At 45.2% G+C, this 81,021-nt stretch carries 76 protein-coding genes (1 of these 76 cut by a window edge); 46 read left to right on the plus strand and 30 right to left on the minus strand.

The window, feature by feature from the left end; genetic code table 11:
* Positions 1-376: the 3' portion of a precorrin-2 dehydrogenase/sirohydrochlorin ferrochelatase family protein gene (locus E4665_RS03005; protein WP_135347327.1), read on the plus strand. It extends 257 nt beyond the left edge of the window; 376 of the gene's 633 nt are visible here — the last part of the coding sequence; its start codon lies beyond the left edge, outside the window; it ends in the stop codon at positions 374-376.
* A gap of 163 nt (positions 377-539) precedes the next feature.
* Here the strand turns inward: E4665_RS03005 and E4665_RS03010 are convergent, their stop codons facing one another.
* The gene (locus E4665_RS03010) at positions 540-743 is read right to left on the minus strand and encodes a hypothetical protein (protein WP_135347328.1); all 204 of its coding nucleotides are present in this window, start codon (positions 741-743) and stop codon (positions 540-542) included.
* A gap of 103 nt (positions 744-846) precedes the next feature.
* Here E4665_RS03010 and E4665_RS03015 point away from each other — a divergent pair, with 103 nt between their 5' ends.
* Positions 847-1,212, plus strand: coding sequence for a hypothetical protein (locus E4665_RS03015; RefSeq protein ID WP_135347329.1), 366 nt, complete (start codon positions 847-849; stop codon positions 1,210-1,212).
* An 88-nt stretch (positions 1,213-1,300) separates the two neighbouring features.
* Here the strand turns inward: E4665_RS03015 and E4665_RS03020 are convergent, their stop codons facing one another.
* The 7 genes from E4665_RS03020 to E4665_RS03050 form a co-directional block, all read right to left on the minus strand.
* On the minus strand, positions 1,301-3,394 hold the full coding sequence (locus tag E4665_RS03020) for an SA1320 family protein (RefSeq protein WP_135347330.1): 2,094 nt from the start codon (positions 3,392-3,394) through the stop codon (positions 1,301-1,303).
* 17 nt (positions 3,395-3,411) lie between these two features.
* Positions 3,412-4,341: a DUF1672 family protein gene (locus tag E4665_RS03025; protein WP_135347331.1), complete on the minus strand. Its 930-nt coding sequence runs from the start codon at positions 4,339-4,341 to the stop codon at positions 3,412-3,414.
* 581 nt (positions 4,342-4,922) lie between these two features.
* Positions 4,923-5,666, minus strand: a complete 744-nt coding sequence (locus tag E4665_RS03030; protein ID WP_135347332.1) for a sugar isomerase domain-containing protein — start codon at positions 5,664-5,666, stop codon at positions 4,923-4,925.
* Positions 5,667-5,694: 28 nt separating this feature from the next.
* Positions 5,695-6,969 (minus strand): PTS ascorbate transporter subunit IIC, encoded by a 1,275-nt coding sequence (locus E4665_RS03035; RefSeq protein WP_174845438.1) that lies wholly within the window; start codon positions 6,967-6,969, stop codon positions 5,695-5,697.
* A 7-nt stretch (positions 6,970-6,976) separates the two neighbouring features.
* Positions 6,977-7,270 carry a PTS sugar transporter subunit IIB gene (locus E4665_RS03040; protein ID WP_135347334.1) on the minus strand — a complete coding sequence of 98 codons (294 nt, stop codon included), beginning with the start codon at positions 7,268-7,270 and terminating at the stop codon, positions 6,977-6,979.
* A gap of 12 nt (positions 7,271-7,282) precedes the next feature.
* Complete coding sequence (locus tag E4665_RS03045; protein WP_135347335.1) at positions 7,283-7,720, minus strand: PTS sugar transporter subunit IIA; 438 nt, start codon at positions 7,718-7,720, stop codon at positions 7,283-7,285.
* Between the two features lie 11 nt (positions 7,721-7,731).
* Positions 7,732-9,681: a BglG family transcription antiterminator gene (locus tag E4665_RS03050; RefSeq protein WP_167815090.1), complete on the minus strand. Its 1,950-nt coding sequence runs from the start codon at positions 9,679-9,681 to the stop codon at positions 7,732-7,734.
* A 446-nt stretch (positions 9,682-10,127) separates the two neighbouring features.
* Between E4665_RS03050 and E4665_RS03055 the strand changes: the two genes are divergently transcribed.
* From E4665_RS03055 to E4665_RS03075, 5 genes are all read left to right on the plus strand, one after another.
* The gene (locus tag E4665_RS03055) at positions 10,128-10,772 is read left to right on the plus strand and encodes an ABC transporter permease (protein ID WP_135347337.1); all 645 of its coding nucleotides are present in this window, start codon (positions 10,128-10,130) and stop codon (positions 10,770-10,772) included.
* 18 nt (positions 10,773-10,790) lie between these two features.
* Positions 10,791-11,720, plus strand: a complete 930-nt coding sequence (locus tag E4665_RS03060; protein ID WP_135347338.1) for an ABC transporter substrate-binding protein — start codon at positions 10,791-10,793, stop codon at positions 11,718-11,720.
* A gap of 13 nt (positions 11,721-11,733) precedes the next feature.
* Positions 11,734-12,714 carry an ABC transporter ATP-binding protein gene (locus tag E4665_RS03065; RefSeq protein ID WP_135347339.1) on the plus strand — a complete coding sequence of 327 codons (981 nt, stop codon included), beginning with the start codon at positions 11,734-11,736 and terminating at the stop codon, positions 12,712-12,714.
* Positions 12,698-13,321, plus strand: coding sequence for an ABC transporter permease (locus E4665_RS03070; protein WP_135347340.1), 624 nt, complete (start codon positions 12,698-12,700; stop codon positions 13,319-13,321). Before E4665_RS03065 ends, E4665_RS03070 begins: the two co-directional genes overlap by 17 nt.
* Before the next feature lie 706 nt (positions 13,322-14,027).
* Positions 14,028-15,245, plus strand: coding sequence for an RNA-guided endonuclease InsQ/TnpB family protein (locus E4665_RS03075; RefSeq protein ID WP_135347341.1), 1,218 nt, complete (start codon positions 14,028-14,030; stop codon positions 15,243-15,245).
* Positions 15,246-15,409: 164 nt separating this feature from the next.
* Here E4665_RS03075 and E4665_RS03080 read toward each other — a convergent pair whose 3' ends face one another.
* Together E4665_RS03080 and E4665_RS03085 are read right to left on the minus strand one after the other, a co-directional pair.
* Positions 15,410-16,951, minus strand: a complete 1,542-nt coding sequence (locus E4665_RS03080; RefSeq protein WP_135347342.1) for an alpha/beta fold hydrolase — start codon at positions 16,949-16,951, stop codon at positions 15,410-15,412.
* A 68-nt stretch (positions 16,952-17,019) separates the two neighbouring features.
* Entirely contained in the window at positions 17,020-18,546 is a 1,527-nt protein-coding gene (locus E4665_RS03085; protein ID WP_135347343.1) for an alpha/beta hydrolase, read from the minus strand.
* Between the two features lie 172 nt (positions 18,547-18,718).
* Between E4665_RS03085 and E4665_RS03090 the strand changes: the two genes are divergently transcribed.
* Positions 18,719-18,973, plus strand: coding sequence for a hypothetical protein (locus E4665_RS03090; RefSeq protein ID WP_135347344.1), 255 nt, complete (start codon positions 18,719-18,721; stop codon positions 18,971-18,973).
* 98 nt (positions 18,974-19,071) lie between these two features.
* Here E4665_RS03090 and E4665_RS03095 read toward each other — a convergent pair whose 3' ends face one another.
* Positions 19,072-19,830: a hypothetical protein gene (locus tag E4665_RS03095; protein ID WP_135347345.1), complete on the minus strand. Its 759-nt coding sequence runs from the start codon at positions 19,828-19,830 to the stop codon at positions 19,072-19,074.
* Between the two features lie 914 nt (positions 19,831-20,744).
* Here E4665_RS03095 and E4665_RS03100 point away from each other — a divergent pair.
* From E4665_RS03100 to E4665_RS03155, 12 genes are all read left to right on the plus strand, one after another.
* Positions 20,745-21,515, plus strand: coding sequence for a YveK family protein (locus E4665_RS03100; RefSeq protein ID WP_167815091.1), 771 nt, complete (start codon positions 20,745-20,747; stop codon positions 21,513-21,515).
* Positions 21,499-22,191, plus strand: a complete 693-nt coding sequence (locus E4665_RS03105; protein ID WP_135347347.1) for a CpsD/CapB family tyrosine-protein kinase — start codon at positions 21,499-21,501, stop codon at positions 22,189-22,191. Before E4665_RS03100 ends, E4665_RS03105 begins: the two co-directional genes overlap by 17 nt.
* A 59-nt stretch (positions 22,192-22,250) precedes the next feature.
* A complete protein-coding gene (locus E4665_RS03110; RefSeq protein WP_135347348.1) occupies positions 22,251-22,952 on the plus strand; it encodes a sugar transferase in 702 nt (233 codons plus the stop codon).
* Positions 22,953-22,968: 16 nt separating this feature from the next.
* On the plus strand, positions 22,969-23,910 hold the full coding sequence (locus E4665_RS03115) for a GDP-L-fucose synthase family protein (protein ID WP_135347349.1): 942 nt from the start codon (positions 22,969-22,971) through the stop codon (positions 23,908-23,910).
* A gap of 28 nt (positions 23,911-23,938) precedes the next feature.
* Positions 23,939-24,925 carry a GDP-mannose 4,6-dehydratase gene (gene gmd / locus E4665_RS03120; protein ID WP_135347350.1) on the plus strand — a complete coding sequence of 329 codons (987 nt, stop codon included), beginning with the start codon at positions 23,939-23,941 and terminating at the stop codon, positions 24,923-24,925.
* A gap of 2 nt (positions 24,926-24,927) precedes the next feature.
* Positions 24,928-26,088 (plus strand): glycosyltransferase family 4 protein, encoded by a 1,161-nt coding sequence (locus E4665_RS03125; protein WP_135347351.1) that lies wholly within the window; start codon positions 24,928-24,930, stop codon positions 26,086-26,088.
* Positions 26,045-27,295 carry a glycosyltransferase family 4 protein gene (locus E4665_RS03130; protein ID WP_135347352.1) on the plus strand — a complete coding sequence of 417 codons (1,251 nt, stop codon included), beginning with the start codon at positions 26,045-26,047 and terminating at the stop codon, positions 27,293-27,295. Before E4665_RS03125 ends, E4665_RS03130 begins: the two co-directional genes overlap by 44 nt.
* Positions 27,296-27,319: 24 nt before the next feature.
* Entirely contained in the window at positions 27,320-28,387 is a 1,068-nt protein-coding gene (locus E4665_RS03135; RefSeq protein ID WP_135347353.1) for a glycosyltransferase, read from the plus strand.
* A gap of 18 nt (positions 28,388-28,405) precedes the next feature.
* Positions 28,406-29,755, plus strand: a complete 1,350-nt coding sequence (locus E4665_RS03140; protein WP_135347354.1) for an O-antigen ligase family protein — start codon at positions 28,406-28,408, stop codon at positions 29,753-29,755.
* Between the two features lie 5 nt (positions 29,756-29,760).
* Positions 29,761-31,221 carry a flippase gene (locus E4665_RS03145; protein ID WP_135347355.1) on the plus strand — a complete coding sequence of 487 codons (1,461 nt, stop codon included), beginning with the start codon at positions 29,761-29,763 and terminating at the stop codon, positions 31,219-31,221.
* A gap of 52 nt (positions 31,222-31,273) precedes the next feature.
* A complete protein-coding gene (locus tag E4665_RS03150; RefSeq protein WP_135347356.1) occupies positions 31,274-32,365 on the plus strand; it encodes a glycosyl hydrolase family 28-related protein in 1,092 nt (363 codons plus the stop codon).
* A gap of 417 nt (positions 32,366-32,782) precedes the next feature.
* Positions 32,783-33,865, plus strand: coding sequence for a glycosyl hydrolase family 28-related protein (locus E4665_RS03155; protein WP_135347357.1), 1,083 nt, complete (start codon positions 32,783-32,785; stop codon positions 33,863-33,865).
* A gap of 57 nt (positions 33,866-33,922) precedes the next feature.
* Here E4665_RS03155 and E4665_RS03160 read toward each other — a convergent pair whose 3' ends face one another.
* The 6 genes from E4665_RS03160 to E4665_RS03180 form a co-directional block, all read right to left on the minus strand.
* On the minus strand, positions 33,923-35,068 hold the full coding sequence (locus E4665_RS03160) for a nucleotidyltransferase family protein (RefSeq protein ID WP_135347358.1): 1,146 nt from the start codon (positions 35,066-35,068) through the stop codon (positions 33,923-33,925).
* 346 nt (positions 35,069-35,414) lie between these two features.
* Positions 35,415-35,537, minus strand: a complete 123-nt coding sequence (locus tag E4665_RS18650) for a hypothetical protein (protein ID WP_277752202.1) — start codon at positions 35,535-35,537, stop codon at positions 35,415-35,417.
* Positions 35,538-35,941: 404 nt separating this feature from the next.
* A complete protein-coding gene (locus E4665_RS03165) occupies positions 35,942-36,766 on the minus strand; it encodes a hypothetical protein (protein ID WP_135347359.1) in 825 nt (274 codons plus the stop codon).
* A gap of 37 nt (positions 36,767-36,803) precedes the next feature.
* A complete protein-coding gene (locus E4665_RS03170) occupies positions 36,804-38,591 on the minus strand; it encodes an ABC transporter ATP-binding protein (RefSeq protein WP_135347360.1) in 1,788 nt (595 codons plus the stop codon).
* 33 nt (positions 38,592-38,624) lie between these two features.
* Positions 38,625-39,131 (minus strand): S24/S26 family peptidase, encoded by a 507-nt coding sequence (locus tag E4665_RS03175; RefSeq protein ID WP_135347361.1) that lies wholly within the window; start codon positions 39,129-39,131, stop codon positions 38,625-38,627.
* Positions 39,121-39,411 carry a PqqD family protein gene (locus tag E4665_RS03180; protein ID WP_135347362.1) on the minus strand — a complete coding sequence of 97 codons (291 nt, stop codon included), beginning with the start codon at positions 39,409-39,411 and terminating at the stop codon, positions 39,121-39,123. Before E4665_RS03180 ends, E4665_RS03175 begins: the two co-directional genes overlap by 11 nt.
* A 166-nt stretch (positions 39,412-39,577) precedes the next feature.
* Between E4665_RS03180 and E4665_RS03185 the strand changes: the two genes are divergently transcribed.
* A complete protein-coding gene (locus E4665_RS03185; RefSeq protein ID WP_167815092.1) occupies positions 39,578-40,696 on the plus strand; it encodes a glycosyltransferase in 1,119 nt (372 codons plus the stop codon).
* A gap of 272 nt (positions 40,697-40,968) precedes the next feature.
* Here the strand turns inward: E4665_RS03185 and E4665_RS03190 are convergent, their stop codons facing one another.
* On the minus strand, positions 40,969-41,616 hold the full coding sequence (locus E4665_RS03190; RefSeq protein WP_135347364.1) for a hypothetical protein: 648 nt from the start codon (positions 41,614-41,616) through the stop codon (positions 40,969-40,971).
* Between the two features lie 801 nt (positions 41,617-42,417).
* On the opposite strand from E4665_RS03190, the gene E4665_RS03195 reads away from it, so the two are divergent.
* From E4665_RS03195 to E4665_RS03240, 10 genes are all read left to right on the plus strand, one after another.
* Positions 42,418-43,179, plus strand: a complete 762-nt coding sequence (locus E4665_RS03195) for a YveK family protein (protein ID WP_135347365.1) — start codon at positions 42,418-42,420, stop codon at positions 43,177-43,179.
* Positions 43,176-43,874, plus strand: a complete 699-nt coding sequence (locus E4665_RS03200) for a CpsD/CapB family tyrosine-protein kinase (RefSeq protein ID WP_135347366.1) — start codon at positions 43,176-43,178, stop codon at positions 43,872-43,874. Before E4665_RS03195 ends, E4665_RS03200 begins: the two co-directional genes overlap by 4 nt.
* A gap of 70 nt (positions 43,875-43,944) precedes the next feature.
* Positions 43,945-44,649, plus strand: a complete 705-nt coding sequence (locus E4665_RS03205; protein ID WP_135347367.1) for a sugar transferase — start codon at positions 43,945-43,947, stop codon at positions 44,647-44,649.
* A 73-nt stretch (positions 44,650-44,722) separates the two neighbouring features.
* Positions 44,723-45,847 (plus strand): glycosyltransferase, encoded by a 1,125-nt coding sequence (locus E4665_RS03210; protein WP_241654635.1) that lies wholly within the window; start codon positions 44,723-44,725, stop codon positions 45,845-45,847.
* A 54-nt stretch (positions 45,848-45,901) separates the two neighbouring features.
* Complete coding sequence (locus tag E4665_RS03215; RefSeq protein ID WP_135347369.1) at positions 45,902-47,158, plus strand: hypothetical protein; 1,257 nt, start codon at positions 45,902-45,904, stop codon at positions 47,156-47,158.
* Positions 47,155-48,375 carry a glycosyltransferase family 4 protein gene (locus E4665_RS03220; protein ID WP_135347370.1) on the plus strand — a complete coding sequence of 407 codons (1,221 nt, stop codon included), beginning with the start codon at positions 47,155-47,157 and terminating at the stop codon, positions 48,373-48,375. The genes E4665_RS03215 and E4665_RS03220 overlap by 4 nt, the downstream gene beginning before the upstream one ends.
* Before the next feature lie 15 nt (positions 48,376-48,390).
* Positions 48,391-49,623 (plus strand): glycosyltransferase family 4 protein, encoded by a 1,233-nt coding sequence (locus E4665_RS03225; protein ID WP_135347371.1) that lies wholly within the window; start codon positions 48,391-48,393, stop codon positions 49,621-49,623.
* Positions 49,624-49,659: 36 nt separating this feature from the next.
* Entirely contained in the window at positions 49,660-50,781 is a 1,122-nt protein-coding gene (locus E4665_RS03230; RefSeq protein ID WP_135347372.1) for a glycosyltransferase family 1 protein, read from the plus strand.
* Positions 50,782-50,826: 45 nt separating this feature from the next.
* On the plus strand, positions 50,827-51,798 hold the full coding sequence (locus E4665_RS03235; RefSeq protein ID WP_135347373.1) for a DUF6625 family protein: 972 nt from the start codon (positions 50,827-50,829) through the stop codon (positions 51,796-51,798).
* Between the two features lie 71 nt (positions 51,799-51,869).
* The gene (locus tag E4665_RS03240; protein ID WP_135347374.1) at positions 51,870-53,315 is read left to right on the plus strand and encodes an oligosaccharide flippase family protein; all 1,446 of its coding nucleotides are present in this window, start codon (positions 51,870-51,872) and stop codon (positions 53,313-53,315) included.
* 114 nt (positions 53,316-53,429) lie between these two features.
* On the opposite strand, the gene E4665_RS03245 is transcribed toward E4665_RS03240, so the two are convergent.
* The 12 genes from E4665_RS03245 to E4665_RS03295 all read right to left on the minus strand — a co-directional run bounded on the left by E4665_RS03245 (position 53,430) and on the right by E4665_RS03295 (position 64,108).
* Positions 53,430-54,329: a beta-1,6-N-acetylglucosaminyltransferase gene (locus E4665_RS03245; protein WP_135347375.1), complete on the minus strand. Its 900-nt coding sequence runs from the start codon at positions 54,327-54,329 to the stop codon at positions 53,430-53,432.
* A gap of 35 nt (positions 54,330-54,364) precedes the next feature.
* Positions 54,365-55,462 (minus strand): DegT/DnrJ/EryC1/StrS family aminotransferase, encoded by a 1,098-nt coding sequence (locus tag E4665_RS03250; RefSeq protein ID WP_135347376.1) that lies wholly within the window; start codon positions 55,460-55,462, stop codon positions 54,365-54,367.
* Between the two features lie 14 nt (positions 55,463-55,476).
* Positions 55,477-56,403 (minus strand): glycosyltransferase family 2 protein, encoded by a 927-nt coding sequence (locus E4665_RS03255; RefSeq protein ID WP_135347377.1) that lies wholly within the window; start codon positions 56,401-56,403, stop codon positions 55,477-55,479.
* A gap of 16 nt (positions 56,404-56,419) precedes the next feature.
* A complete protein-coding gene (rfbB, locus tag E4665_RS03260; protein WP_135347408.1) occupies positions 56,420-57,403 on the minus strand; it encodes a dTDP-glucose 4,6-dehydratase in 984 nt (327 codons plus the stop codon).
* A gap of 18 nt (positions 57,404-57,421) precedes the next feature.
* Complete coding sequence (gene rfbA / locus E4665_RS03265; RefSeq protein WP_135347378.1) at positions 57,422-58,303, minus strand: glucose-1-phosphate thymidylyltransferase RfbA; 882 nt, start codon at positions 58,301-58,303, stop codon at positions 57,422-57,424.
* A gap of 178 nt (positions 58,304-58,481) precedes the next feature.
* Positions 58,482-58,841 (minus strand): sugar 3,4-ketoisomerase, encoded by a 360-nt coding sequence (locus tag E4665_RS03270; RefSeq protein WP_241654636.1) that lies wholly within the window; start codon positions 58,839-58,841, stop codon positions 58,482-58,484.
* A 199-nt stretch (positions 58,842-59,040) separates the two neighbouring features.
* Positions 59,041-60,177, minus strand: coding sequence for a nucleotidyltransferase family protein (locus tag E4665_RS03275; protein WP_167815093.1), 1,137 nt, complete (start codon positions 60,175-60,177; stop codon positions 59,041-59,043).
* 116 nt (positions 60,178-60,293) lie between these two features.
* Positions 60,294-60,437 (minus strand): hypothetical protein, encoded by a 144-nt coding sequence (locus tag E4665_RS18050; protein ID WP_167815094.1) that lies wholly within the window; start codon positions 60,435-60,437, stop codon positions 60,294-60,296.
* 165 nt (positions 60,438-60,602) lie between these two features.
* Positions 60,603-61,388 (minus strand): hypothetical protein, encoded by a 786-nt coding sequence (locus tag E4665_RS03280; protein ID WP_135347380.1) that lies wholly within the window; start codon positions 61,386-61,388, stop codon positions 60,603-60,605.
* Between the two features lie 67 nt (positions 61,389-61,455).
* Positions 61,456-63,264 carry an ABC transporter ATP-binding protein gene (locus E4665_RS03285; RefSeq protein WP_135347381.1) on the minus strand — a complete coding sequence of 603 codons (1,809 nt, stop codon included), beginning with the start codon at positions 63,262-63,264 and terminating at the stop codon, positions 61,456-61,458.
* Between the two features lie 66 nt (positions 63,265-63,330).
* The gene (locus tag E4665_RS03290) at positions 63,331-63,825 is read right to left on the minus strand and encodes a signal peptidase I (RefSeq protein ID WP_135347382.1); all 495 of its coding nucleotides are present in this window, start codon (positions 63,823-63,825) and stop codon (positions 63,331-63,333) included.
* On the minus strand, positions 63,818-64,108 hold the full coding sequence (locus E4665_RS03295; protein ID WP_167815095.1) for a PqqD family protein: 291 nt from the start codon (positions 64,106-64,108) through the stop codon (positions 63,818-63,820). Before E4665_RS03295 ends, E4665_RS03290 begins: the two co-directional genes overlap by 8 nt.
* Positions 64,109-64,619: 511 nt before the next feature.
* Between E4665_RS03295 and E4665_RS18655 the strand changes: the two genes are divergently transcribed.
* The 15 genes from E4665_RS18655 (at position 64,620) to E4665_RS18440 (ending at position 80,818) form a co-directional block, all read left to right on the plus strand.
* Complete coding sequence (locus tag E4665_RS18655) at positions 64,620-64,754, plus strand: hypothetical protein (RefSeq protein ID WP_277752203.1); 135 nt, start codon at positions 64,620-64,622, stop codon at positions 64,752-64,754.
* Between the two features lie 652 nt (positions 64,755-65,406).
* The gene (locus E4665_RS03300) at positions 65,407-65,700 is read left to right on the plus strand and encodes a WXG100 family type VII secretion target (protein WP_135347384.1); all 294 of its coding nucleotides are present in this window, start codon (positions 65,407-65,409) and stop codon (positions 65,698-65,700) included.
* Positions 65,701-65,864: 164 nt separating this feature from the next.
* Positions 65,865-66,104 carry an ESX secretion system protein YukD gene (gene yukD, locus E4665_RS03305; RefSeq protein ID WP_135347385.1) on the plus strand — a complete coding sequence of 80 codons (240 nt, stop codon included), beginning with the start codon at positions 65,865-65,867 and terminating at the stop codon, positions 66,102-66,104.
* A gap of 12 nt (positions 66,105-66,116) precedes the next feature.
* The gene (gene essB, locus E4665_RS03310) at positions 66,117-67,475 is read left to right on the plus strand and encodes a type VII secretion protein EssB (RefSeq protein WP_135347386.1); all 1,359 of its coding nucleotides are present in this window, start codon (positions 66,117-66,119) and stop codon (positions 67,473-67,475) included.
* A gap of 34 nt (positions 67,476-67,509) precedes the next feature.
* The gene (gene essC, locus E4665_RS03315; protein WP_135347387.1) at positions 67,510-72,006 is read left to right on the plus strand and encodes a type VII secretion protein EssC; all 4,497 of its coding nucleotides are present in this window, start codon (positions 67,510-67,512) and stop codon (positions 72,004-72,006) included.
* 61 nt (positions 72,007-72,067) lie between these two features.
* The gene (gene esaA, locus E4665_RS03320) at positions 72,068-74,929 is read left to right on the plus strand and encodes a type VII secretion protein EsaA (protein ID WP_135347388.1); all 2,862 of its coding nucleotides are present in this window, start codon (positions 72,068-72,070) and stop codon (positions 74,927-74,929) included.
* On the plus strand, positions 74,910-75,230 hold the full coding sequence (locus E4665_RS03325; RefSeq protein WP_135347389.1) for a type VII secretion EssA family protein: 321 nt from the start codon (positions 74,910-74,912) through the stop codon (positions 75,228-75,230). Before esaA ends, E4665_RS03325 begins: the two co-directional genes overlap by 20 nt.
* Before the next feature lie 38 nt (positions 75,231-75,268).
* Positions 75,269-75,646: a hypothetical protein gene (locus E4665_RS03330; protein WP_135347390.1), complete on the plus strand. Its 378-nt coding sequence runs from the start codon at positions 75,269-75,271 to the stop codon at positions 75,644-75,646.
* Between the two features lie 6 nt (positions 75,647-75,652).
* Entirely contained in the window at positions 75,653-75,970 is a 318-nt protein-coding gene (locus E4665_RS03335) for a hypothetical protein (protein ID WP_135347391.1), read from the plus strand.
* A 2-nt stretch (positions 75,971-75,972) separates the two neighbouring features.
* The gene (locus tag E4665_RS03340; RefSeq protein WP_135347392.1) at positions 75,973-76,680 is read left to right on the plus strand and encodes a DUF5081 family protein; all 708 of its coding nucleotides are present in this window, start codon (positions 75,973-75,975) and stop codon (positions 76,678-76,680) included.
* Positions 76,677-77,000, plus strand: a complete 324-nt coding sequence (locus E4665_RS03345) for a hypothetical protein (RefSeq protein ID WP_135347393.1) — start codon at positions 76,677-76,679, stop codon at positions 76,998-77,000. The genes E4665_RS03340 and E4665_RS03345 overlap by 4 nt, the downstream gene beginning before the upstream one ends.
* Complete coding sequence (locus tag E4665_RS03350) at positions 77,000-78,676, plus strand: HNH endonuclease (protein ID WP_135347394.1); 1,677 nt, start codon at positions 77,000-77,002, stop codon at positions 78,674-78,676. Before E4665_RS03345 ends, E4665_RS03350 begins: the two co-directional genes overlap by 1 nt.
* Positions 78,677-78,678: 2 nt before the next feature.
* Complete coding sequence (locus tag E4665_RS03355; RefSeq protein WP_135347395.1) at positions 78,679-79,134, plus strand: DUF6985 domain-containing protein; 456 nt, start codon at positions 78,679-78,681, stop codon at positions 79,132-79,134.
* A 293-nt stretch (positions 79,135-79,427) separates the two neighbouring features.
* The gene (locus E4665_RS03360) at positions 79,428-79,751 is read left to right on the plus strand and encodes a hypothetical protein (protein ID WP_135347396.1); all 324 of its coding nucleotides are present in this window, start codon (positions 79,428-79,430) and stop codon (positions 79,749-79,751) included.
* Positions 79,752-79,840: 89 nt separating this feature from the next.
* Positions 79,841-80,818, plus strand: coding sequence for a polymorphic toxin type 15 domain-containing protein (locus E4665_RS18440; protein WP_241654637.1), 978 nt, complete (start codon positions 79,841-79,843; stop codon positions 80,816-80,818).
* The last annotated feature ends 203 nt before the right edge of the window (positions 80,819-81,021 follow it).

Consider the following 81,021-nt stretch of genomic DNA (forward strand, 5'->3'; position numbering starts at 1 on the left):
TGCCGCAATCGCTGAGTCCGCACGGCCAAATCAATTGGTTTGCGTGGCCGGTAATGCCTCACTTGGAAATTTTTCAGTACCCGCGGTGGCACGGCGTGGCCGCCTGACCCTCACAGTTTCAACAGGTGGTGCAAGCCCTTTTTACGCGAAAAAGTTGCGCGATGATCTGTCAAACGGGCTTAAAGATGATCTTGAAGAATATCTGGATTTTTTATCTCTTTTCAGGCAGCAGATTCTGGAGAAGCATCTGGATCGTGGGCTCAGAAAGAAGTGCCTGAAAAATGTGCTGCAGCCTGAATTCCATAATAAAATGGAACAATTGAAGTTATTGGAAGGATTGGATCAGTGGATTCAAAATCAACGAGATCTGGACTGATAAGTGACGAACGTAGTCGAAAGCTAATGGGACCAGGCATCAATCAATTTCATAAGTGCAATTATTTAAATTGAAACTGTTCTATCATAGCATTGAACTTGTCTGCACGATCTATCTTTTTTTAGTCCCTCTTTGGCTTTATCAATGTTCATTTATTATTACCTCACTTTAATTTGAACCTTGATAAGATCTTTGCTTCGACTGGATCTCTTGGCCTAACGCGACCCCTTTTCAAATCCTTACGTTCTGATAATTGCTTATCGAATTGTTCAATAGCATTTTTATTATTAGAATAGTTTCTTTCAATTCTCGTATCAATTTCTTGAAGGGTAATGGTTTTCAATTCCTTATCCTCCTTGTCCTTCATAAAACTGCTACCTCCAGACTACTTTTGGTAACAGATTATGCGTATTTCAATTAAAGTATACATTATCCACAAATTTAGAGCAATTTAAGCTAGTGAAGGATATGTGTCACGGTTTTCTAGAAATCCTCCAATTAAAAAATTGGACCAATGTCAGAGTTCGACAAACTGCGTTGTTGTCCGGCGTGGCCGCCTGACCCTCACAGTTTCAACAGGTGGTGCAAGCCCTTTTTACGCGAAAAAGCTGCGCGATGATCTGTCAAACGGGCTTAATGATGATCTTGAGGGCTATCTGGATTTTTTATCTCTTCTCAGGCAGCAGATTCTGGAGAAGCATCTGGATCGGGGGCTCAGAGAGAAGTGCCTGAAAAGTGTGCTGCAGCCTGAATTCCATAATAAAACGGAACAATTGAAGTTATTGGAAGGATTGGATCAGTGGATTCAAGGTCAAGCAGATAAGTACGGATTCTGACGCGCAACTATAAATTCAGCCGGTAAGAAGAAGTAGCGGATGAATGAGAAGTGATTTCTTGTTGTTCCGGGCAGATGCTGCCGAGCGATTACAACGTTCCACGCGCCACGTCACTGTGGAGCAACTTGACATTTTTTAGGATAGATTTTGAGTGTTCGTACAGGGCGGTAATGGACTGGCCCTTCTGAGCGGATAATTGGCGGACAATATCCTGAAAGAGCAATTCCATCTCTTCCAGGATGCCAACGGCCGCGCTGTTGTAAGCAATCACGTTGGCGTACCCCTGATTGTTAAAAACAGCGCTCACAATATAGGGCCTGTAGTGCATCACCAGGCCGGGCAGGTTTGCGTTGAGGTGGTTGATGCCTGTTCGGACACTATGAATACTTTCCGCTAAATCGTCCACAGGTTTAAGTGCCCTATTGATTTTGCTGTTCAGTTGATCATCCCAGTTTGTAAACAGACTGATCAGCGTGGTGGGGATACCGACATACCAGACAGACCGGCCCACGATTTTAATGGCAGAAGAAAGGCCTTCTATAAGCTGTTCCATAGCAAACAGACTCAAATAAAGTTCATTTACGATCGGAGTCAACAGCGTTCGAATGGTATCGGATAATTCTGTCAGGGCGTGCTCCACTTGAATGGATTTGACGCTCATCTTATGAACCAGATACGTTGAAGTTGCGAGCTGACCGTTCTTTGATCCAGTGACAGAAGTATGTCCGGCCCGGGGTGATCCACCATTCTGAATACCCTTGGCGAGGGATTCATCTGTGGACTGAAAATGACTTCCGACAGCGCGAACCTGTTTCCGGTACTTGTCGATCTGGTTGTACAAGCGCTGATTATTCTTGCCGACCACAACCTCATGATTAAAAATTTCGTCAACTACAGCATCCGCATATCCTTTGGCCTGGCTCGCAAGAAGCTGCGGCACCACCTGCTTTAAAATTTTCGCTGAGCAGCGACTCAGATTTTCAAAATGCATCTTGATATCGTTCAAAAACTGGCGGGACTGGCTTAGCATTCCTTCCAGCCCGAGATCCTTAACAACAAAATACTCGGCATAATCCTGCGGAGGCGAAAAAATGGACAGCTGGAGGGAGTGGCATTGCATCTCGGCTTCATATAGCTTCTGGGCCATTTGACCGAGGACTCCGCTGATCACATAACCGCCTGAAGTGATGCCCTTGTACAACGGGCTATTGCCGGCCGCATTTTCAAGAATATCCTCAAATTGTTTCTGAAGTTTGGCCAACCTGTTTGCACGCTGCTTCTTCTCCGATTCGACGATTATATTGGCGTTCCGTGTGTAATCCATCTCGCGTTTTAAATGATCCAGCACTTGGCTTTGCAACGCGTCGGCAAGCGTTTCGAGGGCGTCCTTATTAATTTCGATCCGACCAGAACCGCCTCCTCCATACAGTGGCTGCCCTGTCCAGATGCTGGTGACAATATGGTCATCGGCCGCAATGTAAATCCGGCCGTAGCCCGGTTCGCCTTTGTTCCCGATCTCAACAGATTCTGGTGTTTGATCTTCTCCATAACCTAAATGATTGTATAAAAAATCTTTGAGATAAGGGGCGCCGGAATTTATTCGATAAATATTCCCCGGAAATCGATCGGATAATTGAAGGCTTTCTTCACCGAGCGTCAATGGATCATATTTACTGAAATAATTGTTAATATTAGAATACTCTTGATTCGGGTCAACCATCCCGCCTGGCAAAATCGCCGGATTCAGAGTCACAGTCTTCACTTTGGGGTGGCTGATTCCGACCACATTAGCAAGCGCCCCGCCGAGTGAATTACCGCAAACTGAACTCACGCCGTATTTCCGGTTCATTTGATCAAAATAATGGCTGGCGGCCTTGAGCTGATCCGGCTCTACGTCACCGAGCAGATTGACATCGGTCAGGAGATCCGATAACTGCTTTGGGTTTGTACCCTGGAAGATGACAGTATACTCCCCCGTTGCAACATTTTTTACTGTCATAGCATTAAGACCGGTTTGATTTTGGTTCGGGTTAGTTAAGTCAACAATTTTGTATCGCCCATTATCTATATATGATTCTTTTTTGTTTTGTTTGTAGGCATAATAGCCTGCTAGTTTAGCTAAATCTTTATCATTTGTGTTTAAAAGTAAATGATTTACCTTATGCTCCTCGATAATTGGCATAGAGTACACCTTCCCAATTAGTACTTAATAATTTCATATGGATCTGCTCTTTCCAACACATGATCAGTTGCACCTCTCGCCGTTTGCTCATCAATACGATTATCGTTAAGAAAAATGCTGTAGGATCCAGGTGGAAGGCCCTTCATTTGCTCTATATCTGCAATAATTGAATTAAATATTGCTTTGCTTGGTTTTTGATTAGGGGACTCCATGAACAGCTGTAAGGTTATAAGTATAAATTTAGGATCAACTGTTGCATCTTTCAAAGCTTTTTTCCATTCATCTTTGTTCCAATCAGGGTGTTTTAAATATAAATCGATGACATTAACAGAAATTGCTTTATTTGCGATAGAGGTATAATAATATGGCGTACTATAGCCATCTCCGCCAACATTTTCAACGGCCTCTTGTCTGATACCTGTGATAGGATATTTTGACACAACCTTGCTTAAATAGTTATCCAGATTTCGAAATTCTTTATCATAGATCATTGCGTAAATTCCAGTACTGATCGCATCTTCAACTCTGCCATTTTCGGAAAATACTCCATCTGTCAGTACCTTTTTACTGGCCTGATCAATTGGTATTACCGCGTAAGTGTAAAAATGCGGCTCACCGATAGACTCCACAAAAACAGTGACTCCATCACGATTCCCGACTAGATTATGCACCTTCACCTGAGTCTTATATTTTTTCAGAAAAAAATTCTGAACAGCTTGGATGACCTCGCTTCGATGAGCTTCGGCAATTTTATCGTTTTCTGCGCCGCCATCAAGTGAATAGCCTTGGCCGGTGTATTTTTGGACGCTCATAAAAGCATTGTTGTTCTGTTTGCTGTTTCCAGCTTTAGTGCTCGAATTTGATTGATGTACATTGTCCAAAAGGGAACATCCTCCCAAGAATAATGAAATACTTAAAATGGGGATTAAGAGTTTTTTTACTTTCAAGGTGGTGACCTCCCAGAGTGGAGTTCTACTTGTATGTAAACGATTTCGAATTAGATTTATTTTAAACCCTTAGGATAAAGATGGAAATATTAAGATAACTAATTGGAACAAAATAGAGCATAAGACCCAAGTTGATGGTGAGTCATAGTTACTAAATTAGTTTATATGTATCCATCGAGTGAATTGCCGCAAACTGAGCTCACGCCGTATTTCTGGCTCATTTGATCAAAATGATGGCTGGTGACCTTGAGCTTATCAGGCTCTACGTTACCGAGCAGATTGACATCGGTCAGGAGATCCGACAGCTGCTTCGGGTCTGTTTTCTGGGAGATGAAAGTATACTCTTTTGAGAATGAGATAATCGTGTGTACTTTATCGCTTAAGAAGCGATCATACTAAGTGAGCGGGTTACTCTCTAAAAATTGAAACTCAAACTGAATTTGATCAGTACAGACTCGCTTTCAGCATTCAAATGAATTAACCTGCCACAAAGACCTTGAACATTAAAAGTCATCAAAGAAGCCCGGAAAGGGAGCAGCGTCCTTTCCAGGCTAAAGTTATGATTAATCTAATCTTACAAATTACATATAATGGATTCTTTCTTTATATTCCTGAAAAATTTTAGCATTAAATTCATCCCCGCCATCGACATTTGAACTGTGAAAGACAGGCGGAGTGATGCCTTCTGCAAGAAGATTAGCCACAGTTTTGATGACGATGGAATTTGCGATTAATGAACCAATTGCTGTGGATGTTGGTGCGACCTTTTGTTCCAAGCCTTCCAATTGAATGGATGAGTCCTCAAAATCACCACAGTTATCAATCAGAATATCGCAGACTTCAAAAAGCCTTTTCCCGCTTTCATGCCTTGACGTCACTTGTTTTGAATAAGTGAGATTTGTCAGTGCAACCGTCTGAAGGCCCTTCGATCGAGCCGCAAGTGCCATCTCAATCGCGACTGGATTTCTGCCGGAAACCGAATGAATCAGCAGAGCATCCCCCTTAGCTGCGGGAGTCGATGAAAAAACTGTCTCGCCGAAACCAGCCAACCGCTCCATTTTTGAAGTCATCGTCACTGGCTTTGTATTGAGCATAAGTGATGGGGTCAGTACAGGATTTATTAAAGCAAGACCACCTGTACGGTAGAAGAGTTCTTCCGTGATGATGCCTGCGTGTGAGGCGCCGAATGCATAGATTGTGTTTCCGCGTTTGATTGTCTCAGAAAAGATATGGGCGGCTGCATTAATATTCTTTTGCTGAGTACGAAGAACAGTGTCGGCTATATTTTTAACATGTTCAAAATATAAGGTAATGACATCGCTCATGATTGCATTCTCCTCAATCTAAATCACTTTAAAATAACTTGCCAATTGAACCTGAAATAATCGACCATAGTGAGAAATCATTACCGCCAAACACAATAATCCAGTCAGATACGGTATGCTGTAAAAAGGGAATGGAAAAACCGACAAGTAAAATCATTAACACACCAGCGACACCTGACCCAATAATGGCACCTCTCAGTCCACCAGTACCGTTGCCAATGACGGCGGCAGTCCCGATTTCGAAGAAGCAGGTAATGGTCAGTGGGACAACCGCATAGGGAAATAATCCGATTGCTCCGACAATGAACAGGGTAATCGACGAGGTCACCATTGAAGTGATAAATCCAATCAAAACTGCGTTTGGTGCAAACGGAAAGATGATCGGACAGTCAAGGGCAGGAACCGCGTTGGGAATAACTTTATCGGAGATACCTTTGAAGGCGGGGATGATTTCCGCAAGCATCATTCGAACACCAAGGAGCAAAATGGTTAGCCCTGCTCCAAAGGTAATGCCTTGAAGGAGTGAGAAAGTAACAAGACTCTGTGTTTTATCAAAAACCTCTTTAGATCGATCGACACCAAGAATCAGGCCAATAACGATATAGACAATAAACATGACAATTGATGACGTGATCGTGATTTCTCGCAGAAATTCCAGTTGTTTTGGAAACTTGATATCCTCGGTTGATTTGCTTTTGTCACCCAGCCATTTTCCCAGCAATCCGGATAAGAGCGATAAGCCAATGGTTGGGTGGCCAAGCGTAAAGGATGTCCCGCCCGTCACTTGTTTCACAAATGGTTTGATTAGAGCAGGGGCGAAAATCATATAGGTTGCTGTAAAGATAGTTGCAAAGATAACAACGGATGCGCCTTTCAGTCCGCTTTCGATCGCTACAGAAATGAAGATGAAGGGGAACCAGAACAACATGTGCCCGGTCAAAAAGATGTTTTTAAGCGGTGTCAGGCGGGCGACGATCAAATTAATGGCGAAAGCAAAGAGCATGGTTAATCCAATTTGAGAACCGTACTGTTTAATCATATTATCGGCTCCAATTGGGTGAAGTACTTGTGCGCTTGGAATTTTATAAAGCAAGTTAAAAGCTCCAGAAAGTGGGGTAATAGAATTAACGAGTATAGCGGTTCCTTGGGTTAATATCACAACACCAATAATTGTTTTTGCGGTTCCGCTTATGGTGTCAGACAAACTTTTTCTTTGAATGATCAGTCCGGCGGCAGCTATAATTCCCAGAAACAAAGCTGGTTGTCTGAGAATCTGATTGACTATAAAATCGATCACAATCATTATTCATTCACTCCCCAATGAGCTCTTTTATTTTTGCTAAGCCTGCTTGCTTAATTTCATTCTTATCAATAAAGTTGGAGATGCTGACTACTGGTATTGAGACTGAATCAGTTAGCTTTTCGCTGAGTTCTTTCGATGTGAAAATAATATCGCAAGGCGTTGATGAAGCGGAACCAACATCTGCGGTTTCGACATGTGCATCAATCTTTTCCTCTTTTAACAATTCATCAAGCTTCATCTTTAACACCAGAGAAGATCCGACTCCGAAACCACAAACAGTCAATATTTTCAATCTTTTCATTGTCTTTAGCCCCTAACAATTAATGGTTTTATCTACTTCATCCAAATTGCTGCTCTCCTGGATGACTTTCATGGCGTGTGCATCGTCAAGCAAATTACCCATTTTTTGCAGAAAGAGCAGGTGCCCTTCATTTTCCGTCGCACAAAATGAGAAAATAATACTGACCGGATCATTGTCTTTGTTTCCAAATGTTACAGGAGTTTTCAAGGTCAGCAGGCTAATGTCATTTTTTTTCACATGTTTGCCGGGCCGGGCATGGCTGAGCGCGACATGCGGCACGATCACCATATAAGGACCCAGAGTTTTGACAGCTTGTATCATTTCATTGATATAGACGAAATCAATGCTGTGATTTTGAAGAAGCAATTGCCCAGACTGCCTGACCGCGTCTTCCCAGTCGCTCGCTTCTTGCTGTAATTTGATATTTTTTTTGTTAATCAATATAGCCATATAATCAACACCTAACTGTTCCTGTTGTTGAGATATAAAATGTCCTCTAATTTAGTCGCGTTCTTCAGAGTCCTCATATTCTCCTTATTGTCGAGAATTTTAACTAATTTAATGAAGTGATCTGAGTCCGCTTTTGTAGAACACATGACAATGATGATGCTGACTTTTACATCGGTCCGATCACCAAAAATAATTGGATTGCTTAATGTCAGAAGGCTCATGCCGTTTTTGTTCACACCATCTTTATAAGAAGCATGGACCATTGCGACAGATGGAATAAAAACCATGTAGGGCCCGAGTTCCTCAACCGCTTTGATCATTGCGTCTATATATCGGTGAGAAATGAATTGATGATCCAGTAACGGATGGCTAGCCTCGGCAATCGCAGACCTCCAGTCTGTAATTTTCTGGTTCAACTGTATATGATCTGCTGGAATCAATGCGCCGAGTGTCGAAGCGGGTTGGTTGATCTTCAGAAGATCATTCATTTGCTTCTGATAAGCTCTTTTAAACAACATTTTTCTTAACCGGACCAGATCACTGGTTTCAAGCAGTGGATTGACAACAGTGACGTTCTTCTTAGAAAAATCAATCGGTACCGTTGAAATAATAAAGTCGATTCCAGAGATATCAAACGATTGAAGCCGTGATAAGTTGATCGGGCCAACTATTTTCATTTCAGGCATCATGACTTTCAAACGACTGGCGAGTAAGGACGATGTAGCAAGGCCTGATCCGCAGACAATTAGTGCGGAAGGCATAAATCCTGAAATGGAATGCCGTTCGTAACTGGCACCAAGATGCATCGCTATGAAAGCAATCTCTTCTTCCGGAAATGAAATGTCCAGTTTTTGCTCCATTTTGATGACAATTTTTCGTGAAATTTCATAAATGAAGCGGAACTTGTACTTAATCTGTTCGGTCAGCGAATTTTTGATTGGCAATTGATGCTTGATTCTATTAAGAGAAACCTGCAAATGATAAGTCAGTCCGTGTATAAATTCATCATCCTTCGTGAAGTCAATGCCAATCGCTTTACTCGCTTCTTCAGCAAAGAAAAGGCTGATACGATATGTTTCATTATCTTGGACAAAGTTTGTTCTTCCGGCTGGAGCTGAAGAAATTTTGGACAGCTTAAACTGTCGTAACGTAAAAACAATCTCATCCTGAGGAATTTGTAATGGAACACATGTAATCATCGCATCTTTGATTAACCGAAATTCGGGCGCGGCCAATGATTTCTTAACTTCAATGAAGGGATATGTAACACATTGCTGCTTTGATACCCGATAGAGCTGGAAGCACAGGGTTAACAGTAAATCATGAAGTGCGCCATCGCTAAATTGAATTTGCATTTTTTCTTCAAATGCCTTAATCAGAGCGTTGGATTGGTTGATACGTTCTTTCGGAAAAAGGTTGATAAAATTCTGCTTATCGACGTGACTGTTTTCAGTGATGTCGTTAATTACTGACATGAAAGCGTAACGAATATCTATTTCGTTACCGGTAATATAAATGCCTTTTGAACGCTTTCTTTCAAGGGTTATTCCGTGCTTTTTAAAGATTTCATCAATAGCAGGAATATAGTGAAAAATTCTGGACTTACTAGTGCCATAGATCTCCCCCAATCGATCAAGTGTCGTTTCCTGATCCATAATAATTCTGATAGCGAGGGCATAAGTGAGATGATCACTGGAGAGTACCAGATGATTCAATTGCTGCAGCGCCTGATCAATTGCGGCTTTATGTTTGGAACGCATCTGGAGCATGATCCCTTGACTTTGCTTTCGTTCGAGAGGTACTCCGAGTTCCTTGAGGAAACTTTTGATAATGTCCAGGTCGTAGCGTACCATCCGCTCACTGACATGGGATATTTCCGAAAGATGCTTTACAGTAATAAAACCATCCGCTCCTCGTAGAACTTCAAGGATGTTCACTTGCCGCTCAGTTAATGAAATCATCACATCACTTCCCCGTAGAAACATTATAATTTAATTTGTCAGAAAACTTAATGAGTAATTATTTCCCTAATAACGGCAATATTTAGAACAATGAATTTATAACTGCATAAGAATTATTCACTCCTACTTGCTCGTCATTGGTGTGGGCGAAAAGGAGCATAGTGCATTACGAAGGTATTTTTCTCTGGGCCTTCCATCATCTCAGGCGGGGAGAATGCCTCCCTTTATAGGGGTGAGAGCAAACGTCATTTCTTAGGTAGTCAAAAGCGAACATATGATCTATAATGAATATAAGACAATGAGACACGGAGTTTTCATGCCGCGGTATCCTGACGATAACGGCATCGGAGTGAGCAATTCACTTTCTTGGACAGAAAAATTTGTGTCATGTACACTTTTACATATAACACGTTGAAGCAGACTCGAGGAAGAAGGAAGCCAGTCTATTGAATTTATTATTTGGCGCGATCAGCTACATCCAGAATAATCGTCAGGTATTTGAACAGGCGCTGATTACTCATCTTGAACTGAGCGGGCTGGCGCTTCTCATCGGTTTTTGTGTCAGTGCGCCGTTAGGTGTCATCGCCGCAAAACATGCCCGGATTTCAACAATGATTATGAGCGCGGTGAACGGGTTCCGGGTGATTCCAAGCCTGGCGATTCTGGTGTTAGTCATGCCGGTACTTGGAACCGGGTTTATGCCTTCGCTTGTGGCTTTGACGATTCTAGCCTGTCCGCCGGTTCTCATTAATACGTTTCTTGGCATTAAGCGTGTGGATGGCGAAGTGATCGAATCGGCGGAGGGGATGGGCATGGATCGCCGCTGGATTTTATGGAAAATCGAACTGCCTCTGGCGTCTCCGCTGATGATTTCAGGCGTGCGAACTGCAGCCGTCGAAGTTATTTCCAGCGCGACACTGGCTGCTTTTATAGGCGGGGGCGGACTAGGGACATTTATTATTAACGGACTCGGATTGTATAACTTTGCGCTGCTGCTCGTAGGGGCGCTGCCAGTCGCCATATTGGCAATCTGTTCCGAACTGTTATTCAGTCTCGTCGAACGATGGGTGAAACGATATCGCAAGACTTAAAATGATGGAGGTAGCTGTATGAGGCATAGAAGAAATGGATTGATTTTCGGAATAGGCGCCATTGTGGTGATTGCTGTAATCGTAGTGCTCAGCATTTCTCTTTTTTCAAAAGGGAACGGATCTTCAGGGGCGAAAGAGACACTGACGATCGGCTCAAAGAATTTTACAGAAAGCTTGATACTTGGTGAAATGTATTCTGACGCATTGGAGAATTCAGGTTATAAAGTAAACAGAAAGTTGAACCTCGGCGGGACACTTGTCGCCCATGAAGCGCTGGTCAAAGGGCAAATTGATATGTATCCGGAATATACGGGCACGGGTTTGCTGGATATCCTGAAACATAAGGAAGTCACCGATGCCAGCGCTGTCTATAATGATGTTGCGGCGGCTTATAAGAAGAAGTGGAATTTAGTCTGGCTGAAGCCGACTCAGGCGAACGATTCGCAAGGACTGGCTGTCACCAAACAAATTTCTGACAAATACAACATCCACACCTTTTCCGATCTGGCTAAAGAAGCGCCGAACATCCGGTTCGCTGCAACTCCGGAATTCAACGACCGCGCGGATGGCCTGAAGGGTCTGAAGAAAGCGTACGGCGGATTTAATTTTAAAAGCAATCAGCTCTTTGATTATGGGATCAAATATAATGTTCTGCTTCAGGGAAAAGAAGACGCGACTGTTGCTTTTACAACGGATGGGCAGTTAACTGATAAGAACCTTGTTTTGCTGAAGGACGACAAACATTTTTACCCGCCTTATTATGTCTGCCCGGTCATCAGGGAGAGTGTGATCAAGAAAGATCCGAAGATTGCGCAGGTGCTCAATGAAGTTTCATCGAAGCTGAACAGCAAGGTGATGCAGGAACTCAACGCCAAAGTAGACTTGCAGAAACAGTCCTATCAGAAAGTTGCCAAAGATTTTCTCGTTCAGCAAGGTATCATTAAATAAAGGAAGGTAACTCGTGACTGACTCCTATGCAATTGTTTTTGAAAAGATCAGTAAAACATTTAAACATGCTAAAGAACCCTCCGTTTATGAAACGAACCTGAAGATTGAAAAGGGGAGTTTCGTGACCATTTTAGGCGCATCCGGCTGCGGAAAGACGACACTGCTCAAAATGGTGAACCGGCTCTATGAGCCATCGACCGGAAGAATTCTTGTTAATGGAGAGGACACGGCTAATGCGTCGCCGACTTTGCTGCGGCGGAAAATGGGCTATGTCATCCAGCAGGTCGGCCTTTTTCAACATATGACGGTGGAGCAGAATGTGGCAACCGTTCCGGAAGTGCTTGGATGGGACAGACAAAAGATTGATCAGAGAGTGGATGCACTCTTGCGTCTGGTCAATCTGCCTCCCAAGGAATTCAGAAAAAGATATCCCGGGCAATTATCCGGCGGACAGCAGCAACGGGTCGGCATTGCCCGTGCCATGGCGGCTGATCCGTCCATTTTGCTGATGGACGAACCTTTCGGCGCGATCGACGCGATTAATCGAGCCGCTTTGCAGGATGAGATATTGCGTATTCAGAAGAAGCTTCATAAAACCATTTTATTTGTCACGCACGATATTATGGAAGCTTTGAAACTTGGAGATCAGGTCATCATCATGAATCAGGGGAAAATCCAACAGTTTGATGCGCCGTTAGCCATATTGCAACATCCGGCCAATTCGTTTGTCCGAGATCTTGTTCATCCAGAGGATCTGCTGCAGCAGATGGCGTTTATAAAATCCCGGGACGTGATGAACACGGATGCGGCAGTACTTGGAGCCGACGATCAGACACCGACTGCGGGAGAAGAAGAAAGTCTGAAGGACGTACTGCTTTTACTGCTTAAAACCCAGGCTGAATATGTACTGATAAAAAATACAGAGGGCGCGGTTGTGGGCCGTATCTCTTTTCAGGAACTGAAGAAGGTTGGTCTGAATGCTGAATTACATTGAAAATAACGGGCAGGAAGTCGCCACACTTTTTTTGCAGCATATAGAATTGACCTTCCTGTCTCTGGCGATCGCGGTCGTCATCGCGCTTCCTCTAGGCGCACTGCTGTCCAAAAGCAGGTGGGCTGCAGCATTCGTCCTCCCGGCGCTGAGCGTGATCTATACCATTCCGAGCCTCGCACTATTTGCCTTGCTCATACCGATGGTCGGACTAGGCTTGGTGCCCGCGATTATCGCGCTTGTAGCCTACAGTCTGCTTATTTTAGTCAGAAATGTTGTGGCGGGTTTTCATTCCGTCGATCCCGCGATCATTGAAGCCGGAAAAGGGATGGGACTCGATCGCTGGCAGATGTTTTTCGACATTGAGCTCGTAATCGCTCTGCCGGTGATCATCGGCGGGATCCGAATCGCCGCTGTTTCAGTGATCGGAATTGCCACCATCGCCTCCTGGATCAACGCCGGCGGACTCGGCGTAATGCTCTTCCAGGGATTGAGCCAGAATAACATTCCCGAAATACTCTGGGGAACCATCCTTGTGGCGGGACTTGCGATTGCGGTTAATTATCTACTTGCCTGGCTGGAAGCCATGGCGCTGGTGAAGGCGAGGTAGAATAAGATATACTCCAGTTGAGTTGAGTTGAGTTGAGTTGAGTTGAGTTGAGTTGAGTTGAGTTGAAATGAGAAGATTAACTTATTCACGACCGCCCGTCTATGCATTGAATTTTTCTAGTTGATCTGTAAAAATATATAAATCTTAATGGTGCCGAGAAGTACAAAGGTACTCTCTGCGCCACTTTTATTTTATTGTTGGAGTAAAGCACAAGGCCGTTTGTAGGATCGGTCTTTTTTTTTCGGTGAGGGCCATTGATCATGACCGAATTGAAGGATCTCGATTATCCAAGTGATAGGCTCAAGCCGTTCGAACACAGGTGTGGGAAAGGGATTATGGATGCGTTCTTTATCATTATGACCGAACAGTTATGTCCGTCACACACACATTCGTTACAATAATCGCTCCAGTGCTACACTTCTTTCTGCAATTGTAGGAAGCAAAAAAAATCGGGAGTGATTGACGTGTCACCCCGGATAACTTGACGACGACATGCCGGTGAGGGTTGTGCCCACTGACAATGGATGCCTTCAGAATTAGGATAATAAAATTCATTACACGTCGCCAGCTGAGGATACTTGCTATTTTAATAACAAGAGAAATCAGCGTATTGGCGGCATTTTTTCTGACTAATGGCTATTTAGCCTTAAAATTTCAACAAAAAATGTGTTACGTTTATTGTGTTGAATAAAAGAGGTGAATCCAGATGCAGCAAGGTTTAACGCTAAAGTTGAAAATCAAACCAAATGATACGGAAGCGAATCAACTGCGGGTGATGCAGTTGGCATACACCAAAGCCTGTGACTATGTTTCAAGCTACCACTTTGAGCATCACTTTACGTTATCACGCCGTCAGTTGCACGATGCGCTCTATCGCCGTTTGCGGCGTGATTTTCAGCTGAAGTCGCAACTGGCCGAATCGGTGCTGATTACAGTGCTGGCCCGCTATAAAACGGTGCAGACGCTGATGGCACGGAAACCGTACCGCTATAAAGACTCATACACCGGTAAATGGTATCAGGTGCGCCGGGACTTAGCTTGGCTGCGTCAACCTGTTCGGTTCAAACGGTTGCAGGTGGACCTGGTCTGGAACCGGGACTGGCGGTTTCTGAAAAACGGCCAGATTTCGCTCAATACCTTGGATAAGCCCATTAAAGTTGACGGCGCGCTTCACTATTTTGACCGCTATATGCACCAAGGCTGGAAACTCGGTACCGCCAAGCTCTTGCAAATCGGCCGCAAGTGGTATTTGCATATCGGTGCGACTAAAGAGCTGCCAGACTTTAACCGGAGTCAGATGCGGCACGTTGTCGGACTGGATCGCGGGTTGCGCTTCCTGACTACGGCTTATGATGAGTTAGACCAAACAAGTTTTGCCAACGGTAAAGCCATTTTGCGGAAGCGCCGTAAATTCAAACAGTTGCGTCAAGAGCTGCAGGCCAAAGGTACAAAATCAGCTAAGCGTCGGTTAAAACGAATCGGTCAGCGAGAAAACCGTTGGATGGCTGATGTAAACCATCAGATTACGAAGACACTCGCTGAAACCTATGGCACCGGTGCCGTTTTTGCACTTGAAGACCTGGCCGGTGTGCGCTTTGCTACGGAACGAATGGCTAAGGATCACCGCTATGAAGCGGTCAGTTGGTCTTTCTTCGATTTTGAACAGAAACTCGCTTATAAAACCACTTTGCGCGGTGGAACGGTCGTCAAAGTTTCAGCTGATTATACCAGTCAGCGCTGCCCGAAGTGCGGCTCGATCAATAAAACGAATCGGGACCATGAGCGACATCACTATCGCTGCGCGGTTTGCGGCTACCAGTCAAATGACGACCGCATCGGCGCAATGAATATCCAGCAGCTCGGCACGTTGTGGGCCAGCGGCGAAACCCATCCGAAATTCGAACGATTAACAGCCGTCGAGTAGCACTTGGCGGTTAAACGGGCGCGTGTCAACCGTCCGATTGATGTAGCCATCGCCGCAGGAGAATCGGAAACGATTCGTTTGTACTGCCGGGTCAATGCAACACGTTGACTTTTGAGCTACAAGCTCGCTACTTTAGTGACGAGTAGTTGACTCAATGCGTTCAACTATTTTATGACAGCTTTTTCAGTTTTTCCGTTTAGAACGTCTGTCCAGCTCTTGCAAAAGCCGTCGTATGGCTCAATCACTTTTCCTTTTTTCAGGATTCTGCGGATCATGGCATCATTCTTTCCATCTCTCAAATCAAGCAGAATCTGGGCCATTGTCCGTGAGAGAGTGCTCCGCAAACGTGTTTCCAGCTGACGTGGCCATTCACCGCTGAATGTGCTGAGCGCGTCGGGATGGTAATCTTCTAGATAAGAGAGGAAGATCCGGCCGCGTTCATCCGCCGTTTGCACAGCCCACTGCAAATCTTCGACATTGCGGAAGAATGTGCGAATGTCGCTTTCCCCTTTGGCATTCAACGCGACCGAATCTCGGCTGATGATCAGCAGATCGTGCATTTCAGGATCCGGTTGACTGCGGAACAGGTTATTCAAATAATTAAGCTGTACGCGCAGATTGACCCGGGCCTGGTTGATTGCCAAATTTGGCGTGAATGCGTCAATAATCATGTCGCGCTTCACCGCGCCGTGATTCATAATAAGGAACAGAAGAAGCCCCTGGGCATTCCGTTTCATCCATTTACCCACGATCTTCTGACCGTTAAAGAAAACCTGTGTTGTGCCGTCCATTACCGACATTTGCAGATTGTGGTGCCGTACTGCCTGAGAATTGAGGGCTTTCTCGGTCAGCGCGTTCAATCGGCCGATCAGATTAATTCCCTCCGGTGTCAGCGGGTCTGAATGTTTTTTATCAATCATGAACCGCCTGAACACGTCCAGCATGCGTCTGGGTTGATCGAGCGGAATCAGGGCCGACGCATCGGGAATGAGAGCGAAGCGGCTGTTCGGCGCGTAACCGCTGAAAATTAGGGCCAGCGAGGCGGGATAGACCGGGTCATATTCGCCGTGCAGAAAAAGGGTCGGAACGCGAAGACACTTCAGCTTGCCTGGCAAGTCGAAGCCGGTCGATTGAATCAAATTGTTTAATCCCTGCACCGCCGCAATAAAATGCCTTTTTCCGACAGAACGCAGCGCATGGATCATCGTTCGTGACTTACTAAGAGAGACTGGATGAATACTCTGCAAAATATATCTCTTTTCAAAAAGCTGTTTGTCGAACGTGATTAATTTGCTGTTTGCGGACGCTTCACGGCTGTAGCTGCCTTTCTGAACATAGAGTGGCATGGACAAAAGCGTTAGTGAGTCAACGGTTCCGGGATGACTGAGGGCAAATTCAAAGGCTACAATCGCACCATACCGACAACCGAGCAGGTGAATTTGATCCAGCTGCAGATGCCTGAGCAGTACCGTCAACTCCTGCACCAAAAGGTCAAGGGACAAATCCGCTTTTCCATCCGTACTTTTTCCATGCCCGTAAAAATCGTAGGTCAGAATATTGAAATCCTTCTTGATCAGTGGTGTGAAATGCCGCCACATTCCCTGATCCATACCGAGATCATGAATCAGAACGATTGTCGGTAATTCTGAAATGGTTCTGTCGTAATGGTAGTTAAGCTTGTAATCTTCAAAAGTGAAACTGGCCATTTATTGCACCCCCTTCTTGTATCTGCATATTGATCGAAACAGAATCATTAATCAGCGTTTCCTTTGCTTCAAAACATTCCGGAATAGTGCATTTCAGCGAGCTGTTCGTCGCAGAAACCGTCATACGGTTCAATTGATCTTGCCGACTGAAGCACTTCCCGAGCGAGACCGAAACTTTTTTCTGCCTTCAATTTTGGAATCAGGATCTCCAACACATTGGCCAGATTGGTTTCGATCTCATCGGTAAGAGAAAAGATCCAGTCACTTCTGAAAGTGGAGAAATTTGCCGGATCGTACTCGCGTAACAGGTCTACAAATGAGCTTGCCTGCTTCTTTAAAGGAAGATTCAGCTCAGGAAATGCCTTCAGCCTTGCCAGATAATCACCAATGTCGCTTTCGATTTCGGCGTTCAGCGCGAGCGTACTTTCACCGATAAGAAGAACTTCATGCACATCAGGTTCATGAAAGCTGTGGAAAATCTGATTCAAATGATTGATCCGGACACGAAGGTTGTTTCTTGCACGTTCAGCCGGAAGATCTAAGAGGAAGGTTGAAATCAGCTCTTCCCGGCTGGCCGTTCCCTGATGAAGAATCAGATACAGGAGAAGCTCTTTTGCCCCACGCTGATTCCATTTTCCTTCAATCGGCTCGTGATTCCAAAGGACGACGATGTCTCTGAGCACATTGATTCGGAGCAGATGACCATCAGATTTTGACTGTGCCAGACCCGACTTCAGAATCTGCAAATATTTATCTGTCAGCTCCTGATAGATCGGAAACGAGTGTATTGGCCCTTTTTCGCCTGAAATGAACTTTAAAAGCAACCGGGCGGCAGCCTCAGGCTGATCAAGCGGAATCTGCTGCGCGGCTTCAGGAATAATCTGCCAGAGACTGTTTGGTATACATATAGAGAATATAGCAGCCAGCTGTGCCGGAACAATCGTATCGTCACTGCCGTGAAGAATAAGCGTTGGTATGGTAATGCTGCCTAGTTCGTCGATAAAATGGAAGTCTGCCGGATTATAAATCCTCATAAGTTCAGCAATCTGTTCCTTTACGATGCGGGTTGGAATCGTTTGAAGTCCGTTTCTAAAAAGGGCTACCTTTTTTTCAGTGAGTCGCGAGAAGCTGTCTTCAGCCCACTTGTCAATAATAAGATCGCGATCGACATCAATCAGTTTGGAGAGGAAACCTAGCCTTTCACTCAGAAAACCTTCCTGTATGAAAAACAGGGAAGACATCAAGGTCATTGACGCGACACGATCGGGGTATCTTTTTGCCAGTTCATAACAGAGGTTGCTGCCCATGCCGCATCCGGCGAGATGAATGCGATCCACTCCAAGATAATCGATCAGAGCATGGGCTTCTGAAACCATTTTGCCCATGGTAAGCGGTTCGTCGGTAAGGCCTGTCCGGCCATGCCCGTAGGCGTCATAAACAAGTATATTGGCATGGGCGGAGAGGGAGCCCAACATCAAGGACCACTGGCGGGAGTCCGTCATCATCCCATGGATCAAGAGCACTGTCGGCAGGTGGGGGCCGCTAAAATTAAAGGAATACAAAAGTTGATAATTTTCCATCTGAAGTGTTTTCATACGTTTAACCTCTCTGACGAGCTGGGTTCTTCACAGGGCAGGGACTCAGGAAACATCGACTGGAAAATACTGGACATTGATAATTTGAAACGTTTTCGTAATGGGATCCATGATAGGATCAGTACAAGGGCATTCTCTTCCACTCAATAATCTTTAAGAAGGGGAACTGTTCATGAAAAAGTTCGCTTTTTATCTGCATCCAAAGGGGGATGCAATCAGGGGACATTCGCCGGTATTCTTCAGTGTGATTGTTTCTGACAGTGTTGAACAGGCCGCACAGAAACTTTCTGTTCTGAATCAATCTGTTTATTGCGGTTTACTTAAAGTCACAAGCAATAAGTACCACGTCTATTTTTCTAAAAGCGTCCCGGATGCCAACGAGGAATTCATGTATATCGTGATTGAGGATCCGGAGAGCAAATTTTAAATTTTCCACACCACGTGCGTGATTACCGACCTGAAGGGCATCCTCTGGGTGAGACATGTCCATTAATCTGTCGGATTGCGTTTTCGGATTAAAGCCAGTCAGGAAGTCAGTCTGCTGGCTACCTTGTGGACATTAATAAAATGCTGGTAAGAAGGCGTCATGGCGACGAGTTGTTTCAGCATAGCAATCATTTTTTTCGTCTGTTCCGCGTCGTCAGGCCAGTAAAGGACATAGTCGAGCAGCCGGATCAGGGCTTTTGTTTGGCTCAGCTTAATCTGCCCCTCCTGAAATGAATGATGATAAAGGAAAATGCTGCTAAGAGGGAAGCGGGTCGTCCCGGATTCGCCGAAAAAAGAACTGAATACAGTTGCCCCTGTTTGGGAGATTTTCACCAATGTAGCTGTTTCTGCTGGATTGAGTTCAGAAGTTTCCTGATTCACCTGCTGCCCTAGATTTCCGGATGTGATTCTGATTCCTCCATCTCTGTCTGCATAACTGCTACGGAACATGATCCCCCAACCGTTATGTGTAATAAACAGACAGTAAAGTGCTCCAAATCCCGATTGCAGGGCGCGACTATTATAGACATAAAGATCAGACGATTTGTAACTGCTTTCAATTTTGATTACATAGTTATCTCGTTGAAAAATGAGATTTTTTGAATGGTTGGCTATACCTGATGCAGCCCTGCCGCTGAGGGTGCCGTAGCCGCTATGAATGTGGACAGTCATGTGGACAGGTTTCTGAGTACTTTGTCTTACATTGTGGAAAAAATTCGTGTACATGTTCATCAGCTGAGCGGAATCGGTCTGGACTTCAAAGACATGTTCTCCAACAAAGGCATAGGTTCTGTGCATGACTAATCTCCCCTTTTTGTCTGCTGGCTCGTGACACATTCGAAACATGAGGCCGTCTGTTACCATCCTCTGGCGACTTAAGACGGAAATTTTTAATTTTTCTTTGTCGGCCTATGGTTGTAATGTGCTACGAAAAAATTTTCCAAAAAGAATAAACAATCGATAAATTATACCGATAAAAAAGAAAGAAACACTTTTTTTGCCTGCGGTGTGTTTTCTGCGATAAATTTCAACAGAGTCGCTGTTTTTGTTGAATATTCAGGCATTATCTGTTTTTTCTTTTTTATGTAACTCACATCCTATATTTTACTCCATTACACAACCGTTACAAATTTGTGAACACATTTATTTTTCTTTTTTTTCTGAGTTGTTTCGCAAATTTCTCCTCCTTCTCTTTTTGACTGTAGGAAAAGGCATCGCTCGGTCAGACCTTAAAAATTGAAGTGTTGCAGCGATGACACATGACTAGGTCAATTGACCCATTCTCTAGAAATTAAAAATATGTCGAAATTCTTTTGCAATTTTTTAACTGGTCCATTAAAGCCCGGTTCCAAAGATTTAACGGAATGGAAGTGTACAAGGCTGAGTCGTTTTGACTATCCCCGCTTCTAAAAAAGTGGTTCTTTGTGGCGCAACCTTCAATCTAGAAGATTAATAGCTACCGTTTCATGAGCAAACAAGAAGAATAGTGAACGGATGATTGATTATATTGCAGTTGGTCATTGACCGACTGCTTTTTTTTGTTTCCGGTAACGGAAATGTTACGCCACCTTTTGTATGATGCCGGTAATCAATCAAAGATGCTTTCACTAGAGAAAAACAATGGCCTGACGGTCTCACATGTCGGCCTGAACCAAGCACTGTCTGCAGAGAACGGGGTCCAGAAAATCTGTACGTTTCCGGGAGGTCAGGTTATGGAAGAGGCACTTAATTTGAAGGAACTGTTTTTCGTGATCAGGAAGAATGTGCTGCTTATTATCGGTGTGACAATTCTTGCAGGGGTTGCGGGCGCACTTTACACCCATTATTTTGTGAGTCCGCAATATGAAGCAACAACCCGGATCCTGGTGAATCAGCTTGACAGTGGCAAGTCGACGCTCTATACAACCAATGCGGTCCAGACCAACTTGGAACTTGTGAATACGTACAGCGTGATTATTGATGACCCGTCAGTTCTCAATCAGGTCATTCGGAACCTGAATTTGAATATGACGGCGGACCAGCTTGCTGGAACATTGACCGTGAATACGGTGCAAAACTCGCAGGTCTTCTCACTGACAGCGAAGACAGGGAGCGCGGAGCAATCTGTTCGAATCGTGAACAATGTGGCGCAAGTGTTCCGAATGCAAGTGAAAAATGTGATGAATGTCGATAATGTCAGCATTCTTTCACCAGCGACGCTGGCATCAAATGCGACAAAAGTATCGCCGAGTCTTAAGATGAATACCACTATCGGCTTGGCTCTCGGCTTAATGGTGTCTGTCGGGCTTGCATTTCTTCTGGATTATCTGGATGACTCGATCCGTACGCAGAAAGATGTGCGGCGGAAACTCGGACTGCCTGTCGTTGGAGTTATCTCCCATATGGGTAGGCGGCAAAGGCAGATGCTACGGATAAAGACTTTGTCGGAGGAATCACCGCAGAACGCGGTAAGCGGAGGTGTGAAACATGCTGAAATCAAGTAGATGGAGAAGTCCCGGAAAACCGCTGAATCTGATCATTCGAATGAAGAGACGGTCACTGTTCGCGGAGCAATACCGTTCCATCCGGACAAGCCTAGAGGCGCTGGAAAAAAACGGGCCGCTCAGATCCATTATGGTCACGTCATCTCGATCGGGGGAGGGTAAATCGACAACCGCCGCCAATCTCGCCGTCGTCATGGCGCAAAAAGGGAAAAAGGTGCTGCTGATTGATACGGATCTGAGACGGCCGGTACTGCACATGACTTTTCAGAAGACAAACAAGGCGGGACTGAGCTCAATCCTGAGAAATACAAGAGAACTTTTTAACGTGATTCAGAAGACGGAAATCGTCAATCTGTCCGTCCTGACCAGTGGCCCCGAAGTGGCGAATCCGTCGGACCTGCTTAATGCACCGGACATGAGCGCGATCATTGAGCAGGCGCTCAGTCTGTACGATCTTGTCCTTCTTGACTCACCGCCAGTCCTTGAAGTCACCGACACACGTATGATTGCCGACTGCTGCGATGGTGTGCTGCTTGTCGTCAGAAGCCGAAGCACGGAAAGTGATCTGGCGCTAATGGCCGCGGAGAATCTTTCTGAATCTGGAGCCAGAATCTTGGGCGTTGTACTTAACGACGCACGTGCCAGCAAAAAGGGTTATTACATGGGAAGCTACTGAAGATGTGACACATTGATTGCTCACTGCCCTACTATTTTCTTGTAATGGAGGAAATCGGGATGGCCCTAACCGGATTGAAACTAAATGATCGTGATTACGAAGATGAAGGAATTTTAAAAGAAAGTGAACGTGACATTGAACGTGTAGGTCACCGCAGCGTCTATCTGCTTGTGAAAAGGTTGACGGACATTCTGCTGTCCGTCTTCGGCCTGATAATACTGAGCCCAATGTTTCTGGTTGTTTCTGTTCTGATTAAGCTGGATGATCCAAAGGGAAAGGTCCTGTTCAGGCAAACACGAGTGGGGGAAAATGGCAAAGAATTTGTGATGTATAAATTCCGGTCCATGATCCCTGATGCGGAGCTTTTAATGGATCAGCTTCTTGACCTCAATGACACAAGTGGCCTGATGTTCAAAATTAAGGAGGACCCGAGAATCACAAAGATCGGACGGCTCATACGTAAGACGAGTATTGATGAACTCCCACAGCTCTGCAATGTCCTGAAGGGGGACATGAGTCTTGTCGGACCGCGCCCCCCGCTTCCCAGGGAAGTACGCGCTTATTCTGATTATGACCGGCAAAGGCTGGTCGTCAGGCCGGGCTGCACGGGTCCCTGGCAGGTGAGCGGCCGGAGCAGTATCGGGTTTGATCAGATGGTTGAACTTGATCTTTACTATATTAATCACAGAAGTTTTGCGATGGATATTAAATTGATTCTTAAGACGGTTTTTTTGTTATTTGGATCTAAAAATGCGTTTTGAGAGGGGGTCAGCAGTGATGGAGAGAAACGCTAAGATCTATGTGGCGGGCCACAGGGGACTGGTCGGATCCGCTCTAGTGAGAAATCTTCAGAACAAAGGATTCGCTGGCATAATCTGCCGCACCCATGAAGAGCTGGATCTGAGAGACTATCAGCAGGTTGGGAAATTTTTTAGGAACGAACAGGTAGACTATGTCTTTCTGGCGGCTGCAAAGGTCGGTGGGATTCTCGCAAACAGTCGGTATCCTGCCGACTTTATCAGAGATAATCTGATGATCGAAACCAATGTGATTGATTGGGCTTTTAAAACCGGCGTGAAAAAGCTGCTTTTTCTAGGCAGCACGTGCATTTACCCGAGAATGGCTGAACAGCCCATCAAGGAGTCGGAACTTCTGAATGGAAAGCTGGAACCGACGAATGAGGCTTACGCCATGGCCAAGATCACCGGGATTAAAATGTGCCAGGCGTACAATCAGCAGTTTGGCACCCGTTATCTCTCTGTGATGCCGACCAATCTTTATGGCACTAATGACAATTATGACCTGTCTTCGTCCCATGTCCTGCCGGCGCTGATCAGAAAGTTTCATGAAGCGAAGAGAAACAGCGCCCCCTATGTAACGATCTGGGGAACAGGTCAACCGAAACGTGAATTCCTTCACTCTGACGACCTTGCAGATGCTTGTGTCTACCTGATGAATCACTATGACGGGTCTGATATTGTCAATATTGGCGTCGGTAAGGAGCTGACGATCGGGGAACTTGCGGAGCGGATCAGAAGGTTAGTCGGTTATCAGGGAGAAATCCATTTTGATGAATCGAAACCGGACGGAACGCCAAGGAAAATTGTTGATGTCTCAAAGCTAAATGCTCTTGGCTGGAAAGCAAAAATCTCACTGGATGAAGGATTGGAAAGGACTTATCAAGACTTTTTGCACAGTTTTAGCGGTGTCTTGGACTGAATGAACACATATGAATGGAGGGATGAGCATGAAACGGGCATTAATTACCGGTGTAACCGGACAAGATGGTTCTTACCTGTCAGAATTTTTAATCAAAAAGGGATACAAGGTATTTGCACTGAGAAGGCGGACGAGCACGCCAATCTATGTCAATGTCGAGTCTTTTAAAGATCAACTGAATTGGATTGACGGCGATCTGACCGATTTGTCTTCGCTGATCCGTGCGGTTCAAATTTCTGATCCTGATGAAGTTTATAATCTTGCTGCTCAGTCTTTTGTCGGCACCTCCTGGGGGCAGCCGCTCGCAACCGGAGAAATTACCGGGATCGGGGTTGCCAATATGCTGGAAGCAGTCCGGCTGATGAAACCAGACGCGCGTTTCTATCAGGCATCAACGAGCGAGATGTTCGGCAAGGTAGCTGAGATCCCTCAACGAGAAACCACGCCCTTTTATCCAAGAAGCCCTTACAGCGCGGCAAAATTATATGGGCACTGGATGACGGTCAACTATCGGGAGAGCTTCAGCATGTTTGCCTGCTCAGGTATCCTGTTCAATCATGAATCACCAAGACGTGGCCTTGAATTTGTCACCCGAAAGATTACCAATACGGTGGCCCGTATCAAGCTGGGACTCAGCGATGAACTCCGGCTCGGCAATTTGGACTCAAAGCGCGACTGGGGATTTGCCGGAGATTATGTAAAAGCTATGTGGCTGATGCTGCAGCAGGAGAAACCGGATGATTATGTTATTTCAACAGGAGAGACACATACAGTCAGGGAATTTGTCGAGATTGCCTTTTCCTATGTGGGCCTGAATTGGAAAAAGTATGTCGTTCAGGATGAGCGCTTCATGCGGCCTGCGGAAGTCGATCTCCTTCTCGGCGATTGCTCCAAAGCTGAGAAACAATTGAACTGGAAGAAAAGCGTTAACTTTGCCTCGCTGGTACACATGATGGTTGATTACGATTTGGATCTTTACCAGAGTGTTGTTGAAGAGCGAAGAATGGTGCTGTAAGCATGATGAAACGACATCTGCTGGTCATCGGTCCGATGCCACCGCCCATTCACGGTGAAAGTTTGGCGATCAAACAACTGATCGACTCGAAGGAAGTCCGGAGTGCCTTTCATCTGACCCTGATCAATACGAATAGGAAGAGGACAGATAAAGGCGGGAAGTTTGCGCTGTCTAAAGTCTTTCAGGACATACGTATCCTGGTCCGTGTTCTGAAGACGGTAAGAAGGAACACCGTTGACATTATGTATCTGTCGCTCTCCCAGTCACAGTTCGGATTGATCCGGGACGCCTTGTTAATCCGGATGGCTGGAAAGAAAACAGGCCGGATCATCGCTCATCTGCATGGAAATAATCTGAAAAACGTACTCGATACGATGAATCCTCTGATCAAACGCCTTGTTCTCCCCGCGCTCGAACAAATTGAGTCGGGAATTGCTCTCAGCAGAGGGCTTGCTTTTAATTTTATGAATCTGCCCAATCATGTGACCGTCGTCCCTAATGGGATTGCTTGTGACTATTTTACGGAACAGGAAATAGCTGAAGCACGTGGCGGTCATCCTGACGAACTATTTTTCAGGATTCTTTATCTAAGTAATCTGATGGAAACCAAGGGGTTCGCCTTACTGATCCAGGCCGTGACGGATCTATTGGAGGAAGGGCTTCGCGTGGAACTGAATCTTGCCGGACAGATTTACGACCGACCGTTGTTCGACCGGGTGATGCATGAAGCTGAAACAGCTGGGTTCAAGTCAAACATCACCTATCTCGGAACGGTGACCGGAGAAAGAAAGAAACAGCTGCTGCGTCATGCCGATGTGATGGTACTTCCGACCGCCTATCCAATAGAGGGACAGCCGATTTCGATCATCGAAGGGATGGCCTCCGGTCTGCCGATCATATCCACGGATCAGGGCGCCATTCCGGAACTAATTGGAGAGAGTGGCATCGTTCTGAAAAAGGCCAGCCGAAAAAGTCTGGCTCGGGCCATTAAAGAGATCATGGGTGACAGTGACTTGTATCGGCACCTGTCCGCAAGCAGCCGGAAACGTTTTCTGGAGCACTATACGCTTGAACATTATATCGGCGGGTTAATCGCCGTTTTCAATCGAGGTGGACGAGATGAAGAAAAAGATCGTATTCGTGATCAACTATTTCTATCCTGATCCGGCATCCACAGGTCAACTGCTGACGGAACTGTGTCTGTCGCTCCAACATGACTTTCGAATCACCGTGATTGCGGCGCAGCCGGGAACCGATGTGGGGGGACACTCTGACACCAGCCAGTTGTTTGAAGAGGGGTTCCTTCAGGACATTCGCGTTGTCCGGCTGAGACTGCCTGAAGTAGATAAATCGTCGAAATTCAGCCGAATCCGTTATATTCTGATGTATTTTATTATGGCGAACATTGCGTTGTGGCGGGAAAAATCCGTCAACATTATTTATACGATCTCAACACCTCCGGTATTAGGTGGTGTCATCGGAACGATTGGTAAATTTATAAAGCGTTCGAAACATGTCTATAACATTCAGGACTTCAATCCAGAGCAGGCGGAGGCAGTCAGTTATTCAAAAAATCAGCTGATCTATAAAGCTGCCCGGGCGGTCGACAATTTCAGCTGCCGCTATGCAAACAACGTGATTCTGGTCGGACAGGATATGCTTGAAACACTGAATCAGCGGTTCGAACGACGGAAACTGCCCCATTACCAGATTATCAATAACTGGACCGATGAAACGGACATTCTGCCCATGTCGAAAACAGAACCGCACGTATCCCGGTTCCTTGAAGAAAATGGACTGGCCGACAAGTTTATCGTGATGTATTCGGGAAATCTAGGTCTTTACTATGATCTGGAAAACTTGATCAAAGTGGCAAGCGATTTTTCTGATCTGACCGATCTGACTTTTGTATTTATCGGAGATGGGGCGGTCAAATCAAGGATGGAGCAGTTTGTCCTTAAATCAGGGCTCAACAATGTCACTTTCCTCCCCTTTCAGTCCAAGAGTTTTATCCGATATTCACTTAACGCGGCAGATGTTCACCTGGTTGTGAACCAGCGCGGAATCAAGGGTGTCTCGGTTCCAAGTAAGATTTACGGTGTCATGGCTGCAGGAAAACCCGTTCTCGGCGTTCTTGAACAGGGTAGCGAAGCGGAACGGCTGATTTCCGCCTCCGAGTGTGGCAGAGTTGTTGAGCCGCAGAATTATGAAGGAGTATCCGGGTTGGTCCGGTATTTTTACGCTTTGGATGAAAATGACAGAAGAAAGATGGGCCTCAATGGGCGTCATTATCTGGAACGTCACCTGAAGAAAGAAGATTCAATCGCCAAGTATGGCGAAATGCTGACGAGTCTGCTGGAGGAAGGCTGACTCGTTCACCGGAGGTGCTGAGGCATGCATTCTGAAATAAGTGTGATCGTTCCTGTTTACAATGTGGAACACTATCTGCAGCGCTGCATCAACAGCATTATTCAGCAATCTTATACCCATCTTGAGATCATACTCGTCGATGATGGCTCTACGGACTTTTCAGGAAGGATCTGCGATCTGTACAAGAAACGGGACAAACGGATCAAAGTGATCCATCAGCCCAATTCCGGTCTTTCCGAAGCCAGAAATACCGGAATTCATGCGGCAACGGGAGAATATATCGGATTTGTTGACAGCGATGATTTCATTCATCCGGATATGTATCTCTCTCTCTACCAGATGATGGAGGAGAACAACAGCGATGTGGCTGAAGCCGGATTCGAGAAGGTGTACGGCAACGCACCTGTTCTCCGAGAAGCCGGGGGCGGGAATGTCACGGTTTATTCTGGACATCAGGCAGCGGTGAGCGGGATTGTTAATCTCAGATGTACCACCTATTCCTGGAACAAACTGTATAAAAGGCAACTTTGGGATCAGATTACATTTCCGAAGGGAAAAATATTTGAAGATGAGTTCACGACTTACAAGGTCTTTCATGCTTGTAACCGTGTTGCAGTCACTGACCAGAAACTCTATTACTATGTGCAGCGAAAATCAAGTATCGCTCATTCACAATTCTCTCTTAAGATGCTCGATCATTGTGAGGCGCTTGATGAAATGATCCGGTTCATTGAAAAAAATAATCCTGAAGCATTGCCGATTGTTTCCATTAAATATATGTTCAGTAATATTTGGCATCTTCATAGCCTGATGGTTCACAGGAAAAACATTCCGGATGCGATGATGGTCATTAACAGGAGGGTTCGGGAAATTTTGTCCTGCAGTAAGTATCTTGGCCGGAAAAGGAATTTATCTGAAGCAACCAAGAGGATCCTGGGGGATCACTATTCCAGCCTTTATGATCAAAGAAGGAAAATCATCATTTTACTGTTTCTTCTGAGAAGATCCCTCTATTTTTTCTTTATTACACTGTCCTGTCGCGATTTTGCCAAACGTCACCTTACTTTACAGCGTGGGAAACTGTCAACTTGAAAGGATGTGAAAGTTCGGATGAATCTGTTTATTTATGCTGCGGCTTTCTTGTTCTGTCTGGATGATTCACCATTCATGTTTGGAACCGGGTATCGGCCGCTTTCCATGATTTTCATCCTGCTCTATGTCCTTTCAAATCTTCCCTGCCTGTTCCGTCTGACCTATAAACGGCTTGAATTTTATATTCTTATTTTTATTATGATCTGTTTGGGCATCTCGTTTGCGGTATCGATCATGAATCATTATCGTCTCACCGGATCAATCAGCGCGGCGCAGACCATCTTTGCCGGACTGATCAGTTACCTCGCCTTTAAGATCTTTGCGAGTCATGCGAAGGATCATCCAGAAGAATATACAAAGTTGTTATTATGGATCGTTCGTGGTTACGGAATCGCCGTCTTTGTCGGGTTCCTACAATTTATCTATATCTATGTTTCGGCGAATGGCGCGATTGCTTCATTGATTCATATCTTTGTTGAGCGGACAGATTTTATTACGAACAGCCGGATTCACTTCAGCTTTTCCGAACCTTCATTCATCAGTCTTCATACGAATCTCTTATTGTTGCCTGCCGTCATTATTCTTAAGAAGAAGGGTCTTTTGACACGAACGCACAAGTTGATCATAGGCGCATTCTTCTTTCTCGCATTGTTTGCACTCTCGGTTCGTCTCTATATTGATTTGATCATTTTTATTCTGGCGTATCTGTTTTTCACCACGAATTCAAGGATTTTTCTCAGAAGGGGACTGACCGTACTACTGGCGGCAGGGAGTGCTTTCGCCCTCACGTATTTTATCTTTGTTCAGAATATATTTGGCCTGACCTCCTATCATTTCTACAGAATGGCCGATCTGATTACGAATCCTTCGGCAGCAGGCAGCGATATTTCCACCCAGATCCGCTCGACTTATACATTGATCGGATTTCAGTCTTTTGCCGATCATCCTCTGACCGGTTATGGACTCGGAAACTATCATTACGCTTATGTCGCTCATTTCGGCCAGATTGATCCCGGCCTAGTCGGCCGGGCGCAGGAGCTGACCGATTCGCTGAACGATTATAATCTTCATACTTATGATATGTATGCCAGACTTGCGTCGGAAACCGGTGTTCTGGGTATTATTCTGGTCGCTCTTCTTTTATGGCTGGTTATAAGCGTCCGGAGCGGAAATTTTTCAAAAATGATGATCTTTCTGCTTGCTTATTCCCAGCTGCAGTTTGATTCTTTGTCGCTGATTCCCTTATACTTCTGGCTGGTCATGTTGCAGACGGATTTTATCGCTTCACTTCACATTGCCTCCGAGACGCGCCATGCAGCGAGCGGAATCAATGTCAGTGAATTGAAAAGAGAGATTCTACTGAGGTGAACCGAATGAATGTGAAGAAGAATTATCTGTACACACTGGTTTATCAACTGACTGTGATGCTCGTTCCATTAATTACAGTCCCTTACGTTTCCCGCGTACTGCTGTCGGAAGGGGTCGGCATTTTTGCCTACACGTCATCGGTTGCTCAGTACTTCTCACTGATCGGGATGCTTGGCATCGGAGTTTACGGAAATAAAATGATTGCGATGAGCCGTGACGACAAAAAAACGATGAGCGAGAATTTTATCGGAATATACCTGCTTCAATTTATACTTTCATCAGTATCTGTTTTTGGTTATTTGATTCTTGTCTTCCTGTTTATTCACACAGACCGGCAGATCGCTCTGATCCAGACCGTGGCACTGCTTGGAACGCTGGCCGACTGTTACTGGTTCTTCAGCGGACTGGAGCAGTTCGGAAAAATCGTACTTCGGAATATTCTGATCAAGGTCACTGGACTGATCGCTATCTTTATTTTTGTCCGACATGCGGGAGATCTTGCCCTGTATACCTGGATCATTTGCTTGACCACTTTTCTCGGTCAATCAGTGATGTGGCTTTACATTCGCCGGCTCATTGTTTTTGTCCCGCTATCCTGGAGGATGGTGACCAAACACTTCAGGCCGACGCTGGTCTATTTCCTGCCAGAAGTTGCAATGCAAATCTACTTTGTGTTGGACAAAACGATGATCGGCATTCTGTCCGCGAAAAGCGAAGTTGGTATCTATGATTACGCAGACAAGATCCAAAAGATGGCCCTTTCTATCGTAACTTCGCTGGGGACGGTGATGCTGCCGCGAATGGCCCATACGTTCGCAACCGGACAGTTTGACAGGGCACGGGCTTATCTTGCGAAGTCACTGGACTTCTCCACCCTGCTCGCGATACCGATCATGTTCGGTCTGGCCGGTATCGCTCAGGAATTCGTTCCCTGGTATATGGGGAACAGTTTTATAAAATGCGTCAATGTCCTAGTTCTGATCAGCCCGACGGTTTTCCTGATGGCGTGGAGCGGTGTTTTTGGTACACAATACCTTGTCCCGCTTGGGAAAATGAAGGAGTATACCCTGTCGCTCTATACGGGGGCCATCATTAATTTTACGATTAACTTGCTGCTTATCCGTTCTCTCGGCTCGATAGGCGCATCGATCGGAACGCTTGCCGCTGAACTATCGGTGACACTGGTTCAGCTGTATTTTGTAAGAGCCGCTGTTCCTTTCAGAAAGATCCTGCCCAGGATGGCTCTCTATCTGTGTGCCGGAACAACGATGTACCTGTTGGTCCGAAGTGTGGGGATGCATCTGGGTGTTTCCGTGATGACTTCGTTTATTCAAGCGGGTGCCGGAGCACTTTGCTACTTCGTGATCATCATCATTTTTGAATATTTCATGAAGGGCGGAATCGTGCTTAATGAAATAAAGAGAAAATTTATGAGAATGAATGAGGGATTGAGCGATAGCCGATAAAAAGTTGCGCCAAGAAAAATACCCCGCGGGTATAAAGGAAGAAGGGACCGGGATGTTTCAGCGCCCCCGTATCAAAAGCCTAATTGTTGTGATACTCGTATTCCTTGGTGTTCCAGTGCTACTTTATCTCGCAGTCAATCACGCCAATGCACCGAAGCAAACGCCACACAGGACCACTTTGTCCGCCACGTCAAATTCCGCCTTCTTTCAGGTTAAAGCCTCTCATGTATCTGGAGATGGGACGATCGATGATACCAACAGGATCCGGCGGATTGTTCAGGAAGCTGCTGCGGTTGGCGGCACGGTCTTTTTTGAAAGAGGCACCTACCGGATTTCCGCGCCGGTTAGCATTCCTGCCGGCGTTTCAATCCTTGGATCCGGCTCCGGACAGACTGTTTTTAAAGCAGCGGAACAGAACAGTGATCACCTTTTTACACTCGGCGGGAATCAGACTGTCGAAAATGTCGGTTTTGTTTCCCCGATTGGTGTTCAACCTGCAGGTGACGGGATCATCATAAACAACTGCCGTTTCCAGAACAGTGTCCAAGGAATCCAGAATTCAGTTACCGTCCGTGACCTGACCGTCATTAATTGCCTGTTTGAACAGTCGGGATACGGCATTCTTTCCAACCAGCAGCCCAGTTATACTGTTCGGATTATCAATTGTCGGTTCTTAAATAATTTTGGGGATGCTATAGAGGTTAATGCACCCAGTGAAGACTGGGTCATCGAGAATTGCACCTTCAGAGGCATCACCAGTACAACAAAAAATGCGGGATTCGGTGTTGGTGCAGCCCTGTCGGCTCAAAAAATAGTGATTAAAGGATGTACTTTTGAACGGATCAATGGCCAAGGCGTTCACGTCGAGGATCACGCTCAGGTCGCTGTCATGAACTGCATCTTCAGAAATAATGGTGAAAAAAATTATCCCGGTAGTCCTGAAGCGGATATTGCGGTGCTTTCGCAGGCGACCATCAGCGTCGACCACTCAGTTTTTCTGGCTTCTGATCCGAGTTACAGCCGATTGGCCATTTACAATACTGATTTGCCCGTTGGCGGAACAGTCACCGTCAGATCCTCTAAATTCTACAAGAAAGATATGGGTGCGCCGATCACATCAGAACGCAATAGCTTTTTTAAATAATACAGCCATTGCATTCATCCCCGTTTTCTGGAGTGTTTGTCATTCAGCCTTCTTAAGATTTCTTCCTCCATTTTAAAATTCATTCGAAAGCTCCCCTTTGAATGTTCACTCAATATCACCTCAAACGTTTCATCACCGATAAATTTTTACCATTTTGGCGATGCATCATGAACAAAATAAGTTCATTCTATGGAATTTCTATGAAAAGTGTCGATGAAAGCCCGTACATTTTGTCGAGAGATTGCAAAACGTGTCGTATGGTAATACAATCCATTTATGTTTCAAAATAATAGTTTCATAGAAAAGAAGGGAGAGACTAATCGTAAGACCCATTGGGACAGAATTAAGGCTCTGCAAAAGGGCAGAGCCTTGCATGGTCATTGAATCAAGAACAATCCCAATTGAAAGGTGAGTTAAATGTTTCACACTACATCAATGAGAAAATGGATCCTGCCAGCCGTGACACTCATTCCTCTGATTTTTGCTGCTCTGACCATTTATGTACATAGAGATCAATTGTTTGACGGGACATGGGCTATTGCCAAGTCATCTCCAAAAATAATCAATGTCAAAAGCTTCGGTGCGCGTGGAAATGGAAAAACAGACGATGCGAACGCTGTCTATCGAGCAGTTAATGCTGCTGCTGCGTCCCACGGCACCGTTTATTTCAGCAAGGGAACCTATCTTCTTTCTTTTCCGATCGAGATTCCCCGTTATGTTTCAATCTCTGGAGCCGGCATGACCCAGACCACTTTTAAAACGACCAATCCGAATACAAACGATATTTTTTCACTGAGAGGTAATCAGACGATTAAGCAAGTAGGCTTTGTTGGCAAGATTGGCATCTGGCCGATGGGTGACCATATTACTATCGACAGTGTTAAATTCCAGACTTCGGTCCAAAGTATCCAGATGGCGTCCACAGTCCGCTATTTTACGGTCACTCATTCTTTATTCACTGGTTCGGGATATTCGATTCTCTCCAACCAACATCCGAGTTACAATGTCACAATCAGTCATAGCAAATTCCTGAACAATCACTCAGATGATATCGAAATCAATGCACCAAGCAGATGGTGGACGATAGACAGCAACACGTTTAGCGGGATTACCAGCAATACCCCGAATGCCGGATTTGGTGTCGGCGTTGCCGTCGGGGCAAAAAATATTGTGATTAAGAATTCTTCTTTTAATAATATTGCTGGACAGGCGGTGCACGCTGAAGATGGGTCACAGGTATCCATCGTTAACTGTAAGTTCCAAAATAACGGCTTTATCCATTATCCGGGCAGCCCGGAAGCGGATATTGCGGTTCTGTCCAGAGCCAATGTTTCGGTTAGCAACAGCTCTTTTTATAAATCCAACAAATGGTACAGTAAACTAGCCATATTCAATACGGACTGGCCCGTCGGCGGGAAGCTGTCTGTCAGTTCCTCACGATTTTACTCAAAGTATATCTATCAACCGGCGCTGCTTAAGAAATCCCGGTTTTATAAATAAAGTTTAATTGATTGTTTCAATACTATATGAAATAAGCCGGTGGAACCGTTCCGCCGGCTATTTTTCTCGTTCGGGCGGCCTCTTTTTTAATGTAAACTTTTGCGTATCAAACAAATTGATGAACCGGTGTACGTACAGCCAAAAATATTGGACAAACCGGGACTGTTGCTGGCCAGTTGAATGCATGATTCGCGACATTGTCACCGGATCAGGTAAAATTTCCCGTTTGAAAAAAGTCCATCTTTGCTGCAGTGTGTCATAATCATCCATTTGTCTCATCCGTCTGACGAACATGGGCCAGGTGGGTTCTGACCCCCTGTCTGTGCCGATGATTCTCTCACTCCACCATAGATGTTTGCCAGCACTTTGAGGAAGCGGCAACGGAGCAGTCTCATGAAGATGCGGAAATGCTTTGTACACAAGGGACAGAGAGTGAACGATACGTCGGTAAGTACGCTCCCGCCGTGCGAGATCAAAAAGCTCCGGATAATCCAGCTCTCTTCCTAAGTGATGGATCATCTGAATGATATCGATGAAATATTTCCAGTTGTTGAATTCATGATTCCAGCCATGTAGGCAGATCAGGTAGAACATGCGGAGGTCGGACAATTCCATAACATGTTGATATCCCGCCAATGGAACCGCAGTGGCCCAGACCTGGTCTATATTCAGAGAGGACGTTTCTTTTCTTAGTACATGCCAATGCAACTCAAGACAAAGATCGAAATGGTAAGTTGGAATGAATTTATGGAATACTTGATGAAAGTGTTCCGGTTCGTATTTGACGTCACTGCTAAATCCAAGGCTTTGGATTGCTTCAACTGCGGCATTCATTTGCTGCGGTCTGATCAGGATATCAAGATCGGAGGTGCTTCTTGCACTGAGCGAACCAAAATATTTTTTTGCAAAAAACGGCCCTTTGAACGGGATGACATTGATGTCCAGACGTTCGAAACAAGCAAGCAGCCGCTCCATTTCTTTGGCAATCATGGCACTGATTATCATATGATGCATCGAGCGCACTTTTAACGTCTTCTGAAAGAAAAGCGGTGTCAGGTGAAGACGATGCTCCTTTTTCAGCAAGAAATAGAGCTGCGACGAAATCAGCCACGAAGATGAGTCATCGAGCACTTGTTGATAATAGGCGACTTCTTTTGGAAGAGGTGATTGCGGATTGAATAACGCACGCAGCAACTTCAGCATGTTCTCTGCTCCTATCAGGATGAGTCATCAATCAGGATAAAGATATTCCGGTTTCTACTAATTCAATCATAGGCCTAATGGTGTTACACTAGTGTTACCAAATGAAGAACCTTAAACAAGAGTTTTAGATTTAAAAAGTGGCTATGTTAAGATTCGCTGTTTATTGATTGAAGCGGATTGTGCGTAGAACGTAAGAGCCTGAAGCTAAAAAGTGAAGAGAAGCGAACACATTCAAAAAAAAAGTTAAAAAAAGGAAACGTGGGGGCACGTTTCCCTGTCTGAATACAGAGATAAGTTGATTTGAAAACTTGCTGATTTCACTTGTTTCCGGAGTTACGTTGTCCAATTAATCTTTATGATGATAGCCGCTTGGATTGCTGAAATGATCTGGAGCCAAGACGTCAGTGTGGAACTGAATGCTTTCATGGCTGATGATTTCAGGACGGATTACTTTTGTTTCCTTTTCCATGTTTGTCACCTCTTCTAAATGTGATTTCTGATCGTTCACGATTCAACAGAAGTATCAGCTCAATACGTCATGTATTCGGATAAAGTTTCGAAAGAAAAGGGAAACGTAAGGGCACGTTTCCCTGTCTGAATACAGAGACGAATCGATTTGAAAATCTGCTGATTTACCTTGTTTCCGGGACTAGTCATAAAACATTATGAAGGGGAGCAGTTGCTTGGTTTGCTGAAGCCGTCGGTGTGAAATTCAATGCTTTCATGGCTGATGACTTCGGGACGGATTACTTTTGTTTCCTTTTCCATGTTTGTCACCTCCTCAAAAGTGATTTCTGATCATTCACGATTAACCAGAAGTATTTAGCTTAACACTTCATGTTTTTAGTATAAGCATTCTACGTTACATCAGCGTTACCCGTGGACACTCACTTTTTCCTGAATGTGCTCCTGTTCTGAAATCAGTTGCCAGAACGTATTGTTCTTTTGGAAGTACAGGTCACAGACAGGAACCTGATCGAGCATCACTTGGAAAAGCCTCAATATTTTCGGAAAATCCGATGGTTCATTGGACCAGTAAAACGCCATTTTGTAAAAGCGCAGCAACGCTTCGCCCTTCTTCAGGGTTACGCTTCTGTTCTCCAGACTCTGGTGAAGCAGCTGAATGCTCCTGAGTGGACAAGGCGTTCCTCCACTGGCGGCAAAGATATCGCTACGGAACGGTGAATTAAAAACGGTAACGCCTGTAGGGGTAATCTTAATCAATGTCGCCTCATCTGAGAGCAGTTTGCGCGGGCGGGACAGGCGTGCGGCCGTTGACTTACCACAACCCGAATCGCCGGCAAACAAGTGAGCTTCACCATTTTCGATAACGCAGGAGGAATGAATCAGCACGCCCCAGTTATTATGAAGAAGATAGGTACTGTAAAAGTTCAGCAGCGCGTGTTTCAAAGCTGTACGGTCATAGGCGCGGATAACCGCATGGCGGAAGTCGTTATCCATTTCGAGCAGGTAATCTGTTCGCCGATAAATTTTTTTCCCTTTTTCTGTTGTTATCCCGACATTAAAATCCGTAAATGGTTTTCCATAATCTCCGTAAATAGCAAGCGTGACATCCACGGGTATGGTATCACCCTCATCAACGAACTGAAAATTAGGCTCGATCAGTGTCCAAAGTTCGACTGAATCACAGAATAGATCAATAAGGTGTTCGTCAACAAGCGCAGTTCTTCGGATCATGTTTCTTCATCTCCTTTAAACGTTTTCAAAGATCGGATCAAATCAATGCCTGACTCTTTTTCTCCCTGACAAAGTCCGACTGATAAAGCCGACGGTAGAGACCGGGCTCAGCCATCAGTGTGCTGTGCGTGCCTTCCTGGACGATTTTCCCATTCTCCATGACCACGATTTTGTCAGCATTACGGATGGTTGAAAGACGATGGGCGATCACCAGGGTGGTTCGTCCGACCATCAGCCGGTCGATGGTGGATTTGACTTTGTGTTCCGTCTCTCCGTCCAAAGCTGATGTGGCTTCGTCGAGCAAGAGAATCGGAGCGTCTTTTAGCATCGCCCTGGCGATGGCAAGTCGCTGTTTCTGACCACCGGAAAGGATGATTCCGCGTTCACCGATCGGTGTATCATAACCATCCGGAAGCGAGCAAATAAAATCATGAATCATTGCGGATCGTGTGGCATATTCAATTTCATGCCCATCCCTCTCTCTGCCTAGCAGCAGATTTTCCCGAATCGTTCCATTAAATAAAGTCGGATCCTGAGGAACGTGGGCGATGCGCCCGCGCAATTCAGCTAGCGGAATGTCGTTCAGCGGACGTCCATTGATCCTTATGAACCCGGATTGCGGATGATAGAAGTTCATCAGTAATGAGAACAGCGTCGTCTTTCCTGCCCCGCTGAATCCGACAATGGCCGTTTTCTTTCCTGCTGGAACAGACAGGGTAAAATGACTGAGCACGGGTTTGCCAGGTTTATAATAAAAGCTGACAGCGTCAAACTCAACAGAAAGAGGAACGAACTGCTGCTTGACGACAGGAATGACCGGATCGGGAAGATCACCGGATTCGATCGGTAGATTTAATACATACTGGATTCTTTCGATCGAACCGGAAGCCTTCTGGAATGCAGCCCAGTTACCAGCCGCATTCATAAGAGGAAAGACGAGTTGGTTAACCAGTGTGATGAATGTAACCAGAGCGCCGACAGACATCTGATTGTTTGAAACAAAATAAGCGCCGAGGCAGAGACTGGCAAGAAATGTCGCGCTGACGGCAACTTGTCCCGCGGAATTATAAAGGCCGCGAAGGTTGGCATTCTTCATTTCCAAACGATAAAGCCTGCGATTCTGCTTTGAATAGCTTCTGAAAAAACTTCTTTCAAGAACAAAGGAACGCACCACGGAGAATCCCTGAAGCGTTTCACTCACAATTTGTGTATTCTCTCCGGCCAGATCATTGATTTGACGGCTATTCCGTCGCATCAGGAAGCCGAAAAGGGCGCTTCCTCCTATGGCTGCTGGCGCAATGGCCCAACTGATCAGCGAAAGTACGGGATTGATATGAAACAAAAAAGTGAAAACGCAGAGATAGACAAGCGGAAGACGAATCAGGTCGACCAGTCTGCTGCCCAACATCTGCTCGATCTGATTCATATCATTATCAAATCGGGAAATCAAATCACCGGAACGGATCGCGGCCATTGTATCCGCACGCAGCAGGAGCGTTTGCCGGAAAAGGGCCACTTTTAGGTCGCGCTTTACTCCATAGATTGCGGCACATTCAAAAAACGTGTCGAGATAGTTAATGGTGATCATGACCAAAAGCAGGCCGACCCCCATCACCGTGAGTTGTGTCAGTCCGTTCAGATTGCCATGGGTCGCTGTATCAGTCATCCGGCCGTAAAAAGAGGCAAATGCGATCGTCAGAAGGATGCGGGCAGTCATCGTGAACAACAGCCCGGCATAGGCCGCCCTATGTTTCAGCAGATAGGGCAGAAGCAGCTGGAACGTTTGCTTCAGGTTATTCAGGCCGATTTTATTCAATAAGTTCAAGATACTCACCTCCAGACCGATCCGGTACCGGTCTCAGGACTTTTCCTGAGTGATCTGCAGTAGTCCGGCTGCGCGTCTGCGAAGACCCAGATATTTATGGACAGTCCATGACAGAATGGGAAGGCCCAGAATCAGCCGGCTCCATGTACGGTCAAAAAAATGCGAGAATCGGATGCGATGGCTGATCATTCGGATATCCGTAAGAATGCCAAGAAGCTGATCCGGATAGACAGGTGAATCGGGTAGAATATTTGAATCACCTTTGATGACATAGCAGGCTCTTGCCCGGGCATCCACTGTTTTTGCTAATAATCTATGGGCAATTAGTCTGCCGGATTGATGCTGATAAAGCACAATATTACCTTTTTTCAAGTCGCTGTCGTCTTTCAGACTGGAAAACGTGCAAAGATCATTTTGACGGATATAAGGAAACATGCTCTGCCCGCTTGCTGTCAGGATGATTTGGCCATGGCGTTCCAGCCTGCCTCGGATGGCCGGCCCCATTTTTTTTTCGAGAAAGTCCCTTTTTTCAGCCCTCATTTTCAATCAGCCCGCAATGAACCATTTCATCGAGAAAGATCTGAATGTCGCTGCTCAGCCTCGATAATTCGTTATCACCCGTAACCTGTTTCTGTTCCGTGAGTAGAGAACGCGCGAGTGATTCAGAACTTTGCCGTTCCTTAAGCAGCGCCCAGCACTGACTTCCGGTACCGTTCAGCCGAGTGACGGTCGAAACATCCGTGTCAATGATCATCAGGCTATCCTCATCCTCAACTTCTACTGTGTCACGATCTTTTTTCCGGATATAATAGGTTTCCATCAGGCATACCCCCCCTGTATTGTCAGATTATTCTTATCAACGTTATCGTACATTGTTTTCCGTTACATCGGCGTTACTCGGTGTAAATGGTGAAGGATTCATACAGTTCAGCGGCGAATCATTTACTAATAAAATAGTGACAGCAGGGCGAAGGAGTATGGGTAACATGCGAATAAATGAAAAGATTCGTTTCGTGAGTGTGATTGCTTTTTATATATCCGACTATGGCTATGGTCACGCTGCCCGAAGCGTGGCGATAATCAGAGCTCTTTGCAAGAGAAAAAAATCGGCGATTAAAGTCATCGTCTGCCATTCTTACGCACTGGAATTTGTGGCCCGGTCATTGAATAATCAGATCCATTCAGGTCAGGTTGTCCTAAGGCGGGTGAGAAACGATCCCGGATATATCATGAAACCTTTTTCACTTGAACCGGATAAGGAGCGGCTGAAAAGTACCTATCTCGAGTTTGTCGGGCGTTTCCCACAATCTGTCCGCGAAGAAATCCGGTTTTTGAGAGAGAATCCAATCGATCTGGTGATCGGTGATATTCCACCCGTTCCTTTTATGGCGGCCTCAGAAGCTGGCGTGCTCTCTCTTGGAATTTCTAACTTCACTTGGCATACTGCCTACGAACACATGCTGGAAGAAAGAAGACTTTTAGAGGAAAGCTATCAGAGAATGGACTATTTTTTTGCTCTTGCAGGCAACAATGAACGGCGCTGGGGAAAGAAAGGCAATCTGTCTTTCGGATTCTTTGCACGCGGATCACAGGCGGACGAAGTGAAAAGGATCCGGGCGGCAGTAGGTGCTTCATCAGGTATCAGGATTGTATTCTTTGGATTGGGCATGAACATGGCAACTAAAGATTTGGCTGCACTTAATATCTGGCGGAGCCCCAACTGTGTGTTTCTTGTATCAAGCAATCTTGATATCGAAGGAGAAAATATTTTTCATATACCTGATGACTATACTGAGTCGCAGAATTACATTGCGGCGAGTGATCTTGTGATCACGAAACCTGGATGGGGCATTGTGTCGGAGGCAGTGTCTTTCCGTAAAGCACTGATATTGATCGTTCGTAATGAGATGCAGGAAGACAGGAATACAGTAGCCTTTCTCAGACGGGTGGGACCCGTTCGGGAGGTGAGTTGGGACGAGATCAAGGAGTATCAGCTGACGGAAGATATTCTGCGTTCCATGCAACAAAGCTATAACATCCGGGAGGATTCAGCGACGATACTCGCTCAGATTGTTCGTGCCATTGATTCGCTTCTTCAAGGATAAAAAGGGGATTAATTTTTCTTCACCGAACAAAAGAATTTGCCCTTTCACAGGCAGATCAAAACCACTCTTCAATCTGTTTCTGTCTGTAACCGGGGAAATGGTAATTGACAATAACAGCTTGATTTTCACTGATCAGCCAAACAAGCATTCCGCCAAAATGAATAAGAAAGATTAACTTTTTTTGGATAAGTCCAACGTTTCTGTGTCAAGTATTTTTTTATGTGACTGATCAAGCAAGATCATGAAGAAATCTGAATGACTTTAATTTGGTATTAACCTTCTAAATAAGGTTTATGGTATATATCCTCCGCGATTTTTCGCGCCCTGACAGCATCCTGCAGTTTTGCATATCTTCCAAGGTATATTCTTTTTCGCCTGATGGTAATCGATGCCCGATATTTCCCGCTTGCTCGGTCTATGGTGATACCCTTTACTCCTGTCGGGTTATCAAACCTGACCCGGCTCTTAAGTAGTGGGAAAAACACACCATCTACTAACAGGTGGCTCCGATCATACTGAAAAAGGGCGTAACCGTTGTCTTTTTTCCAGCAGCTACATGATTTTGTTTCTCCCCGGGTTAGATTCGTTGAAAGCACATCGACAACATTTCCACAGTCACACTGGCATGTCCATATCGCTTTTGTCTGGGTTTTATGATGACCACCAGATCGCCTAAGCACAGTCAGCCGGCCGAACCTTTTTCCTGTCAGATCAATTGTGTTTTTTGACGAAGTCATTTCACGGTTTAAGCAACCGCATGATTTTGTTTTTCCGTTTCTTAGATTATCCATCGGGACTATTTTGGTGTTTCCACAGTCACAGGTGCACAAATAGCAGCGATGATGCCCCTTCGAGCTGACTTCCTGTACAGCGATCAGACGGCCAAACCGCTGGCCTGTGATATCTATTTTTTTTCGCACCGTTTTCACCCCGGATTATTCGAGACCAAAATGTTCTGGGGAGCTACTAATGTATATCTCCCGATGATCATTTAATCGAACTATACAGTTCATTCCATTACATGATCATTACAGTTTTTAATACCATAGGAGAATGAAGATCGAATTCTTTGGGAAAGAGTGATGTCAAATAATTGAATATTCTATTCATTGAAGAAAATGAAATAAACGGGCATGTTCATACAGACTGGTTTATCACTGTGAGTGATTCCGAGTTTAAGAATGATTCTGGATCAGCTCATTACCAAATCTATTAAGTATTTTAAGTGCTTTGGAGCTAGTGCCTCGTTATTAAGCTGATTAAGTTATAAAACAAATACTTGGACAAGTCAGTTTTGCAAGTATATGGTTAATCCTCAGCAAATGGCGCCAGGTGAGCTACTGATCCAAACTTTTCCTCGAGCTTTTCTTCGGTAAGTGTATTTGCGACAGTGCCAAATCATTCTCTATTCAAACAGTAAACCCTATGAAAAGAATGAATGCTCTTTCCAGTGAGAGTATTCTTTTTTTTTGCAACATTTTTGAATTCCTTGGGAAAAAGCATGAACCAATAGATTTGTTTTTCTGAATCAAATTTTTTATAAAAAGGTGTTCAAAAAAAGTAATTCACTGAATACAATCCTTCTCTAGCAAGCCCTCCTGTGCCTGACCTGAAACTGTTAAGGCCTGTTCAGTATGCTACGTGTAAGAAAAAATTGGTTCATTCTCTCTCTGCCTGATTTCCGGATTGGGTGACCTTGAAACACATTTGGAGGAACGTCAATGAAGAAGACAGTGGGTTTAAAAGAAATCTATTTTATTTTGCGGAAGCGGTTATGGCTGATTGCTGCGATCACCCTCATCGCTGGAGTCATGGGCGTGGTCATCACACACTACTTCATGACGCCTATGTATGAGGCGACGACACGGATTCTTGTGAATCAGTCCAATGCGCAATCATTGTACGGTTCAAATGCTGTTCAGACGAACGTACAGCTGGTGACGACCTACAGTGAGCTCATTAATGACCCGTCGATCCTGAACAAGGTCATTCAGAAGCTACAGCTGAATTTGACAGCGTCAGATTTGCAGGGGATGCTGACTGTCCAAACGAGCCAGGATTCGCAGATTTTCTCCATTACAACGGAGACGGGGCAGCCGGAATTATCGGTGCGCATTGTGAATGGTATCGCTCAGGTGTTCAAAGCGCAGGTACGAAGCATGATGAAAATCGATAATGTTACCCTGCTTTCACCGGCAACACTTTCCACAAGTAATGAACCGGTTTCACCAAATCTGCATAAAAATGTGACGATCGCAATGATTATTGGCTTGTTGTTTGCAGTCGGTCTTGCTTTCCTGATTGAGTATCTGGATCACACGATTAAGACGGAAGAAGACATTGAACAGAGAATGGGCCTGCCAGTTGTAGGAGTTATTTCACACCTTCCAAGTAACAGCCATGTAGTGAAGCGAAGCATGAATTCAGGCACCAAAATGACGAAGAGGCAGACGGCTTCGGAGAGCGGGGTGAAAGCGCTATGAGAAGACGGATGAATAGGGGAAAGAGAAAGACACACCCATTAATTGCCTATTTCCGGAAGGATTCTTCATTTTCAGAACAATATCGGACACTGCGTACAAACCTTTCCTTTGCAAAGGCAGGCGGAGGGATGAAGACCTATATGGTCACTTCTGCTGAAAAAGGTGACGGTAAATCGACGACTGCTTCGAATCTGGCGATTGTTATGGCACAGCAGGGGAAGGAGGTCCTGCTGATTGATGCGGACATCCGGAAACCGTCACAGCATTACTCGTTCCGGACAGAAAATCAAAAGGGACTGACCAATCTGTTAACTGCTCAGGACCCGTTCGATGAGGTGCTTCAGTCAACCGTTGTCGATCATTTAACGCTTCTTAGCAGCGGTCCGGCTGCGCCTAATCCGGCTGACCTGCTGAGTTCTGAAGACATGGCGGGAATCATCGAGCAGGCAAAGGAACGATTTGATCAGGTGATTATCGATTCACCGCCGGCTCTGGCGGTAGCCGATGCTCGTTTGCTGGCCAATCTTTGCGATGGCATTTTGCTCGTAGTCAGAAGCGGATCGACGGAAATCGATCATGCATCAAGGGCCGCAGAAGTGTTTTCAGAAGTCAGAAGCAAACTCCTCGGTGTTGTTCTGAATGATAAGAAAATAAAAAAAAGAGATCAATACGACTATTATTACGGCGACCGTTAAAAAGAAAACCACCGGCCTGCCTAGAGTATGGTTCGCAGCGAAAAGACCTTCATAGGAGGCAGGTACGATTATGGCCTTATCAAAGCTGGAGGCGGGTAAAAAGCTCTCCTCTGCGGTAAATACAGTGGGGCACGCGAATCAACTGGCTGTCCCTTTCAGACAGGGAAGAAGACGTTATTTAATCATTAAAAGAATCCTCGACATCTGTGGCGCGTTAGCCGGTCTGATCATCTTTTCCCCGCTGTTCGTCTTAATCCCCATTCTGATCAAACTTGATGATCCCGTGGGGCCAGTATTTTTTAAGCAAATCAGAACCGGAATGAACGGAAAAACCTTCACGATCTATAAATTTCGTTCCATGGTGCATCAGGCTGAAGATCTGCTGGGCAATCTGCTCGATAAAAACGAGATGACCGGCGCCATGTTTAAGATGAAAAATGATCCAAGAATCACCCGGATTGGCCGTTTCTTACGAAAATCGAGTCTGGATGAACTTCCCCAGTTCGTGAATGTATTAAAAGGAGATATGAGTCTTGTTGGTCCACGACCGCCGCTCCCCAGTGAAGTGAAGAGGTACTCCGACTACGACAAACAAAGATTAATCGTTCAACCCGGATGTACGGGTCTCTGGCAGGTAGAGGGACGAAGCAGTACGGGGTTTGAGACGATGGTCCGACTAGACATCGAGTATATCAACCGAAGAGGAATCCTTCTCGATCTCAAAATTATTTATAAAACGATTTTTGTTTTCTTCAATTTCAAAAATGCCTTCTGACAGGATGTTGCCCGAGAAAAGCCCTTCCGAATGAGTGAGAATCACAAATAAGGCTCTGTGAGGAGCGATGGTCATGAAAATTTTGCATGTCTGTGAATACGTCAGAGGCGGGATCACAACCTACCTCAACGAGATCCTGAACTACCAGGTATCGGATAATCAGGTAAGTAGTGTACATGTACTAATGAGCGAATACAACTCTGACAGACTACTCATTAACGGTGTTCACGTTCACTATTACAGCTATGAGAGAAAGTTTGGACGCTTTTTTTCCGCCATCCGTCAGATTAACCAGGCGATTCAAAAGATCCGTCCGGACATCATACACATCCATAGCTCCTTTGCCGGTTTATTCGTGCGGCTTTGCTTCCTCTTCAAGAGGAAACGCCCCAAAATCGTGTATTGTGCACATGGCTGGTCTTTTTTGATGGAGATCTCACGCATGAAGAAGAGCATTTACGGGATATTAGAGCGGGTGCTTGCCGTGAAAACAGATCGGATTATCAACATTTCGGATTATGAGTTTATCGGCTCACAGAAATACAAGATTCCTGAAGAGAAGTCACTGGTTATTCCTAATGGGATCGAAGAGCGCCTCTATAAAAAAAATGACATTGTGCTAACCTTGGATCACTCAAAGCTGAATTTGCTTTTCGTCGGGCGGTTTGACAGGCAGAAAGGAATCGATATCCTTCTTGATTTCTTTAAGAATGATCCATTAAAGCATGTCCGGCTGTATCTGATCGGGGAAAATGTTCTGGATCCTGTCCGTATGAAGATTCCGGATCACATCATTTCTCTCGGCTGGATTGATCATGATCGAATCGATAGTTATTATGAAAAATTTGATGCGGTGATCATTCCTTCCAGATGGGAGGGATTCGGACTGGTCGCGATTGAGGCCATGAAAAATAGAAAACCGGTGATTGCCAGTAACAGAGGGGATCTTCCCGATTTGGTGAAAAGTGGAGTCAACGGTTACCTCTTCGATCTGGACCATTTAGAAGAGTTAACCCGAATCCTGACAACAGTGAGCAAACAGGAGCTACAAACAATGGGCGAACAGGGATTTTCGATTTTTCAGGAAAAATATACAGGTGAGACGTTAAACCGGCGGCTGATGGACGTCTACAAACAGTTGATTGATAGGAATGAACCGGTTATTCAACACGCTAGCTCGCAGTATGAAGCTAAGTAATATGAGGAAAAGAGCGAGTGGGCGTATATTTTGTAGAACACGCGGAGGATGGATATGCTGATTGATCTCTTCGAATTTATGACATTTGCCTTTCCAAAAGCAGGTGCCCAGCTTGGCGTTCCGATTACGATAGCCATGTTTTTCTTTTTGTTTGCGCTCTTGAAGTGCCAATATCAGGTGATTCCCGTGTTTTCGAAGATTAAGGGTCTGTCCACTGCCTATATCGTATTTGCCGGGTGTGTGGTAATTTCTTTGATCTTTAACTTGGGAGATCTTTCATCGTTTCAAGTGACCGCTGCTATGGTTGTGCTTGCTTCACCGCTTGCTGTGGGAATCGGTTATTCTGCCGATCTTCAAAGAGCGCTGAAGATCCTTGCGGTTTCCCTGATCATTGCCGGCGGTTATGCCCTGATTCAAAGGGTGGCCGGTATTGTCACGACCGCCATTCCCGGATTGACGTATACGTTCGGGCAGGATCTGGCGGCAAAGCCAATTGGTTATGGCATGGCAGCTGTCGGAGAAGCACAAAAAATGCCTTCGACGTATCAGAATGGTAACGGAGCGGGATTGTTTTATGCCATGGGTATTCCAATCCTTCTATCCTGGGTTCCGTTATCCGTTAACTGGAAACTGGTCAAATACCTGGCTCTGTTTTTCGGATTCTTCGGCTTGTTCCTAAGTGGTTCCAGGTCGATTATGTTTCCGTTTGTCCTTCTCTTCATTTTCCTATTAATTCTTGTGAAAAATAAATTGAGTTATCAGAAACAGATTCTGTTTTTATCGGCTGTCTTCTTCATCGCTGCTCTTGGCACCCTTTATCTCATGTACGCGAATAATCAATTTCTCGAAGGGGCTTACGCGCGCTATATTCAGCAAACCGCTTCGGATCCAACGGGTGCCGGCCGGACTTCTCAATTTGCGCTTGCCTTTGCGCAAGTCAATCAATTAAATGAATTGGGTTTTCTCCGGTTTTTATTGATTGGACTGCCTTGGAATCAGCTGGATACATTGGAAGGTTTATTATCCACATTGTTTTGTTATGGGCTTTTCGGTTTTATTGGGTTTCTTCTGGTATTCATAAGTGCTCTCTATCATAGCTTCAAGATGAATCTATTGGCCTCTCTCGGCCTGGTCTGCATTTTCCTGGCCTTTATGGTTGATGGCTCGTTTAACTTTCCGCCTTCCTTGATGAATTTCTTCTTTTTAACGGGTTTACTGGCTCAGCCGGCATATCAGCAAGCGGTTGGAAAAAGTGAAGCGATATCCTCATCGATCGGCATCCGCCTTAACTTAAGGAGGACGAATGGATGAAAGCAGCAATCGTTACATCCGGATATCAGCCGGTTCCCGCGGCAATGGGGGGCGGGGTAGAAGCATTGATTGATCACCTCATCCGGAAAAATGAAGACTATGGAAAAATCAAGCTGACCGTGTTCAGCACCTATCATGAAAAATCGGTCAGGATGGCAGGCTCTATAAAAAAAACGGATTTTATCTTTATAAAACCTCCGGCAATCGTCAGACTGTGTGATCACGTCCTCTATTTCATTGCCAAAACAATTCTTAAAAAAGAAAAAAGCATGTCTTACCGGTATATCGTCCAGCGGCTTCATTATATCGCAAAGGTCAGCAAATACTTGCAGAAGAACACATACGATAAGCTGATCATTGAAAACCATCCGACGCTGTTTTTGACCTTGAAAAAGCATCAGAATGCCCGGAAATATGCCGGAAACTATTATTACCATCTTCATAATGAAGTTACCAAAGATTATGGATGCAAAGCGGTCATGCTTGGTTGCAGAAAGATTTTGGGTGTCAGTCGGTATATCAATCAGACACTGAACGAATTTTTAGGCGGTTTCCCGGCAGAAAAGTTTGATGTTCTCCGAAACTGTGCGGATACGTTCCACTTTGGCAGCGAAAAAAGCAAAGAGGACGCGGCTGCCTTGCGCAAAAACTATGGAATTGCCGCTGATGAACGCGTCGTTCTTTTTACGGGCCGGTTGAACAAAGAAAAAGGCATTAAAGAACTTTTGCTTGCCTTCAAAAAAGTTCATCTGCAAAAAACAAAGCTGGTCATCGCAGGCGGTTATTTTTACGCTAGCAGCATGATCAGCGACTATGAAAAAGAATTGCAGAAAATCGCTGAACCAATCAAAGGCAGAATCATCTTTACAGGGTTCATCGCTTATCCGGACATGCCGGTTGTATATGGAATGGCAGATGTTGCAGTCATCCCATCCATGTGGGAAGATCCGGCGCCTTTGACGGTCATCGAATCAATGGCCTCCGGGCTGCCGCTGATTACAACCATATCAGGCGGTATTCCGGAATATGCCGGCCATAAAGGCGCGATTCTCTTGCCCCGGGATGATCAGATTGTGGACCGGCTGGCGGATACGTTAAATCGGGTTCTGTCAGATGATGCGCTGCGTCAGAAGATGGCGGCGGCCAGCCGAAAGACGGCTGAACGGCTGAACGCGGATCAGTATTATACAGATTTTGTTGCGAAACTATCGGATTAGCATAGGGGGGGTTAGATGAAAGTGGCCATCGTGACTGCGGGAACTCTGCCTGTCCCCGCTGTTAAGGGAGGGGCAGTCGAAGCGCTGGTCGAGAATCTGGCAAAAGAGAACGAAAAGTATCGCCAGTTTGAGCTGGTGATCATCAGCATTTTTGATCATGAAGCGGAAAAAGTGGCTCGAAAAAAATACCCGCACACGCGGTTTGTCTTTATTCGCCCCGGCGCACTGGTTGAAGCACTTGACAAGGCAACTTATTTCCTAGCAAACAGACTGTTAAAAAAAAGAGGGGCAGCCTCATACCGAAATCTTTTCCGGCGGCTTTACGTGCTGCACCAAACAACCCGTATTCTGGCCAAAGAGACGTTTGACAAAGTGGTCTTGGAAAACAGCGCGACTTTGTTCAGAACATTAAAAGGCAAACATAACTATAAAAAATATGAGGGGAACTATTATTTCCATATTCACAATGCGGTAACGGGAAGCTACGGATGCGCGAACATCATCAAAGGGTGCAAAACTCTGGCAGTCAGTGATTATATCAATCGGACGTTGCCGGATTTCATGCACGCGATACCGGAACAAAATCTACGTGTTGTTCCTAATGCGGTTGATACGGAGCGGTTCTCAAAGAATGAATCCGTCGCTCTTTCCCAAAACAAAGACATGCGCTTGCGTGAAAAATATCATATTCAGCGCGATGAAAAAGTTATTTTGTTTACCGGCAGGCTGACACAGGAGAAGGGAGTCAAGGAACTCTTATTGGCCTTTCGACAGGCGAAGTTGCCAAAAACAAAGCTCGTCATCGCAGGCGCTGTTTTCTTTGGCAGCGGGATCGCGAGCGATTTCGAAAGTGAATTGCGGGAAATTGCCGAGCCCATGAATGAGTCCATCATTTTTACAGGATTTATTTCCTACGATCAAATGCCGGAGATTTACAGAATGGCGGATCTGGCGGTGATTCCTTCGATGTGGAATGATCCTGCCCCCTTGACGGTTATTGAGGCAATGGCTTCGGGGCTTCCTCTGATCACCACACTGTCAGGCGGAATTCCTGAATACGTAAAGGCGGATTGTGCTTTTCTCTTTCCCAGGGATGAGCGGATCATTGTTAACCTCACCTGGGCGATGCGCGAATTAGTGATGAATGATGAGCGGCGTCTCCTGATGTCGAAGGTAAGCCGTGCTCGTTCGAAAAAAATGAATCTGGATCGGTATTATGCGACCTTTATTAAGGAAATTTCGAGCTGAGATCAGCTTGTTGCCGGAAGAACTGGAGGTTTCAGAATGAAACGGATCATCGTCTATGGACTTGGAACCTCAGTAGGAGGCATGGAAGAATACGTGATGAACCTGTTCCGTCATATTGATCGGTCAAAGTATGTGTTTGACATCATTCCTCACGGAGGCAAATTGTTTTATGCGGAAAAAGAGGTCCGTCATCTAGGTGGAAGAGTTTACAAGATTACCGGACAAAAAGAAAATTTGCTGCAATCGATGAAAGAACTCAATCAGTGCTTCAAAGAATGGCGAAACGACCACGACATCATTTATTTTAACTCATGCGGCTTTTATAATATCATTCCGTTTCTATTGGCTAAAAGAAACAAGTACACGATCATCACACACGGCCATAATACGAGAGGCGGCAAGAAGAGCCTCTTAATTGAAGGATTGCACCTTTTCAACCGCATATACGTCCGCTGGGTCTCAAAGCGATGTTTCGCTTGTTCACAGGCAGCCGGTGAATGGATGTTTGGTAAGCATTTTTTTAAAAAAGGACGCGTAAAAATAATCAATAACGCAATTGACTGTGACCTGTTCCGATTTAATCAGGATGTGAGGACTGACATTCGAAAACAATTAAACTTAGACAATCGGTTCGTCATCGGGCATGTGGGCCGATTTGTTCGTCAGAAAAATCATGATTTCATGATTGATGTGTTTCAAGCCATCCGCAGCCAAAATGGCCAGGCTAAATTAATGTTGATCGGGGATGGGGAGCTAAAGCCACTAATTGAAGAAAAAGTAAAACGGCTCGGGTTGGAAGACGATGTGCTTTTCCTCGGGAATCGAAAGGATATTCCGGAATTAATGTGGGCGATGGATGTATTTGTCCTTCCATCACTTTTTGAAGGACTGCCTGTTGTGGCGGTTGAAGCGCAGGCTGCAGGTTTATCGCTGGTATTGTCAGATACGATAAGCCGGGAAGCTAAGATCACACAATCGGTAACCTTTTGTTCTTTAAAGAGACAACTCGCCTATTGGGCTAAAGTCATTCTGACGGAAAATACAAAGCATGCGGACACAACACTTGCGATCAGGAAAAAAGAATTTGATATTAAAACTCAGGCGCATCAATTTGAGCATTTATTAAGCGCCCTGACTCAATCATGCAATCAGGTGTAAAAGGGATCATTCAGCGTAAACTTTTTTCTTTAGGAGACCAATCAAATGAGAGCACTTTTTATCATCGTGTATTTTGGAAAACTGCCTCAGTGGTTCAGCCTCTATTTGCTGTCTTGCAGTTATAATAAGGATTTTGATTGGCTGATCCTGACTGATGATCACACCGCTTATATCACGCCTGAAAATGTGAAAATAGAACGTACAACGCTCAGCCGGATCAAAAAATTCATTACCAACCGGTTGAAAATGAGAATTTCACTGGATTCGCCTTATAAGTTATGTGACTACAGGCCGGCGTATGGCTATATCTTTCAGGAATATCTGAAGGACTATGACTATTGGGGCTATACGGATCTGGACTTGATCTACGGAAATCTGAAAAATTTCATCGACTTGAATCAACTGAACCATTATTCAAAAATACAGTCAAGGGGCCATTTAACACTATTTAAAAATAGTGATGAAGTGAATCGATATTTTATGCTCAGAGCGGCAGAGACTGTGAGCTATAAAGAAGTGTTCTCAACAAATCGCTATTTTGATTTTGATGAAATGGATGGAATAAATGTCATTCTATCTAAATACCATATTCCCTATTATCATGTCGATTCGATTGCCGACATTTCACCGGACCGCACTGCCTTCAATACGATCACCTTGAATGTTAAAATGGACTACTTGAATCAAGTGTTTGTTTGGGACAACGGAAAAATATTCGGGATTTTTTTAAATCAAAACAATCAAATGTGCAAACAAGAATTTGAGTACATTCACTTTCAAAAAAGAAAGTTTACGAGATTTCTCGACCGGAAAGAAGTCGTCGATCATCGATTTTTAATTAATCACCAGGGCTTTATCACCAATATTGATTTGAAAGAAAAAGGCATTTTCAATTACTCCATTCCAACTGTACCTGAACGCGTACTTCATCAACAGAAGCGAATTTTTCAGAGACTCTCCAGAAAATCCAAAGTACTGACCACAAACTTAATATCAAAAATCTCCGGGAATCAGTGATCATTTTAACCATTCATGATGGATCATTCAGGAAAGAAACGTTTGGATGTCACGCACAGGGGATGAATGCGATGAGTATTAAAAAAAATTATTTATATAATCTTCTCCTTCAAATTCTGATGATGATCCTGCCTCTCATAACGGTCCCGTATGTTTCTCATGTTTTGCTTCCTCAGGGAGTCGGAACCTTTGCTTATACGTCTTCCATTATTTCCTACTTTTCTTTACTTGGCATCCTTGGTATTGACACCTATGGGAATAAGATCATCGCCATGACCCGGGATAATAAGAGAAAGATGAGCGAGAACTTCTTCAGCCTGTACTTTCTGCAACTGATGCTGACTCTGAGTTCGGTTGCGGGTTATTTAATCTTGGTTTTCTTTTTCATTCAGCAGGATAAGAATATTGCTCTGATCCAGACGATTAGTTTACTGGGAACGGTCATTGATTGCTCCTGGTTCTTCTTCGGCATTGAGATGTTTAAAAAAATTGTTACCCGGAATATTGTGGTTAAACTCCTTTCTTTAGTCGCTATTTTTACATTTGTGAAACACCAATCGGATTTATCCATCTACACCTATATCATGTGCCTGTCTATCTTCTTAAGTGCCCTCGTCATGTGGTTCTATCTTAAAGGCCAGATTATGATCGTCAGAGTGACATGGAAACAAATTATGAGTCATTTGAAACCGGCCTTTATCTATTTTCTCCCGGGAATTGCTCTCCAGATTTACTTCGTTTTGAATAAGACAATGATCGGAATTGTTGCCAATAATAGTGAAGTCGGTATTTTTGATTATGCGGATAAGATCAGGATGGTGGCGTTATCCGTTGTCACTTCGCTTGGGACGGTGATGCTCCCCAGAATGGCGCATACTTTCGCAATCGGCCAGATTGAAAAAGCCAGGGATTATTTAGTGAAATCACTTGATTTCTCCACTTTTTTGGCCATTCCACTGATGTTCGGGTTGGCCGGAGTTGCTGAAGAGTTCATTCCCTGGTATATGGGCACTAGTTTTTTGAAGTGCATTTTTGTGCTTATGATCCTTTCGCCGACGATTGTGCTGATGGCCTGGAGCGGCGTATTCGGTACCCAGTATCTGGTGCCGCTGGGCAAGATGAGGGAATATACGACCTCATTATACGCAGGAGCGATCATCAATTTTATTGTCAACCTCATTCTGATTAAACCGTTTGGTTCGATTGGTGCCAGCTGGGGGACCTTTGCTGCGGAATTAACGGTCACTCTTGTGCAGCTTTATCTGATCAGAGACATCATTCCGTTCAGAAGTATCGGCCCAAAAACAGTCGATTATTTTATTGCCGGATTTATTATGTTTCTGATCGTCCGGATTGTGGGGAGAAGTATGGGCGTTTCTATATTAACAACGGTAATTCAAATACTGCTGGGGAGCATCGTTTATTTTTCGATCCTATTAGTTGAAGGCTATTTGAAACATGACGGAATCATTTATCATGAAATCGGGAAGACGTTGCAGAAATACAGAAATAGGTAATTTTCAAATGGTGTTTTTTCTTTTAGCGATGAATGAGTAGGTTCACGGATTGGCCGTGGAACGCGAGTGTCGAGAGCGACAAAGAACGGACACTTTTAACAATACCGTTCTTTTTCATTCTAATTGAAACTGTCGACTACTTTCTTTCAGTTTTTCGAGTTCACGTATTACTTCTGCTGAATCATCACTGAATTTCCTTGCAAAGCAGTAAATGGATACCCGATGATTGGAATAGACCCATTCGTTCTTCAACAGAGGCAGTTGAATTTTCCGGATGAGGGAAGGGTAAGGAGGCGCTCCCACCTCCCAATCAGCATAAGTCAGTGTGTTTCTGACCGTACGTACAAATGGGGAGTTCATGATAATCGTTTGAAAGAACATTTCATCCGGAACAAAGGTATGCTCAAAAAATTTCACGAATTCATCATTCGTGGAAAGAAAGTTTAACAAGTAGGTGACGAACGCATCATTAAACGACCACCATTGGCTGCCGGCGAATGGCTGATAGTTCTGATATTTTTGTGGATAGGCTCTCCTGATCCCGGAACGTTTAATGATCTTGTTTATGAGTTTAATGGGAAATGATTTCAGGTTGGTGGCTCGATCACATTCGATATGATAACAAAACAAACGATCAAATGGTTTATCAGCTGATGGCATCGGTTGCGTATCGATAAAATTAATCTTTCTGTTCTTTGTGAAAAAATCTACTATATAGTCATTACTCTTAATCGGAAAATCAGCGCCGCTTAATAGTACATACCGGTCAAAATCATCGAAATGATAGGCGCACTTCAGCAGCTCGATCGTCGCTTTAACCATGCTGAATCCGCCCCATTTAACAGAATAGTGCTTCTGGATAACCTGTACATGGTGAAACTCCTCAAGTGATACAGGAGGAGCCTTCCGATCAACATGTATAAAAATGAATGCTTGTTCCATCTGAATGGAGCGGATTAATCGCTTTAAGTGTTCAAAATTATTGTGAGCCATAATTAGATAGGCAATTTTCATCTCTAAACACACTGCTTTCATTTAGCGATAACACATCATTTCCAGGCATTTACTTTTTCAATGACGTCATTTATTTCCGTATCCCTCATGCCGTACCACATGGGCAGGCTGAGTATCTCATCTGCGATTTGTTCTGCAATGGGCAGCTCGCCTTTTTTTATCTTTAAGTCTTTATAGGCGTCCTGCAAGTGCATTGCGATCGGGTAGTGAATCGTGGTTCCTATTCCATTTTTTCCTAAGTAGTCCTGAAAATCATTTCTTTTTTTAGTTCTGACCGCAAATATATGCCAGACAGGATCTGCAAAATCACTGACAAATGGTTTTATGATCCGATCATTATCAATGTGCCTTAGATAGTGTTCTGCAATCGCTTTTCTTTGATTGTTCCATCGGTTTAAATGCTTGAGCTTTATTCTTAGGAAGGACGCCTGGATTTCATCCAGTCTGGAATTGACTCCTTTATAAATATTGTGGTATTTTCTGTCTGAACCGTAATTAGATAGTGCTTTTATTTTTAAAGCCAATGCCGGATCATTGGTCACCACTGCTCCGGCATCACCAAGAGCACCTAAATTCTTACTGGGATAAAAACTAAAACCCGCTGCATCTCCAAGGTTTCCGGTTCTGATTCCTTTATATTGAGCGCCATGTCCCTGAGCGGCGTCTTCAATAACCTTCAGGCCATACTTTTCAGCCATTTTGTTTATTTTGTCCATCTCAGCGGGCTGCCCATATAAATGTACGGCAATGATGGCTTTGGTTTTATTCGTGATCTTTTCTTCGACGCGATCCGGATTGATATTATAGGTTCTGATGTCAGGTTCAACGAATACGGGGGCTGCTCCGACAGATGAAACGGCAAGGGCTGTGGCAATATAGGTATTGGAAGGAACGATAACCTCATCCCCCTCCTGAATATCATAGCCCCTTAAGATCAGGCATAATGAATCGAGGCCATTCCCGCAGCCAATGCAGTATTTAGAACCACAGTAACTGGCAAATTCTTTCTCGAAATTTTCAACTTCTGTGCCATTGATATACCAGCTTTTATCGTAAATTTCATTAAATTTGGCGAGAACTTCACTTTTAATTTCATGATGCATCGGTTTGAAATTATTGAAAGGTATTTTCATTGGCTCTACATCTCCTAGATTTGGTATTTATTTATTAAATAAGTTTTAATAGAAAATTTCAGCCTTTCCACAATTTTGATTAAGACGACATCAAAATAGTTGATGCTGAGGAGGAATAGATTAACATTCTTCTCCGTCCGCCTGCGGTAGTCATACAGTTTCACCCTATATAAACGCTTGCTTATTTTTTCCGGATAGGGCAGTATTTCTTTCTTTAGAACTAAGTTAATATCTTCTTCAAAAGCGGGATTAATGGCTTTGCCGGTGCTTATTCCTCCCAGCCGGTATTTTATTAGAGTTGTATTGATGAAATGAATCCTTTCACCTAATCGAACTAATTTTAAGTATTCGGGATAATCATCCAGAACTTTATAACTTTCATCTAGATAGCCATATTGCTCAAATAATTTTCTGCTATAAGAGGTGCAAGCGCTGGCAATGATATTTCTTCTGCACAGTTCCTCGAATAGCTGATCCATATGATCAGGAGTGAATAATTTTATTTTTTTCTTTTCAGGAAGGCGGTATAAAAATTTATTCAGGCTTTTGTCATAGACATTCCTGTAACCGGTAATGATATTAGCGCCTGTCTTCAGAAATTTTTGCACTAATAAGCTGATGACATGTTCATCATAAAAACAATCATCACAATCGAGCGGCACGATATAGCTTCCCTTGCTTGTTTTTATCGTATGATTGAGGTTTTTTACGATGCCCAGATTTTTATTGTTTTGCATCACTTTGTAATCGACTATATTTTCGCGCTTGTTATTCCTTAAGTAATTCTCAACGGAGGATTTATTAAAATTTCGAGAACAATCATCACTAATGATGATCTCCAGCTTCGGATAACTCTGACAGAGTACTGAATCGAAGCACTGCTCTAAATAATTAAAATTGTTATAGGTCAGGATAATGACTGATACTAATGGATGATCCATAGAGAACAACCCTCTTTTAATCCACATATTCCCGGGATCTTATTTTTCGCCACCAGTTCTGATGCGTCAGATACCACCGGATGGTTTCGTTGATTCCCGTTTCAAAGCTATATTGCGGCTGCCAGCCCAGTTCGGTTTTTATTTTAGTGGCGTCAATCGCATAGCGCCGGTCATGTCCCAGGCGATCTGGGACTTGTTTGATCAGGCTCTGCGGTTTGTTCAGCTTATCGAGAATCAGTTTGACAAGATCAATATTGCGCATTTCGTGATGCCCGCCAATATTATAGATCTCGCCGGGTTTCCCTTGATGAAGTACGAGATCGATCGCCGCGCAATGATCTTCAACAAAGAGCCAATCACGAATATTGTTCCCATCACCGTAAACGGGCAGTTCTCTGTCTTCAAGTGCCTGTGTCATGATTAACGGAATCAGCTTTTCAGGAAATTGAAAGGGACCGTAGTTATTGGAGCAGCGTGTGATATTAATATTCAGTCCGTAGGTTTCAGAATAAGACCGAACAATCATGTCCGCTGAAGCTTTACTTGCGGAGTAAGGACTGTTTGGAGCGAGCGGCGTCTTCTCTGTAAAATAACCGTCTGACCCTAAAGAGCCGTATACTTCATCCGTTGATATTTGTACGAATTTACTTATATGTTTGTTTTTTGCCGCCTCAAGCAGGGTTTGTGTTCCGAGCACATTTGTTGTAATAAATAAACCGGGTTTGCTGATGCTGCGATCAACGTGTGATTCCGCGGCAAAATTAACCATCGTATCAATATGAAACTGATCGATGACAGCGTCAAGCAGTTCGTAGTTGCAGATATTTCCATGAACGAAATGATAATTTTGATGTGCTGAAATCTCTTCCAGATTTTCTGGATTTCCGGCATAGGTAAGTAAATCGAGATTAATGATTGAATCACCAGGGTGAAACTTGATCATATGACGAATAAAGTTGCTGCCGATAAAGCCGGCGCCTCCAGTTACAAGCAGTTTCAACAATCCTCAGCCTCCGATTCAAAGCTTTAAAGCATGCTCCTTTAATAAGTTCAGCAGATATTGACCGTATCCGTTTTTCTTTAAGGGTTGAGCCAATTGGTATAATTTCTCTTCATTAATATACCCCATGCGGTAAGCAATTTCTTCAAGGCACGCGATTTGCAGGCCTTGTCGGTTCTCCACTGTTTGAATAAAGAGGGAGGCGCTCAACAAAGACTCATGAGTGCCTGTATCCAGCCAAGCAAAACCGCGTCCAAGCAGTTCAACGGTTAGCTGTCCCTGATTTAAGTAGATTTCGTTAACAGCAGTAATTTCCAGCTCCCCACGGGGAGAAGGGGTTATGTCATGGACTATATCTACGACTTGGTTATCATAAAAATAAAGACCGGTTACTGCATAGCTGGATTTAGGGTTCTTGGGTTTTTCTTCTATTGATGTGACATGACCCGTTCGGTCAAACCCTAAAATGCCAAATTGCTCAGGATCCTTGACATTATAGCCAAATACTGTGGCCTCCTTATTTCGGGATGCGGCTCGATGCAGAATACCTTTGAAATCATCCCCATAAAAGATATTGTCACCAAGTATAAGGGCTACGTGCTCGTTGCCGATAAATTCTTTGCCCAATATAAAAGCCTGAGCCAGTCCGTCAGGCTTTGGTTGTATTTTATAGTGCAGTTGTACTCCGATATTCGACCCGTCACCCAGTAATTCCTGAAAACGGGGCAGATCTTCAGGAGTTGAAATAATGAGAATATCCCTGATTCCCGCCATCAATAATACAGACAATGGATAATAAATCATTGGTTTATCATAGACGGGCAACAATTGTTTTGATATTGACCGTGTGATCGGGTATAAACGTGTACCGCTTCCACCTGCCATGACAATACCCTTCAAAAAATTTCACCTCAGCAGCATTTTATTTAAAGGCTTTGTTAAACTGGTCTGTTGCTTTTCGCTCCAGGCGCTCGCTTTCCGCTCCGATCAACGAAGGGCAAAAACAACATTGAATTTAAACATAGCCTATTTAAAATAAGGATCACCCAGAGTATGGACGAGTCTTAAAAAGTGTTTGTCACATTTTTGAGCCGCTCACTCGATTCATCCGAAATGTTTCGCTTGTTTTATTCAAATAGAGATTGTAGTCTCTTATATAATCTTCTTCAGAGTAATGTTCTGAGGCGGCGACTAAAAGGACGCTCCCTTTTGTGAAATCAAACATTTCATGCCATACGAGGGGGCCAAGATACAAGCCTTCCGACGGGTCGTTTAACTCGATTATGTCCTCTTCGATTGGGGTCTTTAGCTTTATTTTTATTGAACCATTTAAGCAAATAAGAACCTGGTGCAGTTTTTTATGAGCATGAAACCCTCTTTCTGCTTCCTGTGACACTCCGGTAATGTAATTAGACCCGTTTAATATTAAAAGGGACATCAACTTTTCCTTCAATGGACGTCAAATGGCCGTCTTGACGTGCAATGTCCTTAAATTTCAATCGTGCACAGTTGTACATTGTTATCCCCTCCTGATTTCAGTTGCCCCATGGGAATCACGTGTATCTATTTTGAAATTCAGAGTATCGTTATACGAGCGTCATTGATTAAGCAGACCCAGATGAGCAGGCTTGATCAGGCTAGGTGTTTCTCTTTCTTAAAGAGCTGAAAAAAGCTGGAATTGACCGCATGATTTCAGTAAAGCATTTGAACAGAAACAGGATATATTGCGCAAGCCGTGGAAGCCTCATTTTATCCGATCCGATAATCCGTGCCATAATCACCGGATCCGGCAGTGCCACCCGTTTTAAGAAGACCCATTTCTGCCGCCAGTTGTCGTAATCACCAATCTGTCTCACGCGTTTGATTAAAACGCGCATCGTTGCTTTTAAACGATGATCCGAGGAGAGGTCTGATGCATTCCACCAGAATGTTGAATCTGCTTTAAGAGTAAGAGGCAGCCTTTCGTTCAGGTGCGGAAATTCATGGTAGACGATGATTAAGGTATGGGCAATCCGCCGATACGTCTTCTGCTCTCGGGCAAATGAGAATAAATCTTTATAGCTCAATTGATCATTGAGTGCATGAATCATTTGAATAATGTCTATAAAGTACTTCCAACTGATGAGTTCATGATTCCAGCCATGCAGGCAGGTCAGATAAAAGGCGTGAAAGTCAGAAGGCTCTCTGACATATCGCCATTGCCTGAGTTGTGTCGAATCTCTCCATATGAGATCCATGTCCAGGGAGGATGTTTTCTCTCTGAGAAATTGCCAATGAATCTCTACATTAAGATGAAAATGAAACTGAGGCATTTTTTTCGCAAAGACTTTGTGGAAATGTTCCGGTTCATATTGGACCACAGAGGTGAATCCCAAACTGTTCACGAGTTGAATCGCCTGATCCAGTTGAACCGGTTTGACGAGGAGATCAATATCCGATGTACCTCTTGCCACGCGTGATCCAAAATATTTTTCAGCAAAGAGCAGGCCTTTTAGCGGCATCACTTCAATGTTCTGCCGCTCGAATTGGTCAAGAATAGGATCCAGTTCTTTCTGGATCAATGTACTGATGAACAGATTCTGCATCGCACGTTCTTTGAGAGCCTGCAGGAAGAATGAGGGGACCTGGCTGGTCAGGTTCTGGATGGTTACTAAATAATAGAGCTGTGAAGATATCAGACCAGATTGAGCGCTTTTCAGAATCTCGTGATAGTACCCTTCATTCTGAGGAAGTGGGCTCTTTCGATCGTATATGGCGTGAAGTAATTTCAGCATTTTTACGCTCCTCAATCTGCCTGTCATAAGTCGTTGTGGAATAAACGCGACCAAGAGGGTTCTTAACTTTTGGGGCCAGCGTACGACCATCGTACGCTGGCCCCTTGTTAAGTAAATCAGCCGTTGCCCCATCCATTATTGCCGTCACTTGGGTTCTCTCCCGGCTTGTGGCGATGATCGTCTGTTTCAAATTGAATCTGCTGGTGATTTAATACCATCGGACGAAGTGAATTCTTTTTGTTTTCTTCAGCCATTTTCAAATTTTTTCACCTCCTTTCAAGGAATCCGAGGGAAGTATTCTTATAGATTCCGAGTGCCCCAGATTCTATATATTCAGCGGTTTACATGATTATCACCTTCTTTCCAAGTGAACTGTCTGCAAAGAGATGATCGATTACTGTTCTTGAGGAAACATCTGGCAGGGATCAAGAAATCAACGTCCAGAAGGTGCTGTTCTTTTGAAAGGACAAATCGTAAACGGGGACCCGCTCAACAACTTTTTTTAACAGTGCTCGGATCGTCAGCACATCCTGCTCTTTGCATGGCCAATAGAATGTTCTTTCAAACAGCTGGTTAAATCCGGTTTCCTGAGCGGCACGGGTCCTTTGATTTTGTGAACTCTGATGCAGAAGCTGAATGCTTTTCAGAGCACAGGAATTTCCTCCATCGGCTGCTGGAATGTCGCTTCGGAATGGAGAATTGTAGACGTCAATTGCTTCCGGCGAGACTTTGATCAGAGTCGCTTCGTCAGAGAGCAGTTTACGTGGATAGGACAATCTGGCGACAGTCGACTTGCCGGCACCAGATATTCCAGCGAACAGGTGCGCTGCCCCGTGATCAACCACACATGATGAGTGGATCAGTAATCCTGACTGATGATGAATCAGATAGGAACTGTAAAAGTTCAGAAGAGCATGTTTTAATGCCATAAAATCATGGGCCTTAATGACCGCCTTACGAAAATCCGGTGTAGCTGCGATCAAGTAGTCATCACGTTTGAAAAGTACGGCACGGTTAAGATCGGCGACATGGACAGTGAATCCGGTAAAAGGGATCCCATAGTCTCCAAGAATATCAATCTCTATGTCGGCCTGATCCGGCACAGTGGAGGGAACGGTGATAAAATTGGGTTCAACGTACTCCCATAGTGAGGATGAATCACACGTGATTTTTACGTATTGTTCATCGATCTGGCAAATTTTCTGGTACATAGATGATTCTCCTGCCCTTCTCTATCATTGATAGGAATCGGATCATGTGATTTTGCTTCACAACGGACTAGCGAGTCTTCCGGACGCTTAATCCCATCACCTTTATAGCATCATAACTGCCGGGATTTTCCCGCTCGTTGTGAAGCCTTCGATAGAGTCCACCCATTGCCATCAGGCTGTTATGTGTCCCCTCCTGAACAATTTGCCCCTTTTCCATGACGACAATGTGATCCGCATTTTGAATGGTTGACAACCGGTGCGCAATAATGAGGGTCGTGCGGCCCGCCATTAAGTGGTCAAGGGCTGTCTTCACTTTCTCTTCGGTTTCACTGTCCAGAGCAGAGGTAGCTTCATCAAGAAGGAGAATCGGCGCATTCTTAAGGAGTGCCCGGGCGATTGCGAGACGTTGCTTTTGCCCTCCTGAGAGAATCAGGCCACGTTCGCCTACCTGTGTTTCGTAACCTTCCGGCAGAGTTTGAATGAAGTCGTCAATCGCTGCCATTCGGGCTGCTTTCACAATTTCGGCCGGTGACTTTTGGCGCCCGAGTAACAGATTCTCCCTAATGGTGCCATTGAAAAGAGTGGCTTCCTGCGGGACATGGGCGATACGCGCTCTCAGATCATACACGGACATGTCCTGAATGGACTGGCCATTGATCCGGATCGTGCCTGCCTGCGGCTGATAAATGCCAAGAATCAAGGAGAACAGCGTTGTTTTTCCTGCTCCGCTGTATCCGACGATGGCCGTTTTCCTGCCGGCAGGAACGGAAAGGCTGAACTGATTCAGCACGTGCAGTTCCGGCTTATAACTAAACGATACACGATCAAAGTCAATGGACTGGGGCGTGGACGGATACGTTTTAGCACTGATCGCGGAAGGGGGAAGGTCTGGTGCCTCAAGCGGAAGATCCAGAATGGCTTGAATCCGCTCTATGGATCCGGAGGCCTTTTGAAAGGCCGCCCAATTTCCGGCCGCACCTGTCAATGGAAACACAAGATAATGAACAAGGGTGATAAAAGTCATCAAAGCCCCGATCGTCATTTCCCCGTAAGAGATCAAATAGGCACCCAGACTCAGACTGGAAAAAAAAGTTAAACTGCTGGCTGTCTCACCCCCGGCGTAATAAAGTCCCCGTAACTTTGCATTCTTCATCTCCAGTCTGAACAGTTCATGGTTCTGTTTCTCATAACGGCTGAAGAAGGAGTGCTGCAAAACAAATGAACGGATCACAAGGAATCCTTGCAGGGCTTCGCTTACGATTTGTGTATTTGCGCCGGTCAGATGATTAATATACCGGCTGTTCCGGCGCATCAGCACACCAAAGATCGCGCTTCCGGCTATCGCGGCCGGAGCAATTCCCCAGCTGATCAATGATAACAGAGCGTTAATATGGAAGAGATAGATAAAAACACTGCAATAAACCAGTGGGTAGCGGAGCAAGTCAATCAACCGGCTGCCCAGCATGTTTTCAATCTGATTCAGATCATTGTCGAAACGGGATATTAAATCACCGGATCGGATGGAGGACATCACATTGGCACGAAGAAGGAGTGTATGATGGAAAAGAGCCATTTTCAAATCGCGTTTTACCCCGTAGATGGCTGAAGACTGAAGATAGGTGTTGAGGTAGCCGATGAACACCATTCCGAACACAATGCCGATTCCGCCAAACGTCAGTCCTGTCAATTTTGCGAAGTTACTGTGAATCGCAGCATCTGTCATTTGTCCTAAAAAAGAGGCAAAGGCAAGCGCACACAAAAGTTGTGCAATCATTACTGCTGTAAGCCCCGCATAAGAAACCCAATGCTTCATGAGATGAGGTCCAAGAAGGGTGAATGTTTTTTTAAAATTGTCATAGCCCAACCATTTTCTCATCTGCTTTGACCCCCAGGCCCGTTGACGATTTACCTATTCGAATGCTTATATCCCTGAAAACGAATATCAAGGCCTTATTCTTTTTGAAATCCGATTGCGGAAAGTAAGATATTTATGCAGCAGCCGTGAGGCGAAAGAAATGTGAAGCACGAATGGACACCAGATCCGACAGAAAAGATGGGAAATCCGAATGACGCGCCGTGAAGGCTTAATATGCGCCAGTACGCCAATGATCTGATCCGGATAGACGGGAGGATCGGATTTCAGATTTGTATCGCCTTTAATGATATAAAAAAGATGACTGAGCTCGTCTCTTTTGTCAGCCAGCAGCCGGTGGGCAACAAGCGTCCCTGTTTGACTCTGATAAAGGACCACATCGCCCTTTTTTAAATCAGCCGTGTTCCAGTCGATGAATGTGCAGCGGTCACCTTGCTGAATATAGGGAAACATGCTTTGCCCGTGGGCGGTAAGAATAACTTGCTGCTTTGCCTGGATCTGCCGGCGGACGGCATCTCCGATTTGTACAATGGATCTCCCTCTGCCCTTGCTGTTTTCAGGCATTCCTGACTAACCCGCAATCAACCATCTGATCCAGAAAGCTTTGAATATAGGCCCTCAGATGATTGATATCTTCCTGCTCTGATGAAGGAGATTCTTCTCCCCGAAGCAGAGAGTGAGCGAGCGTATCCGCACTTTGTTTCTCATTCAATAGTGACCAGCACTTTCCCCCTGCACGGTTCAGGTTGGTCACTGTTGAATCATCTAAATTGATGATCATGATGTTATCTTCATCATCTACCTGGACAGTTTCGCAATTCTTTTTTTTAATGTAATAGGCCTCCATAAATTCATCTCCCTGCCTGCTATTCAGAACGGACCACATCGCTTTCTCAGCGAATCGTTTATACCCAAAAATAGTACACGGCGAGGCATTACCCGCGTGTTCCTCATTCAGCCTCTTTCTATGTCCGTTTTGAGCTCATGTATGGAGAAATATTCAGTTCTGGAGCAAATATTCTTTGAAAGTAGTTTAGGGAGCAAAAGTTTTTATAAACGGTTACGTTACGGCTGAGGATCGGATAAAAACACGGAGTAAAAAATGTGAATGCGATTTAGAATGGAAGCATTATTATGAGTCCATGGTCGAATTGAAGAAAGTCAGCCGCTTGAGATGAGAAATATGGGCTATGGGGCCATTGAGATTATAAACAGGTGAATATAATGTACAAAATAAACATATTGGGGAAATACAATATAATATTGGATATAGGAAATGCTGCCCAAAATATGGCGAAATCGATGAAAAATGCCGGTACGACTATATCAAATAGCACATTTTAAGGAGTGGTGGAGTCATGAACAATGAAAATCGATCTTTAGCCGAATTAGTTCGGGAGGCAAACGAACGTTTGGACGAGCTGGAAGGACACATTGAACGATTGAAAGAGTATTGTGACCGGATTGAAGAACGTCTGTCCATCGAGATGTGATTAGGAAAAAAATAAGACAGAACAAAGAACTGACACATGATCCTGAACCACAACGAGAAGTGTCAGTTTCTGTCTGGTTCACCCAAACGATAATGATCTGGGCTATAAATAAGGATGAGAAGTCCCTTTTCACCATCTGTGAAGAACTGATGCAGTGTGCCGAGAGCATCACCTGTCCGTTAAAGAGCCCATCTATCATGTGATGATACCCGTTTACGGAGATTATATGGTTGAAATTCACATGTCGGTTGCAAAATGTGCTGCGCAGTTTCGGTCTTGAAGCATTTAAAATATATACAAAAATAAGTAAAAGTGAAAAGGACCGAGATTTGTTTATCTCAAAAAAATGTAATCGTTTCCAAATCATCCTGGTTCCAAAGGCCCGCCATATTCTGTCTTATTTTGTCGGATATTATTTTTTTGACCGTATATTATTGAAAAATTTGTGTCTTTTGGCTGTGTCCGTTTTTCACGTATTTTTCTATAATTTAAGAAAATGTAACTGCTTACTTTGGAAAAGTGGTATTTAAGTCTGTTGGTCTTATTTTCATGGCATGGGAAGTTCTATTCAGCGGAAAAGCCGCCATCCGACGGTTCAATCATAAATTTTCCGGCATGCGCGCGCGTGCAACCAAAATGAGGAGGCTTTATCATGGCAGGACAAATCAGGCTGACCCCGGATGAACTGAGGGGCTTTGCGAGAAGGTATGGACAGGAATCACAGAACACGGGTGAACTGATCGGACGTCTGGACGGAATGATCAATCAGCTGGCTCAGGTATGGGAAGGCGCCTCAAGCCGCGCATTTAAAGACCAGTATGAACGGCTGCGCCCATCTTTCCAGAAGATGCAGCAGCTGCTTCAGGATATCGACCAGCAGTTGGGGAAGAGTGCCACTATTCTGGAAGACACCGACCAGCAGATCGCCGGTCAGATCAACGGATAATCGATGCTTTTTATTTGGCCGAGGCCCTCTGTCGGGGTTTCGGTTTTTTGTACCGTTTAAGAATTTATAAAGAATTAATGGAAACGGCATAAGTTGCTGAACAAAACACGAATCAACCTAAGTCTGAGTGCAAAGTGCAATTTATAAAATGTGTGGTGACATCAATGTATATCAATATCACGATCGACTTATCCCACTACAAACATGGATCACTGGATTTGAGAGTTTCGGACAGGCAGCCTGTCAAACAGTTGATCCGGACGGTCTGGACGATTGCGGAAATACAGGAAGCGCCCCGAACCGGCTGCTGGGTCCGGGTTTCGAACAAAGCGCAAATGATCCGTGGATTTAATATCTTGAAAGATAAAAAAATCTCGGACGGCGATAAGCTTACAGTATTGTGAAGGAGAACAATTATGGTACTTTCAAACAGTTTTTTTCAATCCAAATTTGATGCTGGAATCGAAAAAAAAGACGGACAGTACAAACTGACCTTTCAGCGTGTCAAAATTCCGCTCCGAGATGTGGAGGAACTGGGTGCTCTGGAAAGCATTGAGGACGGGATCGGCAGGAAAATAGAAGCTACTGAGGATGAAATTATCGTTGCGGCTACGGAAAATCATGAACTGAAGCCCTTTGAGGATCTCAATAAGGAAACACTGATGGAAAAACTGATTTTCGCCAGCAATCTGATTCACTTTTTTGCCAACCGTCAACCTTCACGTGTTATTCCGTCCTGCTTTCCTGAAAATATTTACTTCACACCAGGATTTCAGCCTGTATTTCTTCATTATGGAATCAAAGACAGCCTGCCTCCGATAGATTACAGTGCTGAAGAAGCGCTGCAGCAGGTTAAGGCGACGATTGCTTTTCTATTTGATCCGTCCAATACGTTTGATACATATCTGAAATTTGACTTTGACGCGAAAGCCGTACGGTTTGTCAAAAATCTATTCCGCTGCGAAGATTTTCGATCGCTCAAGCGCCTTGTAGAGAAGGAGCGGATCAAAGAGATTGCCGCAGAACGATTGAGCGTCAGGCTTCCGAAAAGAAAAAACCTGGCCAAAAACGGCATAATGATTGGCAGCATTGTCCTGCTTATTCCCCTGATCATTCTTACAATCTATGCATTTATTATTCAAATGCCAAGAGAAAATCTTTTCCAGCAAAGTCACGAATTTTTTCTTGAAAGCCAGTACAGCAATGTTGTCACCACGCTGAATTCAGTGTCCTACAACAGTATGCCGAAGGTGGCTCAATACGAACTGGCTGTATCCTACGTCAAGAATGAGGCACTGACCGCCGCGCAGCAAAGCAATATTTTAAATAACGTGACCCTCCAAAGCAACCTGCTTTATTACCAATACTGGATTCAGACAGGCCGCGGTGATACATCCGGCGCGCTGAATACCGCGAGATCGCTGAATGACCGCATGCTGATCGCTTATGCGCTTCTGAAGGAAAAAGCCGCGGTTCAGGCAAATTTGTCCATCAGCGGCCAGACCAAACAGACACGGCTGCAGAGTATTGATTCCGAGCTGAAACAATATAGCGATCTGATGAAGAGCTCAAGCAGCAGTCCGGTAAACAGCACAACCAATACCGGGTCAAATTCCGGCACGAGCGGCAGCAGTGTGACGAATGCCGACGTAACCGGAAATGGGAGCTCGCAGGGTATTTCGACGGGTAGTACAGGCAGTTCATCCGGACCATCCGGTAGTTCTCAAAGTCAGAAAAAGAGCGGCGCGTCTTTGGGATCCTCTGGCGGGAAGTAACCGACGGATGAAAGAGCCTTTAGGGGGAATTTGAATGGAGAATTTATGGCTGTTTACAGATGAACATGTTCAGGTTGTGGATTTGCAGCCTTTTCATAAAAAAGAAATGGTCATCGGCAGTGAACTGGACGACACCATCACCATTCCCGTCAAGTTGGATGAAAAGATTCAGCTCATTTGGGACTCCCGAAAGAAAGAGTGGGGTTATCGGGGACAAGGTACAACGGTTTCTTTAGCGAGCGGTGAGCCACGACTGTTTCGGAGTCAGGCGGATGAAGAAGTGACAATCATTTATCACGAAATACCTGACCCGTCTGGACAAACAAGCTACTACGTCGGTCGGAAAAATCAGATCTCCGTGTCCGTCGACACTGAGGCGGACTTTTCCTTTGAGCAGATTAAGGATGGTACGGGTTTTCTTTTCAGTAAGGAGCTGGGGGGATGGCGGGTATTTCCAGCAAATGAAGAAAGCCGGATTTTCGTCAACGGCGAACGTGTGCGTCGTGGGACGTTGCTTGAAAACGGTGATGTTGTTTCGTGGCACTTGAATGAATGGACCGTGCTGTCGGACGATTTGATGGCGCTTGCTGCAGGGGATCGTTTTGAGACCCGGCTTTTCCCGGCACGCGATCCGGAGACGATGCTTGTCGATAAATATCCGGACTATCAGAGGATGCCGCGCCTGATCTACGAACGGCCGAAGGAAAGAGTGAAATTTTCCTGGCCTTCCGATCCTGAAGGCGATGGCGGGCGCAACCTCTGGATTACGATCCTTCCACCCGCGGTCATGATGCTTGTGATGGTCGCCGTCCTTTTTATTCAACCAAGCGGTATCTATATGCTGATCTCAATAGTAATGTTCCTGTCGACGATTGTCACTTCCGTTTTTTCTTATTTCCGTGAATCAAGGCGTTCAAAAGAACGAGGGCGCGAGCGAAAGGACAACTACACCAAGTACCTTAAAGAAAAACGTGAGGAGTTAAATCAGCTTTATGAGAAACAGCGGTTTGTGCTCCGGTACCAATTTCCAGGCAGCGCGAGACTTAAGGAACTAACCGGACAGCTGAGCCCGCGCATTTGGGAACGAAGCCGGGACGATGATGATTTTCTGGATCTCAGGCTCGGGCTCACCAATCTGCCTCCGGATTATGTGGTTGAAGGCAGCGAACAGGACCTGTCTAACCGTTCATTCGACGCGCTTTACCGTGAGGCAAAAACGATTCTGGATCATTACCGTGAGATTAAGGATGTGCCGCTGACCCTCCGTCTGCTTGACGGGCCGCTTGGTATTGTCGGCAAGCATTCCATTATCCGCAAAGCGGTGCAGCAAATGATTCTCCAGCTCGCTTTTTTTCACAGCTATCACGATCTGCACTTGGTGCTTCTGTTCGATGAAGGAGAATATGCGGAGTGGGCCTGGCTGAAATGGCTGCCGCATCTGAAGAGCATGAGTACTCAGGGGCGAAACCTGATCTACAGCGAACAGACTCGTGATCAGTTGCTTCCCGGGATCTATGAACAGCTGAAAATAAGGGAGCACGCGGACCATAAGGAGAAAAAGGTCTTTCTTCCGCATCTGGTCTTTGTCATTGCCTCGGACAAGCTGATCCATGAACACGAAATCACAGAATTTCTGAACCGAGACTGCACGGATATCGGTGTCAGCTCGATATTCCTTGCCAACACCAAAGACAATCTGAACGAAAATATCAATTCTGTTGTCCGCTATGTTAATGAGACCGAGGGCGATGTACTGATCCTGAACAAGATCGCCAATGGACAGACATTCCGGATTGACCCGTTTTCAAAAGAGGGCAACGAGAATTTTGCCAGGAGGCTGGCTTCGCTCAAACACCGGAGCGGTTTTACCAATTCCATACCTGAGAGCGTGACCTTTCTTGATATGATGCACGCGGAGGATGTGGATGACTTGCAGATCCCGAAACGCTGGGCTGAGCACAATCCGATCCAGTCGCTGGCGGTGCCGATCGGGCTCCGGAGCAAGAACGATGTGCTCGATTTGAACCTTCATGAGAAGGCACATGGACCGCACGGACTTCTGGCAGGTACCACCGGTTCCGGTAAATCTGAACTGCTTCAATCCTACATTCTGTCACTAGCGGTTAATTTCCATCCACATGATGTCGCCTTTTTGCTGATTGACTTTAAAGGCGGCGGCATGGCGCAGCTTTTCGACAAACTGCCTCACTTGCTCGGAACAATGACCAATATTAATGATGAGAATAATTTCAGCGAACGCGCGCTTGCGGCGGTGAAAAGCGAATCCCGCAGGCGTCAGATGCTTTTTTCAAAATACAATATTAATCACATCGATGACTATCAGCTGCTGTTTAAGCAGGGCAAAATCAAGCTGCCGATGCCGCATTTGTTCATTATTTCCGATGAATTCGCGGAACTTAAAAAAGAGGAGCCGGATTTTATCCGCGAACTGGTGACAACGGCCCGTATCGGGCGCAGCCTGGGTATTCATCTGATTCTGGCGACGCAGAAGCCGGCCGGTGTTGTCGATGACCAGATCCGCAGTAATTCGCGGTTTAAAATCGCCCTGCGCGTTCAGGACACATCGGACAGCAACGACATATTGGGCAATAATGACGCGGCCGAACTCAAACAGGTAGGACGCGGCTACCTGCAGGTCGGGAATAATGAAATGTACGAACTTTTTCAGTCCGCTTGGAGCGGGGCGCCCTATGAGAAGAACATCTATACATCGGAAGACGACGTTTATTACGTGAGGGACACTGGACTTTATCCGATTTCTGAAGTTCACGCGAAGTCCAAGGTTGAAGCTAAGAAAGAAACGGAACTGGATGTGATTGTCCAGTCGATTGCCGATCTGTGCGACAAGATGGGCATCGAGCGTCTGGCGAGTCCGTGGCTCGCCCCGCTGCCTGCTCATCTTGTCCGTCCGAAAGCTTCTCAGGAAGACAAAAAAGAAGACCGAATCATGATCGGTCTTGCGGACCATCCGGAGAAACAGCAGCAGACACCGGTTTACCTGAAACTGAAAAAAGAACGGAACATCGCTATCTTTGGGGCGTCAGGTTTTGGAAAAACGACGACGATCAGTTCCTATCTGCTGGAAGCCGCGCGGCGCTATTCGCCGGAAGAGGTACAGCTGTATTTGTTTGACTTCGGCAGCGGCGGACTTCTTCCGTTCAGAAAACTGCATCATACCGGAGATTATTTCCGTCTGGATGAAAAGGAAAAAATCCAGAAGTTCGCCAAATGGCTGAATCAGGAAATTCAGCATCGTAAGGATCTGTTCCGGCGGACCGGTGTCCCGAATGTGGGACTTTTTAACGAACAGGGGAGTGACAAGCTGCCCTACCTCAAAATTATCGTTGACAACTTTGAAGCGATCAGAGAAGAAGCGGCCGATGACCTGGAAGAACTGTTTGTCCGCTGGGCACGGGAGGGCGGAAGTCTCGGAATTCAGTTTATTCTTTCGGTGTCGCGTTCAAACGGCCTCCGTCCGAATCTGTTGGCCAGTCTTCCGGTGCGGCTGTCCCATTATATGGTTGACCAGTCGGACTTCTATTCAGTCTTCAGCGGCTCCGTCAAGAAAACGGTTGACGCGATTCCGGGCCGGGCGCTGATCAAGACGGATGAGCTGGAAAGCGTTCAGATCGGCCTGCCCTTTGAAGCAAAAACCGCCGGGGAACAGCTGGATCAGCTGCGCACCGCAGTGGATGCGTGCAACCGGCAGTATCCGGAGGTTGATACGATCTATCATGTGCCGATGCTGCCGGAGCGGCTGGAGGCTGCGGAATTCCTTCAAAACCAAAAGATGGTTTCGGATACTTTTTATCTCGGTCTTGATGAAGAGTCTGTCGTGCCGCTCGGTGTTAACTGGCAGCAAATGGGTACGTTCATCATCGTTGGTGATTCGAGAAAAGGCAAGACCAATGCGATCCGGCTTTTTATGGAACAGATTGTAGCGAACGATAAGGCTTTTATTGCCGTCAGCGATTCGGAGGAACTGGTCTTTGCCAAAGCGGCGGAGCATCACGGCTGGATGTATCTCGACGATAGCGACACCATCGCGCTGTATCTGGATCAGATGGAAGAGACGTTTACGACCAGAGAGCGGGAAGTGAAGGACAAGATGCTGAATACCGGACTTCAACGCGCTGAAATTGCTTCCGGTTACCCGGCTTACTACCTGCTGATTGACGGTCTGGATACTTTTTGTGGGAAAGCGGACAGTCAGGCGCAGGACCGGCTGATCCATCTGATCAAGCGTTTCGCTCCGATCGGATTCCATGTCATTGCGGCAGGGAACCAGTTGGAATGGAAGGGCTACGACGCCATCGTTTCGGAACTGAAAAATTCAAAAGATGCGCTGCTGCTGATCAGAAAGAGCGATCAGACCGTATTCACACTGCCTTTTGCCAGCAAAGAACCCGTGCTGAATATCGGATTCGGCTATCTGCTGCATCAAGGGCAGGATCGCCGCATCATGATCCCGCTGACCAGTGCTCCTGCCTTTGATGCTGCCCATTTCTAAACTCTGAAACACATGCTTTACGCTCCAATCCCTAAATCGTACAAAAAAGAGGTCTTCAAAGATGAATGGAAAAATAATTGACCGTCTGAAAAAATGGGGCTCATTGGCTGTCATTTTTATCGTCATTGTCTGCATCTCGGGGGCTCTACCTAACTATCTGACACCGCCGAAAGCACAGCCTCAGCAGACTGCGAATAAAAACAGCTCGAAAACGCTGGTCCCTGCAGCGCCGCAAACCGGAGCCCTGGCCATTGTCAATGAAGACCAGGGGGCAGATGTCAACGGACAACGGTTGAATCTGGGAAACCAGATCGTTCCGCTTTTTTCTTCTGGTGACGATTACAATTGGGAGACAGTCAGCCGTAGCGCCGCCGACACTGGCTTGAAGCAGGGCACTTATCAGGCCGCCATTTATATTCCATCGAATTTTACAAGTAATATCTTCACCTATACCAATTCACAACCGAAGGCCGCGGTTATTTCGTATTCCGCCAATCCGAAGCTGACGGCTGAAGATGCGGCCAAAATACAGACCGAAATGCAAAAGGTGAAAGGGACACTGAACCAGCAGTTTTCCAAGATCTACTGGCGGATCATTTCCGACAAACTCAGCTATATCAGGGGCAACTTCACGGATGTAGTGAATAAGGATAAGCAGTACCTCCAGGCCATGTCTGATTTCTACAAGCCATCCTCGCAAAACATGGCGCAGGTTTTTAGTGCGCAGCTGAACCAGATCAATACGCTGCTTGCGGAAACGAAACAGTCATCATCCGACGCGGCCAGCCAGCAGACCACACTGACCGATACGAAAAATCAGGTCAACCAGCAGCTGGATGCACTGAATAAACTGAGCGACCAGCTGAACCAGCAGATCCAGAGCCTGCAAAAAACGAGAGATACAAACAAGCAGCTGGTGGATGATGCCACGACCCAAAGTCAGGACAGTCTGAACAAGCTGCTAAGTGCGTTTAATGACGGAATGGTCAATCCTTTGAATACAGCTGTTACGATTACTGACCCGTTATCAGCAGAAGGGGAGTTTGAAAGTTTAAGATCATATTATAATAGCGATAATAATAAGCAGTACTTAGCTAATAAGTCAAACATTATTGCACTCTCAACTGTTATATCGAATTATTTAGTAGCGGATACCGCAGATCCAAATTATCAAAATTCTCTCGCACAACAAAGTTCTACTGTTAATGGGGATCTGACAGCACAGCAAACTAGTGATGATAATGCATATTTAGCACTATATAAACTCTATTCCTCGTTGCTAAATTATGAAACAGGTCTTGAAAGTTCTGCGACAAACAGTGTCGACACGTCAATCAGCTCACTCAATGATGCATATGATAATTTAAAATTAGATCCTACAAGATCCGATCCAATATATCCGAATCATTCAGAGCAGGATGTTAGTGATCTGCAAGACGATATAAAGAAGTTATCAAGTTATAGTGTTTTTCAAAATGATTTGGGAGATGTTAAAGGACCTCTTCTTAGTACTACGGATCTAAAAAAAACTTACGAACAAGTTTCACTTAATACCTTCTTTGACGCTTTAGGTGAAACTAAAGTTGCCCTGACAAATTATGAAACAATTTTTAGTAATGCCCCTCCAAATCCAGATCCAACAGTTTCGTCGACCCTTGACCATTCAAACTTTAATCAAGCAGATACAGATATCGGTAATATTACCTCTAGTACAACTAAAAACTTAAATACTGTATTAACTGATTTAACTGGCGAAAACGGTATTACCGCATATTTAAGTAGGGTAAATCCTGATGATATTTTGAAAAATATGGATTCAACTTCAACGGCTATCCAAAAAAAATATGATATGGATGAAGCAACATACAGCAACGCATTGAGTGATCAGCATACAGCTCTAGTTGCCCTAGAAAAAAATCTTACAAGTAACATGACTGACACTCAGCAACAGGTTGCCTCGATCGCTAAGCCACTTGTTCTGACAGCACCGGATCCGACTTTTGCAAGTGTGGACAACGGTTTCGCATTGTCATTTAAAAGCAATACCTTTGATCAGCTGAATACAATTGATCAGGGGCTCCAGAACGTCTCTGACAATGAATCGGCCATTTTAAAGGATTCTCAGAACGTTCAGTCTCTGGTGAACGGTGTGCAGAGCGGCGCCAATCAGCTGACCGGTTCCTGGGGACAGAACCTGAACGCGACCGCAGAGCTTGGCAGCACCATTTCCCAGACGCTGGGGAACACGGGCGAACCCGGCAACCGTAATCAGGGAGCTTACCAGCAGCTGGCCAGTCCTGTAAATCTTGCAGGTCTTCAACTCGGCAACCCGAACAATGCGGCGCAGAATCAGGACCAGAATGCCGCATCAACGGATACAACACCTGCTGCCCCTGTGACTCAGCCGTTCCTGACGCTTCTTGCCGTTCTGATCGCCAGCATATTGACCGGGTACTTCAGTTACCACTATCGTAACCTGAGCCGAACAGCGAACGCGCTTATTTCAGCGGCACTCGCGCTGATTACATCCGGCGTGATTATCGCATACGGTGTGGCGCAATATGGTCTTGAAGGCGGTGCAGTCATCATGTGGAGCCTCTTCACCATCGGGCTGATCGCTGTAATATCTGCTTGGGTGCGTGAGGCTTATCAGTTGTCCGAGATTGTCGGTGTGCTGCTCATTGCGACTCTGGTTGTTTACTTCACGCTGCCTTTGCTGAAGAACAGCATGGATCGTTTTGCCTATCAAAATCCGGCATCCGATGTCTATCTAGCCATCGCCTACGGGCCGGATTACGCTCCTTTTCTGAAAGGAATCGTAGCAGTTCTTCTTTTAGTCATTCCGGTACTCGCAGTCATTGGAATCCGTGCGATGATTCGCCACGTAAGAGAGGAGAAAGCCAATGAAACGGAAACATTTTAATAAGCTGCTTCTGTTCGGAGCAGTTGCTTTGTCCCTTGTAGTCGTTTCCGGGTATGGCGGTGATAATACGAACAAGGTAGTGCCCAATCATTTTCAAAAGGAAAACACGACGATCGACACGAGTGAAATCAATACCAACATTGATGCATCATATCATAAGATACCGACACAGGTGAGGGCATTGACATTCAAAGAACCGCGCAATGATGAGACACTGCTGAAGCACTTGTTTTTGCAGTCGGATACCCGGGATAAAGTGAACGTGAAGCAGGAAACGGCGAAGATGGGTTTGTTCAAATGATCGTTGGTGGCAAATACGAATGAAGAGGAGTGCTTTCAATGGGGGACTTCATCATCGAAACGGTCGAGGCAGTAGGAAAATACTTCGGTATCGGCTTGTCGGACGCGGAGCGGAAACGTGGGAAATACGGCCAACTCTATCATCGCCTTAATCTGTTGATCGGTCAGGTGGAGGCTGATGTGGCTGCGATCTCAAGGCAGATCAGGAGCTATGAGGGATCGCACCCTGTACCGAAAACGAAAGTGCCCGGCGTTGAATTCAGTGCATCACGCGGACAGGTGGATGACCAGCTGAAAGCCAAATCGCAGGCCCTTGAGATGAAATTGTCTGAAGCCAAGGAAGCCAGATCGAAAGCGAAACAGGCCTTTAACCATTATCAGTACGTGGCTGCCGAAGAAAATCGTAAAAAGGGGTGATACCGGATGGGGCATTCAAGTAAAAGTCACGTAGAAATCAGGGGAGCCGAGCTGAATCAGGCGATTCAATGTATGCACCAGATTGATGACGCACTGAAAACCGCACTGTCTAAAGGTGGGGCATTGAAATCGGATATTGAGGTTCAGGGCGACTGGTCCGGAAAAAATAAGAAAGCATTGGTCGCTTATATGGATCTTTTACTGCAGTACCAGCGCCGGATCACCCAGACGGTCTCAAAACACGCGGCTTCTCTCTCATCTCTGGAAAAACATATCACCGCTTTTTCCGGAACAGAAGAAGTGGCGAAAATAAAGGGGCTGTAAAAATGAGTGCTGAACCTTTGAAAATCGACGGTTTTTCACCTGCAGAACTTTATGTGCTTGGAACGGCTGTGAACATCATTGATCTGTTTGGTCTTCCAGAATCGCAGCAGCTCGGCATGCTGGATGATGAAATTTTTATCAAAGCCAAGCGTTCTCTGCAGGAAAAAGGGCTGCTGACGGACTCCGGTGCGCTGACAGATGCGGCCGGTCTGCTGATCGAAATGCTTGAAGTCTATGCACAGAGCCCAGCCTATGTCCGCATTAACCAGCAGATGGTGGCCTTCCGAAAGGAGGAAAGCAAAGATCTGATTGTGCTGACTGAGCAGCAGAAGTGGCAGAGCTACCGTCTGGAAGTGCTGCCGAAGAGCCTGTTTATTGTTCAGCTGATTCAGGCGCATCCGCTCCTGAATCGCCAGCCTACGGAAGCTGAACATAAATTTTTGCTTCAGCGGCTCACCGATGAAGAGGAAAAAAAGTGGGAAGCCGTCCGCGTGGATCAGACGGATTTGCTGGCGCTGGAGTGGATGCCGAGAGAGGACGCAGGCTACCTGAGGCCCTACAGCTATTCATTCTACATTCCGATCGAGGATGAGCTGTACCGGACGGACATCCGGAGCCAGCAGACGAGAAAAGCGAGTCTGTATTACCTTTATAAGGAACTGTTCAATGGGCTTCATATTCCTTACGGACAGGAGGCGCATGCCGGATGAGAGCCATGGCGGAAGGCGGGGGCGGCGAAATCTCGCTGAACCCGGGTGATCTGGAACGGTTCGCGGTGCGCGCACAGGCAATTTCAGAGATTTTTCAAAATAAAATCGAACCGGAGATCGGGAAGCTCGCCCGTCTCTGCTATTACGCAGACGGAGAGGCTGCCGACACGTTCACCAAGTATCGGCAGGCGCTTGAAAAAATGCGGGATGTCGGCGATTTTTATGCCCGCGCTGCGCAGCTGCTGATGTTCGTGGCCGAATCCATGGCCAGCCAGGACGAGGCACTGGCCCAGGCCTACGATGAAGGAGCGGTGCAGTGATGGGACGCGATGTGTCTTATAAACAGAGTTCGTGGGAGGATATGGGCGAGGCGATCAGCCATGTATCCACCTGGGGCGGGACGCTGGACCAGATGCGCCGTGCAGATCAGGCGTTCCAGCAGATCCGGGATGCCGTAGAGAGCCTGGATGAGGACCACCGGATCTCTTTTTCCTATAAAAGTCTGTCGGGTGCGCTCGACAAACTGGGGAACGACTATCAGAAGCTCTATACGTTTACTGGAGAAGTAGGGGACGCCGTCAATCGCCACATTGACCACCCCTTCTACACGGAGATCGATGCGTTTGTGTCCGCGATGGCGCAGCTGTCCATCAGCCAGTTTCATACGAAAAACACACTGAATGTCACCGAAATGCAGGCGACCAGTACGATGGCCAACGTGGCCACTTATGAGAAGGTGACCAAAAAGGACATTACGCTGGACGATCTTTTCAACACGAGCAGCCTGATGAAGGCGTCACTTCGGAGTGAATACGAGAACTTCAAGGCGCTGTCCACCTCCGACCAAGCAGAAAAGGTCACCTTTGACCAGTACAAGGAAGCCATCCAGTATAACTACAGCTTTGACTACAAGTCGATCAAGGACAAGCAGATCGACAAGGAGTTCTGGGTGAACCTTGGCATCGGGGCAGCCATTGTCGTCCTGACCATCGCCTGCCCGCCGGCAGGAGCGGTTGCCGGTGTCGCCTATGGCGCGATGCAGATGAGTGACGCCGTCACCGGAAAAAGCTGGATCTCTGGCCGTGAGCTCAGCACCGGTGAGCGCGTTTCCTCGGCGGCGTTTGGCGCGCTGGATGTGATTCCCGGGGCAGAGGCAGCCGGAGCATTCGGGACGATTGGCCGGGCCAGCATGAGAAGTGCGGAGAAAGTCGCCGATCTCACGAAGACGCTGGGTCAGGCATCAAAAGGGCGCCTAATACAGCTGAGGCAGATCAGTCACATGCAGTTCGTGAGAGCGAGATATACCGCGACCAACCTCGGAGAAAAACTTCCAAACCTATCCCTGGGAGGCGGCCCACAACTGGAAGCTGCCGGTGTTTCCCGAGTCGGGGGCGGAGAGGGTTTCATCCAAAATATGAAAAACACATTCCAGCAGATGGCTTCCAAAAATATTGGTAGCGTATCAAAGGAGGGGAGTAATGCTGAAGAGAAAGTTTTAAATTCTAATCTTACAAAAGGATATGATGTTGAACCTAAATACAGTTCAGTAGATGATAGGATTAAAGTTACTCCAAGTCAGGCAAGTAAAAATGGTAAATGGTTAGGAGAGAGGGGTGAATCCACTTTCGTTTCAGATGATACTAGGGTTCAATCAGTTTTAGATGAAAAAGGAGTAAAGGGGATAGAATATAAAAATGGTATGCCAGATTTTTCAGAGTTTGCAGAAGCTGAATTTAAAATTAACGATATGACGAATAGTAGGGCTAGTAATTTTTATCAAGCTGATGAAAAATTAGCTGAACAATGGACTGAAAGTACTGGTAAGGAATATAGTGTAGATGATGTGGCTAATTGGAGAAGAGAAAATGGATATACTTGGCATGAATTAAATGACTTAAAAACTGTACAGTTGGTGCCGTCAATTATAAATGCGCCTATATTTAAACACTTGGGTGGTGTTGGTGAATTTAATATTATGTTGAAGAAAGGGAAATGATGATGAGAGATGTCATATTTGGAGAGTTATATTTTAAATATGGATGGAAGCGTAAAGATACAATAAAAATTTTTGGGGAAGAACGAGAGGTAAATTTAATAGTTTCAGGAAGTGAAGGTAAAGAAATCTTAGATTCTCAAAGGGAAGCATATGTAAACTTTAAAAATAGAGTAAACGTAAAAGAAATTGAAATTGCGATATATAAGTATTATCTTTCAATATGTGAAGAATATAGAGATATGTTAGAAGAAGATGCTGATGAGTTTGCGCCACTAATTGACAGCATTAGTGAAATGGCTAAATTGGTTAATCCTATAGAAATGGTTTTACTTAGGTTGGAAAATATCAGAGAAATTGGTATTTTGTTTGAGTGTTCTTGGGATATAGATGCAGGACTGGCTGTTAGAATAGAAAATGAAAAAATAATTGAAGTAGGCATACAAAATATTGCATTATAATTTAGAATAAAGAAACTAGAAATAAAAGATTAATATAGCTTAATGCATAAAATAATGCTAGTTAAAAATGGTAGTAATAGTTTAAAACTGTTACTACCATTTACTTTTTGTAACGATAAACTTAGGCCTGAGGTGGCAGGGGATGGAAAAACTCAAATTGAGGCAAACCGATCTCCAGTGAACTGGACAGATTAAACAGTGACTACCAGAAACTTTTAACGTTTACCAGAGAGGCGGGGGATGCCGTCAATCGCCACATCGACCACCCCTTCTACACGGAGATCGATGCGTTTGTGTCCGCGATGGCGCAGCTGTCGATCAGTCAGTTTCATACGAAGAACACACTGAATGTTACCGAAATGCAGGCGACCAGTACGATGGCCAATGTGGCCACTTATGAGAAAGTGACGAAAAAGGACCTCACGCTGGATGATCTTTTCAACACCAGCAGTCTGATGAAGGCGTCGCTTCGGAGTGAATACGAGAACTTCAAGGCGTTATCCACCTCCGACCAAGCAGAAAAGGTGACCACCAGTACAAGGAAGCCATCCAGTACAACTATAGCTTTGACTACAAGTCGATCAAGGACAAGCAAATCGACAAGGAGTTCTGGGTAAACCTTGGCATTGGGGCAGCCATTGTCGTCCTGACCATCGCCTGCCCGCCGGCAGGAGCGGTTGCCGGTGTCGCCTATGGCGCGATGCAGATGAGCGACGCCGTCACCGGAAAAAGCTGGATCTCTGGGCGTCAGCTCAGCACCGGTGAGCGCGTCTCCTCGGCGGCGTTTGGCGCACTCGACGCAATTCCCGGGGCAGAGGCGGCCGGGGCGTTCGGGACGATCGGCCGTGCCAGTATGAGAAGCGCGGAGAATGTCGCTGGTCTCACGAAGACGCTGGGCCAGGCGTCAAAAGGACGTCTGATCCAGCTGAGACAGATGAGTCGATCGTGGGCAACGAGTGTCAAGCAAGCGGGGGCTGATCTGGGCGATCAGATCTCTTTGGGAGGCCTGCAGCCGGAATTTGCGGGTGTTCCGGGGGTTAGTAGCGGAGAGGGCTTCATCCAGAATGTGAAAAACTCATTCCGGCAGATGGCTTCCAAGGAAAGTGTCAATCATCCAAGCAGTTATAGTAAAATAGAGGATGTTCAAGGCATTAAGGAAACAAGCGATGCTGTTAAGCATTTGGACGATGTTCCAAGGATTAAAGAAATAGAAGTGAAATTTAATCAAAGTGCCAAACATGACGCTGAAGAGTTTGAAAGACAACTTAAAGACCAAGAAAAGGGCATGAATGAACTAACTATTGATGAGTATCTAAGAAATAGAGAAAGATATTTGGCTGAAGGTCGTGCTATAGAAGGAAATGCTGCTCAGCAAGCTGCAAGGGAAAATGCATACTTAGAAAAAGTTAATGAGTTAAGAAGAAAAGGTTTTTCGCTTGAAGATGCTGAAAAGCAAACAAATGAATGGTTAGACACACAAGCAGCTTTACACAATCCAGACCAGATAGCCGGAGGTAGAGCTGATAACATTGGAGGTATGGGCGATAAAGGTGTTAATTCGTCTATTGGCATTCAATGGAGATACAGAATTGATATTGTCGATGAACAAATAAGAGAGATGACAAAAAAAATGACATCGGAACAATTAAAAAATACTTACTTAAATGTCAAGTTAACCCACTAAATAATTGAAGGGAGAATATCAAGATGAATAATATTCTTACAGATTTTAACGAAGAAATCATAATTGATAATGATATCCTGCATTCCCATATAGTGTAACGATAATCCTACTTAAAACTGCCGAAAACACTTATATACAGCGGTTTTTTTATTGACTTTATCCTCGTTACATATTATAATATATGTAACGAGGAGTTGGCAGCC

It is taken from the genome of Sporolactobacillus shoreae (assembly GCF_004684935.1).
GTDB classification, from domain to species: domain Bacteria; phylum Bacillota; class Bacilli; order Bacillales; family Sporolactobacillaceae; genus Sporolactobacillus; species Sporolactobacillus shoreae.

What these genes read in the sequence shown, in the direction of transcription:
- E4665_RS03010 (WP_135347328.1), bottom strand. Translation starts at nt 743, where the DNA reads ATGAAGGACAAGGAGGATAAGGAATTGAAAACCATTACCCTTCAAGAA.
- E4665_RS03020 (WP_135347330.1), bottom strand. Translation starts at nt 3,394, where the DNA reads ATGCCAATTATCGAGGAGCATAAGGTAAATCATTTACTTTTAAACACA.
- E4665_RS03030 (WP_135347332.1), bottom strand. Translation starts at nt 5,666, where the DNA reads ATGAGCGATGTCATTACCTTATATTTTGAACATGTTAAAAATATAGCC.
- E4665_RS03035 (WP_174845438.1), bottom strand. Translation starts at nt 6,969, where the DNA reads ATGATTGTGATCGATTTTATAGTCAATCAGATTCTCAGACAACCAGCT.
- E4665_RS03040 (WP_135347334.1), bottom strand. Translation starts at nt 7,270, where the DNA reads ATGAAAAGATTGAAAATATTGACTGTTTGTGGTTTCGGAGTCGGATCT.
- E4665_RS03045 (WP_135347335.1), bottom strand. Translation starts at nt 7,720, where the DNA reads ATGGCTATATTGATTAACAAAAAAAATATCAAATTACAGCAAGAAGCG.
- E4665_RS03050 (WP_167815090.1), bottom strand. Translation starts at nt 9,681, where the DNA reads ATGATTTCATTAACTGAGCGGCAAGTGAACATCCTTGAAGTTCTACGA.
- E4665_RS03060 (WP_135347338.1), top strand. Translation starts at nt 10,791, where the DNA reads ATGAGGCATAGAAGAAATGGATTGATTTTCGGAATAGGCGCCATTGTG.
- E4665_RS03070 (WP_135347340.1), top strand. Translation starts at nt 12,698, where the DNA reads ATGCTGAATTACATTGAAAATAACGGGCAGGAAGTCGCCACACTTTTT.
- E4665_RS03075 (WP_135347341.1), top strand. Translation starts at nt 14,028, where the DNA reads ATGCAGCAAGGTTTAACGCTAAAGTTGAAAATCAAACCAAATGATACG.
- E4665_RS03080 (WP_135347342.1), bottom strand. Translation starts at nt 16,951, where the DNA reads ATGGCCAGTTTCACTTTTGAAGATTACAAGCTTAACTACCATTACGAC.
- E4665_RS03085 (WP_135347343.1), bottom strand. Translation starts at nt 18,546, where the DNA reads ATGAAAACACTTCAGATGGAAAATTATCAACTTTTGTATTCCTTTAAT.
- E4665_RS03090 (WP_135347344.1), top strand. Translation starts at nt 18,719, where the DNA reads ATGAAAAAGTTCGCTTTTTATCTGCATCCAAAGGGGGATGCAATCAGG.
- E4665_RS03095 (WP_135347345.1), bottom strand. Translation starts at nt 19,830, where the DNA reads ATGCACAGAACCTATGCCTTTGTTGGAGAACATGTCTTTGAAGTCCAG.
- E4665_RS03100 (WP_167815091.1), top strand. Translation starts at nt 20,745, where the DNA reads ATGGAAGAGGCACTTAATTTGAAGGAACTGTTTTTCGTGATCAGGAAG.
- E4665_RS03105 (WP_135347347.1), top strand. Translation starts at nt 21,499, where the DNA reads ATGCTGAAATCAAGTAGATGGAGAAGTCCCGGAAAACCGCTGAATCTG.
- E4665_RS03110 (WP_135347348.1), top strand. Translation starts at nt 22,251, where the DNA reads ATGGCCCTAACCGGATTGAAACTAAATGATCGTGATTACGAAGATGAA.
- E4665_RS03115 (WP_135347349.1), top strand. Translation starts at nt 22,969, where the DNA reads ATGGAGAGAAACGCTAAGATCTATGTGGCGGGCCACAGGGGACTGGTC.
- gmd (WP_135347350.1), top strand. Translation starts at nt 23,939, where the DNA reads ATGAAACGGGCATTAATTACCGGTGTAACCGGACAAGATGGTTCTTAC.
- E4665_RS03125 (WP_135347351.1), top strand. Translation starts at nt 24,928, where the DNA reads ATGATGAAACGACATCTGCTGGTCATCGGTCCGATGCCACCGCCCATT.
- E4665_RS03130 (WP_135347352.1), top strand. Translation starts at nt 26,045, where the DNA reads ATGAAGAAAAAGATCGTATTCGTGATCAACTATTTCTATCCTGATCCG.
- E4665_RS03135 (WP_135347353.1), top strand. Translation starts at nt 27,320, where the DNA reads ATGCATTCTGAAATAAGTGTGATCGTTCCTGTTTACAATGTGGAACAC.
- E4665_RS03140 (WP_135347354.1), top strand. Translation starts at nt 28,406, where the DNA reads ATGAATCTGTTTATTTATGCTGCGGCTTTCTTGTTCTGTCTGGATGAT.
- E4665_RS03145 (WP_135347355.1), top strand. Translation starts at nt 29,761, where the DNA reads ATGAATGTGAAGAAGAATTATCTGTACACACTGGTTTATCAACTGACT.
- E4665_RS03150 (WP_135347356.1), top strand. Translation starts at nt 31,274, where the DNA reads ATGTTTCAGCGCCCCCGTATCAAAAGCCTAATTGTTGTGATACTCGTA.
- E4665_RS03155 (WP_135347357.1), top strand. Translation starts at nt 32,783, where the DNA reads ATGTTTCACACTACATCAATGAGAAAATGGATCCTGCCAGCCGTGACA.
- E4665_RS03160 (WP_135347358.1), bottom strand. Translation starts at nt 35,068, where the DNA reads ATGCTGAAGTTGCTGCGTGCGTTATTCAATCCGCAATCACCTCTTCCA.
- E4665_RS18650 (WP_277752202.1), bottom strand. Translation starts at nt 35,537, where the DNA reads ATGGAAAAGGAAACAAAAGTAATCCGTCCTGAAATCATCAGCCATGAA.
- E4665_RS03165 (WP_135347359.1), bottom strand. Translation starts at nt 36,766, where the DNA reads ATGATCCGAAGAACTGCGCTTGTTGACGAACACCTTATTGATCTATTC.
- E4665_RS03175 (WP_135347361.1), bottom strand. Translation starts at nt 39,131, where the DNA reads ATGAGGGCTGAAAAAAGGGACTTTCTCGAAAAAAAAATGGGGCCGGCC.
- E4665_RS03180 (WP_135347362.1), bottom strand. Translation starts at nt 39,411, where the DNA reads ATGGAAACCTATTATATCCGGAAAAAAGATCGTGACACAGTAGAAGTT.
- E4665_RS03185 (WP_167815092.1), top strand. Translation starts at nt 39,578, where the DNA reads ATGCGAATAAATGAAAAGATTCGTTTCGTGAGTGTGATTGCTTTTTAT.
- E4665_RS03195 (WP_135347365.1), top strand. Translation starts at nt 42,418, where the DNA reads ATGAAGAAGACAGTGGGTTTAAAAGAAATCTATTTTATTTTGCGGAAG.
- E4665_RS03200 (WP_135347366.1), top strand. Translation starts at nt 43,176, where the DNA reads ATGAGAAGACGGATGAATAGGGGAAAGAGAAAGACACACCCATTAATT.
- E4665_RS03205 (WP_135347367.1), top strand. Translation starts at nt 43,945, where the DNA reads ATGGCCTTATCAAAGCTGGAGGCGGGTAAAAAGCTCTCCTCTGCGGTA.
- E4665_RS03210 (WP_241654635.1), top strand. Translation starts at nt 44,723, where the DNA reads ATGAAAATTTTGCATGTCTGTGAATACGTCAGAGGCGGGATCACAACC.
- E4665_RS03215 (WP_135347369.1), top strand. Translation starts at nt 45,902, where the DNA reads ATGCTGATTGATCTCTTCGAATTTATGACATTTGCCTTTCCAAAAGCA.
- E4665_RS03220 (WP_135347370.1), top strand. Translation starts at nt 47,155, where the DNA reads ATGAAAGCAGCAATCGTTACATCCGGATATCAGCCGGTTCCCGCGGCA.
- E4665_RS03225 (WP_135347371.1), top strand. Translation starts at nt 48,391, where the DNA reads ATGAAAGTGGCCATCGTGACTGCGGGAACTCTGCCTGTCCCCGCTGTT.
- E4665_RS03230 (WP_135347372.1), top strand. Translation starts at nt 49,660, where the DNA reads ATGAAACGGATCATCGTCTATGGACTTGGAACCTCAGTAGGAGGCATG.
- E4665_RS03235 (WP_135347373.1), top strand. Translation starts at nt 50,827, where the DNA reads ATGAGAGCACTTTTTATCATCGTGTATTTTGGAAAACTGCCTCAGTGG.
- E4665_RS03240 (WP_135347374.1), top strand. Translation starts at nt 51,870, where the DNA reads ATGAGTATTAAAAAAAATTATTTATATAATCTTCTCCTTCAAATTCTG.
- E4665_RS03245 (WP_135347375.1), bottom strand. Translation starts at nt 54,329, where the DNA reads ATGAAAATTGCCTATCTAATTATGGCTCACAATAATTTTGAACACTTA.
- E4665_RS03250 (WP_135347376.1), bottom strand. Translation starts at nt 55,462, where the DNA reads ATGAAAATACCTTTCAATAATTTCAAACCGATGCATCATGAAATTAAA.
- E4665_RS03255 (WP_135347377.1), bottom strand. Translation starts at nt 56,403, where the DNA reads ATGGATCATCCATTAGTATCAGTCATTATCCTGACCTATAACAATTTT.
- E4665_RS03270 (WP_241654636.1), bottom strand. Translation starts at nt 58,841, where the DNA reads ATGTCCCTTTTAATATTAAACGGGTCTAATTACATTACCGGAGTGTCA.
- E4665_RS03275 (WP_167815093.1), bottom strand. Translation starts at nt 60,177, where the DNA reads ATGCTGAAATTACTTCACGCCATATACGATCGAAAGAGCCCACTTCCT.
- E4665_RS03280 (WP_135347380.1), bottom strand. Translation starts at nt 61,388, where the DNA reads ATGTACCAGAAAATTTGCCAGATCGATGAACAATACGTAAAAATCACG.
- E4665_RS03285 (WP_135347381.1), bottom strand. Translation starts at nt 63,264, where the DNA reads ATGAGAAAATGGTTGGGCTATGACAATTTTAAAAAAACATTCACCCTT.
- E4665_RS03290 (WP_135347382.1), bottom strand. Translation starts at nt 63,825, where the DNA reads ATGCCTGAAAACAGCAAGGGCAGAGGGAGATCCATTGTACAAATCGGA.
- E4665_RS03295 (WP_167815095.1), bottom strand. Translation starts at nt 64,108, where the DNA reads ATGGAGGCCTATTACATTAAAAAAAAGAATTGCGAAACTGTCCAGGTA.
- E4665_RS18655 (WP_277752203.1), top strand. Translation starts at nt 64,620, where the DNA reads ATGAACAATGAAAATCGATCTTTAGCCGAATTAGTTCGGGAGGCAAAC.
- E4665_RS03300 (WP_135347384.1), top strand. Translation starts at nt 65,407, where the DNA reads ATGGCAGGACAAATCAGGCTGACCCCGGATGAACTGAGGGGCTTTGCG.
- yukD (WP_135347385.1), top strand. Translation starts at nt 65,865, where the DNA reads ATGTATATCAATATCACGATCGACTTATCCCACTACAAACATGGATCA.
- essB (WP_135347386.1), top strand. Translation starts at nt 66,117, where the DNA reads ATGGTACTTTCAAACAGTTTTTTTCAATCCAAATTTGATGCTGGAATC.
- essC (WP_135347387.1), top strand. Translation starts at nt 67,510, where the DNA reads ATGGAGAATTTATGGCTGTTTACAGATGAACATGTTCAGGTTGTGGAT.
- esaA (WP_135347388.1), top strand. Translation starts at nt 72,068, where the DNA reads ATGAATGGAAAAATAATTGACCGTCTGAAAAAATGGGGCTCATTGGCT.
- E4665_RS03325 (WP_135347389.1), top strand. Translation starts at nt 74,910, where the DNA reads ATGAAACGGAAACATTTTAATAAGCTGCTTCTGTTCGGAGCAGTTGCT.
- E4665_RS03330 (WP_135347390.1), top strand. Translation starts at nt 75,269, where the DNA reads ATGGGGGACTTCATCATCGAAACGGTCGAGGCAGTAGGAAAATACTTC.
- E4665_RS03335 (WP_135347391.1), top strand. Translation starts at nt 75,653, where the DNA reads ATGGGGCATTCAAGTAAAAGTCACGTAGAAATCAGGGGAGCCGAGCTG.
- E4665_RS03340 (WP_135347392.1), top strand. Translation starts at nt 75,973, where the DNA reads ATGAGTGCTGAACCTTTGAAAATCGACGGTTTTTCACCTGCAGAACTT.
- E4665_RS03345 (WP_135347393.1), top strand. Translation starts at nt 76,677, where the DNA reads ATGAGAGCCATGGCGGAAGGCGGGGGCGGCGAAATCTCGCTGAACCCG.
- E4665_RS03350 (WP_135347394.1), top strand. Translation starts at nt 77,000, where the DNA reads ATGGGACGCGATGTGTCTTATAAACAGAGTTCGTGGGAGGATATGGGC.
- E4665_RS03355 (WP_135347395.1), top strand. Translation starts at nt 78,679, where the DNA reads ATGAGAGATGTCATATTTGGAGAGTTATATTTTAAATATGGATGGAAG.
- E4665_RS18440 (WP_241654637.1), top strand. Translation starts at nt 79,841, where the DNA reads ATGAGCGACGCCGTCACCGGAAAAAGCTGGATCTCTGGGCGTCAGCTC.